The following is a 115,343-nucleotide window of genomic DNA, read 5'->3' as shown; positions in this document are numbered from 1 at the left end:
GAAATGGGGTATCAGGCGAAAATGCGTATCCTTTTGTGATTGAACGGCGAGAATAAAGCTTTACAAGATCAAGCGCAATACTACTGATTGCTTTACGTGCACGGGATTTTGTTAGAGCCCAGTCGCTTCCGCCAATCCTCGATAAAGTTGGCCTATCAGAGCCAATATACTTACTTATCATTGACAGCTGATCGGTTGGAATATAAAGCTTGTCTGCTACGCCAAGCCTGTTTTTTGCATATTCAAGAATAAGGTATTCCTGCTCGGGGGCATCGTGCTTTGGTCGCCGCGAGCACATTCCCTTGAAACGGGCAATTCCATGTATTTCATGCACCACATAGTCATCAATTGCGAGATTTATCGGATCTATTGCACGCCGTGAAATGCGCGGGGCTTTTTGGAGTGTGGTTTTGCCAAATAATTCATGTTCGCCAATCAGTGTGAAGGATTTTGTCGGGACTGAAAAACCCTCTTGTATATACGAATCAATTACAACAACCCTATGCTTTATTAGCCCTGAATCAACTGCGTCAGGATCTGCTTGTTTAAAAAACAAATCAGATATATACGATTTTTGCTGCGCGCCTGTGCGGTCATGCGTGCAGCTCTGTGTAATGCTAGGGGTGCACATTACCTGTGGACTCTCCTGTCTTGTAGAACACTCCCTGCACTCCTCAAACGAGGAATAATCAGTGTTCGCTGACAATATCAGGTAATCAATCCCGTATTCATCGAGCGTGGGATATACCCTGTTATTTGTTGAAGCGAGCACAATTTGCCATCCAGATTTTTGTAGGTTTCGAATATGATCAAATACCGAATATCCAGAAAAATCTGGATTGGCCGTAATAAGTGATTTTTCATCTTCGCTGTTAAAACCGGATAAGTCAGTCCAACCGATGCCTAGATCCGCTGCAAAATGACGAAGTCCTTCTAAGGTGTAGTAATTTATTTTTTCGGCAATACCGTCGAGGGTATTATCACCATCATGATTATTTCGAGCATATTTATTAGTTGCAGAAAAAGCGTCTGGCGTACAAAAAGCCTCGGAAAACTCCCGGTTTGTGTTTATGAGCTGCTCTATCTTAGACGTTAATTGTTCGCATTTTATAACTACGACTGTAGATTTTCCAGGCATAAAATGCAGCAGGGATTTTGGGGTGATGTTATTGATTTGATCTTCTTCAGGAAACTCACTTGTTGGATATACAATAAGTGCTTCTGAAGCTGGGGCCATTACCGCACTGGGTTTATATGTATTGTTAATGGATAAATGTGAGGCGCATCTATGCGGATTAGAGCTTAATGAGACATTACACTTACATACCGAATTATCCTGATATTGTGCAAACATGCCAACGTGAGCATTATTGGATACATAAGGCCCTATTGAGCGTTGATCTGAAACACGGAAGTGACGCATACTCTCGAGCTGCCGACCAAAGAACTCGATTCTGATCGGGTGTTTCTCGGTGGGAGGATAGATGTCGAGGATGCCACCTCTTATTGCAAACTCACCCCTTGCCCCAACAAGATCAGTTCTTGAATACGACATTGCAACAAGAATGTTTGCAATTTCTGACAATTCATACTCGCCCCCAGTATGAAAGTAAAGACAGGGCGGATTTCCGTCCGAAATAATGGGCTGCATGAATGCCTTGATAGATGCAACGACAACAAGCTTTTGGTGTATGGTGGGCAGATTATCTTCCAGAATGCCAATGTCATGCAAGGTTTTGCTTGTCTGGGCGTTTTTAGCACGCTTATTATTTTTACGGAATAAGGAGATCTTGTGTAACGCCTCCATTCTGGCAGAAACACGCTCAGGACTCGGGCTGATTTGCTCGTGTAATAGGGTGTCCCATTCTGGAAAATTCAGAATAATAGACTCGGGCAAGTATGTGCGCAGTGTGTCGGTGAAGCAAGCATCTTCACTCGGGAGAATTACAAGTAGGCTATCAACATCACCAACAAGACTGGCAACCTTACACGCGGAAAACCCGCCCGGGCATGCTGTTGCAGCAAACCCTGTTGGAATAAATGCCTCTATGGCTGCCAGTAAATTCAAGAATCCCTTATCAAGTTGACCGTGCAAAGGTATTTTATGTGGATATGTGTGCGTACTGTTAGTAGGGCAAGTGAGATTATCGGCAGGGGACTTGTATGGCCAGGCGATATTGAATAAGATACCGGGCATTGCTCATCCGCAAATTGGCAGGGGGTTAGGACGGCGCAAGATTGTTGGCAGTGATCAGTAACAATAGTGATCAACAATAGTGGTCACTGCCAACAGTGGTCAGTAACAATAGGGTCAAGTGGGCCTTTATGAAGCCGGCTTTTATGAGACTAAAAGAACGAGATCAAAACGGAAAATGCCGTTCCAATATGCCAACGAAGATGAATAAGTCCGACTATATTCGGGAATCTACAGAAAATTACATATACGGCAAAGTCACATATCTATCAAATACGCCAGAGATATACCTCTCATGCATACACCTCAGTGTATCGCGTGGGCAGGAAATATGTGTATGGGAATCTCCCTGAATATTGGTCTTAGAGATGTATGTCTTATCTGCCCCATTTGACAATGGCAAAGATGGCAAAGCCTGTTAGTGCTGCAGCTAGCACACCTAGCAGGGTGTAGCCGACTATTTTGGCTGTACTGGTTTGTGGCGCAGGTTGTTGAGTCTGTACGGACTGTGATGTATCGGGTTGTGATCCGGAGCCCAAGGCGCTGGAAAGAACAGAAGCTACAGCGCTTGCAGTGGTACCACCGGGTAAAACTTTCGGTGCAAGACCGACTGCAGTCTTAACGCCGCTCCAAACGTAACCTAACGCACTAGACCACCAGCTGCGTTTGGTTCTGGTGCGACCTGTTTCAGCTGTTGAGGGTGTGCCCCCCCCCTGCAGTATCTGTGTGGTCTGTATCTGTGTGACATGCATCTGGGCAGCATATGTCTGTGTCTGGAATGTCAGGGTGCAGAGTGTTATTATGAGAGTCTTTATTAGACAGAGTGTTATTACCTTGAATATTCCTCTATTAGGTTTATATGTGAGATTAGTTGTAGGTACAACACTAGATACATGCGGAGATGCTTTCGAGTGAAATGCTGACATGTGCTAATTATATAGGGTATCTATTCACTGTTTTTGGCACTGTTTTTGGATAAGCGCTTGACAAAGATATGCGTCAAAGCCGCGCGTAAGAGCCAATATGCAAGAACTCCAAAGAAGGCGCCTCTAACACTCATGAAGTAAAGTCCAATAATCGCCACAGGAATCTGTGCGGCCCATACGGCAATCACATTACCGGCGAAATCCATCCCTGTCCTTGCATTGGTCCGCAAAAGAGTTATATTTGCAAAGCACCAGCCAATCAGTGGGCATGACGCAGAGACTATCAAAACGATAAAGAAGCTATTGTCTTGAATAACGGCATCAGGTGAAACAATCAGAGAGGCGGGTTTTGATAAAACAGCTATCACAATGCCGATAATCACCGAATAAATAATAAAAGTCCGTCTTATTGAATGGTGTTCTCCCAGCGCTTTCAAGGGTGTATTACCAAAAGCACGACCCAGAAGAATAACGCCAGCTTCACACAAACTGCCGATAAGCATAAAGCTAAGAGTCTCTGCATACAGTCCAAATCTTGAGCTACCGAGGAGTTCAGCGCCCGCAGTTGAGACTATAAGTGTAAAAAGCAGTGCAGCGAAATAATCAAGCACCATTGACATAACGCTTTGAAGAGACACAAGGCCCCACCCAGCAAATAACTCCCGATCAGCCTGTTTGTTTGACACCGGTTTGCTTGGGGTTTTCAGTGGTGTATCACTCTCCAGAACAAGTGTTTGTGTTTCAGGGGTAGCAACACGACCTTTTTTATGCATTGATTTATGCAATGAAATGGATTCGAGTATCGCAGGGGTATCGGAGTCTCTATTCGCACTAAGCGGATATCCTTCCAAATAGAGTTTTCTTACCCTTAGAACTGCCCAGGGTGCAACAATTAAAGCAGAGACGACACTTGCTATTGCACTGCCTAAAACGCCTAAACGGGGAAAAGGGCCAAGCCCATAGACAAGAAGAAGATCCATTATAAGATTTATGATCGCGTACACAAGCAAAACAGCAAGTGGGTATTTAGTTTTTCCCCATACCACAGCTGTTGTCAAAAGAGATGAACAGAATAATGCAATAGGAAGATTCAAGGACATAACAAGGAGATACCTGGCCGCCTCAGCCCAAATCAAGTCAGTTACAAAAACAAGAACAAGAGCTGCTATTGTCGCGAGCAAGAGCCCAACAAGACAAGAAATGGGCAGAAGCCACCGCAATACTATAAATAGGCCGTGTATTCGGCGCTGCTTTCCATCTTTACCTGTTGTGCGAGGCAAGAGAATATTGTAGGCAGTAAGGCCTGACAGCATAGAGATAGAAAATAATTGATAAATACTGGTTGCAAGAGTTAATCCGGCAAGGGCAGGCGTTGAATAGTAGGCCACAACCGTTGTGTCAGTAAGGCCGGTTACTATAAAGGCAAGCGAAGCCGCTGCCAACGGCCAGGCATAGGCAATCAACTGTCGACGACTAAGGCCTGACAAAATGAATCACGCTCAATCGCATAAACAAGTAATAAGGCATGCCAAAAATATTACAGGCAAGAATTTGACGGGCAAAGCAAATAAAAAACTCTCCGCGCAGTTTGTCCAAAGTCAGTAGGTTAGCTAAAGATGGATAATCTGGTGTTTTTACACAGTCGCGCAAAGCCGTGCGCGCGAAGCCGTGCGGCAGAGATCAATGGTAAACAGCAAAACTTGTGTGTGACTGGCGCCACTTTGCTGCGAAAATGGCAGCGGCTGTAAACAGCACAAGCCATACAAGCCACATGAATCCTTGAGTAACGGGAAATGGGCCACCAACTGATGCCCATATATTCAGTTCACGTACAGCTCTTGTTGGAACAAATAGCGATATCAGGTTAAACCATGCGGGAAAATTTGTCGGTGGAACAAATAATCCGCCAGAAAACGATAAAAGCAACATCAAAAACTGGCTAACAGCAATGGCTGATGCGGCAGAAAAGGCAAACCCGATTGCCGTGCCAAGAAGCATAAAAATTGTGTTGGTAGCAATAAGGGTGAGAAAAGCGGGCAAATAACGGACGGAGTCAATCTCAATCTGAGTCGCCGCAAAGCCAACAATCAAAACGGGAATAATTGACAAAACAGATATAGCTCCATTTGAAAATATATAGCCGATTACGCGAGATATAGCGTATCCCGGCAGAGAATTCATGTACGCACCCCACTCGGTTAGCCTGTCCATAGCAATATCCCGTGCAAATCCGATCAGGGAATTGGTCATCATACCAAACACCGAGAAACTCACAACAGCGTATGTGGCAATCTTAGGGTTACTGACATAGCCTTCCTGAGGCAGAACAAAAAAAATAAAACTCGCAACGGGCATCCCGAGACCCAGGATAATGCTAAACGGAGTGCGTATCTGTTCTGTGAACTTGTACCGGGCGTGAGTCAAGGCCTGACGAAAAGGGCCAACCGAGTATTTTTGCACACCTACTCTTTTCTAATCAACTCGACAAAAGCATCTTCCAAGGTGCCACTCTGGACCCGAATATCTCGCAAACTTATATCCGATGTATATAGCCTGCGGAGCAGGTTATCAGAGTCCGGGGTTGTTACTCTCACAAAATCCCCTGAGATATCAAATTTCTCTGCCTTTGTCAGGATATTTTTGACCCGATTAGGCGACTTTGAGAAAAAACTAACAACATTACCTCTTGTATGCTTGATTAGTGTATTGATTGGCTCATTATGAGTTATTCGGCCGTTTTGCAAGACAACAACCGTGTCTGCAAGTGACTCGATGTCATCTAGATAGTGACTGGTTACTATTGCGGTGATTCCTCTTTTGGAGATTTCACTCTTTACGGTATTAATTACATCGCGCCTTGAACTGATATCAAGGCCGGCTGTAGGTTCGTCTAGCAAGACCAGACTTGGAAAACCAACAAACGCTAATGCCACAGCAACCTGGCGCTTTTGCCCACCAGACATATGAGAGCCCTTGCGGTTTTTTAGATCTTTCAAATGAAATTTGTCGAGCACAGCAGATAAAGATTCTGACCTAGGGTAAAGCTTTGACACATAGGAAATAAATTCCGAGACTCTCAGGGCACTCGGGAAGACGCTCGTCTGTGGGGCATTTCCACATATAACCTTTGCCCGCAAAGAGGTCGGCGGGTAGCCGTTAATAGAAATTGAACCCGATATTGGAGAAAGAATGCCTTGCAGCAGACGAACGAAAGTGGTCTTGCCCGCGCCATTGACCCCAAGAAGACCAAGCACCTGACCCTTTTTTACCGAAAGACTGACATTCTCAAAGGCGCACATCCCACCGCGGTACCTGTAGGCGACATTCATCACCTCAACAAAAGCAGACACGCCCTCCCCCAAAGCAGCAACAGAGGCGATTCTAGCATGCAAAGCCAAACAGGCGGCTAACGCTGAAGAGGTAGAATCAAGCAGGCCGTGCGGCGCAGGATACATAAGGAGTGCCCCTCCGCGTGTATACATCACGCCGAAGGGCACTTTCAAGTATTTAGAGCCAGCGGCTCAAAGGCAATCCTCGCTGTACAAATATCTTCATGCACTAACGGCCAATTAAGACTAACGAAGCGATGCGGGGGTACCACACTGACCGCCAAAAGAAATAAGATTAATGTAATAGGGTTTACGGCCCTTGCAGGGCAAAGACAGGGCATCTATACCAAAATGAAGAACCTTATTTGCGGCGGTATCGGCAGCTTTTACAACAAGACGCTCCAAAAATTGCTTCACAAGTTTACCAGCAGCCTTATCAGCCAGAAACTTAAACAGTTTCTTTGCAGCAGCCTTACCCGCCGCTTTACCAAGGCCGGCGCCGGTGAATAGCGTTGCAACTTCAAAAGCTTTCTGAGTGAACCAGTTGACTCTGAGATAAGCCTCCAGAATCTCAGGTGTGGAACCGTGAGATTTTGATGAATCGGTTTTAAAAATAAAATCAATGGCACCGGCCTTAAAAGTTGTCTCGTTAAGCGACCCGCCTTTGTGGTGAGTCTTCTTCGGCAAATGCGCAATGCTGAGAGTGTTATAGAAACGATCAATCGCAGCTGATTCTGAAGCCACATTGCCAGTATCAGCAAGTGCAGCTGGAGCATTTGGAATGGCAATAAGAATTACAGCCACAAGACCAATAAGAGCTTTCATGATAACCCCCTAAATATCCCAAAACTCAGGAGTCTTACAGGCAGCAGGAAACCAGTGAACTGCGCCGAGTACCCCACGGGATTAAAGTGTACACCCAAAACGTGTGCAACACGCGGCGCGGAACGGCATCGGTCATGGCGCGAGCTCCTGAATCTGTCCAGAGCTCACCAAGAATCTCTGATCTTCAAGTCCATCCAGTCGGTTATCATGACTCACAATTAGAATCCCCATACCAGAGGCTTTCAATTCCCTGATAATACTGACCACTGTATCCGTTGAAAAGTCATCCAGTGAAGATGTTGGCTCATCGAGCAAAACAACCTGCGGTTGATTTACAAGAGCCCTGCAGATACCCGCGCGTTGAAGCTCACCACCAGACAACTTGACAGCTTTGGTATTGAGGGCGTCTGTTAGATCCAGGCGTTCTACCAACTCTTCATATACGGCAGGAGGTGCAAAACAACTGTACCTAAGATTGTCACGGAGGGTCAGATGTCCCAGGAGGTTGCCTTCCTGGAAAAGGATGCCAATATGCTTTCTGCGGAGGCGATCTCTCGTGACCCACGAGAGGGCAGTTTGTCCAAGGACGCGCACTTCACCCTTATCGGGAGTAGATAGTAAACCCGCAATCCTAAGGAGAGTTGACTTACCCCCACCAGAGCGTCCGGAAAGCCTAACAATCTGCCCGGGTAATATCTGAAAACTGGCATCTGTCAGCGTAAACGATCCTCGGCCATAAGATTTGTAGACCCCTTTGCATTCCAAAAGTGTCGTGCTATTCATGCCCAAATCCATTCATATACCGTACCCAAATCCATTCATATAGAAAAAGTAATACGTATTGGTCAAACTGCAGTCGGCGCTTTTTTCTCCTGTTGTTGATATCATAACGTTTGATGTTCGGCAGCCGATAAATCCTTTAGCGATTTCAGCTTTTGTGTTGTATGACACAGAGTACGGCGTTCCGCTGAGAGAAATCATCCCAACCAGAAATTTTGCTACAGATGGCGAATCAGTCCATTTGGTTAGTTCACTGCGAAGGGCTGGAAACAAAACAGAATCTTTGCCACGAAAATTAGAAAACATATATCCTAGGGGAACATATTTCATGACAATGGCCAAAAGCTCGCCATTGTCGATCTGCATATTCCTTAGGCGCAACGCGGGTCGATGAATATTTGGATCAAGTCTAATAGCCGCCGCAGCCACTGACAGGTATTGATGCAATTGGCCGAGTGTTTCTATTGTGCTTGGCTGGCGCGCCATAACGCTTCGCGCAAAAGCAATACCATTTTCTGAATCGTCGATCACCCGCATCGCATAATAGGCTTCAAGGCGATACTGATCCGGTTTATTATTATCTGTTGCGTATGCCCGAAGTGCCTTGACAGACAATAGGCGCCCTAATTCTTTTTTTCTACCCTCTTCTGTCATGACGGCAATTAGATAAGTTGCATGCACACGAGAATCAAGGGTATTTTCGTCACCCCGTTCGGGAAGTGTGGCAAGGCCATCTGAGGCAATGAGTTTTGTAATATCGCGAAACACCCGGTCGGAAATTGCATATTTAGGGGTAGGCGGGGGTATGTTGATCCACAAAAGCAGAAAACCTAAAAAAACAACGGACAACGAGAGCAAGACAGGGCGTAACCTGATCCTGCACAGAAATTTACGAAGAGCCCCGCTCATGCAAATGTGTCAATTTCTCAATAAATTATCAAGGGGTGTGCGCATGAGCCTAATGCTTTGGGGCAGTCCACCTAGGATAATTACAAGTGGTATGAGGATAAGTGCACCCAGAAGTAAGTCCAATCCAGGCAGTGGAATAAATGGAGAGCCCAGGAAAGCTGATCCTGTAAGAAGCATCAGTAAAGATATAAGCTGCCCCACACCAATGCTGACGAGGATGCCAAAGAGTGTTCCCAGCAGGCCGAGAGAGCCAAGTTCAACGGCTGACAGGGCAAAGAGCATACCTCTGCTCCAGCCGGTTGTGCGCAGAACGGCAATATCTTTGCGCCGGGAGCGAAACCAAGCAGAGCCAGCCAAAAAACCAAAGATAACACAGAATACAATAAGAGCCAACAAACCCCCATTGACCAGGATGGTTAGACTGCCCACTAAACCAACCGGTGGAGCAAATCCCTGAACCCAGTATTCGCCTGTTTTTGCCAGGGCCTCACGCAACAGGGGGACACTCTCGACTGAATCGACTTTTATAAACGCACTGGGGTAAAAAGGCGGGAGAGAAACCGAACTCGGCCCACCGGGAACACTCTTAGCAGACAGGGCTTTCACTTCAGAGAAGTGTAGGTATGACTCAAGGAGTGGCCCGCCCTTATACAGGAGGGAACTTTTATATGTAGCTATTACTCGGAATCGCTTTGACAGCGCGGTGCCACTAGTTGGGGTTAGTGCAACGGTGTATGAAAAATCAACATCCTTGCCAAGGAGATTATCGAGAGTACCACCACGAACATTCTGCGGTAGGATTATCTCTCCGGGGCCTGGGCCTGTATCTGGGACACTGCCTTTTGCAATTTGCAGGGTGCCCGGGGTGTATACCCTAGTAAAGACAACCTCCGGACCTTGTTGGCTTTGTGGGCCTTCTTTCAAGATTAGGTCATGTGTTAGTTCTGGATAGACCCCTTCGATATGTTCCATCTTCTGTAATTTTTTTATACTGTCATCTGTTATAGGCCTAAGTGAGTGACCGCTTAGATAACTAGAAATCTCAATTAGTGACAAGCTCGATTTCTTATCTAGATCTCTTGCAAAGTGGCCAAGAACAGTTAAGACAGCGGTTTGAAGCAGGAGAACTACTGTAACCATAAATATGAGGATAACCACGAGGGGGCGATTACGTGACAGCATAAGTCGAAGGTCTGCCCTGGCGAGAGAGAAAATACGTAACAAGACCTGGCTCTTTTCTTCGGTTGCAACCGCTGACCGCTTAGTTGCCCAATACAGGAATACGTCGTGCTGTCACAGGCAATTCTAGCAGTACCAATTTGACAAAATTATAAACTGACAAAACTATAAACCTTACTATATATGGTATTCACTATATATGGTATGTAGAACACACGCAGTGCGCTATAACATGAAATAAAAATAACATGAAATAAAAAATGGATATGAGAAGAGATGTAAGCGAATTGGATGTAAAAAAAGATTTGCGCAAGACCCGGGCTGTGTGGGTGGTTGTATTGACAACACTTCTATCTTACTTCTCCGTGCCGGTATTTGCGACAAGCAGTACACATAGCGTCAGTTTTCACGATGGCAGGACCCTGACTGCCAATGCGTGGATACAACCTTTTGCGGATTTTTCGGGATGTGGAAACTGGCAAACATCAGTCGTTATGCCCCCGGCAGTCGCCCCGAATCGATTAAGAACGTAACGTCCTTTTATACACTTGGCATTGGTGGGCTGTTTGGGGGTCTTAGGGTTAATGGTAAACATAAAACCAGTTTGGAGTGGACAAACAGCAATAGACAGGATGGTTCGTATCTTAGTGGAAACGTGTGTGGTGGATTTGGATCTTTTTATGTCGGTGTGGATGTTGCAGGTACAGCAGTTTATGACGGCAATGTTAGGTTTGTCAATACAAAGATCTAACTTAGGATCTAACTTAGGATCTAACTTAGATTCTTGCTCCTATTGACCGTGTAGTTCACAGCTGTGTAGTTCGACTAGTTGGGACGTGCAGCCTTGGTGCTTTTACTCGGAAGTTACGATATCAGAGATTACAATATCCGAGGTCTCATTCCAGAGAAAATGTCCAGCGCGCGCATCATGATGTAATGATCAGGTGCCGATGGAACTGCGGCAGGCGGCTGTGTGGGTTGTCTCAGTAGCCGCAGGTTTTGCTGGTGGAACTACAGGCTTGGCAGGAGCAGCAGGTGGGGAGCCGCAGGAGCAAGCTTACCAGGTGCCGATGCCTGAGAAGGAGCCTGGGTAGAGGATGAATGTGTGGCAAGCAGCAGGCTTGATAGCAACAGCTACGGCACGACGCCGAAAGAAACAAAAGAGCGAAGCACTAAAAGAAATAAAAACTGAAAGAAATAAAAGAACTACAAAAGAATATCTATAAGCACCGCAGTCGGAACCGTTATTACAGTTATTGCAAAGAGGTAAGGGTGTGAGGTGGCATTTGTCTTGACGCACTGCCAGGCGGTCGTAAACCCTGATGTTATCCCAGACCACAGCCCAGTAAACCACGTCCCAATTGTTTTCCAGAAACCAGAAGATTCGCTAGAACTACTAGAACTACTAGAACTACTAGAACTACTAGAACTACTAGAACTACTAGAACAGGAGTCTTCAGATTTGCCCTTTGCAGCGGCGCTAGCAACAGATCCCACTGCACTGACATCGAATGAATGGGTACCAAATGAATGGACAGCAGGCGAATAAGCTTGGGTTTGAGGTGAAGACGCAAGAAAGAAGGTTGGTGAAAGAACAAAGAGCGTGATCAGCTTACCCCTCATCTCACACCCCACATGTCAAAACAAGAGGATCGAGAAGAGCTAAAGGTGTGGTGTATAAGAGGGGTGCGCAAGAAGGGTGCGCAAAGAGAGCAAAGCCCCCCCCCCGATGGAACCGATATAAGCAACGACACGACCAACCTTTCTGCAAGCGCTAAAAGCATACCACAACAGGATAGCGGAGAATACAAGCAGTGACCAGTTTATCCAGAAGAGTTTTATCCCAGGCCAACACGCATCAACAGGCCAGTGCATCCTTAAGATAGGCACATTTAGATGTGCACACTCACCTAAAAATACATCGTAAACACAGAGTTATGAAGCAATTAACGTGGCGCATAACTAACGCAACGTATCAAGCCCGGGGGCGTCTTACTCTCCCACAGGGTCCCCCCTGCAGTACCATCAGCGCTAAGAGGCTTAGCTTCTGGGTTCGGAATGTAACCAGGCGTTTCCCTCTTGCCATTGCCCCCGAGACATCTAAAGTGCGCAAAGGGCCGCACATCAAGAACCGCTCAGTGGACGCAAAATGTGTTTCAAGCAATCGGCCTATTAGTACTCGTAAGCTAAACAGGTCTTTAGTCCCTGCGTACACATCGAGCCTATCAACCCAGTGTTCTACTGGGAGCCTCTCGCCCAAAAGGGCATGGAAATCTCATCTTGAGGCCGGTTTCCCGCTTAGATGCTTTCAGCGGTTATCCGTTCCGAACGTAGCAAACCAGCCGTGCCCTTGGCAGGACAACTGGTACACCAGAGGTTCGTCCAACCCGGTCCTCTCGTACTAGGGTCAGCTCCTCTCAAATTTCCGACGCGCGTAGCGGATAGGGACCGAACTGTCTCACGACGTTCTAAACCCAGCTCGCGTACCGCTTTAATGGGCGAACAGCCCAACCCTTGGGACCTGCTACAGCCCCAGGATGCGACGAGCCGACATCGAGGTGTCGAACCCCTCCGTCGATATGGACTCTTGGGAGGGACCAACCTGTTATCCCCGAGGTACCTTTTATCCGTTGAGCGACAGCGCTTCCACAAGCCACTGCCGGATCACTAGTCCCGACTTTCGTCCCTGCTCGACCCGTCAGTCTCGCAGTCAAGCTCCCTTGTGCACTTACACTCGCCACCTGATTACCGACCAGGCTGAGGGAACCTTTGGGCGCCTCCGTTACCTTTTGGGAGGCAACCGCCCCAGTTAAACTACCCACCAGGCATTGTCCTCGAACCGGATTACGGTTCTAAGTTAGACACCCGGGGCGATCAGAGTGGTATTTCAACAACGACTCCACGAGTGCTGGCGCACCCGCTTCACAGTCTCCCACCTATCCTACACAAACCGCACCAAGTACCAGTACCAAGCTATAGTAAAGGTCTCGGGGTCTTTCCGTCCTGCTACGCGTAACGAGCATCTTCACTCGTAGTGCAATTTCGCCGAGTTCGCGGTTGAGACAGTTGGGAAGTCGTTACGCCATTCGTGCAGGTCGGAACTTACCCGACAAGGAATTTCGCTACCTTAGGATGGTTATAGTTACCACCGCCGTTTACCGGGGCTTAAATTCCGAGCGTCGCCAAAGCTGACCCGTCCTCTTAACCTTCCGGCACCGGGCAGGCGTCAGTCTGTATACGTCGTCTTACGACTTGGCACAGACCTATGTTTTTAATAAACAGTCGCTCCCCACTGGTTTCTGTGACCCTGCAGCGCTAGGAGAGCTAGTCTCGTCACGCCTCAGGCCCTCCTTCTCCCGAAGTTACGGAGGCATTTTGCCGAGTTCCTTAACCACGATTCTCTCGATCCCCTTGGTATTCTCTACCTAACCACCTGAGTCGGTTTGGGGTACGGGCAGCTAGAACCTTGTGTCGATGCTTTTCTAGTCAGCATAGGATCACCAATTTCGCGCCGAAGCGCTACGCGTCGTGCCTGGCCCTTTAGATGGAGGGCGGATTTGCCTACCCTCCGGGTTACACACTTACACCGGGTCAACCATCGCCCGGCTTGGCTACCTTCCTGCGTCACACCTGAACACTTATCCCGCACACCGTAAAAGGGGTACCGTAAGCACAGCAAAATGCTGAACGAAACTACGCGGAATATGGGCGGTTCTTTGCCGGTACGGGAATATCAACCCGTTGTCCATCGACTACGCCTCTCGGCCTCGCCTTAGGTCCCGACTTACCCAGGGCGGATTAGCCTGGCCCTGGAACCCTTAGTTATTCGGGGGGGCGGGTTTTTCACCCGCCTTTCGCTACTCATGCCTGCATTCTCACTCGTGTAGCGTCCACGGCTGATTTACATCGCCGCTTCTTTCGCCACACGACGCTCTCCTACCCATCGATACGGCTGGACTACGAAAGCCTACCTATGTGTATCGATGCCACAATTTCGGTGATGTGCTTTAGCCCCGTTACATTGTCGGCGCAGAATCACTTGACCAGTGAGCTATTACGCACTCTTTCAAGGGTGGCTGCTTCTAAGCCAACCTCCTGGCTGTCTGTGCAACTCCACATCCTTTACCACTTAGCACACACTTAGGGACCTTAATCGGTGGTCTGGGTTGTTTCCCTCTCGGCTACGAAGCTTATCCCCCGCAGCCTCACTGCTGCGCTCTAACTTACCGGCATTCGGAGTTTGGCTGACGTCAGTAACCTTGTAGGGCCCATTGGCCATCCAGTAGCTCTACCTCCGGCAAGAAACACGCAACGCTGCACCTAAATGCATTTCGGAGAGAACCAGCTATAACGAAGTTTGATTGGCCTTTCACCCCGATCCACAGCTCATCCCCTCAGTTTTCAACCTAAGTGGGTTCGGCCCTCCACGAGGTCTTACCCTCGCTTCAGCCTGGCCATGGATAGATCACTTCGCTTCGGGTCTAGGACATGCGACTAATTCGCCCTATTCAGACTCGCTTTCGCTACGACTACCCCCAACGGGTTAATCTCGCCACACATCGCTAACTCGCAGGCTCATTCTTCAAAAGGCACGCCGTCACAAGCGACAAAAGTCGCACACTGCTCCGACGGTTTGTAAGCAAATGGATTCAGGTACTATTTCACTCCCCTCTCGGGGTACTTTTCACCTTTCCCTCACGGTACTCGTCCACTATCGGTTATCTGGTAGTATTTAGGCTTATCAAGTGGTCTTGACAGATTCACACGGGATTTCACGGGGCCCGTGCTACTTGGGATATCCTCTCGCGGCACCGGGGCATTTCGATTACGGGACTATCACCCTCTTCGGTTGACTGTTCAAAATCATTCACCTATACCCCTGCACTACGCGTGTGGTTCGGCAGAACCACATAGAGGATCCCACTACCCCGATCAAGAAACGCCTGCCGGCTATAACACTCAATCGGTTTGGCCTGTTCCGGTTTCGCTCGCCACTACTAACGGAATCGCTATTGCTTTCTCTTCCTGTGGGTACTGAGATGTTTCACTTCCCCACGTTCCCTCTGCCCGCCCTATATATTCAGGCGGGAGTGACAGGGTCGCATTGCTGCGCCCCACCAGGTTTCCCCATTCGGAAATCCTCGGATCAAAGCTCGCTTATCAGCTTCCCGAGGCTTATCGCAGATTGCTACGTCCTTCTTCGGCTCCAGATACCAAGGCATCCACCATTTGCTCTTAAAGTAGCTTGAATCACAAATACTGCGCATAAGCGCAGACTCTAGACTAAGTCTAGAAAGATGCTCGCGTCCACTGTGCAGTTCTCAAAATACGGCCGGACACTGCCCACCCGTAAAAGCCTGGCCTCTCAAAACCCAATAGTGCACACAAGTGCATAAGCACCCAGACCGGTAAACAAACCGGTGAACAGATTCAATGTTCCACTCCCGTGAGCTTGTGCCCAAACAGACCGTGATAACAACACCACAATCGCAGTGCACTATGGCGGTATCACTTTAAAGTTATAAAGTAACCGCAAAAGCTCCTTAGAAAGGAGGTGATCCAGCCGCACCTTCCGGTACGGCTACCTTGTTACGACTTAGTCCCAATCACCAATCCCACCTTCGACGGCTCTCTCCAAAAAGGTTAAGTCACCGGCTTCGGGTGTTACCAGCTTTCATGACTTGACGGGCGGTGTGTACAAGGCCCGGGAACGTATTCACCGCAGCATTGCTGATCTGCGATTACTAGCGACTCCGACTTCATGGGGTCGAGTTGCAGACCCCAATCCGAACTGAGACTGGCTTTTTGAGATTCGCTCCACCTTGCGATATTGCAACCCTCTGTACCAGCCATTGTAGCACGCGTGAAGCCCAAGACCGAAGGGCATGATGATTTGACGTCATCCCCACCTTCCTCCGAGTTGACCCCGGCAGTCTCCTGTGAGTCCCCGCCATTACGCGCTGGCAACACAGGACGAGGGTTGCGCTCGTTGCGGGACTTAACCCAACATCTCACGACACGAGCTGACGACAACCGTGCACCACCTGTATACCGACCTTGCGGGGGGCGTATCTCTACGCCTTTCCGGTATATATCAAGCCTTGGTAAGGTTCTTCGCGTTGCATTGAATTAATCCGCATGCTCCGCCGCTTGTGCGGGCCCCCGTCAATTCCTTTGAGTTTTAGCCTTGCGGCCGTACTCCCCAGGCGGGGCGCTTAATGCGTTAGCTGCGACACGGAAGCGGTGGAACCACCCCCACGTCTAGCGCCCAACGTTTACGGCGTGGACTACCAGGGTATCTAATCCTGTTCGCTCCCCACGCTTTCGCTCCTCAGCGTCAGTAGCGACCCAGAGAGCTGCCTTCGCCATCGGTGTTCCTCCTGATATCTGCGCATTTCACCGCTACACCAGGAATTCCGCTCTCCCCTATCGCACTCTAGCCTGCCCGTACCCACCGCAGGTCCGAGGTTGAGCCTCGGATTTTCACGGCAGACGTGACAAACCGCCTACGAGCTCTTTACGCCCAATAATTCCGGACAACGCTCGCGCCCTACGTATTACCGCGGCTGCTGGCACGTAGTTAGCCGGCGCTTTTTCTGCAGGTACCGTCACTTTCGCTTCTTCCCTGCCAAAAGAGGTTTACAACCCGAAGGCCTTCTTCCCCCACGCGGCGTTGCTGCATCAGGCTTGCGCCCATTGTGCAATATTCCCCACTGCTGCCTCCCGTAGGAGTCTGGGCCGTGTCTCAGTCCCAGTGTGGCCGATCACCCTCTCAGGCCGGCTACCCGTCGATGCCTTGGTAGGCCGTTACCCCACCAACAAGCTGATAGGCCGCGAGCCCATCCCCAACCGAAATTCTTTCCACCCACAGAGGATGCCCTCATGGGTCGTATTTGGTATTAGCCCCGGTTTCCCGAAGTTATCCCAAAGTTAGGGGCAGGTTGCTCACGTGTTACTCACCCGTTCGCCACTAATCACAGGGAGCAAGCTCCCTGATTTCCGTTCGACTTGCATGTGTTAAGCACGCCGCCAGCGTTCGTCCTGAGCCAGGATCAAACTCTCCATAATAATTTCCAAAAGGAAATCACGAAGTTATAAAGAAACTGGCTTAGAAAACATGTCAAATTTTTCTAATCCACAAAGAATCTCCCATCACGGCAAGCAAGGACCGACAGGACGAACCCCGCGAAACACTAGCTGCTGTGACAGAAATAATTTGGCATTGAACTGTGCGCACTATTGAGTTTTGAAAGGCCAGACGCCCCCGGAAAACCCAAGATCGAAAAACCCGACCAAGCGGTACCCGAAAGGCCTGAAAGGTATTGGAAGTGGCGTTGGGATTACCCCCTAGCCGCCCCGCAACCTCACGACAAGCCCAGGCGGCAAAAGAGCCCCCGAGGCCTGCATAGGAATTATACGCGAATGAAACGCTCCATGCAAGTGGACCTATGGGGCAAGTTGAGCCTGCAGATGCTTCTTTGGGGATCTTGCCACTATTACTCAGTATCAGTTACTCAGTAACAGTTTGATGAGTCACTTTATCAGTGAGTTATTGAATCGGTGGTTAGTTATGCAGTACATAACTAAGGCTTATGTAGTTACCTGTGGATATATCTCATAGGCTTGGGTAACTATATCTGTTAGTTCCTTTGGTATTGGTCCATGTCTTCTTATATGTAGGTTATAGAGGAGTTTGCGAAGAACTGAGGCGAACACACTATCCACGGTAAGTGGAGATATGATCGGGAGAATAAGAATTACAAACAGAAAGAAAGCACCCAGGAGGGCGCTAAGAAGCGTACTTGATGGGATCGAGGACACGAAACGAGTGGTAGTAAACAAAAACACCAATAAAAACAAAACACCACCTACACACCACCGTGTTCCATATCTTGTAACAGTGTCAAGCAGGAGGATTTGTCTGCGTTTGGTTGGGTTTTGGAAAGAGGGGGTTTGTGAGTAATAGGAGTAGCGGAGGAGGAAGGATCGTTTATCACCATAAAACCCACTCCGGTACAACGCAATTGAGAAAAACAAGAAAGCTCCAGTGTATAAGACGGTTTCCCCGAAAGCATAGCGATACGCATCAAGTCGGAGTAGGGGCAAGACAGTAGTCCCGATAACAGACATACCAATCAATACAGCAATGGCAAAGGTGATAACAAATGAGAACAGGAAGATATCTGTGGCTGATAGTACTGTACGTGCAGTACTATCTCTGTAATATTTCCTAACTAATCCTGCCATGAACAGTCTTCTCTTATGTGGTCTTGTAAGGAGAAAGAGATAGGTGAAGAAACCTGTTAGGAGGGGAAAGAAGGATGATTGTCTGGGTTGTGTTACAGATGTTGTTGTCTTAGGCACTTTATCTCCTTTGACCTGTTACGGGTTGATTATAACATGGGGGTCGATTGTAACACGGGGGTTAGATGGGTGAAAGAGGGTATAGAGTAACCAATTGTTCTTAAATTGTTCTTCAGGCGCAGTATGAATACACCATACATACTCAGTAAAAAACAGCAGCAAGGTGTTTCTTGCCCTTGCGCAGAATGGCGGCTCTGATCGGCATTGAATTATCCAGAAAGGAATCAAGAAGGGCGTCGGGGCAAGTTACCTTTATGTTATTAACATAAATTCCCCCTTGGCTGATAAGCCGCCGCGCCTCAGAGAGACTTCTGCACAAACCAACTTTCTGCAGAATATGTGTAATGAGGTCATGGGCACTAACGGTCGCATTCGGCAGTTCAAATAAAATCGATCGCAGAAACCGAGGATCAACGGGAAATGTACCTGCAAAGCGCACACCTTCCGGAGAGTAGGGTGTATATGTATTGTCTTGCGCTTTTATAGTTGTTACTCCAGATGAATCATTTAAAGTATCCGAGTCTATACGAGGCAGTCCTGTTTGCGTTTTGCCAAGCGCGCCGCCATCTCCAAACAGCACGGAACACGCCAACAATACCTGATCAGCAACATCAGCGCCATGAACCAGCCGTGTAACAGAGTATGCAAGATGCCTGTGAGCAAGTCTGGCAGATGCATTCTCACGAACGCTCCTGTTCAGGTCTTCTATCTCAGAACGGGTAAAAAATGTGAAAACCCTAAGAAGTCTTGGTATATCCGCATCATCGGAATTCAGAAAGAATTGGTAAAAGGACCACGGGCTGGTTAGATCGGCGTCAAGCCAAATAGCATTGCCTTCAGTTTTTCCGAATTTAGACCCATCAGAGGCTGTTAGAAGGGGCGAACCAAAGGCATGCACACCCGCACCTTCGGTTTTGCGAATAAGATCCACGCCGGATGTTATATTCCCCCACTGATCGCTACCACCTATTTGCAAAACACATTTATAGTCTAGATAGAGCTGCCTGAAGTCGAGAGATTGGAGTATCTGGTAACTAAACTCTGTGTAACTTATACCCTCAGTGGAGGAAAGTCTCGCGGCAACTGCGTCCTTTTTTAGCATTGCATTCACACGAAAATGTTTTCCAAGTTCACGTAGAAAATCAAGTGCAGTCAGGGACTTGGTCCAGTCTAAATTATTTACGAGCACCGCAGCAGCCGCGCCCTTAAAGTCAAGAAACCTAGATAATTGTTGTTGTAGAGCACGCACCCACTCTTGTACCTGTTCGTGCGAATGAAGTTGCCTTTCACCTCCTGGCCTTGGATCTCCTATCAGTCCCGTAGAGCCGCCAACAAGAGCAATAGGCCTGTGACCCGCGAGCTGTAGTCGACGCATAATGAGAATCTGCGCCAGGTTACCGACATGCAAACTTGGCGCCGTGGGGTCAAAGCCACAATAAAACCTGATGGGTGGACCGTCAAGCAGTTCTTTTAATGCCCCTTGGTCTGTTGATACACACACAAGGCCCCGCCACAATAGCTCATCCCAGACACTATTGACTTCCGGGGCATTTGGCATGAAGTTAGTATATCCTGGGCGGATTCGTAAGCGTTACTAGATACAACCGTAATGCCAAAGCATATGTGCCAATAGTTGCTGTATATATGCAATAATTAGGGCCATTGTTATCTCTGTTACAGATTATTCTCATCCAGATATGGGCTCATTTTTACATTGACTTGCCGGTCCGTAATTTGCCGATTATGGGAGACAGAACTATCGCCGCATAATCGCGCCGAACTTAGATGAAGCAAGTCGAACGGCATTCTCTTTTGCAAGGTTAACTCGCTGTGCAGTAAGCGTCTTTTCCTTATCTCTAAAGCGCATCGCAAATGTTAGGGATTTTTTATCGGATTCTTCGTGTTTGTATTCGTCAATAAGCCTTATATCTTCCAAGAGTTCACCGGCGCCTTCTTTGACAACTGATATAACACTTGCAGCAGCGATATTATTGCCGAGTGTCAGAGTAAGGTGCTGAGTTGCAGCAGGACTTGTAGGAAGGGTTTTTACAATTTCCTGCGAGCATCCAAGCTGCGCAACAAGATCCAGATTTATTTCACACGCAAACACATTGTCAGGAAGATTATGCTTGTTAGCCAAAGTTGGCAGGATTTGCCCGGTATAACCTATATGGTGATGTTTACAGATAACCTTAGCGCAACGCCCTGGATGAAAAGCGGGGTGTTTATCCTGTACGAAATGAAAATCTACCCCAAGGCCCCGGGCAATTTGCCGGGCGGAATCAAACACATCAGCCAAATCGTACTTACGTCCTTCTGTGTAAGGCTGCTTTTGAATTGCGGAACCTGTTTGTAGGACCGAGACTGTATATGGCTGATACACCTCATTCATTGACTCGATGGTGTTTTTACGCGAACAAGCATTGCAGGTACTATCCGAATTACAGCCTATCAAGTTTGATGTGCGGAGTTGCCCAAGAAAAACGCGACCGATTTCAAAAATACTAAGGTCGCACAATCCGCGTGATAAATTCCTGTGAGCGCACTGCAAAAGCCCCGGTATGAGACTGCGCCTCAGATACCCTTCTGTTGCATCAATAGGATTATGTAATGATATTGCCCTTGTGGTTGGGGCGTGCTCTATTGAAGTGTCAGCCGAACACTTCTCTTTAACACCAACATTGCCCGGGCCAGAGACACCGCTTGAACCGGGTTCCGTGATACGCGTTACGCCAGTTGGGATTATTGGGTCACTCCCTGAATCCGGGTTATGTGTGGAATCCGGGTTATGTGTGACATCAATATGGCATATGCCTGCAGCAGCTAAATTGACGAATGGATAACATATAACCTCAACATGCCCACATGCAGCCAGTGACTGCCCAAGCAGCCTTCGTTGCTCGAAAGTCACCGGCGGGGTCCTAGGCGGGGTGACTGGCGAGAGTGTATAACCGTTTTCTAACTTGCCGTTTTCTAACTTGTATTGTTGAGATTGAAGTGGCTGCTCGCGATGGGGAACTGACAAGCGCAGTGATGGAATGCGGTTAAAGCCAATTACGCGAATAACTTCTTCTGCCAAATCTTGAACATTAACCAGATCGGCCCTAAAACTTGGGGGGGTGACAAGCATAACTTGTGTATCGGGTGTTGAGTGGTCAGAATCGCAAGAAACATCACAGCCAATCGCGCGCAACGAGGACATAATTTCCTCCCGCGTAAAACAACAACCCACCACACGTTCAATATCAAGTGTGCTTAAAAGTATGGGTGATTGTTGGGTGTAATTGATGTATGCACTACCTAGCTCTGTGATATCCCCGCTGGCCAAATCACGTATAAGTTCTGCAGCGCGAGCCAAGGCACGCTGAGCAATCAGAATATCAACACTTCGTGCAAATCGGGCCGATGCCTCAGTGTATAATTTATGCCGACGGGATGATAGAGAGATATCAATAGGGTTGAAGTTACCTGCTTCAAGCAGAATTCTCTTTGTGTCACTAGTAACCCTAGACCTACTGCCTCCAATAACCCCGGCGAGCGATAACACTCCATTTGCATCAGCAACAACCAGATCATCTGTATGTAGTTCTAACCGTCTTCCATCGATAGTATCCAGTGTTTCTTTTTTATCTGCTGTGCGAACACAAAGAGAGCCCTGTATGGCATCGTAATCGTAGGCATGCAGAGGCTGACCTGTCTCAACCATCACGTAGTTTGTTATATCAACGACAGGGCACACTGACCTTATGCCGGCAAGTTGTAATCGGCGGACCATCCATTGTGGAGTTTGATTATTTTCTATCTCCTGTATAAGAAGAGTGAAAAATGCGTTTGGCTTACACCGTAGGTCAATACTAAGTCCGCCCGCGGGCAAAACATCATCTGGCAAGGGATCACTAAAGGGTATGTTATTTGCAAGGGCGTACTCTCTGGCGATACCCCTGATCGACATGGCGTAACCCCTGTCAGGGGTAATACTCACTGCTACAGCAGAATCGGTCAAGGCCAGCAAGTCGAGGGCATTATCACCCTCACGAATTTTTGACAGCTCATCTCCCTGAAATACTTCGGCAAGCCGGAGTATTCCGTCATGATTGTCACCCACGCCAAGCTCCTTTTCTGAAGCTATCATCCCGTCGGAAAGATGGCCATAGACTTTCCGTGCGGTAACGTGAAATCCGCCGGGGAGATTAGATCCTGGCAGGGTTACAACAACTAAGTCGCCTTTAGAAAAGTTACTTGCACCACAGACGATATCCCGTGTCTCTAATGCAGAATTCGTATCTGCATTAGAGAAATTTCCCGTTTGGGTCGAAGGATTACAATCTTTACTGAGGGGCGTATTGTTAGGCTGGACTGGGGCGCAGACCCGAACTTTGCACCATCGTATTGTTTTGCCATTTGAGTGAACCTCCTCTGTGAAGTCGAGTACTCGACCAACAACTATAGGTCCTGACAGTTCAGGCCGATCAAGTATTTCACCTTCAAACCCGACACTTAAAAGTGATTCTAGAATGTCTTCCGCTACCGGACAGTCCGTGTGAGTGCGTCGCGTATCAGAACGTATACCAGTCTCGCCGACAAAGCCAGTCTGAGTATGAACGTATTCTAAGAGCCAAGATACAGGAACCCTAAGGACCGCCATACCATCCTCCTAATACCTGGAAATGCTCCAGGAACAATCCCTCGTCGCAGCAGGGCGCCTGACAACACTGCCGCAACACAGTCTACTTGAGACCAAATTGCTGTGAGAATCGAATATCTCCCTCAACTATGTCACGCATATCAGATAACGAGTGTATGAACTGGAGAGTCCTCTCAAGGCCAAAGCCAAAGGCAAAACCGGTGTAATGTACCGTGTCAATACCAGCCATTGAGAGAACTTTCGAATTTACAAGCCCACAGCCACCCCACTCGGTCCAGTCAATGCCATCCCTAGAAATATCAAACTCTGCGCTTGGCTCGGTAAATGGAAAATAATTACATCGCATTCGTAGGTTCACCTCAGCCCCAAAGAGATATCCCGCAAGATCCTCAACCGTACCTTTAAGGTGCCCAAGAGTTATATTCCTGTCGCATACCAGCCCTTCAAGCTGATGGAAGACCGGAGTATGTGTTGCATCAAGTGGGTCAGAGCGAAAAACTTTGCCACTGCTAACGCAATACAGAGGTAATGGGTTTGAGACAAGCGCACGAAGTTGAACGGGTGATGTGTGTGTTCTAAGAAGCATAGAGGCGGATCGGGGTTCAGCAAAGATCGTATCGCTTTCCTCGCGTGCGGGGTGAAAAGGCCCTATGTTAAGGGCATCAAAATTCAACCATTCACTTTCAAGCTCTGGACCTTCCACAACACTCCATCCACGCATTAGAAAAAAATCCAATATCTTGTCCTGTAAAACATGTATTGGATGGCGTGCGCCTGGAAAGATTCGTGTTGGAAGAGCTGTAATGTCGAGTGTTTCACGGGTAAATTGTTCATTCTGCGCATTCAGTCGAAGGGCTAGATCTCTGTCTTGACAGGCTTCTAGTATTTTCCGGCGTGCCTCAGAGACAGCTTTACCGATAATGGGCTTTTTCTCTTGCGAGAGGATTTTTATACTCGCACTGTATTTCGCAAGCCAAGATGTAGACCCAAGATTGTCATTCTTCAGTTTCGTCAAATCACGAAGAGTGTCAATACGGGAGATTGCCTGAAGCGCACGGCGTGTCAGACCCTCTATGTCCTGTATTTCATCCACTTTAATTAGTTTTCCTCAGCTATACAACATTATGCAGGAAATATCATACGAACCGTGAGATGCAGCACACATCGGAAGTGAACGGTAAATAAAACCCTAAACTACGCAGAATCTTCACTGTGCCCAAATAGGTGTGGGCCGATGGTAACAAAAATAATGTAGATACAGATGGCACAGATAAAAACAGGAAAATAACACATGAAAGTTTCAAGCTGTCTAGCAAAGGCTATTTCACAGGGATATGGTGAGGATTAATGGTAAGGCAGAGACTTTTCAGGCAAAAAAGATTAGGCAGGTATGCAGGACCCTCGGCGCGGAGCAACGGGTGCTTTCCGGTACACACCGGAGGAGGCTAGCATGCAAACCCGGCATGCCAACAAGAGTTAAGTACGACTAGATGTGCCACGAAGACGCGCCGCAGCAACCGGATCAGGGGCATTCTTCAAACTATCTTTTGCAACCCCCACCAGAGCAGAAAAAGTATCCGGGTTGTGCACAGCAAGGTGAGCCAGAGAACGCCTATCAAGTTCAATATTTGCAAGCTTCAGGCCCTGTAAAAACCTGTTGTATGTCACACCTTCCATTCTTGCTGCAGCATTTATCCGAATAATCCATAGCTTGCGGAAATTCGACTTCCTCTTTCTGCGATCACGGTAGGCGTATACCAAGGAGCGCAAAACCTGCTCCTTAGCCTTCCTGTACAGCCTCGAACGCTGTCCCCGATAACCCTTTGCAGCGGCAAGGATGGAACGCCTCTTCTTGCGAGCATTCACCGAACGGGCAACCCGTACCATTAGTTCTGCCTTCCAGACACAGAAACCCCCTATTTTCCCAGCAATTTGCGGGCCAATTTGGAGTCGGCATCAGACACGAACTGCCTTCCAGTTAACCTGCGGGTCACCCTGCTGGAACGATGCTCAAAATTATGCCTCATACCGGCGCGTGCACGAGAAACCGACCCCGAGCCTGTGAGTTTAAAGCGCTTCTTAGCACCCGAATGGGTCTTCTGTTTTGGCACCAAACACTCCTAAGATACAAAGAAGACTATAGCATCAAAGTGAATCAAAACCTACTTACGGATGCGGCTACATTCACGGCTGTTTGTCACCCTTTTGCGCATGCGAAGATTTTTCCCGAACAATTGTCTTGCTTTTTATAGGGCTTACCATGATAGCCATCCCGCGCCCGTCGGTTCTGGAAAGCGAATCGGCAGACCCGAACTCGGAAATATCATCAGCAAATTTCTTCAAAAGCTTCACCCCAAGCTCCGGCCTAGACTGTTCACGACCCCGGAAAAGTATCATAACCTTTACCTTATCGCCGGCTTGGAGAAAAGAAATGGCCTTGCGAAGCTTGACATCATAGTCGTTATCGCATATCTTGAGACGGAAGCGCACCTCTTTGACCGAAACGCCACTCTGTCTGCGACGAGCTTCCTTCGCTTTTTGGGAGGCCTCATACCTAAACTTCCCATAATCCATTATTTTTACAACTGGCGGCTTGGAAAATGGGGAAACCTCAACAAGGTCCAACCCAACCTCACCTGCCAGCCTAAGCGCAACCGAACGGGACACAACACCCAACGGACCACCATCGCTATTTATAAGCCGCACTTCTGGTGCGGTAATACTTTCGCCCACACGAGGCTCGTTTATTTCATCCCCCTAACAAACTCAAACAGAATAAATACAAGGAAACCGGCGGCGTCAGAAAGGTGACAAAACACGCAGGAATCCGGGCTGCAACGCCCGGGGCCAGAACACCCGGCGGAACAAAATGCCCAACTCAAACCATAATAGTGCTCATACCAATTACATTCTAGCTAATAATGTAATTCATAGAATATGCTACCCGTAAAATCTGCACAACCCCATGGCAATTCCATTCATATCATTTCTGTAAAGTGCCTAGACATTTCCGTTTATATTTCTGTTGGTGCACTAGACCCTGGATATGCATTTATTGCGCTTGCTAGTTTAGTGCAGTGCATTCGCTCACAAATTGATTGATTGCCAGTAACACGTATCTAAAATTTCATACTGCAGAGTAAAAGCACTGGATAAAAACACTGAGTAACAGCATTGTAGGCACTAACCAGTGTTGTTACTGCGGCGGGCAGGACGGCAGCAAGAGTGACTGCAAAGGTGACTGGTAAGGGTGATGAGGGTAGCTTGCAACAGGCCGGCAAGGAAAGGCCGGCAAGGAGGCCTGGGTCTTATATGGTGGATTGGGGTGACAGATAGAGATATGACACAGGGATGGATGTGCTTGAGGGGGATATCAAACAGGCTACATACCGGTGGGTGGCGGTGCAACATAACACCGACTACAGCACTGAATAACTATTCAGTAGTCGGCGACTGCAACACATTGCATTTGCGCCCTACCTACCTTGCTCTGTCCTACCCTTGCCCTGTTGTGGCTTACGATACTGGCTGTTGACTAAGCTTAGTTAAGCTGCTCATGAAACAAGGGGGTAGAGAAACCTATTTGCGTAACATAAACTCAAGCAGATAGGGCCTTTTGGGGTGATGTAAACTCCTTCCTAAGTAGTAAGACTGCCTGTGTCATATTCTTCACGAATTGGAGTTCATTCCCGATATATATGTCCCTCATATAAGCGCTGTCATAAACAAATGCGTTATAGCCCGAATGTGAGTATATAAGACCTATCCAGAGGTTATGTATACCGCCAGGTATGTAAGTAGCCTTTTGACGCTCTAGTGCATGATCTGCGCCGGATCCAAGCGACGGGATTCCAGCATCATCCGCCCTGGGCACGCAGATATCCCGTGGATTAATGGCCGTGAATGCACACCCTGCGGTAAAGCCAGCAATGTGCATGTCATCAAACTGCTTGGCAAGTGTGGCGCCATCCACATCTCTTACAAGCGTATCAATCAAGTATCGACACTCATCAACGCTGGGCATTCTGGAAAAATTCGCATCATGGAAATACAAGCAAAGAGGAATTCGACGTCTTATTTCCATCAGGCATTTCTGGGCGGGTAAACCGAAAGTGTACGGCACAATCTCGGCACTAATTACATCCACATCAAGGTCATTTATTATGTCAATTGTTTCAACAAGATTTGGAGGGCGCAGGTGGAGGTGTATCTGGACCTCAGGTTTAGCGCTTGATGTGGCCAGTCTAAATACCTGCGGCGCACAGTAGCGTGCATTGTCATATATTGATAAAAACTCTTCCAAGGCGGGTTCATCAATCTGAATAGCTCTTATTCCGGAGCGTTGTAAATCGGCTATATCATCACGTATGGCAATGGCTATTTGCTGGGCTGTTTCCTGAAACGGCTGATCCTCGCGTACAAAACATGACATTAAAAGGGTTAATGGTCCCGGTAAAACCGGTTTTACAGACTTCTCGGTAAGGGTTTGAGTGTATTCTATCCATGACGACATGGGGGTTATGCGAGAGACGTCACCCCATAGAATAGGCGGACAGACACTGTGTGGCCCTATGCTCTGAACCCATCCATTATGCGTTATCGCAAATCCATGCATACGAGAGGCGAAACGTTGTATAGGATCAATATCTCCCAGCCTTTGAACGGCCAGAATATCTAGATCTTCCTGGAAACTGATTGCTGCCTGGGGGTTGTTATTTGGTATACCATCGTTGTTAACAAAAGGTGTGCCATCGGAAAATTCACCGATACCTACCATTGGAAGAATTGGCAGACTCGCATGATTGCAGCCCTGTTGCTGTTCACGCGGGGGGCGGCAAAAGTCAGACTCACCGAGGTCCTGCAACGCTTGTCTCACTTCTTCGACACGCACGCCGGGGGTAGTCATTCTGTCGGATAGTGAATTTGCTGCAGAATCGAGATGTTCATATATGCACCCCACCCCATACTCCAGACCTCTTGCAAGGATCATAACCTGTCTGACTTTTTCATCTGCAAAGGCAAGCCATTCCTTTAGGTGATCGCCAAGGTCTTCAGTGTCAAGGGAGAGAGGTAAGTGGAAAAGTGAAGCTGATGTTGAAGCAACAACATTGCCACTGAGTTCACGCAATCTCTCAAGCTTGTAATACGCCGCTGCTAGATCGCCGCGCCAAATATTTCTGCCATCGATAACCCCTCCAAAAAGGGCCTTATCTGCCAAGGATGGATTTGCAAATGGCACAGCTCCATCAATAAGGTTAAATGCCATAGCCTCTACGCCAGTCGTAGCTAATGCATCAACCTGATCAGCAGCATTTCCATAAGACATTGCAACGAGAATCTCTGGGCGTAGTTTCCGCGATGACAAGAATTTATACGCATCAACAAGGAGCTCCTGGGATTTTTGTATACCGAAGGTGTTGTGAGTCACAGCCGGCTCATCGACTTGGACAAATTTGCAGCCAGAATTATAAAGTTTTTCAAACAATTCCGAATAAACGGGCACAAGATCTTGCAAGCGCTCAATCGGATTAATTGCATTAGGACCGTGAGACCTAGACATCATAAGAAGTGAAACGGGTCCAAGAATGGTTGGCCTAACATTTACCCCGGCCTGTTTTGCCTGTTCAAACTGCGTAATAACCCTGTGTGAGGTAAGTGCGAAATGTGTATTGCCATCAATCTCAGGAACTAGATAGTGATAACTTGACCCAAAGTACCTTAAGGATTCAAGAGGGGCAAGCGAGCGATCACCCCTGGCAAGGGTGAAATACGCATTTAGATCAACTATTCCATCATTCAAAAGCCATGAAAAACGACTTGGCACAGCTCCAACATGAACCGCAGCATCCAGAACATGATCGTAGTACGAGAACGATTCTGGGATAGAATAATTCTCGGCAGAAAGGCCGAGGAGAATTAATCTTCGATGCGTTTCCTCGCGGAGTAGACGGGTTTTTTCCTCGAGAACTTCTTCGGATATTTTTCCCTGCCAATAGGAATAAAGATAATCTCTCAACTCTCTTCGCGGACCCAATCTGGGATAACCGAGAATGGTCCCGAATAACATAAAAACTCCTTAGAACCAGGCAAGCTGCGACCATAATAAAACAAGTGTGCTACATTGCCGAAAACACCTCGTCAAGACCGGAGGAATGCTATCACATCGCTCTGCGTTCTTACTGTATAGCCAACCTAAACAAGGCCGTAACGCTAAAAGGCCTTAATGCCAACTTGCCCATATAGAGATGCTGCTGGATAGGCATAGCTTTTCCAGTCATAACATGCATCTAAAACTTCATACTGCAGAGTAAAAAGCACTGGGAGAAAGGCACTGCAGAGTAAAAAGCACTGTAGGCACTAACCAGTGTTGTTACTGCTGCAGGACGGCGCCGGGTAGGACGGCGGTGGAAAGGGTGCCTGCAAATGTGACCTGCAAGGGTGACTGGCAAAGCTGATAAGAGTGGCGGCAATAAACTATAACAGCACCAAGGAAACCTTAAAACGGTAACAATAAAAACAGTAACAATAAAGGATAACAAGACACTTTGAATCATAGAACTATCAGAGATTGGAATTTCTTATTGAAATTCCTTAAGGGCGATAAGGAGGGTATAAGGGTAATCTCATAGCCCACTCAGGACACCAAACCATCAATAAGCATGTTTGTAAGCATGTGCACAGAAAGCGCAACAAGCATACAGACGAATACAACAAGCATACGGAATGAATCAGGTCCGCAAAATATGTATGACGCACTAACCCCATATAACTTGCATGCGCCAAAGAATAGCAATTGATGCAAGAGCAACGAGAAGCAAAACATAATTGCCCCAAACTGCGCGTTCAATAAACACATAAACGATAGAAACAATAGGTATCAGAATGGAGCACGCGGCATACAGATAGAACTGCAATACATCACCCTTTATGGGATTGCCAAGGGTTGGGGCAACAAATGAGAGGATAAGCTGAGCAACAAAACCCAGCCACACAAGAGCAATAGATACAAACACCAAATCAGCCGGCCTATAGCGAAGCAGGCCGGAAATAAGAGTAAAAAAAATACAAAACCCACATAGTATGTATAAAGCAAAAGTAAACCAGAAAAACACCCTATCTACTCCCAAATAAAAATCTAATCCTGTCTACAATTTTGCGAAAGACCATCTTGACTCCACCAGCTCTGTAGTAGTAACGCACAAGGGCCAGGTTACGCCTACTCCCCCAAGGCATATTGTCAATGCGCTTTCTGTCACGCTTTGTACGCGTATCAACCTTAAAGGTATGTGGCACATCAATTCTCCTGATAAGCGGTCTTAAAACTTCCTCCCAAAAAAATCGACGTCTAAACTCCTCTATATTTCTCTTACAGGCAAGAATAAAGTCTTGATCAAAAAGAATCTTTTCCAAGGCATCAGCAAGGGAACGCACGTTCCCTTGCTCAACAACTAAGCCGAGATTGTACTCTTTGACATACTGGGCAAATACATCTCCATCTGTAATGACCATTGGAAGGCCGGCCCATAGATAATCCAACACTCTGGTTCTGAAGGAAAAAGTCGTTTCAACGTGGTCGAAATGAGTGGTTACCCCCGCATCTGACTCCAAAAGATAGTTCTGCCTATCATCGTAATCAACCCAAGTGTCATTGAAAAAAACATATTTATCCAAAATATTGCAAGCTTGCGCAAGACTACGGGATTGGGCAACAACACTCATTTCCGGAACAGCAGGATTTGGATGCTTCGTCCCTTGGAAAAATAGCCGGACGGAATCTCGGCGCTGACTCAGATCTGCAACAGCCATTATGAGAGTCTCGGTATCAAACCAGTTGTATATTCCACCGGCCCAAATAAGTATTTTGTCGTTTTCGGCGATGCCAGGATAAACCCCCCGCAAGCATACACGTGTTTTCTTTGGAGAGACTGAACTTAATCCAAATGGAACAACATCAATTAGATTTCGCAGATGTGGATCTTCCTGATAATGCTCAACAGACACTTTCCCAGCGCTCATAAGTTGGCCAAGATAGAAGTGGCGCTGCCTTTCTGAAGCGCAGACAAAATAATCTGCCAAAAGAAACTGCTGCTCAAGGGCGCTTGCAGCGCCTTCAAACTGAGCGCGCCAAACTTCAATTGGAGAATTTTTTGCCTGCTCAAGTTGCTCTAAATGCATTGGGTCATACACATCAGCAATCAGGAACTTTTTTGTTCTTCTAAGCAACGGAAATTGCGAAAGGATATGGCCCTGGAAAACTATTACATCTGCCCATTTTTCATGAATAGCCATTTGCCTCTGATTATTACCGATATAGAAAATCTCAAAGGGTGCATCGAGAGACTCCGAAGGTACGCTTGACACAAGCCGCACTTCATATAATCTCGAGAGAACCTCTGAGATATTCCAAGCCCTGATAGCGGGACCAGCCATAGATCTCCCGACCCTGTCAGGTGTTATGACAAGAACCCGCGTGCGGCGAATCACCTCAGATCCAAAAACCTTCAACACCGCACTATGTTCTTGCGATACCTGAATAAGTCGAAAAAGATTGTGGTCTGGAATTACCCGGGTCTTTTGCACTTCTTGTCTTTTACGTTCAATGGCGACAATATTGTCAACAAAGGAATTTACAGGTGTTTTTAGAAAGACCGCATCGCATTTGCCTGATAGAGACTCGCTGGCATGAACAGCATGGGCGTCATGCTTCCGTGCTGCGTGTGTTGATAGTTGTTCATGTTCACACTGTAAGCGCGGGGGCATTGCTGATTCTGACCGCGGAAGGGTATCTACTTCAGCCAAAACAGAAAGCAAATGCATCGCTGGAATAAACCCTGTATGCATGGTTTCGCTTGCCAAATTCTTGTATATTACACAAAGAGCATTTGATGCTTTCGCCCTTATGGGTCCTGCAATTGAGGAATAAACCGGCGAATTAAGAGCTAATTCACGTTCATTGTTAATGAAGTTAATGAGGGAAAGTGCAACTCTGCTGTTCTCCTCGTAAGCAACTTTCCAGCCCAGAAGATTTATTCTCCAAAACAGGTCAATATCAGATATTGGCCCCTCAAAGTCAAAGCCTTTTGCCTGAATAAATGCATCGCCGCGCATTACAAGTCCGGCAAATGACCCAAAAAAAACCTCTCTGCAATTATTTCGTGCACACAGTTTGCCGGATAAAAATGTCTTAAGCCACTCGAATACGCCACCCGTATACGAAAAATCATACCGACAAGGGCATAACGCGCTGGTCTGTGCTGACCCTGGGCTTTGTAATATGTGATTATGTGAAGACGATGCATCAGGTAACACGCAGGTCTTTGATTCTGCAACTTCAGTGGTAAGAGGATTTTTTATATCAATCCTTGACGCAACAACACCCGTTCGGTTGTCGAAGGATTTTAATGCACAATCGAGCCAATCTTGTGCAGGGAAGCTGCCGGCCGTTATAAACGCGTAAAACTCATATTGTTTTTTGTGTATAAAGGAATTAATTACCTGAACTTGCGAGCCTTTCAGGGTTTTTATACCTGGAATACTAGTGCCAGAGGGTGAAACAAGATATACATCACTAGAATTACCAATTGCTTCAAGAGACGATATAGTTTCCTCGATATTCTGCTTGTCATAGCAGTCAAGGACAATAACACATGTTTCTTTCAAATCACAGCCCCGGCCCTGGAGTACGCGGCTTACATAAGGTCGTCGAGTCGATATTACAGGCAATCGGTGAGCTTGCGCGCACAAGGCAAAGACCCGCGGTGTGCGATGAAGATGTGGGCGCAGTATGCCATGAATCGGGATTACGTGCCTCCTGATCTACAACTTTATCCATTAGGGCGGTTGCATCATTATCAATTGGCCCTGAAGCACCCGCAGCTATGCGCTTATCCGACTCACGCGCGCGCTGAATCAGTTCATCCATAATCCCAGCATCTTCAAATAAGCGATCAAGTTCAAACTCAACTGTTGGTACGAATCTAACCTTTAAAACCCCAAGTGACCTGCGAAAGTTAGCCCTGTTATCCTCTAAAATCTTGAGGGCCGTTTGTGCTTCATCTTTCGTGCCATACACAGTGACAAATACTTTGGCGTGATGCAAATCCCCTGTTACCTGCACTTCAGTTATAGTAACTAAACCCAACTGATCACGCAGCTTCGTTTCAATTTGTCTGGAGATGAGATGACGAATTCTGCCTGCCATCCTGTGGGCGCGAATTTGATCCTTCATAGCAAATTCTTTAACACGGTCCACATTTCACAAGTCTTTTAGAAAAACCCTAAGAATAATCTGACTGTCAAAATGTACCAGATGAAGTTAACGTGCAGGCTTTGCGGCAGCGGGTTTCGCAGGTGCCGACGGTGCTACAGGCTTGGCTGCGGCAGGTGCCGCAGGAGCAGGTTTAGCGGGAGCTGGCTTCGCTGCGGCGGGTTTGGGTGCCGATGCCTGAGAAGGAGCCTGGGTAGAGGATGAATGTGTGGCTGCAGCAGGCTGGGTTGCCCGAGAAGGTTTAGCAGAAGGCTGTGCAGCAGCGAGTTTCGCCGCAACAGGCTTGGCAGGTGCAGTCAGTGCCCGTAACAACTGCAGCGTATCACAATCACGCACGTGGCTTTTCAACAATCTGAATCGTCTCTATTTCATCACCAATCCGAATGTCATCACATGACCCAAGGCCGACACCGCACTCGAACCCAGACTTCACTTCGGTTACGTCATCCTTAAACCGCCTGAGAGAAGTCACAGTAAGATCGTTTACCACAACCACGCCATCGCGAATAAGACGAGCCTTTGCATTTCTTGTGATACTGCCAGACTCAACACTGCAGCCAGCTATAGTACCCACACGACTCGAGTGGAATACCTCTTTGACGATTGCAAGGCCCAATTTACGCTCTTCAAGTTCTGGTTTCAGAAGACCTTTCAGGGATTTTTCAATATCTTCGATTGCGTCATAGATAACCGAATAGAATCTTACGTCAACACCCTCTCGTGCAGCCCTATCCCTGGCCTTTCTGTCAGGTCGCACATTGAAGCCTATAACAACTGCATTGTCTACTGTTGCCAAATTTACATCTGACTCCGTTATTGCACCAACTCCCCTATGAATAATCCTCAAAGATACTTCCTCACCAACGTCAAGTTTTGAAAGGGATTCCTCCAATGCTTCAACCGCTCCAGAAACATCGCCTTTTATAATCATATTCAGCGACTGAACTCTACCTTCTTGGATGGCGCGAGTAAAGTCCTCAAGGCTGACACGCTTGCGAGATTTAGCAAGTTGGGCATTTCGCTCATTAGCCTCACGTTTCTCGGCTATTTGTCGTGCCTGTCTGTCTTCTGCCACGACTATAAAACTATCACCGGCTTTTGGTACAGAAGAGAGTCCTTGCACACGCACAGGTCGTGACGGAGGCGCACTTTCAACAGGCAGACCATTCTCATCAACCATTGCACGAACACGGCCATAAGCACACCCGGTAACAACCCGGTCACCCACACGCAAAGTACCAGATTGCACCAAAACGGTTGCAACGGCACCGCGACCAGCATCGAGTTTTGCCTCAATCGTAACACCACGTGCAGTACGATCCGGATTAGCTCTTAGTTCAAGTGCTGCATCCGCCGTTAATAGAATCGCCTCAAGAAGGGCATCAACACCCTGACCGGTTTTTGCAGATATATCAATGAACATGACATCACCACCGTACTCTTCTGGGATAACATCAAACTCGGTCATTTGCTGTCGGATTTTAGCCGGATTGGCACCTTCTTTGTCTATCTTGTTAACCGCAACAACAATCGGAACATCAGCAGAGCGAGCGTGGTCAAGGGCCTCTATCGTTTGTGGCATAATGCCGTCATCCGCCGCAACAACCAAAACCGCTATGTCGGTCACTTTGGCACCACGTGCACGCATCGCTGTAAACGCCTCATGTCCGGGGGTGTCAATAAATGTTACAAATCGATCACCAACAGACACTTGATAAGCGCCAATATGCTGAGTGATACCACCAGATTCTTCAGCAAGCGTATTCGTATTGCGGATCGTATCGAGCAAAAGCGTCTTTCCATGATCAACGTGCCCCATGATAGTTACAACGGGGGGGCGAATGGCAAGATCGAGCTCACTGTCTTCTGCGTGTTCTGCGGCCAGATTGACAGAAAATGACTCAAGCAGTGCGCGGTCCTCATCATCCGGGGAAACTATCTGCACCTTGTAGCCAATTTCCTCAGCCAAGATCTCAAAAGTTGCCTCATCCAGCGATTCCGTCGCAGTCGCCATCTCACCTAGGTGAAACAAAACAGACAATAGATTGGCCGGAAGAACATCTATTTTTTCTGCAAAATCCGTTACAGATGCACCCTGCATGAGGCGTATCACCCGCCCGTCACCGCGTGGAATTGTCACCCCGCCAATAACAGGCGCATCGCGCATCTCAAACTCCTGCCTCTTGAGAGTTTTGGACTTGCGCGACTTTGGCTTATTACCTCGGCCAAATGCCCCGGGGGCACCACGCCCGCGCAGGGGTGTACGCTTCTGAGGCAATGGGGCAGGAACACGTCTATGCGTTGAAGCAGGTTTTTTGTCACCTTCTGCCTTAAACTTTACGGGCCTCTTGGTCGCAGGGCCAGGCGTAGCAAGCTGACCCATGCCTTGGCGAGGAGCATACGGATTATTACCCGGACGAGGCGCACCAGACGGCACACCGCGAACAGCATGCCGAATAATCGGACGAGGTAACGGGGGCGGAGCCTTGGGCGTCTCCACTACAGGTGCAGGAGGTGTATGCTCTTTCTTTTCTTCAACTTTATCGGGATACTTCTCGGCAAAAGCTTTTGCGAGCTTGCGCACAACGGGTGGCTCCAAGGCGGAAGATGGACTCTTAACAAACTCACCCATCTCACGCAAAATACCCATAAGGGTCTTGCTATCGGTACCCAAGTCACTGGCCACCTCATACAAGCGCGGCTTTGCCACTATACCCCTCCCGCATAGGCCCACACCCAAGCGGGGTAGGCATCCTAGATTTTCATTCAGACACTCGTCATTGTATTCACGCTACGTTACCAAGATATATGTTATTTGCATAAAATACACCAAATACATCTGATAGATACACAGCACACATACGCCAAGACCTACTCGTCAATCCTGATATCAATCTTTGCACCCGTCAGACGAGCAGCAAGCCTGGCATTCTGACCCTCCTTGCCAATTGCAAGGGAGTACTCCTCCTTCGAAACATACACACGAACAACCTTCTGTCTAGAATCTAAGACAAAAACATCAGCAGCAGTCGCCGGAGAAATAGCATTTGCCACGTACTGACCAAGATCATCAGAGTAACTTATTATATCTATCTTTTCATTACAGATCTCCGAGGTAACAGCACGCACACGGCAGCCATACTCTCCAACACATGCACCCACCGCACTTGTTGACTTGCTATTACTCCTGACAGAGACTTTTGTACGATGACCTGCCTCTCGCGAAACAGCAACAATCTCCACAGTGCCGGAGGCGATCTCTGGCACTTCTTGTAAAAACAGACCGTTAATCAGGCCAGGATGGGTTCGTGAAACATAAACATTAGACCCCCGGGGGCCCAGTGTAACATCAGTAACATAAACCTTGACCATCTTACCGTGCGGGTATTCCTCACCAGGTATCTGCTCTTCAGGGCGTAAAATTGCTTCTGTCCGACGATCGAGAGAAACCATCCTAAAGTTTTGAGAAGTACTCTGCGAAATAACTCCAGACAGGACGGTGCCGATCTTTGTTTTGTATCGGGCAAACGTCGAATCGTCACTAAGGGTGCGCATTTTGCTCGTTATAACACGCTTGGCTGCAGTGGCAGCCATCCGGCTAAAAGCATCTGATTTGTACGGGATAAAATCGCCATCGTGTTTGACGCGCAGATCGATCTCGCCGGTCTTGCGGTTGAGCTTTGCCTTCACAAGATCCGCATCCTCCAGGCCAGTATGTCTAAGGTAAGCCATAACAACCGCCTGCTCAGCGATGCGGACTAGATCATCAAAAGCGACACGCTGCTCGCGCTCAACCGCACGCAGAACTGATAAATCAATCTTCATATGCACCTCAGTGCATCAAGGCCAGCATATTCATACATCCACACATAGAGGCTTCAGGTGCCCATTTACGGGCGCAGGTGTGCCACCATGATCTACAGTGTACGTAGCCAGTATACTACCCCAATCGGTAACTGAGGATAACAAAGCATATCGCGCTAATCAGGGTTGTCTTGCCGTGCTCTACATGTGTTACAACAGCGATATTTCTTAGGGAATTGGTTATGCCACTGAGTAGGCTACTGAATAGGTCGCTGGTAATGCTGCCAAAGAGGTATCTGGATGATTGTGTATGGGCGTCTCAAGTAACCTGTGTTACAGGTAACACGGGTGTGAGTTACATGTTACACAACACAGGTTACCGGTTCACGGGCGTGCGTGTGACATGTAACGCAACAGGGATAATCACGTAACACAGCACAAGCGGGTACCAGTTGCGCAGGTGAGTAACAGGTTACGCAACCGCAGTTACAGGTAACTCTGTAACTGCAGTTGGCTCTGTCTGTCTATACACTTACCTGCACCTACGGTTAGGACAATCCATGTCTGTGTGGTAGATGATGACTTACCCAAAGCAGTAATGATTAGGTTGACAGCACTCTGTGACATGCCCCGTGACTGGTTTGTATGACTGGTTTGGGTTACCACTTCCCGTGTATATCCATTGTTGTTAGGTAACACAGTATTGTTTTTTGCCCTGTTGACTGGATATTGCGCTGTTATCTGGATATGTCCCTGTACATAACTGTGTGGCAAAGAGTGTGTATCTACTTCGAAATGAGTGTAGCGAATCCGTCACAACTGACACAAAACGGGTAATCCTTTGAATTAAATGTTTATAAGATGCCCTTAAAGGGTTTGGGAATTATCTCTTCAGCAAAACAATAACAAGCGCACCGAGCGGAGACAATAGGTACTGCATGCACAGCTTGTAAAAAAATCCAAACCCTGTGTAGATTAGAAAATCATCAAAATTTGTAATACCAATTAGTGGCGCAGCAATACTGCAAAATATAATCGTATCCGGCAACTGACCGATGCCGCCCGAACCCATAATTCTGAACAAAATATGCCTTCCAGAAAACCGACGTTTCATAAAAGACATAACAAATGCGTCGGTTGCTTGACTTACCAAAAAAGATAAGAGACTGGCGAATACAATTCCAGCAGCAGGCAGCAAGGTTGTTTCCATCGCTATCTGGTGCTGCGCAGCTGACACAGATCCGGGCAATAGAACAATAATAAAAAACAGAAGTGATGATAGAGAGGACAAAATAATACTTATGAAAAGCATATTCATCGCTTTTCTAAAAGAAAATAACTCCGTAACAATATCCGTTATCAGATACACAAGGGGGAATATAAAAAACCCACCGTCTGTCAGAACGGGCCCAAATACAACGGCCTTTGATGCACCAATATTTGCTACGATTACCAGCACCGCCATGGTCGCCGTGCAAGCCGGGTAAATGCTATCCGCGTGCTTTTTGTAAAACTGCATGATTCACTTTTCTATTACTCTCAAGTCTGCATTCTGAAGCGAGGTGTCGTCCGCTCTGTATACCCTAAAATGCATGTATCGGGGCGCGGAATTATATACAATCCCAATAGACTAAGTGTATCCGCGCATCGCCCAGAAGATGCTTTGCAACCAAAAGCGCCCTAGAGGGGGCAGATGTCCTAGAGCTGCCTATAGCTGGTGTAAGGGGAAGGTTAGAGACTATTATCTTTGCAGATAAGGATGCTGCTAGTTTGATACCTGCAGAGGCTCATACACAGGATTATTAGTTGAAGCGGGATAGGCCTTCTGTGATAATCTCTATGGCCTTATCTTTACCATTCCAGGCACCAAGCTTTACCCATTTACCTTCTTCTAGATCTTTGTAGTGTTGGAAGAAGTGCTCTATTTGGTTTAGCACATGCTTTGGTACATCATCTAGATCATTTATATGATCACAGTAAGGATCTTTCAGGGCAACACATAGAACCTTGTCATCCTCACCACCATCATCAGTCATATGGAGGACACCAACAGGGCGGATATGTAGGGCAACACCGGGGAAAAGCTGGTTCTGAACAAGTATTAGGGCATCGATTGGATCACCATCAAGGGCTAGGGTGTTCTCGATGAATCCATAATTTGTTGGGTAGCCGAATGCAGTTGATACGACACGATCTAGGAAAAGACGACCTGTTTTCTTATCTATCTCGTATTTACTGCGGCTGCCACGGGGAATCTCAACAATAGCAGTAAGTGTCTGCATCCTTAAGCGAACCACTTAGTAATAGCAAACCAAGAGGAGACTGCAGAGATAATTGCAACAACTAAGGTAATGGCAGCGTTACGTGCAGCTACCTTTACCTTACCCAGAACCTGGTCTACACTCTGGTTTGCTTGGGCTAGAAGACTGGTTGCAACGGTGCTTGCCTGGTCACTGACAGCCTGTACTTGGGTCTGTATGGTTTGGGCATTCTGGGCAACTGCTTGCTGGGCAACCTTGACACCTGCCTTTACGACTGCATCAGCACCTGCCTGAAGGACACTCTGTCCAGCACGTTTGAGTGTGTTCTCAAACTTATTAGCTTCTCTCTGTACTGTATGTTTGAAGTTATTAGCTTCTCTCTGTACTGTATTTTTGAGTTCATTTGCCTTTTTCTTTACTGTATGTCCTATATGGTTGAAGACATTACCTAGGGCATCACCAAGACCTGCATGTCTGGGGCTTGCAAAGGCAGACTGTTGTGTAGTTACTATGAGCGTTAGAAAAGATAAAGTGACAAGTGCTTTCTTCACCGTGTAGCTACTCCATTCGTTATTACATTACTTAGTAATCACGTTTACTATTCTTGTTATTTACGTCTTTTATTTATGCTTGACTTACCCGTGTGGGGCAATTATATCACTGGCTGGAGTATAGGGAGATGGAGTATGTTCTCTGTTCTAAAACAAACAGAGTATGGGAGAACGGGGATAATCAGCACATGTAATGGACAGATACATACACCAGCCTTTATCCCTGTTGCAACCAAAGCAAGTATAAAGGGTGTTCTGCCAGAACAGATGAAACAATTGGGTGCGCAGGGGCTACTTGCCAATGCGTATCATTTATACCTTAGGCCGGGGCCGGATACGATCGCAGCAGCAGGTGGCCTTTCCAGGTTCATGTCATGGAACGGCCCAACTTTCACAGACTCAGGCGGTTTCCAAGTGATGAGCCTCGGTCGTGGAGGTAAAAAAGTTATTTCTATGGAGGTGCCGGATAATACATGGGAGAGTAATATACGGAAAACAAGCCTCATAAGAATTGATGATCAAGGCGTTTGGTTTAGATCACACATAGATGGCTCACAACACAGGTTTACGCCTGAAGAGTCCATAAGAGTACAGAACAAGATCGGCGCGGATATAATCTTCGCATTTGACCAACTAACAACCCTGGATGATTCACGAGCGGTACAGGAATACGCACTTGAGAGAACCAGACTCTGGGCAGAACGGTGCTTAAATCAGCATTCCAAGGAAGATCAGGCGCTGTTTGCAGTGATACAGGGTGCTAATTACAGAGATCTTCGAGAGAAAGCATGTAGAGATCTTGGGCAAATGGGATTTGATGGCTTTGGAATAGGTGGGGCATTGGAAAAGTCACGCATAAGGGAAATAATAACCTGGTGCACAAGAAAATTACCTGAGGAGAAACCGCGACATCTTCTCGGTATATCAGAGCCCAATGATCTGATGAATGCCATTGAAGCTGGTATAGACACATTTGACTGCGTTTCGCCGACACGTGTTGCAAGGAATACGGCATTCTACACACCTTCCGGGAGGAAGAATCTGAGGCGTAAAATGTACAGAAACGATTTCTCTCCTCTTGTAGAGGGATGTGCGTGTTATGCGTGTTCGAACTTCACGCGAGCGTATATACATCATCTCTTTCGGGCAAAAGAAATGTGTGCGGCGACTTTAACCTCTATTCATAATGAGTACTTTATTGTCAGTATGGTCGACGGGGCAAGGAAGGCCATAGACGAAGGGTACTTCCGGGAATACAAGGGTAAAATCCTGCGCGAATACTATAAGTAATCGCTACGCTTGTTTGGCAGAAAATTTAGAGTACCACTTGTAAAACTTAGAGTACCACCTATAGATCGCCGTGAATATTCCAGATACTACAGCAGATACCACCCCAACAATCAAGCTAACAACCGCTTTCTCAACAGCTTTCCCGAGTTCTTTAGCGGAAACAGGCCTGGTTTCGGTGGCGCTGGTAGAACTGGAGGAATCGGCAGATTTTTCTTCGCTATTGGGTTGCGCACTATTATTGGGTTGAACACTGTCAGATCGCTCGGCAGAATTACCGGAAGAAGGCTGTGCAGCCTGGGTTGTCTGAGTAGGTTTAGCTGCAGCGGGTTTCGCAGGCGCAGGTTTGGCAGCGGCAGGCTTAGTTACCTGGGTATTTGCAACAGTGGATGAAGGCTTTTCAGCAGCAGGCTTGGTTACCTGAGAAGGTGCCTGGGTAGAGGATGAATGTGTGGCTGCGGCAGGCTTTGCAGCAGCGGGCTTTGCAGGAGCAGCAGGCTTGGTTGCCTGAGTTGCCTGAGTAGCAGCGGGTTTCGCAGGTGCGGGTTTCGCTGCGGCGGGTTTTGCTGCGGCGGGTTTTGCTGGTGGTTGTGCAGCCTGGGTTGCTTCAGAAGGAGCAGGCTTGGCAGGAGCAGGCTTTGCTGCAGCGGGTTTTGCAGGAGCAGCAGGTTTGGTTGCCTGAGTTGCCTGAGTAGCAGCGGGTTTCGCAGGTGCGGGTTTCGCTGCGGCGGGTTTTGCTGGTGGTTGTGCAGCCTGGGTTGCTTCAGAAGGAGCTGGTTTGGCAGGAGCAGGCTTTGCTGCAGCGGGTTTTGCAGGCGCAGGCTTGGCAGCAGCAGGCTTGGGTGCCTGAGTTGCCTGAGTAGCAGCGGGTTTCGCAGGTGCGGGTTTCGCTGCGGCGGGTTTTGCTGGTGGTTGTGCAGCCTGGGTTGCTTCAGAAGGAGCTGGTTTGGCAGGAGCAGGCTTTGCTGCAGCGGGTTTTGCAGGCGCAGGCTTGGCAGCAGCAGGCTTGGGTGCCGATGAAGGAGCCTGGGTAGAGGATGAATGTGTGGCTGCGGCGGGTTTTGCTGGTGGTTGTGCAGCCTGGGTTGCTTCAGAAGGAGCTGGTTTGGCAGGAGCTGGTGCCGATGGTGCTGCAGGTGCAGGTGCCACGGGAACTGTAGGCTGTGCTGATTGGGTTACAGTGTCAGTCGTGCCGCCTCCAAATGGATGCGCCAAGTACCCGGCAGCACCCTTAATGCCACCCCAAAGGGTACTGCCAACGCCAGACCAGGTCCACCTCTTGGTTCTGGGACGACCTTCTTCAGCTAGAGAATGCCCCCCCCCTGAACTATGGGGGTAGATACGACAGGTGTCTGTGCATGCGTGGGTTGTTGGAAGACTAGGACGCAAAGCGTCAGAACAAGAGATTTTATTAGAAGAGATGTAAGCACCTTGAAGGTTTTCGATCCTATCGAGCGATCGGTCCTTACATTAGTGGTATACAAATTAGACACACGCGCCATCTGGGCCTCCCTGGGTATAAGTACATGAACGAGTATACATGACGCAGCAGGCCTGGTTAACACTAGGCAAATCTGGCAGTATTTTAACCACTCAATTGCATTAGACGGTAATAGGCGAAGAAATAAGTGCCAATGGCCGATCTGACAAAACAGATACAAGACAACACAGATACAGGGCGATTTGCAGAAAATAACACATGCAGAGACAAGCAAGATTCCATTGGGCAAAACTCTATTGGGCAGGGCGCGCAACCTGAAGCCAGGGGATTCCCCAAACCGGCTGTAGTTTAACAACATCCCCAAAGTCAGGAGCCGCAATCATCATTCCATTACCGACATAAATGCCATTGTGATAGAAACTGCCTGGACCACTGCCCCAGAAAAGAAGATCTCCGGGCTGTCTATTCTCATAACTGACAAGCTGGCCTTTGGCACGGGCTGTGTAATACTGACTGTTAACACTGTGTGAACCGATATTTATACCGGCGGCTCTATAAGCCATAAGAGTTAAACCAGAACAGTCATAACCGGGATTGCCCGTCCCGCCAAATACATAAGGAAGGTTGATTGCACGCCTGGCAAAATTCAGAACTTTTGCAACAGCAGAGGACCTCGGGGGATTATTCGACAAAAGGGCTGTAGCGGCCGCATGATTACCCTTGTCACGCAGGGCCGCACGCCGGCGTGCGGCTTCAGCTCTTTCCCGCCTCTCCCGTACGCCGGCGAGGTACCGCTTTTGTACCTCCTGAGTTGTATTTTGCAACACAGCCAACTGTGCCAGGAGAACCTTGCTCCTCGCTTTTTGCTCATCTACAGCCGAGGCTGCAGCCTGTCTTGCATGTTGCGCCGCATCGTAGGCGCGCTGCGATTCATCAGCAAGTTTTTCAAAATCGATATGAGCAGCATCGGCCTGTTTACGCAAAGCCGATGAATCATTAGCATCCCTAATTGCGCGCGTGTAAACCTCATCAAAATGACCACCAAAACGATCAATCAGAGTTAGCATTTCAAGAAGATTTTCAGGATCTTCAGAGCGTGAAAAAAACAGGCTCATATTAGAGGAACCGCGCTTGTAAAGATTTGCTATCATTCGGCCAGCCTCCTTTTTCGACAGGTCGGCCTTGAGTGAACTATTTTTTGCAAGCTCAGCAAAAGACTTCGATCTGCGCGATGCATCTTCAAGCTTAATCTTTGCCTCTTGGTATCGTTCAGCAGATATGGCAGCAGCCCTTACAGCCTGATTGACCCTATCCTGCAAGGCCATTACCAAGCCTGTTATATTTTCCACTTCACGACGTTTGGCGTCCTGATTGCGTCGCGCGCGCTCCACATCATTCCAGTTCGGATATCCAGGAGGAACGGGTTCGCCCGTAGGGTCGGCAGCCACAGATGTCTGAAAAAGCATCGACGAACAGAGAACCGACACAAGAGCAACGATAAAGCATCGACGAACACATCTACCCACAGCGGAGTCAATTATAGTAATAATTACCTTGATAATTACCTAAAGTGCTGTTGTGCCTTATTATGTGGATAATACATAAATACGTGGATAATACATATGTGTAACGGCATTCGGGCCTTCAGGCATCGTATTTTAATCACTTAACAAGGAACATCTGCCTGAAATACTTACCTGAGAACATTTGTTCATTCACACAGACATGCATCTTAGTCTTGATAATTCAGATTATGTATATATAGGTAACCACACACATGACACAGTAATACTGTGTTACATGTGGGCTGGTGTCGCCGGGGGTTGCGCGGGCAGGGGTTACAGGTTGCGGGTGTGGGGGTTACAGGTTACTCTGTTACTGCGGTTGAGGAGTAAACACTATTACTGGGTAACAGTAATGATTGCAACATATTTTCCAGGTGTAACACCTGTATCTATACTTCCTGTTATGGTTCCATTGGTTCTGTCAAGGGTTACTGGTATCAATATTGATGGTTACGGTGTTACTGTCTGTGGTTAGGGTGGTTGGGCTTATTGTGTAACTGGTTATAAAACCTGTTACAGATAAGCTGACAGGTGTTGTTGTGTATATGGTTATGGTTGTGCCAATGCCTATGTGTTACATGTAATGGGTTGCACAGTATAGGTTACAGGTTACATAGCAGGGGTTACAGGTTGCGCTGTGATAGATAGAGATGTACCAAAGAGGGAGCCTATGCCACTGAGTAGGCCGTCAAAGAGGCCTCCGGATGATTGTGTGGGGGCAGCTCAGTAGCAGCGGGTTGCGCAAGTTTAGCAGGAGCAGGTTTTGCTGCAGCAGGTTAGGGTGGTTGGGTTTATTAGTGTTTGCAACAGATGTAACAGGTTACACACCGGGGGTTACAGGTAACTCTGTGGGATTAGTTGTGTCGTATATATCACAGATACATCGGTTCTCTGATATAGATACGTATATAGTAATAGAACGTAGGAAGGTTCATTCTGTATGATTTCCATCTTTCTGGCCCCATCGTCTAGAGGCCTAGGACCCCGCCCTTTCACGGCGGTAGCACGGGTTCAAATCCCGTTGGGGTCACCCTTATTCTTTGGCCCTGTGGCGCAGTTGGTTAGCGCGCCGCCCTGTCACGGCGGAGGTCGCGGGTTCGAGTCCCGTCAGGGTCGCTCATGGCTCTGTAGCTCAGTTGGTAGAGCGTTCGACTGAAAATCGAAAGGTCACCGGATCGATACCGGTCGGAGCCACAACTGTATCTCTCTTTATAAGAGGAAGGGGAGGGCAGCCAGTCCAGATCCTAGTAATAGACCTGATAATCCAGTGATCATCACTAACCACCATGGTAGGTGGGTTTTTGTCTCGGTCGATTTGTTATCAGGTTGCTGTGATGGTGGAGCAGCAGGTGCAGGTGCCGATGGAGCTACAGGTCTGGTTTCGGCAGAAGGGGTCTGGGTAGAGGATGAATGTGTGGCTGCGGCAGGGGACTGTACTGATGGGGTTGCCTGAGTAGCAGGCTGGGTTACCTGAGTATTTGCAGCAGTGGATGAGGGCTGCTTTGGTGAGGTGGTCGATCCGGGATTGAGTAATGCACGATGCTGTTGCGCCTTAGCATTTGCAGACGCTATATTGGCCGGTGTTCTGGATGGACATCCTGGGAGATCTATACCCATCGCAGTACATACATGCCCACTACCCGTATTGTAACAACCGATGGTGGGGATACACTCAGTAGCCTGTCTGGCAGATACGGGAGAGATAGATGATAGGAGGAGAAGGGTTAATAGTAAGGTAAAGGCTTTGGTGAGGTAAGAGAGAGGGTTAGGCGATGTTGGCAATCCCCCCCCCTTCTGTTTTGTTTTCTGTTTTGGGGGGTTTGAAACAGCGCACACATGCATCTAGCTACCACCTTAACCATAATTACACCCCTCGCACTCATAACAACCCACGTCTGTAAGATCTATCAGTGTGTGGCAATTCTAGCATATTTTACTGCTTAGTGTGTGATAAATAAGGTTTATTTATATATTCATAAGAGGAGGGGAAGGGCAATAGCTACAGGGGCTAACAGGGAAATTAGTCCGGAAATTAATGCCCACCACCATGGTAAGCGATAAGCCGCGGCATTCTGTGGTGCTGCGGGTTTCTTGTCAGGTGTTGTTGTCTCGGTCGGCTTGTTACCAGGGGACTGTGCAGGGGGTTGTGCTGATGAGGTTGCCTGAGTATTTGCAGGAGCAGGTTTTGCTGCGGGAGGCTTGGGTGTCTGAGAAGGAGAAACAGTAAAGACATAGGTGTATGTTGCAGCAATAGGGGTTGCGATACCTGTGGTGGCTACATAGATCGGGTAGGGCGAGGGTTTCACAAGGCCGGTTCGCAAACTGTGGTGGCAGCTGTTGCATATACCCGTCAGTAGTATCTGGTCTGAAGAGCGATCAAGGAAAAGTCCTGTGGTTGTTGTGGTAGTTCCATATGTAACTGTGTATGTATATGTGCCGGGCGCAATAGTTGGGGTTCCTGTTATGGTTCCATTGGCAAAGGACAGTCCTGAGGGTAATGTACCAGCGGAACCTACAGGGGTCAATGTGTAGGAGGATAGGGTGGTAGGTAGTGAAACAGATACTTGCTGACCCTGTGTAACAGTGGTAGAGGTGGAACTGGAAGTTCTTGAGGTTACATAGATATTGTACGTAACAGTGATACCGATAGAATTACGCGACGTGCGTTGGGTAAACGTATGCATTCCACCAAATCTTGCAGTGGTTTTTAGTCTCACCGTCAAAGCAAACGTATATAAACCGGGTGCAAGACCCTTATCTATAGACCCTGTTATCTCTCCATTGCTTGTATTAAGGGTTAGTCCTGAGGGTAAGGGATAAGGTTGAGTGGTGCCGTGAAAGCTGGTAGGAGTGAAATATTCATTCAGAACAAGACCCATGGTGATGTCGTGACTGTCACGGCCTTTGGTGACTCTTGTCGTGAAATGTTTATATGGTGTTGACCATGTTGGAGAAATGGATACTGTCTGACCCTGTGTAACAGTGGTTGTTACAGGCTTCACATCAGGGGTTAGAAGCTGAGTTCCATAAGAAACAGTCCACTGATTATTATGCCCACCCAAGAGAGTTGACGTAAAACTCGGCTTTGGCTTTGGTGGCTTTGGCCTTGGTGGTGGAGGTGGTGGCTTGGGGCAATTTGGCTTGTTGCTATCAGAGAAAAGGCCAACATTACAGTTATACGGACCAGCGAAAAGACCATTACCATGCGGGCGCGGACGATATATACCGCGTCTCTTCGTGCGAACACGGGGTTCATCAGCCAATGCATAGGTGATATGGGTGGTTGTGTCTCTGTTTATGGCTATGGCTGTTATGGGAGATGTTGGTAGGGATGAGAGATGTATCTGTCCGGTGTATCTATCTATGGTTATGTCTTTGTTTGGGTGTGTTAGAGAGAAGGTGTATCTGGAGTTTCTGAGTGATGGTATGTCTGAGAGATATGTGTTATCTATCTGTTTGTGTATGGGAACAGTTATCTTTGGTTTCTCTGTTACATGTATGTCAAAGAAGAAGATGTTACGGGTTGTTAGGAGAGCTATGAGATTGGTTGTTGTCTTTGTTATGGAGATTACTTTCTCATCTCCGTATGGGGTTGCTATGTCTGTATGAGGGAAGGTTAGGAAAGATGATGGATCTGCTTTCTTATCTGTGTAATAGAGAGATATATGTGTGTTGGTTATATATGGGACATATAGGTATGAGGATGTATCTGTGTATGGGACATATATATGTGTCTGTGGTTGGGGTAAGAGAGATGGGGTGCAGGACAGGGTTTGTTTTGTACTGCTTGTAACAGGATCTATTAGGAGAGATACATTTGTGTTAGTTGTTACACATACTTCTTGTGTATTTGTATTACTTACTCTTGTGTATTTGGTATTAGATGAAACAGATGTAGATGAAACAGATGATAGGAGGGATAGAGCAGGAGGTGTCTGTCTGGCAAAGGCTGTTTCATATTGTAGGGATGATAGGAGGAGAAGGGTTAATAGTAAGGTAAAGGCTTTGGTGAGGTAAGAGAGAGGGTGTCTATATTGTTTTTTCATATACATGTTACTTGTTCTCTCTCTTAACACTACAGAGATAAATACTACAGTGTTATTCAGTAAATGTGTTAATTACACAGTGTTGTTAGTTTACACAGCATAACTATTACAGCACAGTCTATTGGTATGTGATTCTCATATAGATATGAGAATCACCCCGACCTCTGTATAAGCCGACGCGCCCCAATCTTTCAGTTCTACGTGTTGTTATGAACGTATTGTTATAACAACACGTAAGGTCCTTACCTTTCCGTCCCCTTATGTTTTATGTTTATGTTTTATGTATGTTACATGTGTAAGTCACATATGTAATACATGTATGTACTGTAATACATGTATGTACAACATATGTTCGTTACACATGTGTTTACTACATACACGGTTGTGTATGTTTGTTATACGTATTAAGTTTTGTGATACACCTGCGAGGTGCAAACACACCTGCAGTAGAGAGAGATGCGCTTCAATAATAACATACACTCAGACATATGTTCAAATCTATTAGATATGAATTTATATGAAAGAGTTATTTGGGAATTGAAGTGTTCAAGAAAGATATAACAAAAACGTATACCGAAATGCTAAAGGATATACGAAAGAGGGTTAGGGAAAGAGGAAAGGTTGGCAAAAGTTTTATCATTGGCATAACAGGTTCTGTTGCTGCTGGTAAATCTACACTCGCAAGCGATCTAGCCAAAATGTTGGATGGGATAAGTGTTGAGGTTATATCAACTGACGGATATTTGTATCCAAATAAAATCCTGGAGCAAAAGGGGCTGATGCTTAAAAAGGGATTTCCTGAGTCGTATGATACCGCACACCTCGCATCACTTGTAAAAAATATTAAAGCTGGGGCAAAAACGATTGGGATAAGACAGTATGCACATCCGATCCATGATGTAACGGGGGTGATAAAAACTGTTAATAAGCCGGAAATATTAATCATTGAAGGGCTAAACGTTATGCGGCATCCGGTAAAAACAGTGGTTGACCTGGGTATTTATATTGAAGCACCGAAGAGATCTGTATTCAAATGGTATGTAAAAAGATTTTTTGAACTGAGGGCGCAACATGAGAAAAACACATATTTTCGAAAGTATGCGAATCTCCCCAGAAGACAGTGTATAAAAATGCTAAAACAAGTTTGGCGCGACGTAAACCGAAAAAACTTCACGGAAAATATTTTGCCAGTGAAACATACGGCAGACTTTATTGTGTATAAAAATCCGAGACATAAAATGATACTTTACAGAAATGAAGCTAGCTCTTCTGGATTTCCTGTTTGAAAAAATCTGCTAAATGCGAGCAGGCGCGCTCCGCTTTCTCCGGATTTAAATCCTCGACCATAATACGGATAAGAGGTTCTGTGCCACTTGGACGAATTACAACTCTACCCTTTAGAGATTTTTCAATGCGTGATATCTCATGGCGAATTTTTTTGTTGTTCAGCAGGGTTGTTGGATCATCTGTTTCTATGTTTGCCGTGACCTGCGGGACAATCTCCATGATGCTAGCTAGATCCGTCAAGCTTTTACCGGTTCGAATGATTTCCGCACATAGATGCAGGCCCGCAAGAATGCCGTCACCGGCGGTTGAATAATCAGATAGGATTATATGGCCGCTTTGCTCCCCGCCAATATTGAATCCCCCTTGGGTCATGGCCTCAATGACGTATCTATCGCCAACCTGCGTTCTTTTAAGGTTGATACCGAGTTTTTTCATGGCGCGATCAAGGCCAATATTGCTCATAATGGTTGTAACGAGGGTTTTATTCCGTAGTGTGCCGCGCTGTTGCATTGACCTGGCCAAAATTGCCATTATCTGATCCCCGTCGACCGTGTTGCCGTTTGAATCAACCGCGATGCAGCGATCAGCATCGCCGTCAAAAGCAAGGCCGAGAGTGGCGGAGTTACGAATAACTTCTGCCCTAAGTCTTTCTGGGTATGCCGAGCCAACACCATCGTTTATGTTAACGCCGTTCGGGTCTGCGCAAATAACCTTCACCGCAGCACCAGCAGACTTAAATACATCTGGTGAAACACCAGACGCTGCGCCATTGGCACAATCTATTACTACTTTCACGCCGTCTATTCTGGTGAACAAGGTTGACAGTAAATGCATTTGGTATCGATCCTCTGCATCAACAAAACGTGTTATCCGGCCAACCTTTGAACCAATCGGTGACAGTTTCTGTTTATCCAGGAAATATTCAATGCGGTCTTCAACTACATCGGGCAGTTTCACCCCACCATGGGCAAATATCTTTACACCATTGTCGTAACCCGGGTTGTGAGATGCGGATATCATAAATCCAAAGTCAGCATTTGCGTTTTTTACCAAAAAGGCTACGGCTGGAGTTGGAATAACCCCAGCGTCGAGAACATCTACCCCAGAGCTGGCAAGACCCGCGGAAATTGCCGCTACCAAAAAATCACCCGATATCCTGGGATCGCGCGCAACAATAGCTACCGGTCGCTTGCCTAAGACCTGCCTTCTTTTTGCAACGCGGCCATGGGTAAAGACGACGGCGGCGGCGCGGGCGACGGCCATGGCCAGTTCTGGGGTGAGCAAATCACCATTTGCCAGCGCCCGTATGCCATCTGTTCCAAACAGCCTGGCCAATATCTAACGCTTCGAATACTGAGGTGCCTTGCGGGCCTTTTTCAGGCCGGCTTTTTTGCGCTCTTTCACCCGACTGTCACGGGTTAGAAAACCGGCAGACTTGAGGGGCTTCCTGTTATTCTCAGGGTCGATTGTGTTCAGTGCCCTGGCGATGCCCAACCGCACGGCACCAGCCTGTCCGGAAGCGCCGCCGCCGTGGAGGGTAACCTTAACATCGTAGCTACCCAATAAGTCCAGAATTTTCAGGGGTTGACAGGCAAACTGCCTATGCAATTTGCTCGTAAAATACTCGTTGATATCGCGACCGTTCACAACAAAGACACCCTCACCGGGAGAGAGGTAAACCCTGGCTGTTGCACTCTTACGGCGCCCCAGACCCGAACCGGAGGAAACAAGAGGCCCGCGAGTCTCTGCCGCGGAGTCCGGGGCAGATGAGGTATCGTTTTTTGCCCTCTGTGGGGGTACCATCAGACGAGCACCTGCGCAACCCTAGTAGGTGCATAGACAGATGGCTTCTGCGCGGCATGCGGATGATCCTGCCCGGGATAGACCCGGAGGTTGCGAAAAACCGATCTGCCAAGTTTGTTTTTTGGCAACATCCCCTTAACAGCTTTTTCCAGAACCCTCTCCGGGCTTTTTTGAAATACATCAGAAAAGCCACGTTTTTTCAGTCCACCCGGATACCCGGAGTGAGTGTAGAAAACTTTTTTAGCATGCTTATTCGAAGTCACGCGGATAAGAGCGGCATTCACTACAATGACACAGTCACCTGTGTCAAGATGAGGCTCGTAAGTGGGCCTGTGTTTGCCCCGCAGCAAAACTGCAACCTGGGTGGCAAGACGGCCCAAAACCATATCCTTGGCGTCAACCAAAACCCACTGCTTAGAAGACATCAATCCCCAATCGAAAAGCGCTGCTTGAGGATTCTATCGCATGTTACGTGATTTACAAATGCGAGTAAAGTCTATCTGAGTGACAGATTGTGTGTCATTTTAGAGGTGTGTCTAAAACTTCATACTGCAGAGTAAAAGCACTGCAGAGTAAAAAGCACTGTAGGCATTAACCAGTGTTGTTACTGCGGCAGGTAGGAGGGCGGTGGCAAGGATGACTGGTAAGGGTAACATCAGAGGATAAGGCCTGCAGTGACACCGGGGCGTTACAGGTCGGTGCAGAGATAGGTTACAGGTTACGCACCGGAGGTTGCCAGTAACTCTGTTGCGCGCACGGGTATGCAACACAACGTTACGGGTGTGGAGTTGCATGTAACACAGGCAGGGGTTACAGGTCATGCAGCTCATACGCCATAGGTCTCGCGGGTGTGGGTTACAGGTTACACGGTTACAGGTTGCGCTGTACTAGATAGAGATGGTGCTGGAGCCCAGGAGGGAGTTTACGAGTTCGCTTACGATACCGCCTATGGCACCGGCTAGGTTGCCCCAGGAGTATCCGGATGATTGTGTGGGGGGTGGATACTAACCAGTGTTGTTACTGCGGCGGGTAGGAGGGCGCCTGCAAAACCTGCAAGGAGACCTGGTAAGGGTAACAGTAGAGGGTAAGACTATCAGCGGCAGTGACAGTGGAGGTAACAGTGCTAATTGTGGCACTTGGTATGGTTACTGCAGTGTGATATACACTGTGACACAGATATACACAGCGGCGCGGATACCCATAACAGGGGTAAGGTCAGCAAAGGTCTTGTAACACTAGCGGGGGCAGTGTTGTTACTGCGGCGGGTAGGACGGTGCCTGCAAGACCGGCAAGGGTGACTGGCAGGGTAATAAGGATGGCGGTAACAGTAACATCAGGGGATAAGACCGGCAGTAACACACCGGGGGTTACCGCTTACGGGTGTGGAGTAACCTGTAACACACAAGCGGTTACAAGTCGCGCTGGCAGGGGTTGTACGTAACGGGTTGTGCTGGGGTGAGTTACATGTAACACGGTTACCAGTCGCGCTGGCAGAGGTTACAGGTTACACAGTTACAGGTTACTCTGTGCCATATAGAGATGGTGTGGTACTGGAGCCCAGGATGGAGTTTGAGAGTCCGCCTGTGATATTGCCCTTGGTTACGATATTGCCTAGACCATTGCTTATGGCACCGGCTATGGCACTGCCTATGCCATCGGCTAGGCTATCCAAGAAGTATCTTGGGGATTGTGTGGGGGTGGTGTCTTACTGCCATTTACAGTCAAAGTCACAGGATAAATACTTGGCACAGGATATGTGTCATTTGAGCCAAACGTGCCACTGATGCTGTGTCACAGTGTTATCCATGGCACAGCAGTAACACTTGGCACATCACCCTTGCCAGCACTTATGTTAGGTGTACATTGTACAACTGATACTGCAGCACTAACACTTGTACTAGTAAGGGTTGTAGCAGAGGAAGTATAGGAAGGTGCAGTTGCAGTAATAGTTACTGTATATGTTCCAGGCACAATACTTGGGGTGATTGTTATATTGCCATTGGTTTTATCAATATTGATGGTTACGGTGTCTGTTTTTTGACTGGATGTGTCTGTTGGGGTGGTTGGGTTTATTGCGTAAGGGTGTGTATGTGCCACTGCCATTTGCTCCACGCGAAGTCACAGCATTAATACTTGGCACAGTGTTTGTGCCATTTGGGTCAGGTGTGCCACTGATACTTGACACAGTGTAATCCGTGTTAACAGTAATCTGTCCTAACACCTGTATCTATACTTCCTGTTATGGTTCCATTGGTTCTGTCAAGGGTTACTGGTATCAATATTGATGGTTACGGTGTTACTGTCTGTGGTTAGGGTGGTTGGGCTTATTGTGTAACTGGTTATAAAACCTGTTACAGATAAGCTGACAGGTGTTGTTGTGTATATGGTTATGGTTGTGCCAATGCCTATGTGTTACATGTAATGGGTTGCACAGTATAGGTTACAGGTTACATAGCAGGGGTTACAGGTTGCGCTGTGATAGATAGAGATGTACCAAAGAGGGAGCCTATGCCACTGAGTAGGCCGTCAAAGAGGCCTCCGGATGATTGTGTGGGGGCAGATACTAACCACGGTTGTTGACCAGACTTGTTACTGCGGTAGGTAGGACGGCGTTTGCAAGACCTGCAAGGATGCCTTGGGTTGTTGTGTGGTGGACTGGGGTGCGATGGATTACTCTGTGCCATATAGAGATGCGGATCCACCAAAGATGGAGCCTGCGAGTCCGGCTACGATATTGCCCTTGGTTACGATATTGCCCAGGACACTGCTTATGCCACTGAGTAGGTTGCCAAAGATGCTGCCGGATGATCGTGTGGGGGCAGATACTAACCAGACTTGTTACTGCGGTAGGTAGGATGGCGGTAACAGTAGCATCAGGGGGACAAGGCCGGCAGCGTGGGTATATCGTAACCACGATGTTAATACCGGCTATGCCATCGATTATGCTGCCAAAGATGCCTCCTGGGTGATCGTGTGGTTGCAGCTCTCTTAGATCTGTGAGAGGTTGCAGGGGTTGTAAATTTGTGTGAAGTATCGTGCAGCCGTGTGTGTTGCTCTGCCAGCACATGCCCGGATATATGTTTGTGATTACGGGCTGTATTACAAGTCTTGCTGGTAAGGGTTACAGGTAACACCCCGGGGGTTACAGGTAACACGGTTACGGGTTACCAGTAATGCGGGCAGAGGTTACAGGTTGCGCACCACAGGTAACCACGTAACACAACACAAGCGGGTACCAGTTACGCAGGTATGTGTGACAGGTAACGGGTTGTGCTGGTATAGGTTACAGGTTAGACCTGAGAGATTAGTTGTGTCGTATGCAGATCCAGGATGGAGTCTTCGAGTCCGGCTACGATATTGCCCTTGGTTACGATATTGCCCAGGACACTGCTTATGCCACTGAGTAGGTTGCCAAAGATGCTGCCGGATGATTGCCTGGTGGCAGCTCTCTTAGATCTGTGTGAGTCTGGTATCTTGCTCAGGTATGCACTGATACTTGGCACACCACCCGCACCAGCAGATGTGTAGTTCCACAGGGTAACTGTGTGGGTGTGTCACGTGTTGCACTGTACTCTGCCAGAACCTGCTCTGATATATGTTTGTGGTTACGGTTTACCGGTAACGCAGGTATGGGTTACAGGTAACCCTGTTACTGCAGTCGGTTCTGTTTGTCTATACACTTACCCGCACCTACTGTTAGACAGTCCATGGTTGTACCAGATAGAGATGGTGTAGTACTGGTAACAAGAAGGGTATATGTTGCACTAACAATTGATGTTTTTGATGCAGTGGCAGTTACTACTACTGTATATATACCTTGGCTAACACCTGTATCTATACTTCCTGTTATGGTTCCAGAGGAATTAAGGGTTAGTCCTTTAGGTAGACCTGTGGCTTGGTTAGATAGAGATGTGCCACATAGAAATGCAGATCCACCAAAGATGGAGCCTAGGCCACTGGTAATGCTATCCCAGAAGCCTCTGGGTGATCGTATGGGGGCAGCTCTCTTAGATCTGTGAGAGGTTGTTGCAGCTAGTACCGCAGCAATAACAATTGTGCTAGTAAGGGTTGTAGCAGGGGAAGAATAGGCAGGTGCAGTAACTCATGACACATTTAACTCGTGGAAGTGCGTGACACTTGGCACAGTGCCATGGTAAGCGCTTATGACAGTTATACCGTTAGCATTTGTGCGGGTGTGCTGTGTGGGTGTGCGTGGTTAGTGATGTGTCTGTTAGATTACCCAGCAGATTAGATACCACGTCGGTTACTGCGGCAGGTAGGACGGCGCCTGCAACAAGACCAAGGAAACCTTGGGTTGTTGTGGACTTGAGGAGGCTGTGGCAGATAGAGATGGTGTGGTACTGGAGCCCAAGAAGGAGTTTGCGAGTCCACTTAGGGCACTGGTTATGGCACCGGCTGCGGCACTGGTTATGTTGCCGAATAGGTCGCCCCAGAAGTATCCGGATGATTGCCTGGGGGCAGATACTAACCACGGTTGTTGACCAGTGTTGTTACTGCGGTGGGTAGGACGGCGCCTGCAACAAGACCAAGGAGACCTTGGCTTGTTGTGTGGTGGACTGGGGTGCAAGTGTGAGAGAACCAACTGTATATAGCTTTGAATGGCTTGGTTAGATAGAGATGCTGCTGTACCAAAGAGGGAGCCTAGGGCACTGCCTAGGTTGTCCAAGAGGCCTCTGGATGATCGTGTAGGGGTGGCTCTACTAACCAGTGTTGTTACTGCGGGAAGCTGTGGCAGATAGAGATGCAGATCCACCCAGGAGTCCGCTTAGGCCATCGAGTAGGCCGTCAAAGAGGCCTCTGGGTGATCGTGTGCGGGTGGATTGTCTAGATTACTTCTGTGATGGATAACCTGGTCCGCACTGTATTAGCACGGTTAGTACATTTGTTGGGTATAAGAATATGCCATTTACCTCCGTGGCACTGATACTGTGCCATACATATTTCTCGCCATACATATTTCTCGCCGCCATTTGACGAAGTCACAGGACTAACACTTGGTCACACCATAAACACTTGGTACAGGGGATATGCCACCCGCAACCTGTCCATTAATCCACAGCACAGTGTAATCCGTACCACACCACCATTGCCAGAGCCTGTGTTAGGTGTATGGGGTAACTGGGTGGTTGATGTGGATCCAAGAAGGAGTTTACGAGGCTGCCTGTGAATCCGCTTAGGGCATTGCCTATGCCACCTAGCAGGTCGCCAAAGATGTTTCTGGGTGATCGTGTGCGGGCAGCTCTCTTAGATCTGTGAGAGGTTGTAAGTCTTGCTCAAGTATGCACTGATACTTAGATATATGTCATATATGCCATATGTAGCATCTGTAGGTGTAGCTATATAACCGGATAAAGGGGCACCTTTTGACTTGGGTGTAATAGTTACAGTACTCCCCTACTAACCAGACTGGTTACTTGAGTGGGTAGGACGGCGTTTGCAAGACCTGCAAGGATGCCTTGGGTTGTTGTGGACTTGAGGCTGTGCCATATAGAGATGGTGTAGTACTGGAGCCCAGAAGTCCGCCTGCGATATTGCTTAGGGCATTGCCTAGGTTGTCCCAGAAGCCTCTGGGTGATCGTGTGCGGGCAGCTCTCTTAGATCTGTGTGAGGTTGGTATCGTGCTCAGGTATGCACTGATACTTAGACATATGTAACATTTGTGTAACATATGCCAGATGCGGCATTAGCTCCACCTGATGTAGCACCTGTAGGTGTAGCTATATAACTGGTTGGAGAACCTCTTGCGTTGGGTGTAATAGTTATAGTACTCTGACCTATAGATACACCTGTGGCTGTACTAGATAGAGATGCTGCTGTGCCCAGGAGGGAGCCTAGGCCATTGCTTATGCCACCGAGTAGGCCTTCCAAGAAGCCTCTGGATGATCGTGTGGGGCGGTGCAATACATCGTTAGTGCACATATCGAAACAGTAAGGGGTAAGCTTTGGAGAGGAATTAGTTACGCACGAACAAACGCATGAATAGACCGATAAAAACCATACGCTCCAGGCAGTGCCTTGTTATATTCTTTTTCACGCTTTGCCTGTCTGTTATGTTTGTTATCCTGTCCCTAATCGCAACCGAATGGCAGTATGCGCTGCTTGCTCTTATTCTGTGTGTATGTTCATGCCTTCCGTTTTACGTGCTTTTTGCCTCTCCAAAACTGGAAGTACACCAGGAGTATTTGCGCGTTGTAGGGCCAGTGCGAGAGTTGAGGCTTCCCTTCGATGATATAGAAGAAGTGCTGGCAGCGCCCATGTTGACCTTGAAGCTAAAGAGTGGCAAAGTCATCTCCTGCTGGGGAATTATAAAAAGAGGAAGACTGTTAGAGTCAGAAATTCAGGAGGCCAGACTGAGCGGTGAATGGAGTGAAATAATTCCTGTCAGTCAGTCTGGGCAAACGTATTCCTCGGAAATCCACCCTAATCTGAGGGCAGGAACGATCCGGTTGGATGATGAAAAAGAACGGGAAAAGGGGCAGTATGGAGGCGGGCATGAATGCAACAAACACAATGCCCCTGAAAAAGATCCGTTGCAGAAAAATCCATTGCAGCTCAGCATTAGCCACAGCGAAATACCGAGAGGCTGCACCTCTGCAATATCGTCCCCAGAGGTGGGCACAGAGATGGGCGCCGAAATAGACACCAGGTTGATCTCAAGATCGTATAATACACTGAATATCGCGCTGCTTATTGTTAGTTGTTCTCTGTTATTTGTGTCATACTTCACGCTGTATTACTTTCAATAGACCAATTAGCTCTCTCCGACCCCTACTGACCACGGTAATTACTGGTTACTGCGGTAGGTAGGACGGCGCCTGCAAGACCACCAAGGAGACCTGGTAAGGATGACTGGCAAAGGTAATAAGGATGGCGGTAACAGTAGCATCAGGGGACAAGGGCGGCAGCGTGGGTATATCGTAACCACGATGTTAATACCGGCTACGATATTGCTTAGGTTGTCCCAGGAGTATCCGGATGATTGTGTGGGGGTAGATACTGACCAGTGTTGTTACTGCGGTAGGTAGGATGGCGCCGGCAACAGCACCAAGGAAACCTTGGCTTGTTGTGTGGTGGACTGGGGTGCAAGTGTGAGAGAACCAACTGTATATGGCTTTGAATGGCTTGGTTATATAGTATTTGACCCTTTGGAAGAATTTCATACTACTTAGCACAAGGGTATATACAGCAGTAACAGTTGTTGATGATGCAGTGGCAGTTACTACTACTGTATATATACCTTGGCTAACACCTGTATCTATGCTTCCTTGTATGCTTCCTTGTATGGTTCCTTTGGTTGTATGGTGTAGCCAATATACGTAACTGTGCAATTCAACAATAAACAATTCCATAACATACACTGCAGCGCCCATAGGTAGGGTTATGTCGTTACCTGTCTGGATATATGTTGTTGTGGTTCCATTGGTTCTATCAAGGGTTACTGGTATCAATATTGATGGTTACGGTGTGGGTTTTTTGACTGGATGTGGTTAGGGTGGTTGGGCTTATTAGTGTTTGCACCTGGGGTTACAGGTGACCAGTTGCGGGTGTGGAGTTACCTGTAACACACCGGGGTTACACGTTGCGCAGGTATAGGTAACCTGTAACACAACACAGGTAACCACGTAACACGGCACCAGATGTTACCAGTCGCGCAGGTGCGTGTTACAGCTTACACGTAACACACCGGGGGTTACAGGTAACCCTGTGACATATAGAGATGCTGCTGGATAGGCATAGCTTTTCCAGTCATAACATGCATCTGAATTATGTGCTGCAGAGTAAAAAGCATTGTAGGCATCAACCAGACTTGTTACTACGGTGGGTAGGAGGCCACCAAGGAAACCTTGGCTTGGTTAGATAGAGATGTGCCATATAGAGATGCAGATGTACCAAAGAGGGAGCCTACGAGTCCGAGTAGGCTGCCCAAGAAGCTTCCGGATGATCGTCTGGTGGTAGCTCTCTTAGATCTGTGAGGGGTTGTAGGGCTGTAAAGGTATATGTATGTGCCACCTACAGTCGAAGTTGCAGCACTGATACTTGGCACAGTGTTTCCGCCAGAACCTGCCAGGGTATATGTTGCTCGGATATGTGTTTGTGATTACGGGCTGTATTACAAGTTGCACTGGCAGGGGTTACAGGTTACTCTGTTGCGGGTTACCAGTAATGCGGGCAGGAGTTACACGTAACACACCGGGGGTTACAGGTAATTCTGAGAGATTAGTTGTGTCGTATGTTGATCCAGGAAGGGGCCTGCGAGTCCGGTTAGGGCATTGGTTACGATACCGCCTAGGGCACCGGCTATGGCAGCGCCTATGTTGCCAAAGAGGTATCTGGGTGATCGTGTGGGGTGGCTCTACTAACCACGTCGGTTACTGCGGCAGGTAGGACGGCGCCAACAAGACCAAGGAGACCTTGGCTTGTTGTGGACTTGAGGAGGCTGTGACATATAGAGATGCTGCTGGATAGGCATAGCTTTTCCAGTCATAACATGCATCTGAATTATGTGCTGCAGAGTAAAAAGCATTGTAGGCATCAACCAGACTTGTTACTACGGTGGGTAGGAGGCCACCAACAGCACCAAGGAGACCTTGGCTTGTTGTGGACTTGAGTGCGGTGCCTTGCTGTGCGATGGATTGGGCTGTGGCAGATAGAGATGGTGCTGTACCAAAGAGGGAGTTTGTGAGTCCGCCTAGGGCATTGCCTATGCCATTGATTATGCTGCCAAAGAAGTATCCGGATGATTGCCTGGTGGTGTCTCTCTTAGATCTGTTAAGGGTTGTTGCAGTCTAAGTGTCGTGTAGCCGCGTGAGGTACGCTGCCATATGATGATCTCTGCCATCACCTGCCTTAATATAAGGTGTTGTTGTATCAATGGTTATGGTTGCACCTGGGGTTACCAGTTACATGGGTAACATGTAACGGATGTGCGTGTGGCAGGTAACCGGTTGTGAGTTACCAGTTACTCTATTACTGCAGTTAGTACATCTGTGTACTTGTGTTTAGGGTAAGGCCTGGGGGTAAGGTATTCTTGCCTCCCGTGTTCATGGTATAGATAACAGTAATGGGTGCAGATGTTGGGTTTGGTGAATAACCTGCTCCACCCTTGGTTAAGGTGATGTAGTTAAGGTGATTGGGTTAATTGATCTGTGGGGTATAGGAATGTCTTACTGCCATTTGACAAAGTCGAAGTCACATAATTGATACTTGGCACACCTACAGATACAGCATCCAGTTGGACTTGTTTCTGTTGTATTAGGAACCGTATAAGAGGATATAGGAGAACCTCTTGCGTTGGGTGTAATAGTTATAGTACTCTGACCTATAGATACACCTGTGGCTGTGGCAGATAGAGATGGTGATAAACCCAAGAATCCGCCTATGCTACCGAGTATGCCGCCAAAGAAGCTTCCGGATGATTTACCTTATAACCACGTTGGTTTATAGAGTTAGTTTACACGTCGGTTACTGCGGTAGGTAGGACGGCGCCGGCAACAGCACCAAGGAAACCTTGGGTTGTTTGGACTGGGGTGCGGTGCCTTGCTGTGCGATGGATTGGGCTGTACCAGATAGAGATGGTGCTGTACCAAAGAGGTAATTTGCGATACCGGTCGCGGCACTGATCGCGATATAACCTGCAACTCCGCTTAGGCCACCGATTATGTTGTCCAAGAGGCCTCTGGGTGATTGTGTGGCAGCTCTCTTAGATCTGTGAGAGGTTGTGTATCTATTATCTCTTCCAGATATGCACATCAATCCACGGCACTGTGCCTCTGCCAGAGCCTGTGTAGTTCCACAAAGTAACTGTATGGGACGTACCTGGGTGGGATGCGGGTTGTGCCTGTGTAGTTCCACAGGGTTACTCGATGAGAGAGTTTGTTCTTGAAACTATAGTCATAGTAGTTAGGTATAGCTTTGACAGGAAAGTTGGTTGGTGCATCATCTAGTGCAATATCCTGCATTATTAGACCATAGTATGTTCTTGTGTATGTTTGTGTTGTGAGAGTTCTGGGGTTTCCTATGTTGTATGTGGGTGTATATAGGTTTGTTTCGCTGAATTTATGCACTTAGATGCACCTACGGTTATGACATGCCATATATTCTGGTGATCTACCCAGGAGTCCGCCTACGATACCGCTTATGGCACTGCCTGCGAATCCACCTATGATACTGCCTAGGCCGTCCAAGAGGCCTCTGGGTGATCGTGTGGGGTGGCTCTACTAACCACGTCGGTTACTGCGGCAGGTAGGACGGCGTTTGCAACAGCACCAAGGAAACCTTGGGTTGTTTGGACTGGGGTGCGGTGCCTTGCTGTGCGATGGATTGGGCTGTGGCAGATAGAGATGCTGTAGTACCCAGGAGTCCGCCTATGCCACTGAATAGGTTGCCCAAGAAGCCTCCGGATGATTGCCTGGTGGCAGCTCTCTTAGATCTGTGAGGGGTTGTGGGGTTGTGAATTTGTGTGAAGTATCGTGCAGCCATGTGATGGTCTTTGCCCACCACATGCCCGGATATATGTTTGTGGTTACCGGCTGTATTACAAGTCGCGCAGGTGTGAGTTACAGGTAACACGGCGGGGGTTGCCAGTAATTCTGTTACGGGTTACCGGTAATGCGGGTGGGGTTACAGGTAACTCTGTGGTGAAATCAGTACATCTCTGGTGTTGTACCTGTGTTTAGGGTAAGGCCTGGGGGTAATGGATTCTTCTTCATACTCATGGTATAGATAACAGTCATTGTAGGCATAAACCAGTGTTGTTACTGCGGTGGGTAGGACGGCGTTTGCAACAGCACCAAGGAAACCTTGGCTTGTTGTGGACTTGAGTGCGATGGATTGCGCTGTGGCAGATAGAGATGGTGTAGTACCCAGGAGTCCACCTAGGCTACCGAGTAGGTTGTCCAAGATGCTTCTGGGTGATCGTGTGCGGGTGGCTCTCTTAGATCTGTGATGGGTTGTGGGGTTGGTATCTGGCTCAGGTATTCACTGATACTTAGACATATGTAGCATCTGCCATATATAACATTTATGGGTGTATCTGTATACATTTATGGACGTAGCTATATAGCCAGATAGAGAACCTCTTGCGCTGGGTGTAATAGTTATACTACTCTGACTTATAGATACACCTGTGGCTTGGTTAGATAGAGATGCACCCAGGATATTGGTTATGGCACTGCCTGCGGCACTGAATAGGTCGCCCCAGAGGTCTCTGGGTGATTGTATGGGGCAGATACTAACCAGTGTTGTTACTGCAGTGGGTAGTAGGGCGCCTGCAAGACCAAGGAAACCTTGGCTTGTTTGGACTGGAGTGCGGTGCCTTGCTGTGCGATGGATTGCGCTGTGCCATATAGAGATGTTGTAGTACTCGAGCCTGCGAGACTGCTTACGATATTGCCTAGGCCACTGCCTAGACCACCTAGTAGGCCGCCCAAGAAGCCTCCGGATGATTGCCTGGGGGCAGCTCTCTTAGATCTGTGAAGGGTTGTGAGTCTGGTATCTTGTAAAGTCACAGGATTAACACTTGGTACACTGCCCCTACCAGCACTTATGTAAGTAAGCAACGTAGTTGCATGAAGGATATGTGGCGATCTGGATCACAGCCTGACTTTATATATGGCCTGACTTCAATATGGTTGGTGTAATGTATACAGCTCTTGCAAGGATGGGCTACAGGTTTTACTGAATAAGTTACCTGTTATACAACGGGGGTTACAGGTTGCGCTTGAGCAGTAGGTGGCGCACGGGTTACAGCTTGTGCAGTGTGTGATTGTACGGTGTGTGACTGTATGGGTTACAGGCTGTGCTGTCTATACACTCTTACATCTGCACAGACGCTTGCTAGACCAACGGCATAATACGGACATAACGCAGCCATGCGGCAAACGAATAACAGGCTAACTATACACAGAATGCACTTCAACCCCAAGAAAACAGGCGTCCAGGTATCGACTCCAAAAGAGTCCTTGTATACTTACTCTCCGGATTGTTGAAGATACGCTCAGCCGGGCCTTGTTCAACCAGCTTGCCCTGGTGCATAACACACACAAAGTCAGAGATAGCCCGTGCAACAGCAAGATCATGTGTGATAAATAGATAACTAACCGAAAGCTGTTTCTGTAAGCTATCCAAAAGATCTAAGATCTGCGACTGAACAAGAGCATCCAGAGCGCTGACCGCCTCATCTAGAATCATTATCTCTGGTTTTAGGGCTAGAGCACGGGCTATTGCAACCCTCTGGCGCTGACCGCCAGACAACTCACCGGGATAACGAGTCGCAATAAACTGCGGCAGTGCGACTTGGTCAAGAAGCTCCACAACGCGGGCTTTACGGCTGGCCCTGTTTCCAACCTTATGGATACTCAAAGGCTCAGAAATAATTGATGCAATATTGCGAAGCGGATCCAGGCTGCCATACGGATTTTGAAATACCGGCTGGATCCTCGCAGCCATACGGCGCAAGCCAGATGCAGATAGCGAGCTTGTATTAACACCGGCTATGGTTACAGTCCCCCGCGTCGGCTTTTCAAACCCAAGAATTATCTTTGCGATAGTGGACTTGCCAGAACCCGACTCACCGACAAGAGCAACCGTAGACCCGCTGGGAATCGAAAAGCTCACGCCATCAACAGCGGTAAGAAGTGAGGTACTAAAGGTCCCTGACCGTATTGGATATCTTTTTACCAGACTGTCTACAACAACTGCAGGAGGGGCAGTGTCTTGCTCTTTCGACCTAAGGGGAGAGCGTCGTGCCCTTGCAGCTGCGCCCAGTAATTTCTTGGTATAAGGATGGCGAGGGTTTTTTAGAATCTCCTCAGATGAACCCAGTTCAACTACTTTTCCTTTGTACATAACCAGAAGACGCCTCGCCCGTTCAGCAGCTAAGGCAAGGTCGTGCGTAATCAGCATAACGGCAGTGCCGAGAGAAGAAGTACGCTCAGCTATGTGATCAAGGATAACCTTCTGAACTGTTACATCCAATGCACTTGTTGGCTCGTCAGCGATAAGAAGACCTGGGTGACAGGAAAGCGCTATACCGATCAACACCCTTTGTTGCATGCCACCTGAAAGTTGGTGCGGATATGAGCGTATTCTGTCAGAGGGGTTGGGCAAACCCGCATTCTCTAGAGCCTGGATTGCCAACTTTCTGATCTCTTTATTATCTGATGCAAGCGCATTTGCGCGAATGGCCTCCTCTACCTGAGCGCCGATTCGCAGAACAGGATTAAGGCTCTGCATCGGGTCCTGTGGAACAAAACCTATATTATGTCCGCGGACGCCCTCGAGCTGTTTCTGGGACAACTTTACAAGGTCCCGCCCGGCATAATTTATTTGCCCCTCGGTGATTCTTCCCGTACCCGGCAAGAGACCTATTACAGAATGTGCAAGGGTTGACTTTCCAGAACCCGACTCACCGACAACAGCGAGCGTGTCACCTTTTTCAAGGGTAAAACTGACGCCATCAACGGCCTTTATTGCGCGGGTAGGTGTAGAAAATTCGATCTGTAGATTTCTAACATCCAGAAGTGGGGGCTCAACCGTATTCATCCCTTGGATCTTTCAGCTGGATTATTGGCTTTGCGTATTACATCGCCAAGAAGTGTAAAGGCAAGTACCGTGACGGACAGGACCAAAGAGGGCCAGAAAAGAGTCATGGGGTTATTGCGTAAATCAGGCTGTGCAGACGCTATATCATTACCCCAACTCATCACATTTGATGGAAGACCAAGGCCAAGAAAAGAAAGCACAGTCTCGGAGATAATGGCATAACCAACACTGATAGCGGCAAGGGAATAGATAGGGCTTAGGGAATTCGGGATTATATGTTTCATCAAAATACCCCATTTTCTTTGACCCAAGCAATGAGCGGCCAAAACAAACTCAAGGTTTTTTACTCTATAAACCTCACTTCTTACCAAACGCGCTGTCCCGGGCCAGCCGAAGACTGCAAGAACAAGTGCAATTGTAAAAACACTACGGAATGACGAAAACGCACTCATAACAACGATTGCAGCAACAAGAAACGGAATAACGAAGAATATATCAGCAGCCCTCGAAATAATTGCATCAACCCAGCCACCGAAAAATCCAGCGAGGGCACCGATCGTAACCCCTATTGCCAAAGCAAATGCAAGGGTAAGTAGCCCAACCGATAGGGATGTCGAGGCGCCATGCACTATGCGAGAAAAGACATCGCACCCCTGTTTTGTAAACCCGAGAATATGCTCGCCTGTTGGTCCGCCGTTCGAATTTTTCAAATAACAATCGCTGTTCGGCGGAACACGTGTAAATAGCCCCGGAAAAAGAGCAGCAAGGGTGAGGGTAAAAAGCACAACTACAGAAAACCAGAATGCAAACCTGCGCCTGAGATAAACCCATATATCGCGCAGTTTGGAAGCACGTCTGCCAACAGATGTATCCGGGGGTGCGGAAAAATCATCCTCGTCAAACGGGGCAACATAATGCTCGACCGGATTGGCATAGCCATCAAGGGATTTATTATTGCTCACTTTATTTTCTTCCAGACAGCCTTATTCTCGGGTCGATGTAGGAATAACTGATATCAACCAAGAGATTCGCAAGCATAAAGGCAATTACAAAAACTGCAGAAAACGAAACAATCGTTGGACCCTCTCCGCGAATTGTCGCCTGGTAGAACACATTGCCAACCCCTGGGACATTGAATATGCCTTCAGTTATAATCGCACCGCCGATTAGACCTGCCAAATCAAAACCAATTAGAGTCACAACAACTAGGAGGCTATTGCGGACTATATGACCGAAAATAACCCGGGCTTTGGAGAGACCTTTACTGTAAGCGAAATTAACGAAATCTTGTGCGCGGGTTTTGAGGATTTCACCCCTAAAAACTCGGGCATACCCAACCATACCGAGAAGTCCGAGCGAGAATGCGGGCAGAAGCATTCGATAAAAGCTGGTGTCACCACCGACCGTTACAGGCAGAAGACGAAGCTGAATTCCTATAAAAAACTGAAGCAAAAATGCGAGCACAAAAGATGGTATTGAAACAAGGGCAAGTAAGAACAGAGTGCTCGTTGTGTCAAATAATCTATACGGCCGCAGCCCAGCTATTAGGCCAACCGAAAGACCCAGAAGAAGTTGTATAACAAGGGCCATAAACCCAAGTTGCGCACTGACTGGAATTGTACTGCCCAGAACCTCGGTTACACTCTGGCCAGAAAATGTAACACCCATATTGCCCGTGAGTATGCCAGAAAACCAAATGAAATATTGGACAATGAACGGTTTATCAAGGTTGTACTGCTCACGAATTGCCGCAACAACATCAGGCGACGGCCTTTTATCACCGAAAAGTGCAGCAATGGGATCCCCAGGCATGAGAAATACAAGAAGATAAATCAGGAATGTCGCACCAACGAACACCGGAACAAACTGCAGGAGCCGGAACAAGACATAGCGCCCCAAAACACACCTCCACGGTTTCACACAGCTCAACGGCGAAACAAAACAAAACCGCGCGGGCCACACAGCTATGAGGCTCTAAACGCGTTTCCTGCATTGTACCATATTTAGAGATATAGCAACCCAGTTGCCCAAAAATTGTGGAAGGGTCACCAGTATGATAGCCATAGAATTCAGTAATGTAAGCCTAGAAATTGACGATTGTAAAATTCTGCGAGAGATAAACCTGGTGTTCAGTGCGCACAGGATTGGCATAATAGGTGTAAATGGCTCTGGTAAGAGCACCCTTGTGAGGCTTATAAATGGCCTACACTTTCCGTCTAATGGATGTGTCAAGGTTGACGGGATTGAGGTAAATAAGAAAACCGTAAAACAAATTAGGCGGATGGTTGGGTTCGTATTTCAGAATCCACAAACCCAACTTGTCATGCCAGAGGTGCGAGAAGATCTGAAGTTTGGACTGAAAAACATGGGGATTCAAAACATCGAGTCCGCCATAGAAGAGGTCTCCGTGATGCTTGGAATACAGAATTTGTTAGGGCGTAACACGTACCAGCTGAGCGGCGGTGAAAAACAAATGGTTGCCCTGGCGACGATTCTTGTCACAAAGCCCAAGGTTTTGGTGTTTGATGAGCCAACAACATATTTGGATCTTATGAGCTTCAATAGACTGTCTGAGATTGTAAACACGTTACCCCAACAGATTATTACAATCAGCCATAATCTTGATTTGATACAAACCTGTAACCAGGTGATATTAATGAACCAAGGACAAGTAGCCTATGATGGACCTCCGAAAAATGCCATTGCGAAGTACCGTGAGCTGTGTAAAAGCGCATGAAAAACGTATAAAACAAGGATCTTTGGCAATGACCTTGAGTAATTGAACCTTGAGTAATTGAGCGAGATTTGAGTAACAACGATGCGGCGCCATGATGGTGCTGATTTATTGCCCTAAAGAGATGGTGTGAAGGTCGGTGTGAAGGTGAAAGAGTATAACAAAGACGGTCAGAAATACGTAGGCAGGAGGATACCCAAAACACCTGTGGCGGTAAAACTGCTTGGCCTTGCCGTCTACGGAGTGCTTATGTACAACATATCTGGTGTGTATCTATTACTCTTATTCCTCCCAAGCCTTTTGTTCTTCCTCAGGGCCTCCGTAGCCTTTATGAAGCAACTGATTATTCTCGTTGGGATTGTTTCTCTGGTAAACCTTGTTTTTTCAGGCGCAGAGTACGCGGCTTACTCGGCACTCAGGATGTCAGCACTGCTTGCTGGCGCATACACCGTCAGCCGCACAACGCGATTCTCAGAATTCCTGAACTTCTTTATTGTTGTGGCAACGCCTCTTCGGGTATTTGGGTTAAACCAAAAAAGGGTCGGCTTAACCCTGTCAATGACAGTCCGATTTGTGCCAGAAATACTGACCCTACACACACAGGTTAGGGAAGCCCAGATTGCGAGGGGGATTCAAAAAAAGCCCCTCGCAATCTTCCTGCCATTTACAGTCCTAAGCCTTAATATGGCTCAGGAAATAGCAACAGCAATCGCTTCACGCGGATTTGAGGATTGACTATTCCCTGATCATGTCAGAGGTGTCAACAATTCCTCGCTTATTCAGTTTTATACCCCTGACATCCTTACCATAGACAAGGGCATCTTTATAGCCGAAAAGCGGAATAAGTGGTAAATCCTTAAGAAGGATGCCAAGAAGCTCCTTATACAAGGAAGCAGATTCAGATGCTTTGGCTTCCACCGCCCTCACTGCGAGCTTATCAAACTCCGGATTGCGGTAACGGGAAGAGTTGTTTGATCCGTCCGAAGTAAACAAAGTCTCAATACTGGGGGCAGCAATATAACCTGTTTGCCAGCCGGACCTAAAGAAGCCACTGAAATCATCTTGGTCAACCAGATCAAGAAATTCCCTAAAGGTTGGAACGGGTTTTGGAATAATATTGGTTATACCAAGTCCATTCTTTAGCTGATTAACAACTGCATCGATCCAGATCTTATGGCCACCATCCACATTGTAGAAGAAGTCTATCTGGCGCCGTGGATACGGAGATAGCTTTTCTGCTTCGGCCCAAAACTCCTTGGCTTTCTCCAGATTGAACTTCAATACATCGGAGCCAGGTAAGTCGGCATAATTCGGGAAAAATGCGGAGGAAAAGAAACCCGTGGCTGGGAATCTTAGCCCATGATAGAGCTTATCACCCATTTCCTGCCGATCTATTGCCAAAGACAATGCTCTTCTTCGCAGTTTGCCAGCCTCAGTATTCAGTTCAAAGCCAGGGGTGTTGGCGGTAATACCGACATACGATACAACAGATGTAACGCCCTCTATATGCCGACCTTCAGAATCTTGTTTGTAAGTTTCGATATTCTCCTGCGGCACATCAACAAGATCAAGATTGCCGGCAAGATAGTCAGCATATTTCGCGGATCCAGACTGATAGACCGTAACACGAACAGAAGGCGGGATTGGGAATTGAGATGCATAACCGTGATAATCACGATTAGGGCGATAAGACCACGAAACATTCTTACGACGATCGTGCAGAAGGTATGGCCCATTGCCTATTGGGTTCTGTCCGAACTTTTTAATATCCTGATATGCAACAGATGGTAGCGGGAAAAAGGCAGTAGTATTGCTCAGCCGCTCAGAAAAGTCATTCAGCTTCTTATTTAGCTTGACGGTAAATGTGAATTCGTCGGTAATTTTCAGACCCGAAAGGTCACCATCCAGATCAGCACTATACCCATCAATATATTTCAAGTCGTCACGATTACTCTGCGCATTGGATTTTTTCGCTGTGAAATTCCAGGCGTCAACAAAACTTTTCGCGGTGACTTTTTCACCATTAGAGAATTTCCAGTCCTTTTTTACCTTAATCACGTAGGTCAGATTGTCTTGAGTGTCTATAGATTCTGCAACCTCATTTATCAGATTGCCCTCACGATCGCGCGTGACAAGGCCAACGAAAAGATTCGTAACAATGCCCGAGCCACATTCATCACGCACAGATCCCGGTAAAAGAGCGGTCTGCGGTTCACAACTTCCAAAACGCATCTCTTTACCCTTAACGCCAGGAGAGCCTCCGAAACACGCAGCCATGAATAGCACGACCGGGACAAAAGCCGCAAAAAATTTGAACCTAGAATTCATATATTTCATCCCTTCGTTATCAGATAGTAAACCGGAATACCAACCCAGTTGCTTTCAACATTGCTGACATTCTTTGACCAGACAAGACCACCGCGGTCATAAAAAAGCGGTACAACAGGCATATTCTGGAATAAAATTTCCTGCAGTTTGTCATAGTAATCTTGAGCTTTCGGCAAGGTCAAGGCCTCTGCGGCTTTGACCAGCAGTGAATCATACTCCGCATTACGAAACTCGTAATAATTGTTAGAAGCTTGACTATGAAACAGCGACCCAAGGTAAGTGTCTATAGCCGGCCAGTCAGCGGCCCAGCCAATTCTAAAAGGCTGCTTCGTTTGCTGGCCATGCAGAAGATTTGCCTTCCAATCAGTATTGGGATAGGCCTGCACCTCTATACCAAGAACGTTCTTTATGGAATTCGCCAAAGCTTCGAATAGGGCTTTATCGCCGCGGGTAGCGGCAAAGTTAAGATACAAAACACCCGAGCCCCAAGGGGATATAGCGTCAGCCTGTGCCCATAACTGCTTGGCCCGCTCAGGATCATATTTCAGAACATCCGAGCCCGGCAGGCCGGCCTTGTACCCCAGCACTGACGGAGAAGTAAAGTCTCGCGCAGGCACTCTGGCGCCGTGGTAAATCTTGTCAGCTATATCCTGCCGGTTAATTGCCATAGAAACAGCCTTCCTGCGCAGGATTCCCTCCCTGTCAAAAGCAAAATGCGCAACGTATCCAGGAATGGCGATGTATATAGTTGCCGCGATCTCACGCCTAATCCAACGAGAAGGAAAATCGGACTGGAACTTTTCCTGGGCATTCGGTGGGATTATATCTGTGACATCAGAGCTATCAGACAAAACGTCAGCATACGCAGGCCCGGGATCGGAATATATCTTGTACCTGAGGCCCGAATTACGAGGCTGCCTTGGCCCCTTGTAATCAGGATTTTTTTTCAGCACAGCCTCAACATCCTGAGTGAAACTGACAAGAGAGTATGGGCCGTTACCGATGGGCTTCAAGCCAAAAGCCCGAATATCCTTATACGCATCCGACGGAAGCGGCCAAAAAACTGAATACGACAATTTGGCAACAAAATTCCGGTTAGGGCTCTTTAGAATAACGCGAAACTTGTATTCATCCAGAATTTTTAACCCAGACAGGTCGGTATCACCCTTTTCTGTGAAACCCTCTATGTTACCCAGAAAATCACGGTTACCCATTGCATTGGAAATCTTGGCCGCGAAATTCCAGGCGTCAACAAAACTCTTCGCGGTGACTTTTTCACCATTAGAGAATTTAAAATCCTCCCTCAGGGTAATGGTCCACACGCGATTGTCTGCGGTCTCTATGGATTTTGCAACCTCGTTTTGGATGCGCGCATCTTTGTCAATATATACAAGGCCAGAAAAAAGCATACTGAGAATCCTGTGAGCCGACAGCTCATTGGAATTAGCGGGAACCAGGCCTGTGCTGATCTTAGTCGTATTCACATTGACATACGAATCGGTAGGCTTACCACCAAAACATGCTGTCACAAACAGCACGGCTGAGACTGCCGTAAAAGTAAAGACCCTCGAAAATCCCTTACGCATACCCCCGCCCCAACGAATATCTTGTGCATGATCCTACACAAAACTTTTCATTTAGACAAATTTTGCTTTGCAGATGTACCACTAGCTTAGGCGATTTACAAAGCTCTACGATATGCACGATCGTCTGTTTTAGGGGATTTACTGGTGAAGATTTGTTGGCACGTGCATGGATGGTAATACCAAAACCTATATCAGGGCTAAGAGTTATGTTAATCCGGCAAATCAGGGCATGTGCAAAAGATATTTCTATCACCATATGCATTATCAATCCGCGCAGATGCGGGCCAGTACTTTCCCGAGGTATAAACAATGCCTGTACGCCGTGAATATGGCCTATCCCATTTATCCGATGCAATCTGCTCCAGAGTGTGTGGGGCGCGCTTCAGGGGGTTATTATCTGGATCATACGTCTTGTCTATTACCCGGTCGATTTCAGCCCGAATTGAACGGATAGTTTTTATGAACCGCTGAATTTCAGAAAATGGCTCAGATTCTGTTGGCTCAACCATTAAGGTTCCAGGAACCGGAAAAGACATTGTCGGGGCATGAAAACCGTAATCGATAAGTCGTTTACACACATCATCAACCGTAATTCCGCTTACCCTTGTTACTTCCCTAAAGTCCATAATGAACTCATGCGCAACAAGATTATTTTTCCCTGTATATAAAACCGGAAATGTATCGGAAAGCTGTTTTGCGATGTAATTAGCAACCAAAACGGCAACAGCAGTGCAACGCTTCATTCCCTGCGAGCCGAGGCAAAATATATAGGCCCAGCTGATATACAAAGCGCCGGCAAAGCCGTAATCACTCGACGCAATGGGCCCACCCATATGTTTCACAGCAGGTAAGTCAGTAGATGGTTTATGCACTCGGTTCCTGAAGGGTAAAAAGGGAGCCAAGTGTGCTTTGGCAACGACGGGGCCAATTCCTGGACCACCCCCGCCGTGGGGAATGCCAAATGTCTTGTGAAGATTCAGATGTGACACATCACCGCCAAAATCACCCGTCCTCAGATATCCGATCAGGGCATTGGAATTTGCACCGTCAACATAAACCTGTCCTCCGTATTTGTGAACCACAGAGCATACCTCGGAAATATTGTCCTCATAGACCCCATGTGTTGAGGGGTAAGTTACCATGAGAGCTGCAAGCGCATGTGCGTTTTTTGACGCCTTAAGCCTTAGATCATCAAGATCTATATTGCCCTGTTGATCGCAGGCAACCACAACAACGCGCATGCCAGCGAGAACCGCACTGGCCGCGTTGGTACCATGTGCGCTTGCAGGAATTAGGCAGACATCCCGATCAAGGTTTAAAGACTTGTAGTAGCCGCGAATGGCCAACAGCCCAGCGAGTTCGCCTTGACTGCCGGCGGTGGGTTGTAAAGATACAGCATCATATCCACTTAAATTTGCAAGCCACGTTTCTATTTGATCGATTATTTGCAGTGTCCCGTCAGCATCTCCTCGAGGTGCGAAGGGATGTAGATTTGCAAATTCTGGCCATAATACCGGTTCTAATTGGAACGCCGCATTTAGCTTCATAGTGCACGACCCGAGCGGTATCATTCCCCTGTCAAGGGCAAAGTCTTTATCGGACAAAGCCTTCAAATACCGCATTAGAGCAACCTCGCCAGTGTAGTTATTGAAAACAGGATGTTTTAGATAACCTGAAAAGCGCCTGAGTGGATGCCGGGCGAGATCTGAATGAACAGAAATATTGCGCGATGCAACTGAACTCAAGCCTTCGCGGGCCTGCTGCGAATCGCTATAAAAAGAACAATCACATGAATCGTAATTACACCCAAGATCTCTAATCTTGTCGGGGGATATGCCGAAGACTTTTGACAGTCTCTCTGGCAAATCTCCGTCCAGTCTAGCTGTTACCTCATCAAAGGTAATCCTGAGTTTATTATCATCGACTTTCCAGAACAAGAGATCGTGTTTTGATTCAGCCTCGACGCAAAGCTGTGTTGGATTGTTTATTTCGATAGTGTCGAATATATCCAAGGATGACACCCTGAAAGCCGTTTGCTTCAAGAGGCGGGCAAAACCCACAGCAACCGTGTTTATCCTATGAGCTATTGCACGCAAACCCTTTGGGCCATGATGTTGCGCAAAAGCCACAGCGGCAATTGCCATTAGAACGGTTGCCGTACAAATATTCGATGTTGCCTTCTCGCGGCGAATATGTTGCTCTCTTGTCTGTAAAGTCAGTCTGTAGGCATGGTTCGAGTCAGCATCAACGCTAACACCAACAAGCCGACCCGGAAGAGAGCGTTCCATTGCTTTACGGGCCGCAAGGAAAGATGCCAAGGGTCCACCGAAATTCATCGGAATACCAAAGCGCTGAGCTGAGCCAAATGCTATGTCTGCACCAAGCTCACCGGGACTTGTGAAAAGTGTAAGCATCAGCAGGTCACACCCGATAACACAAATTGCGCCTGCACGTTTCGACCTAGAAAACAGGTGCCGCAAATCAAGCAACTTACCAGAAGCCGACTGGTATTGTGCATAAACACCGAAATGGTCAAAATCTATTGATTGACCCTCGGGCAGATCCACAATTTCCACGCCAACAGCATCAGCACGAGTTTCAAGAACCCTTCGGATATGGGGAAATACGCCGTTATGAACGAGATACTTATTGGAACTAGATCTAGAGACTCTTTTTGCCAGAAGCATCGCCTCTGCGGCGCATGACGCCTCATCTAACATTGATGCATTAGCTATTTCCAGGCCGGTTAGATCGCAAATCATGGTTTGAAAATTGATCAGCATCTCAAGGCGACCCTGAGAAATCTCAGGTTGATACGGCGTGTAAGAGGTGTACCAAGACGGATTTTCAAGGATATTTCTGCGTATAACTGCGGGAGTAATACAGTTATAGAACCCCTGGCCAAGCATCGAGGTCTTTATCCGATTCATCTTCGCGTACGCTGCTAGCTGGGTGAGGCAGGTTAGCTCATCGTGTGACGGGATCTTGATATCTGGTGGCGACTGTACGCCGTTTGGAAGCGCAGCATTCATGAGATCATCAAGGCTCTTATAACCAAGAAAGCCAAGCATGTGATCAATCTCTTCTTGGCTTGGGCCGATATGCCTCTCATGCATACACCTCAGTGTATCGCGTGGGCAGGAAATATGTGTATGGGAATCTCCCTGAATATTGGTCTTATCTGAATATTGGTCTTATCTGAATATTGGTCTTATCTGAATATTGGTCTTAGAGATGTATGTCTTATCTGCCCCATTTGACAATGGCAAAGATGGTAAAGCCTGTTAGTGCTGCAGCTAGCACACCTAGCAGGGAGTAGCCGACTGTTTTGGCTGTCTCCTTTGCTCTGCCCAGGAGGTCATCTAGAACAGTATTAGCCAAAGTGGTTACAGCGCTTGTTGCTGTGCTGGTAAGTTGTTGCACCTGTGCCTGTACGGGCTGTGACTGGACAGCCTGTGTGGCAGATTGCGCTGCTTGGGCTACAACGGTCTGTACCGTGTTATCTACAGCTTGTTGTAATGGCCTTGTGATGGTGTTCTGTAGTTCTTTTCCTTTTCTCTGCACTGTGCTCTTTAGCTCTTTTAGCTTCGTCTTGACTGCTGTGCCAACAGCACTAGCGAATAATCCAAAGAGATTGGCACCTCTCCTTGTCCTATTATGTTCTTGTTCGGCTAGTGAGTATGTCCCCCCCCCCCTGAAGTCTGTATCTGGGCAGCATATGTCTGTGTCTGGAATGTCAGGGTGCAGAGTGTTATTATGAGAGTCTTTATTAGACAGAGTGTTATTACCTTGAATATTCCTCTATTAGGTTTATATGTGAGATTAGTTGTAGGTACAACACTAGATACATGCGGAGATACTGGGGATTTCGAGTGAAATGCTGACATGTGATAATTATAGGGTACTTTGGGGGTAAGTAAACCCTATTGAAGCACCCGTGCAATTGAGGCGATCTGCATTGCAACAGAACTGCTCTGCATACAGTCAACAATAGTTTTTCCGCGCAGTAAGAGAGCATCACAAACCTGTTGATCAAAATCGATCTGCCATACCTGCTGAAAAGACGTGTATTCACAAATTACTTCGCGCAGCTGTTTGGTGGGACGTGACCCGACAGCGGTATGCCTGACCATGTTTATAACGGGAATTATTGATAACGATCTGCCATTTTGTGCCTTTGGCACCTCTGGCCAGGCCCTAATAAAACGACATATTCCAATAGGGTCGCCGCGGCCGACCATAACCAGAAAATCACCTGAACCCATAAGGGTGTAATTTAGGCGGCCGCGAGTGTCCTGCCCAACGCTGTCAAGTGCAAAACTAAGATCCATAACCACATAATCAAATGCGGTTTTTGCCGATCCTATTACTCTAAGTAGTGAGGGTTGATTGATTTCAGGCCACCTGGAATGATGCGCAATACCGCTTAGAAAATAGAACAATCCTCCGCGGATCGGAACCTTGATGGCGATATTTAAAAGATCTTCGGGTGTAAATGACCTACTGTCAGCTCTGTAACATATAGCAGCCAGCCCAGACTTCTGATCATCAAGCCCTAAATATATACTGACAACCCCACCAAAAGTGTCTAGGTCAATTAAAATAACTTTCTTGCCATAAGAAGCCAGTGTTGCAGCGATATTTATCGACAGCGTTGTTCGCCCGGGTGACCCAGCCGGCCCCCATATAGCAATTGTTTTACCCATTAGATTGTCTATTCGTGGCCCTCGTGTATGTTCTCTGAATCGTGTATGCTCTCTGAATTAGAATCTTTTTCATCCGGGCCGCGAGGATTAGTATCAGGTGTTTCTCCAACATTCTGTTTGTCTTGTTCATCGAGGGTACGCGGTGTGGAGGCAGATCTAAGCAACTCAATCTCTTTGTGAGATGCCCTGACAATTGATACTTTATCCTGATTTGCAATTGCATTTAGTAAGTATGACAGGCGGTCTCTACTGGCCTGAACTTCAACTTTTGTTGTGCCTCGGGGGTCAAACTGGCTTGTAGAAACAATGACACGACTCACCCTAAGTGTTTTTGCAATTAGTTCAGACTGCCAAAAGCCTTCCTCTTTTATTTTCACCGCCGCCCACACATCAACAAGATCACCCTCTTTTACATCACCCGGTAAATCTCCCGCTATGCGAAGCACAACCGCAACAATATCCTTATCAAGCACGGGTACGAGTGCTGATTTCGGAAGAAACTCCCCGGGCATAATTGGTCGATTGAAAACAGCGTTCGGTAGGCTGCCCGGGGTGATGTATTTATCAAGATTCGCGCCGAGATTTGCCTCGACAATAGAAAATTGCTTGGCATCAAATTTGTCACCAATCGAGAGAGGTCTTGTTGCCACATACACCTGAGATTTTGAATTATTTGTTTTTATAACAAAAAAAACACCGATGAATGATGCCGCAATTAGGGCAAGGCCGATCAATATACGAGTGTCTGGAAACCATTTGGATCGAATCTTCATACTTCCTCTCTCGAATTACCTGGGAAATCTACTCAAGAGCGCATTCTCGCTTCAGTTTGAATCTCACCAATATCAATGCAAAAATCTCTAAAAATTAAATTGTGCAATCAAGAAATTCGAATACAAGCAGTTTTCAACAGTCCATTACAAAAGCTCAATTGCAATCAAATTACAAATTGGGAAGAATAATTCGTGATCAATATCCTTCTTAAGATGGACATGATCCTTATGCACCCCGGTTACAACCCCCTCTGCAATCGTATGCGGAGTGTGCAGGCGACAGCGACGGCAGTGTTCACGCAAAGTTTCTAAAAACATAAGAATCGAAATACACCTACCTGAAACAGTCTTACGGGGATTATTATTCGTAAATTCAATACAGCTAATAGATCTAAAAAGAATTGCAACAAATTTCACGCAAGTTGGCAATTGCAGTGGGCGGCCGCCAAGCCAGTTCTGCCCGTATGTTTCAAGTTTTATGCAAAAATTCTGCTTCGCAGAAGAGATAAATGCATTCTGTCCGAGATTGGTTTTTACGTGTTCAGCAAATGTTTTGTTATTCAGAAAATTATAAATTTCTTCCATTTCTGAAGGCTAACAAAAAGACCTCACTGTTATACGGATTATAAACAGGGTATTACGGGGCAATCTGAACTCGGGTTTATCTTAGGACACCTTTGTTACACACTGCTGTTACCTCATATAACTGCTTGATGCGGTCATATTAGGCTGAAAAATAAAGAGCGCTTGCGTTGCCGATACCCCTTCAGACCCAGTAATGTCAAAGTAATATCACCGGCAACTCCGTAATCTTGGCCAGGCAAAAGAACCAACAATCAAGGCTACAGAAATGCCTATGACAAAAATCCGAAGATGCGCAGGAAATAATGGATAACAACTACATTAGACAGCATTATCGTCATGCTCAATTGGGCGGTTTCTTGCATCGCTCGGCGAATTGGAGCTTACTTGGGCATCAATATTAAACAGGTAACCGATACTTTCTTCGCGAATTCGCCCCATCATTGCCTCAAACATATCAAAGCCCTCTTTTTGATACTCAACCAAAGGATCTCTTTGAGCCATCGCGCGGAGGCCTATCCCTTCTTTCAGATATTCCATCTCGTATAAATGATCACGCCAACATCTATCAATCACGGAAAGAACAACCTTGCGCTCAAGATCACGCATAGACTCAGGGCCTATCTCGCTCTCGCGCTTTTCATAGGCGAATTTTGCATCAGACAGAATCTCTCGCATAACAAAATCTGGTGTTATTCTGCCCATTCCGCCCGCCTCATCTGTCAATTCCTCTATGCTAATGCCAACGGGATAGATTGTCTTCAAGTCGGCCCACAGGGCGTCAAAATCCCATGCCGTAACTGCATGACTGTTTATGATTTCCTCAATTGCGTCCGAAAGGAAAGCCTGTACCCTGTCTGCTATATCACCGCCTTCCAGAATACGGCTTCTGTCGGTGTATATCGCCGCACGCTGTCGGTTTAGTACATCGTCGTATTTGAGGACATTTTTGCGAGTTTCAGCATTTAAACTCTCAACCTGTGCCTGAGCTGACCGTATTGCACGACTGACTAATTTTGACTCAATTGCAGTGTCATCGGGCACCCGTGCAGCAAGGGCCGATGCCGCCCCGGGATTAAACTTCCTCATAAGATCATCTGTTAGGGAAAGATAGAAACGACTCTCACCCGGATCACCCTGTCTGCCTGACCTCCCGCGAAGCTGGTTATCTATCCTTCTGCTTTCATGCCGCTCTGTGCCAATTACCATAAGGCCACCAGCTTCTATAACCTTTTCGGCCTCTTCTCTGGTTCTTCTATGCAGCTTCGGAAATGCTGAACTCCAAGCCTGTTCATATCTTTCGGGGTCTTTTGATGGATCAAGGCCTTTTCTGCGCAATTCCACCGCAGTCAAGACCTCTGGATTACCTCCAAGGATGATATCAGTACCCCTGCCGGCCATATTGGTTGCGACAGTAACAGCACGAAGTCTGCCAGCCTCTGCCACTATCCGGGCCTCTTTTGCGTGATTCTTTGCGTTCAACACCTCATGTCTGACCCCACGCTTTGAAAGAAGTTTCGAAACATATTCACTTTTTTCAACACTCGTTGTACCGATCAGAACTGGCTGGCCACGAGTGTAACATTCACGAACATGATCGGCAAGATTTTCGAACTTTATCTGCTCATTCTTATAGACGACATCCGGATGGTCCTTACGTATATTTGGCTTATTGGTCGGAATGGACACAACAGGCAGTTTGTACGTCGACATGAATTCAGAGGCCTCTGTTACTGCGGTGCCCGTCATGCCGGAGATTTTTTTATAGAGACGAAAATAATTTTGCAAAGTAACCGTTGCAAGTGTTTGATTTTCCGCCTTGATTTCAACGCCCTCTTTTGCCTCTATTGCCTGATGAAGCCCCTCATTGTAACGACGCCCACTCAAAATACGACCGGTATGTTCATCAACTATCATCACTTCACCATCAAGCACGACATAGTCGCGATCGCGCTTGAAAAGCTCTTTAGCTTTTATCGAGTTATTCAAAAACGATATAAGAGGGGTGTTAACAGACTCATACAGATTGCTTATACCAAGCAGATCCTCAACCTTGGCTATACCCGGCTCGAGAACACCAACCGTGTGTTTTCTCTCGTCAACATCATAATCCTCACCGGCAGTCAGCGCACGTGCAATACCCGCGAACTCAACAAACCACCTGCTCACTTCACCACTTGACGACCCGGAGATAATTAGAGGAGTCCTTGCCTCATCAATCAAAATTGAATCTACCTCGTCGAGGATCACAAAATTATGACCCCTTTGAACTCTCTCGGCGCAACTCCAGGCCATGTTATCCCGAAGATAATCAAACCCAAACTCGTTATTAGTTCCATAAGTGATATCCGCCCTGTATTGTTGAGCACGCGTTGAGGGATCCTGATCAGCCAAAATAACCCCGGTCTCGAGTCCCAATACCTTGTATACCCTGCCCATTTGCTGTGAGTGATATCCAGCAAGGTAATCGTTCACCGTAACTATATGGACGCCGTTACCCGAGAGGGAATTGAGAAAAGCCGGGAGCGTTGCAACCAAAGTTTTACCTTCACCTGTGAACATTTCTGCAATATACCCCATGTGTAACGCGGCACCACCCATAATCTGAACATCAAAATGCCTAAGACCCAGCGTTCGAGACGAGGCTTCTCTAACCATTGCGAATGCTTCCGGAAGAATGCTGTCAAGGGACTCGCCATTCTGATGACGAACTTTGAGATCAAAAGCAAAAGTGCGCAGTTCACCGTCTGTACAGCCTTTATATTCGTCCTCGATGGCATTGACGGTGTGGGCTATATTACGCAATCTCTTGAGGGTGCGACCCTCGCCGGCGCGCAGGATCCTCTCGAGCAATTTAACCGACAAATTAACTTACCCCTTCAAATGGTGAAACAACAACTTTCATTCTATTATGTCCTCTAAGTGTTCCTGGAGCGTTTCGTATCTGATTGCCATAGGCGGTAATTTAGGGTTACATACCGGGTCTTGTGTTTGTGCCACTTCCGTCATTCTCCATGCACTATTATTTGCGCGCATTATCGCCTGTGTCTATGATGGATTATGTGATTGATATGCACCAAGTGGGAATGGGTCAGAGGTAGTTACTGATTATCGGGTTATTGAAAATGTGGGAATAAAGTGGTTGGTGCATTTGAGAGACTGGCTGTCGGAGCGTTTATTTCGGACGTTGTACCCCAAAGGATATTTGGCCCGAGTCCTGAATAGAACAACCGCCCCTATTAGGGTTTTTCCGGTAAGCGAAACAGCGCGATGAACCTCCAACAAAGTGGCCGCACTTGTCATAACGTCATCAACGAATAATAAATTCTTCGAATATGTTGATATTTTCTTCACCTGCAAGGTTCCGAACATATTTGCCATTCTTTCGCGCCTGTCCAAAAACGCTTGATCTTTGGGTTGTTTTCTAAAACACAAAAGATCCACAGGTTCCACGCCAATAGTTTTCAGAGCATGATCAACCGGATGAAACCCCCTGCTGCGCCAACTCAATCTGGTTGATGGCATTGTTATTACCGAGTAGTTACCGTACTCACTAGAAAACACATTAAGCTGATTGGCAATTATTAAGCCCATGAATTTTGCAAGCGTCATTCTTTTCATTACTTTGTATGCTGTTATGAAGGCCCTTGCTGCGGGCGTGTAATCGCAGCAAGAAATAACATCAAGACCGGCAAGGCTTTCTCTATAAGGCCGTTCTGCAAGGCGCGCAAAACATAGGTCACAAAGAGTAGTATCCTGCATACCGCAGCAAGGGCAAGATGTTGGATAGAAGAGATTAGACATCTCCCGGGTTAGCATTCCAAGCCGATTGACAATCTGACCTGAGTGATCGTAACCCTCCTTTTTACCCACGGCTTGAAGGATATGGCAAGACAGAGCATAAGTCTGTCAGGGGTTTCATTATCTTGAAAAGAACGCACTGATTTATGTGAAACTCGGCAGGAAATAAGGCAAATTACATGAAAATAACACCGTAAAGACATATGTCTATAGAGCAAGGCACACTCCGCACAAGGAAGACCTTGATCAAAGCTGTACAGAAAAGACGGTAAGGGTCGAAATATCAAAAAACATAAAGGAGTGAATAAGAGAGTGAATATGAATTTATAACCAAATACATCCAGATATAAACTTCATCCACCGGTGATTATCTTTACTGCTTTATCGCGAACCAGTCTCATTAGGTCCTCTGTCTGAGCCTCAACATTAAGGCGGAGTAAGGGCTCTGTATTAGACTTCCTGACATTCAACCACCAAAACCTCTCTGGTCCAGGGTCTTTAACTGATTCATATAGCGTCATGCCATCCAAAAACTCTACATAAGCACCCGGAAAGGCCTGTCGTATCGCAGACATTGTCATATCTGGGTTATGTACACGGTAATTTGTTTCGCCGGACTGAAAGTACGGGGTGTACTTCCTGGACAATACAGACATTGGCATGGGTGACTCACACAGTTCGGCCATTACGTACAATGCCGCAAGCATGCCGTTATCCGCACCCCAGAAATCACGGAAATAATAATGTGCAGAATGCTCACATCCAAACAGCGCATTTGTTTTATGCATAATATCTTTTATAAATGAGTGACCAACTCGTGTACGGACAAGTCTATTCTCGCTGTTTCTTGATATAACACTCTCTGCAAAACCCCTAGAAACAAGCAGATTATGCACTATGGTAGCCTTCGCGTTGCCGTACTGTTTAAGAATTCTTCCCACAACAATACTCGCGATAGAAGATGGGGTAACAGGGTTTGACATTTCATCAATAACGACACAACGATCAGCATCACCATCAAACGCAAGACCAATATCTGCTCCAGTTTCTTTTACTGCATGCTGGAGATCCACAAGATTTTTTGGATCAAATGGATTCGCCTCATGGTTTGGGAAAGTGCCATCAAGTTCAAAATAAAGCGGAAGGATTTCAATATCGGTCAAAGCGGACTGCATAACTATGGGTACCATCTTGCCGGCCATCCCATTCCCGGCGTCTATAACAACTTTTAAAGGTTTTTGCAGAGGGCCTACGAGGTTACAGATATACTCCGCATATTCACGCCCCACACTCTTTTTGACAACTTTACCTTTTGTCTCTGCGTGTGGGATTCCCTTTAGAAGGTATTTATCCGATATTTTCTCAACATCACTTAACCCAGTTGTATACCCGATGCCCTGCGCACCGGGGCGACAAAACTTTATTCCGTTATACTCTGGCGGATTATGGCTTGCGGTGAATACTGCAGCTGGGATATTCCAGGCACCTGATGCATAATAGACGGCGTCTGTTGAACATAGGCCTATGTCTATCACAGATGCACCGCGCGCAGTGCATCCTTCGGCAAATGCGTAAAATAGCTCTTTAGAAGACGGGCGCATATCTCTGCCAACCACGATAGATGAGCATCCGAGACTATCAATATAAGCCGCACCAATTGCGCGGCTTATGTCAGTTGTAAGCTGCTCCGGCACAAGGCCACGCACGTCATATGCCTTAAAAACAGACACACTACGCCCTGAATACGAGTGAATGCTTGAACAAAGTCCACCCCTTTGGGGCATTCAGAGTTTTTGCATGCCGTCGACACACATCAAAACATTCAGGGGCCATGTGATATTCAGACATGGGACCAACTGTCACAAATCGCTCACGCGGGTCATACACAAAACTGAAAGATGCAGTTTCAGTGCAGGCAGGACGCGAACACACCCTCTTCATGTAGTTCAGTTTATCGTGTATAAAACAACAGATATACATCGCGTACAGCACAACAGATATGCAAAGAGAGTAACCGCAGAAACTGAATGAATGTACACTCTTACGCATCTTTCTTCCCATCAAGAAAACTTATATGGATAGCGCAAACTGACTCTCAATACAGATCACTGAATACTGTGTGCATAGCAGAAGACGGGTAAAAGGCACCGCGGGTATTAGGCAATACAGATAGGCGATACAGAAGGGAGACAATTTACTGTAGTGAAATGTCACGAGAGTTCACTGCAGCACATCAACTGTTATACCATCGGGTCGTGTGTCGCCCGTAGGTGGATTGTACATTGCAATACCTTCTGAATTAACAAACGCTAAGGAAAATGCCACTTGGCCCTTATGGGATAATCTGTAAAACCCGCGGGAGACTGGATGTGTCGCGACGCCACTGCGATCAAGATGTATCACGGTTGAATTTGTGACTTCTGGCTGTTTTGGCACAAAAACATGTGATGTATTTACAAACCCGCTAGGAAATGAATCCGAAAATCCATTCAAGGATTCAAGTTTTACGGACTGGGGCTGGTCAAGGGTATTTTGAAGAGCCAAGACGCCACGGCTTGGAACGGCAATAAAAGTATCCGCAGAAGTGGCATGGGTTGCCGGATACCACGCAAAATCCCGTGCACCCGACTGAAATGACATAGAAGACAGGGCTGACGCTAAAAGCGGTTTAGAGCTTGTAATAGAAATAAAATAACTTGAGGATGTAAGGCCAGAAATTGGTATATCTCGTATTGACCCTCCGGCCACATGTGCAGTAAGAGCTGTGCCCGGAGCGGTTTTTGAAACAACACTAACAGATACGTCAGCATCGTCTTTACCTGGCACAAATAGCCTAAGGAGAATCTGGGGATTATCGTTATCGTTAATCGTATTGTCATTGATAATCACCCCGGGGATATATTGACTTTTGTCAATGTTGCCGGTCGATACATACGAGACCCCCATGGGAACTGCACCCTTGACTATGGAGTGCTGCAAAACTGAATAAACCGGGACATCATCAGACTTGACCTGAACCGCAATTCTTGAAAGCCCGGGAGCTATTCCCGCAAGATTTACGAACCTAAGGCTTCTGCTGGGAACCGGCACACCCGAGGAGAATTTCTTTTCATTACCCGAGTAGACAGTAAATGAGACACTGGTCTGAGAATCAGAGGGGTTACCAAGAATCAAAAGTGTATTATCAAATACACCTGTTGCCCCGCCCAAGAACCAACTCTCCTGACGAGGTTGCTGGCATGAGGTGGCGGCCAGGCCTTTTACCCTGTCAGAGCTAAGCCCCTGAATTTGAGAACCAGATGTGCCGTAGCCTCCACGAAGCATAACCCCAGAAGGATGCTCCGCCTTCAAAAGACCTGCCTGAGAGGCGGCATAAAGAACTGATGGGTTTCCAAGCGGAACAAAAGATATCCCGCGCGCATGTACACCACCAACACCAACAAGTGAGCCGGGGCAAGACAGCCGAAGTTCGATCGATGTAACCTTGGTTTTGTGGCGCACACCAACTGCAGTTGTTATGTGAACACCGCTAAATAAAAAGACAATCGCCGGTAACAAAACCAGAATAAAACAGTTAAGTATTTTCGGAAAAATTTTCATTGCTTAGAGATCCCAAATACATCCTGATCAAGCAGATAACACAGAGATATTCCTATGTGAGTGCATATCCAGGCTCCGCAAATTGATCCTCTAGGTCAATACCCATTTCTTCCGGTGGTTTTCTAGAAGATCTTCCAAAGACGCCAACCAAAAACAGTAAAAGAAAAACAATCGGCGAAAGCCAATAATAGGGCGGAAAAGTTGCCTGACCCAAAGGGGGTAAGCGATCCTTCAGTCGCCAAAGCTTACCGAAGGGCGTGTTTCCAGCTGCCTCAAACATAGAATTTGCATTGATATTCGCCGAGAAACCGTATTTATCACCAGACAGCAGAAGCATTTCAAGATTTAGTCTTTTCATACCTTCAGCAATATCAACATTGCCAGACATAACAAGATTAACAGCCAAATTTGCAAGGTCGGAAGACTGGGGGCTTGCTCCAGATATTAGTTTTGTATTCTGTGAACCAAATCCAAAAACTGCACCTCGGGCAACTTTCACCCTGATCTCTTTTTCTGACACAGGTTCTACTATAAGGGTGCCAATATTGGAATTGCTGTTGGCCTCGGCAAGGACATATGCGGGTAAATTAACAGCGGAAGTTGTTGAAACAACGGGAGATTGAGCTTGCCATATCTTGGTAGCGTACGGTATATAAACAAAAAATGCACCGAGGGCGCCCACAGATACAAGGGCAATCATTCTTTTTATGCAGCGAATTGAGGCAAAGCCAATAGCGGCAGCACCGGTTATACCGAGCCAAGCAAGACTGAAGCTCGGTCCCTGCCATACATCGGCCCAAATAACCGAATTCACAAATCCAACAAAAGTTATCAGCAAAAATGGCAAACTTGAGTAAGTCTTCCACAGGCCCATAAGAATAAGAAAAATAATCGGCAAAACCAGTAAGAACAGAGACAAATGCGCCGTGGTAAAGATATTACCCAATCCAAAAATGGAACTGAAGAGATTTGTGCTTGACAAAACAGGATCGGCAAGTAGATTCACACGCAATGGTTGAACCAAGAACAGTGGAATAAAAGCCACAATAACTGGCAATACAATAAACAGCATTCTAAAAGTGGCAGTTGCGATGGCGACAATTAAAACCAAGACGGCAAGCGGAAGAAAAATACTTGGTGACGCGACCGTAATAAACGCAAATAAGAGAGATGCGAGTGACAATGTCCGGAATGTTTTTATCCCCAGCATGAGGAAACATAAAAACGGCAAGCAAATATGTACGACTATACCCTGCAAATTACCGTTGTACAAGCCTAACCAAAGAGATGGAGATAGTGAATAAAGGGCAGCTGAAAAGGCTATGGTGCGAGGGCTTGATAACAGTCGCGATGCGCAGAGCCAAGCGGCGGTGCACGAAAGGGGTAGCGCCACAAAATACAAAAGCAGAATTGAGAAATTCGTATCCCAAAAGGTTAGGCTTCCCAGCAATGCTGGGATTATGTTAAACGGATCCGCTGGATACACCCCATCGAGGAATACATAGACTGCCGTCATGCGCCACATTTGGTAAAAAGACAGATTAATGGGCAAGAGGCTACCGCCCGACAAGGCAGGATGTGCAAGAAATGGCAGAAATACAACAAATCCAATAAATGCAAAAATCAAAACGATTACGAGGCCATTCCTGAAGAAAAAATCAAGTTTCTCATAAGACATGAACTCTCGTTTTGGTTTTTGCATAAGAACAGAAAGTGCCCTAAGTGAGTTTTGTCGATTAGAAATTTTCCTGGATCTTGCAAGGGAGATTGGTAAAAAGGCTAATTTGATGTGAGCCCAGGCCTCTTTCAGGGCACTCCGCCTAGTCAATAAGCTTGCAAGAAACCACAACACCCCGCGGGGTATAAGGGAAAACCATAAGAGTACGGACTTTACAAAAGGTGCGTAAACAATCTGTCGTCTGAGTTGACCGGTTCGCTTCTGAATATACCCTTCTTGCACACGATATGATCTGAGTCCGGTGCCAACATGTGTCACAACAGACCTTGGGGAAAGCGAAACCCGGGCGCCAGACAAGCGTGCACGTATGCAAAAATCAAGGCCCTGCTCGTATTCCGAGAATCCCGGGTCGAAACCTTTTATGGCCTCAAAGCAGGAGCGATGGACAAGCATGCCTGCATAATTAGCGCCCATAGTATCAACCTTGTCATCATGTTGACCCTGATCAAGCTCGTCCTGAACGAGATGGACAGCACGGCCACCTGTTGTAATTGACTGGCCGTAGTCAAAGAACACCCCAGTATCATTGAGTATTTTTGGTGCAGCAACGGAAGCTCCGGGCGAAACTTCAATAGTATTCAGCAAATACTCAAGAGCCGTTGGGTCCGCGACAATGCGTGTGTTCAAAAACCAGTAAAAATCAGTATCAGGGCATTTCAAACACGCAGCATTGAGTGCCCGAGCGCGATTGTATCCTGGGGGAAAGCGCATTATCCCGTCGGGGGCAAAAGTCGATAGAGTCTCCTGGCTGCGGCGCTTAGCCGTTAGGTCAACAACAAAAATATAGGAAACAGGTTTCGTCTGACACCTAAGGGCCGAAAGGGCCTGCTCTAGATACTGCCCGTCATCGGCAAGAAAGACTGCAGCTACCTTCATGCAAGGCCAGAAGCCGCCCTGCGCTGCCTAAGAATGCGCCTCTCGCGTTCACTTGTGCCACCCCAGATGCCATATCTTTCATCATTTTCAAGCGCATACTCGAGGCACTCAGAACGCACCGCGCACGACGAACAAACCTTCTTTGCCTCCCTGGTTGAACCGCCCTTTTCCGGGAAAAAAGACTCCGGGTCAGCTTGTGCACAAAGGGCCCTTGCGCGCCAGTCAAACCCACCTCGCAGTCCGGGAATACCAAGCAAAACAGGGTCAATATGCCAGTCATCCGGTATCGGCAAGTTATCTGACACTCTCACCCCAATCTGTAAAATTACACATCTGTAACTCACTAATGATATGAGCTAAGAAGCAATTATGTCAAACTGATTATCATCAGTAACGATATAACAAACACCGCACCCTGTGAGAAAAACACCGCCAGATGGCGACGGGTCGATTACAAACGCGGCAAATCCGGAGCGTACTATCAATTCTTCGTCACCTGATGATAAATGAACCACACCAGCTGTGACAAGCACAAGTCCAGTACCCCGTAAGGTGTATCCTGACCCACCGAAGGTGCCACCAGGGATGGCCGTGGCCGACTTAGAGATGGATTCAGAAGTACAAGTGATACCTGAATTACATGCATGAATACCTTCGGAAAGTTCTGGTGAAGGCTCTGTCATGCCATCATGTTTTTGATCCAAATCATGTTGCAGCACAGATGTAAGGTCTGAATCGCTATCTCTGTTACAGTACGCACAATTGCCGATATTAGAGCTAAGGCAACTGCCCTCATTACCAGAGAGCGTAACCTCCTCAACTGTAAAGTATGGCGTGCAAAAACGCCTACTGGCCCCTGAATTACTGATGTGTGGCTGCAGAAGACAAACTGGTTCTGACTTGAACAGGGCCACCTTTTGTAACTCGACTGTGTCAATATGTTTTGTTGTTAGCCCTGCGCGAATCACATTGTCACTATTTGTCATAATCTCGACCCCAAAGCCTTTGAGGTACGAATGCAGGGTGCCGGCTTGTACAAAAACCGACTGTCCGCGAGTGATATTGACACGATTCATGAGGACCGCCAAAACAAATCCAGGTTCATTGACATGGTGTTTCTTTAGGTCGGATATTGTGGTGTTCTGTGATTCATACGGCATTCTTCCTTCGCACAATAAATCGATATCACTCTGATTGGCATTTTCAAAAAACCAAGCAATAGCGCATTTCAATCCGTGTTGTTCGTAAAGATCCCTCATGATTTTGAATTTTTTTGAAACAAGAGAGAAATGGTTTAGTGTCTCGGATAACTCATCCTTGGGCCTGAATCCACACAATAGGCTGAACGTATCGCTTATCGCAATAAGCATCTCAGACTTCTCATATCTGTCCCTATAGTTCTTGGATGCAGAATCAAGATGCTTTTCTCTGGCGAATCCTGCGCGAGCCTGCGCAGAATTCGGATGAACCTGAATTGAAAGTGGCTTTGCGGCGGCAAGCAGCTTCACCAAATACGAGATGGAGATTCCGTGCTCTTCTAGAGCACTAGCAAGTAATCTACCGTCTGAAAGATAGGCAGGTGACCTGGGGTGCGTTCCGAACCAGATCTCAGCTTCTGGGCGTGATGTAGGCTGTCTTCCCTGAAGACTAGCTATAGCTGTGCAATCGCCCCAATCGTAATTCATAGGTGCATTCTTCAGCAAGAAGATGTCAGGCCTGCGCATAACAGTAGAGTATATGATGCTTGAACTGCCAAAGCCATATAGACACAATTGGAAGTGATATGGCATGCATGGATGATGGCATGCACGGGTATGTGTTGAATGATGTGTTTTGGTAGGCAATTGCGGATATGCAGGCAGAACGCACACCTATTTCTGAGAATACATTTCTAAGCTATACATTCTGTTCGGCTTGACATGTTTACCTGTGGAGGCAGTAGCGGGACAAATATTATGTGCGGTTGGTTTACTCTGTTGTCTTGGGGTGCGCTCTTGTCTTGGGGTGCAACTCTGCACGGGTTATTGCTCGGGCTTTTGCGGATTTTCCGGGCGCTGTAACTCTCGTGCAGATAAACTATATGTATCCTATGAGATTTACACCATCGCCACTGAGCGCGACTTCGCGACTAACACCGGCTTGTGCATTCTGGCACAAGCTCCTGAAAAGCTATAAAAGCAACATGATTGCCTATTGGGGCATGATATTTGGGGTTGTCGTTCTGGCAACCCTGCTGCGTTTTTACAACCTATCAGACCCAAAAACTCTGATTTTTGACGAAACTTACTACGTCAAAGACGCTTACACTCTGTACAAAAACGGGTATGAATCCGAATGGCCACGAGATATGAAGCCCGAGGATATAGATAAGAGATTCGTATCCGGGGATACCGATTTTTTCACAAATGAACCGGAATTTCTAGCTCATCCACATCTAGGTAAATACATTATTGGCGCAGGGATTGAGTTATTTGGAGTGAGAAGTCAATTCGGTTGGCGGATTGCGGTTGCCCTAATAGGGGTGCTCGGGGTCTTTATGACAGCTGTTATAGCCGCCAGGTTATTTGAGAGCACCCTCATAGGGGGGATTGCGGGCTTTCTGTTTGCGATAGAAAACAATGCAATTGTAATGAGTCGGGTTGCCATACTCGACAATGTGCTGATGATAATTTCATTGATTGCAGTATGGTGCGTTTTGCTGGATCGACAATGGTACAGAAAAGCCATGTCAAAGTGGGTTCAGAATCGAAGTAAGCACCTCAGCCAAGATGCAAAGGGCAATTACCTCGTCTCAGGGCCGCTCGTGTGGTGGCGACCATGGCTTGCCCTTGCTGCTGTTTTGATGGGTATGGCTGCCTCTGTGAAATGGTCAGGTATTTTTTATTACTTCGGGATAATCCCGTACATAACGGCAATTGACTGGACAACGCGCAAGCAGCTTGGTATCAAATATCGCTTTCAGGGAACCTTCTACCAGGTACTTGTCTCGGGTATCAGTTCAGTTATCATTTCCGTGTTTGTCTACATCGCGCTATGGGCAAATTACTTCATTGTAGGTGGGTGGGGCTCAAGCTGGGCAACCTATCCAGGAAATGGGTGGGCAGGACCGCTTGCATGGGTGCCAAAGATATTCCAGAGCTGGGTGAATTTTCAGGTAACTATGTACAGATTTAACTCCACTCTTACAACCCCTCATATCTATGAAGCCCCAGTGTATACGTGGCCTTTCCTTATTAGACCCACGAATATGTACTGGACAAAGATTGGTGATGATGTGCGGGTTATAATCGGCCTGCCAAACCCCTTGCTTTGGTGGGCAGCCGTAGCTCTGTTCATCATTTTTGCACTAATCGCTATTTTTGCACCGAGTCGACGTGATTGGCGTATGAATTTTATACTTATGACTCTCGCTGGTGGATACTTTCCTTGGTTTTTGTACGTTAACAGAACTATCTTTCATTTCTATACCATTGTCTTTGAGCCGTTTATGATAATCATGATTGCTGCTGCAATCTACAAGATTCTGGAAATAAAAACCGAAAATAGGCTTTTGCCAACACCATGGGTGGGAACGCGACGATTTGAGTATGGATCCCGGGTGCTTGCGGCTCTGCGTGGAAGCGGTAACCGTGTGCGCGAAGCGTGTTTTGTTATGCCAGCACGAATTGCCAGCCTGGATATTGCGCCTGTTATGCAAGCCCCTCTTCTGCGGCTTATGTTGGTTGTAACATTCCTCCTGGCGGCAACCGTGTGTGGCTTCGTCATCCTACCGATCAATATGGCATGGCCGGTGCACTATAAATATTGGGAAAGCCTGATGATTTTACCCAGCTGGAAGTAATGCATGCGTATTTGTCTTGCCTGTGGTAAGGCTATTTACCTGGAATGACACCTCTGGTCGCCAAAATTATAAAGAAGTATATGTATTAGTTTCTGTTACATTCTCTTTTGTTCGAGACTCCTACTGCCTTATAGGGACCTGGTCCTGATCTATTGCTCTGGGATGCCGTCTCCAAACTGATGAATATGCACAAGAAGTATTGGAGCAATAGTACCGGATAGGATACCCGTTTGGACTAAGGCCCAGCTGTTATACTCAGCTGTTAGCTGAATTCCTTTTGACCCTTAGCTATTCAAGAATTTTCACTACAGTGCCTGCGCCAACAGTTCTGCCACCCTCGCGAATCGCAAAACCCAAGCCTTCTTCCATAGCAATTGGCTGAATCAAGTCGACTGTTATAGAGATGGTATCGCCGGGCATAACCATTTCTGTTCCCTCAGGAAGGGTTATAACGCCAGTCACGTCAGTTGTCCTGAAGTAAAACTGTGGGCGATAGTTACTATAGAACGGGTTATGCCTTCCACCCTCATCTTTCGACAGAATATACGCCTTTCCCTCAAACTTTGTATGCGGTGTAACACTGCCAGGTTTCACAACAACCTGCCCACGCTCGACATCCTCTCGTTTTGTGCCGCGAAGCAGCAGGCCGCAGTTCTCACCTGCCCACGCCTCATCCAACTGCTTGCGAAACATTTCAATTCCCGTTACAGTGGTTTTCTGCGTCGGGCGTATACCGACTATTTCAACCTCGGAATTAACCGCAAGAACACCACGCTCTGCACGGCCTGTAACAACCGTTCCGCGCCCAGTGATTGTGAACACATCCTCAATGGGCATCAAAAAGGGTTTATCCCTATCTCTAACGGGGTCCGGAATGCTCTCATCAACGGCTTTCATAAGCTCCATAACCGCATCGCCCCACTTTTGATCACCTTCAAGTGCTTTAAGGCCAGATACGCGTACAACGGGAACATTCTCACCGTCAAAGCCGTGATTTGACAACAGCTCGCGCACCTCAAGCTCAACAAGCTCGAGTATTTCCTCATCAGACACCATATCGGCTTTATTGAGTGCCACAAGGAGATAGGGGACGCCGACCTGCTTGGCAAGCAAGACATGCTCACGGGTCTGGGCCATTGCACCGTCTGTCGCTGCAACAACAAGAATCGCACCATCCATCTGAGCGGCGCCAGTAATCATATTCTTTATGTAATCGGCATGTCCTGGGGCATCAACATGGGCGTAGTGCCTCTTTTCCGTCTCGTACTCGATATGCGAAATATTGATCGTAATACCCCTCTGGCGCTCTTCCGGGGCCGAGTCAATTGCATCAAAGTCCTGCTTTACATTCGTATTCGAAGGAAGCCTCTCGGACAAAACCCTCGATATGGCGGCGGTCAGTGTGGTTTTACCGTGGTCAACATGACCTATAGTCCCAATATTCACATGGGGTTTAGTCCGCTCAAACTTGGCCTTTGCCATCGATTATCTCCTCTACTAGTCGGCCGTCGCACACGCGCTGGACTAAGTCTACAATACAAATTTCATAAACACGGCCAAAAGCACACAAAAGCGGACAGACCGCGCGGCCTGTAACCGACGAAAGAGTCGAAGACACAGGTTACTCTACGTGCTGCTCAGCCTTACGTATCCTATCATCAAGCAAGTCAAGGAGGGATCTTATATGAAGACTCTCTTGCTGTACTTCACGCATATCTCCGCCATCCAGAGACAGGATTGCATCATTTGATTTTGAATCAACTAAAGCAGCCATTCTAATATCAACCGTACCCGCGCCCAGAATGCGCCAGGCGGTTACGGGCTCCGTTTGACCAATGCGATGTAATCTATCAATCGCCTGACCCTGTTCGGCGGCAGTCCAACTCAATTCTGACAAAACTACATTAGAAGCAACTTGAAGGTTTATGCCAAGTCCAGCAGCGGTTAGGGAGCAAATTGCAACACGTGTATCCGGATCCTCATCAAATGTACGGAGAGCATTTTTCCGGTCATTTGGCGTCTGACTCCCCCTGATTGAAACAGAACGAATGCCCTGCTGGCAAAACATTTCCTCAGCCATATTCATAACCTCGATATGCTTTGCAAAAAAAACGATTTTACCAACGGAATCCAGCATCTGAATAGTGAAGTCAATCGCGAGGGGCGCTTTTGTAATACCTATCTTCCTGACAATAGAAAAAATATTCAACGCACTAGAGTCTTTCGATTCAACCGCAAAACGCTCCACTGCCTTCAGGCGAATTTGGTAATCGTCGATTCTAAGGTGCTTAAGGGAAATATACTGCGCATAGAGCGCATCTGCCAGATCATCTTCCGCATTTTTTACACTGCGGAATGCGTCGCCATCCAGTTCAACAGGCAGATCTACGACCATTCTTTCTGGAAGATCCTTTGCAACCTGTGTTTTTCTTCGTCGTACAATTCCAAGATGCCCCATCACATCCCTAACAGTTTCAGAAAACCCCGGATCTTCGGGTGTTAAGCCTGTTTTCTCAAGCTCAGAGACAAAAACGGGGCTTAGATCCCTGCCCCGAGGTCCGGCAAGCCACCCCAAAAATAACCATAGAGCCCTGAAATCTTCGACACTGTTTATCACAGGAGTCCCGGTCAGGGCGATCATCAGGGGGTTACAGCATTTCTTTCGTATGTGTTGAGCCAACGCTAGCACATTCCCAGAGCGCTGGGAAGAAAAGTTTTTTATAAGATGTGCCTCATCAACAACCATGCCCGCGAAACCGAAATCAACCATCCACAACATGTGACGGTCCAGCATTTCGTAATTTATGACGAAAATATCCGCAAAGGCATCAAGATCATCTCCACTAATAATCGTTGCCCGCCTGCCGGGAAGCCACATTTTGGCCTCACGCACCCAATTGAGCTTGACAACATTTGGAACGACAACTAAAAGCGGAAATGAGTTTGTCACTCCAGCGGCAAGTAATGACTGGGCCGTTTTGCCCAAACCGGGTTCGTCGGCCAAGAGAAAACTCCTATGACCCAGGCGGGCAGATTCTACGAAACCGGCCTGATGTGGCATCATGGACAATCCGTCGGGCGCAAGTCGATCAAGAAATGGTGAAGGTGCAGGTAAGGACTTGCACACCGACGCGCCGCCTTGGGAAAAAGCCTTAAAGACGGAACCAACAAGGTCCCAATTAGCCAATCTTATTATTGGAACTAGATCGCTTTCCATATCTGGCCCGGGCGGACGAAAGATATGAGTTGCGTGATACATCTTCACACTTTGCGGATACAATTCCAAGCTGGGAGGCGGCGGCGCGGCTTCGCGGATCTCTGAAGACCCCCCATCAGGGTCAATAACACCAATCTGAGAAAGCAATCTCCGGCGATACAACAGTGCGCCATCAGAAACCGGAGCATCGGGGGTAACAATAGACATGAGGGCTGTGTCTCTTGCGGCGATACGCACCATAACAGCAGCAAGCCCATCGAGTCGCCTAATGAGTTCAGTGCGTACTGTATCGGTTATGTCAGGGTCAGACTTGACGCGAGCTCGCTCTTGCCTCAATAACAGGGCCACTGCATGAAAACGCATCACAGATGACGGGCCTATTCTCTTGCGCACCAGGGACATCTCAACCTCCCTTACAGTTCTTGCAAGAGCCGACAGTAAATGCGAAGTCCTGTCCTTTATAACCGCGTTTGTCATATTCTCCTGAATTTCGGGAAACATTCTAGCCCTGTAGTCGGGCTAAATATTCGTTATACGCCACAAGGGCTTTGTCGCCATTGCGATCCTCCGCACGATCTCTTCGAAGCGCCTCACGCTGGTCCTGTTTGAACCACTTGAAAAACAAGAAAGTAACAAGCAAGATGGTCGGTATTTCGGTTGTCCCCCAAGCCAAAGCGCCGCCCATTTGCTGATCTACCAAGGGAGGACTACCCCACGTGCGCCCCATGGCGCCAAACCATTCTGGTAAAAAAAGATACCTGGACGACATGATAGCGATACCAAAAAACGCATGCGTCGCCATCGCCAATACTAGCACTAACATTCTGGAAGGTATGCTAAAGCGATGTCTGGAAGGGTCTGTTACCAGAATACTCTGGGCAAAAAGATATCCACTCAGCAGAAAATGAAACATCATTACCTGATGGCCTAAGTAATTTTGTATTCCAAACTGTAATAGATCTGTGAAATAAAAAATGAACATTGACAGGATAAATATTGCAGCAGCAATAGGAGGCAAACTAATAAACTGAATAAATCTGGTATTCAGAAAAAACAATATCCATTCTCTCGGGCCAAAGCTGCCATCCCGGCGTGCCGGAACAGCTCTCAGTAAAAGTGTGACCGGTGATGCCACAACCAAGAATATCGGGACGATGGCGCCAAGGGTCATATGCATAACCATATGAGCTGAAAAAAGATACATACCGTATACAGCAACTCCCCCATTGGTTACGTAGAACATAACAAGCACGGCGAAAAGCCAGCTTACTGTCTTTAGCCATGGCCATCTATCCCCACGGCGGTGGAGTTTTATAACCCCAAGAAGATAGAAAAAGGCTAAAACAACGCATATAGAAAGCCACAAAGGATCGATCATCCAAATTGATAGATAATTAGTGAAACTCTCCCTTGGGGGCAGTATCTGGCCTGTTAACAATTCAGCAGGGGTTGGTGTTCTGTCAGATACTGATGCCTGGGGTATCTGGGTAACAGCCGAAGCAGTAATTAAAAAAATCAAACCCGTAATAACAGCTTCACATGCCAGAATGACAATTAGCGCACACGTCATCCTACTTTTAATAAAGTAAAAAAAATGAATGTACAGCGCACACAGGGCAAGCAGAAGAAACAGTGCAATTTTTGTTGCAGACAAAATCCCGTATGGGGTAAATTCAGAGCTAATGTAAGGCATCGCAGTCACAGCATCGGAAAAAAATGCGAATAAAAGTAAAAACATGGATAGCACTGACAATCTGTTTGTAATGCTAAAGAATCTCTGAGGCATTATTTGAACAGAGGACTTTATGTGTTTGATCCGCGCAAAATATAGTCCGGTAATGTAAAGCATTGAGAAAATTACCCCTGCTAAAACTGAAATAGAAATGGCGTACACTAACGATGCGCCCATAGCTCCGTGCGACCCACCATGCATCGCCGGAGTGCGAGACGCGCCTATCGCATCTAATGGCACATCGTGCGCAGAACGTGTTTCGCCCTGTGAATGATTATGTGAATGATGAGCGTGATGCGACTTGTCAGACACAGAACCCTGATAATCCGTTACGTGCTGCGAAACATTGGCAGAAACAGTGCTGTGACCCGAATGTTCACTGAATGCAAGAGGAATTAGGAGCAAAAGGGTAATTGTACTTATAACGGCAATCTGAATACGTTTTTTGCAAAACAAAAGAGCCAAAGAGATAAGCAGAACCAGTGCCAAAACAATAATCCAAACAAAACCGGGCCCAGTTAAGTAAGTTTCAAAATTGAGCCCAGAAAACTCAGCTTTCTCAGTCAGAAAAGCGAAAAGTATACAAAAGAAAACAACCGGAACCACACAACACGAAAGAGTGCGCGCAACAATTAACAACTTTCCATACTCGGGAAATCTGGGACTTAGAGAATAAGCAATGGATACAAGGCAGCCCACCAGAATCGCCACAAGAAAACGAAGCGCACCGGTTACGGAAACAAGGGCCCAGTTGATATCAAAACCGCCCAAGAGGCGAGGCAAAACAAAAGAGGCGAGAAAAAACGATAAAGCAAAAAAAACAATAAGAATAGAAAAGAAACGGGCAGAGAGAAGACGCGCCAAAAACCTTTATCCCTGTAATGAATTGGGGGCGGAAATAAGTGCCCCCAGTCTACTTAACTGCGGCTTTCAACTTGCTGCCGGGAGCGATACGAACAGAATAACCGGCAGGAATCTCAACGGTCTTACCGGTTTGGGGATTACGACCAGTACGGGCAGCTCTATGAGAGCGTGTAACAGAACACCAGCCAGGAATCGTCACCTTACCGCCGGCACGTACCGTTTCCGCGAAAACAGCAAAGGTCTCCTCAATAACAGAGTTCACAGTAGCCCGGCTAACACCAGACGTCTCAGCAACCTTAGCAACCAATTCAGTGCGATTCAGAGAAACCACATTACCTCCTAATATCTGGGTCCAGAAGCGACGCCGACTGCGATCTTAGCAGCAAAATCAAAAACTTACCAGCTTGATTTGGTTATACCGGGTAATTCTCCGCGATGCGCCATCTCGCGGAAACGAATCCTGGAGACGCCAAACCTACTGAGGATGCCCCGGGGTCGGCCATCAACAACATCACGAGAGCGCACCCTAACCGGTGACGCATCTCTAGGCAGCTTCTGCAAAGCAGCCTGAGCCTCATCGCGCCGTTCGGGGGCTGTCCCCGGAGCGGCGATAATCCTCTTCAATTCCTGCCTGCGAGCAGCATACCGCGCGACAATAACCTTGCGCTTCTCGTTCTTTACAATCTTGCTAAGCTTTGACATTCAACGCTCCTCGCGAAATTCCGTGTGGCGACGAATAATAGGATCATACTTCTTCAGAACGATCCTATCAGGATCATTGCGACGATTCTTGCGAGTGACATATGTAAAACCGGTACCGGCAGTCGATTTGAGTTTCACAATCGGACGAACGTCCTGCCGTTTTCTTGCCATTAGAGCTTAACGCCCTTTTTGATAAGATCACGCACAACCGCGTCGATACCGCGCTTGTCAATTAACCTGAGGCCCTTGACGGATACATTGAGGGTAACACGCCTACCAAGGGTTGCCACATAAAATGTGCGTCGACGCACATTCGGATCAAACCGCCGTTTAGTGCGGCGGTGGGAGTGCGACACGGCGTACCCAAAACCAGGCGAAGCCCCTGTTACCTGACATACCGAGGACACCCGTCCGAGTATACCAGACGCAGTATAGTCACAATTCGCAGTTGCTCAGCAGGTGATATATCGCGAGATACACAGAATTGCAGTTACATTATTACAATTACATACATTATTACAGTTACACTGCAACCCTAGGTCTCTTTATGTCCAGGTCCCTTTATTCGTTGGGCCTGCACATGCGTCAGTTTTGATTTACAAATATGCACTCCGCGATGTAATGCGAGATAATGAACTTATTCCCCGAATTTGTCCATGACAAAATGCCGTTCTGAGAATCCATAAAACTTCCCAATCCCCCCGGGCGCAATCCGGCCTTTGAAAGCTGAGATAGCAGAATAGTGTCCTGCTGCGCAATTTCACCTAAACACCGCACTGACAGTTTTCGTGCTTTTTGTCGAATAACGGCCCGTGAAAGAGAAATCACATCACGAAATGGTTCTACAAAATCACTATCAGCTGGAGGAATTGGTGTTCCGTATGTGGTAAAAGATGGATTATTTAATATTCTTCGCAGGTGCTCTTCGAGGTGATCACTCATAACGTGTTCAAGGCGACAAGCTTCCAAATGAATATGCTCCCATTCAAGGCCTACCACGTCATGCAGAAGAACCTCCGCCAGGCGATGTTTGCGTACAACGGAAAGCGCGATTTTCCTTCCCTTTGATGTAAGGATCAGGCTTTTGTTCGAAGAAACAACAAGTAACCCATCGCGCTGCATTCTCGCAATCGTCTGAAAAACAGTTGGCGCCGTGTGTCCGATACGCTCAGAAATCCTGGCCTTTATTATCGGACTAATACCTTCTTCTTCGAGATTGACAATTGTCCTCAAGTACATTTCAGTTGTATCAACTAGATCATTCACCCGTAAAGACTACTTCCCGCAAAGAGCTCCGCGTAATCGGCCGTTTATTCGGTTCGACATTTAGAGAGCTGCTGTCTAGAGATTGCATCAGTTATTTGATAACCACCACGGTAGCGGTGGGATTTGAACCCACGGAGCACAGGTGCGCTCACGCGCTTTCGAGGCGCGCTCTTTCGGCCACTCAGACACGCTACCGTGTATCCCAGTGTACGGGAAATATTCATGCATCCGTATGAAACATGCATATCTGATACCGCCCGGAATGATACGCACTTAACAGCTATAACATCTATTTGATATGCCATGAATCTTGAGCGATGGCATGCAGAATGCAATAACGCACGTAATGTACACCCGAATGATCAAAAGTGTCGAGAAATGGTTTATACACTTGTTTGGCTTCCCCATAAAAAGTACTAGCAGTAGTTGCATTATGGATATGGCCTAACGTCCCACACTGAGATGATCGGGTATTTGGGCCTTGCAAATATTGTTCTGCTCAAATATTGTTCTGTAATCCTCTTTGTAGGGCAATTCGATCTGGTTTACCGCTAAAAGTGCGGGGTATTGGATGAATAAGCTTTATCTGTCCAGATCGGCACGCGCGGCCAAAGGTTGAAAGGAGGGTGTTTATTTTTTGCAGGCAATCAGTCCTATCGGCCTTTGTGACATCACCAATATCGATAAACGCACAGAACTGCTGACCCCATTTTTTCGACTTAACACCCAGCAAAACAGCATCCTCAACGCAGTCAAGAGATCTAAGAGCTGTTTCGATAGCGTTTAGGTCAAGCTTCATCCCTCCACTGTTTATAACTCTGTCGATCCGGCCGTGGATTATCAATTTTCCCCGATTCATAACGGCAAGATCATTTGTGTGAAACCACCGCTCACCTCGGTCAAAAAAAAATCCTGTTTCATCGATTTGCCCGTTTTCTTTTAGATACCCAAGCGCCAGACTGGGGGAGGCGATTGCGGGCCTTCCGTCAATAATCTGTATCTGCACTCCAGGAAGAGGAAGGCCATTGTAAACGCATCCACCAAAAGTTTCGGTCAACCCGTATGAAGTAAATAAATTGATCCCGAGCAACCTGCTTCTTTCAAGCAGTGATCGCGCAATATGCTGCCCTCCGACAATAACGCCCGTAAAGCCACTCAAAACTTTTGCAACGTTTTTGTCATCCTCTGCCACCCTAACAAGGGCACTGAGCTGGGTTGGGACAAGTGCAGTAAAGGTATTCGAGCAAGATAACCTCCGGCATGCATGTATGAAATTTTCAGGGGAAAATCTATCCTCAGAAATATCTATTGGTTTCGTGCCAGACAGAATGGATCGTACAAGCACACGCACCCCGGCAGTATATTGCTTTGGTAAGCACAAAACCCACTGTCCATAGCCAAGAACGGAGCAGCACGCACGAGCAGAGTTCATAAGAGATGATGATGAAAACGCAACTCTCTTGGGCGAGGCGGTTGATCCAGATGTATTTATTACGAGACAAACCGCATCGTCGACCATTATTTTGCCCCCGCATGAGAGAGGCTCTTCTGACGCACAAATAGCAAATCGCTCGTCCTCAAGGACTCTTTTTACAGAGTCAAGTGTAATTTGCCCCCGCATGAGAGCCTTGGTCATACTAGAAGCTCCAGGGAAAGCTTGACCAGTCTGGCCGACGTTTTTCGAGGAATGCGTCACGCCCTTCTTTTGACTCATCTGTTGCATACGCAAGGCGTGTGGCCTCGCCTGCAAAAATCTGCTGTCCGACCAGGCCATCATCAACGGCATTTAGCGCGTATTTAAACATACGTATCGAAGTCGGTGACTGCTCAAGAATCCTCCGGGCCCATTCGTATCCGGTCTGCTCAAGATACTCATGCGCAACCACAGCATTAACCGCACCTTTTTCGAGAGCGGTTTTAGCGTCATATTCTGCCGCAAGAAAACAGACCTCGCGTGCAAACTTCTGCCCGACCTGTCGGGCGAAATAGGCGCTTCCAAAACCTGAGTCAAAACTTGCTACAGTTGCGTCTGTTTGCTTGAATTTGGCATGCTCAAGGCTTGCAATACTGAGATCGCACACAACGTGCAAGGAATGTCCACCACCCGCAGCCCACCCGTTTACCAATGCAATAACAGGCTTTGGCATAAAGCGAATCAGTCTTTGGACTTCAAGAATATGCATCCTCGAAGAACGGTGGGAATCGCTGTATGCGTATCCATCCCTCCGGCGTGTTTTCTGATCGCCCCCTGCACAAAAAGCACGGATACCGTCGCGCGGGGATGGGCCATTGCCTGTCAGTAAAACAGCACCGATCTTATCGCTGACCCGTGCATGATCTAGCGCAGCATAAAGCTGATCAACAGTTTCGGGTCGAAACGCATTTCTAATCTCTGGTCTGTTAAATGCAATACGTGCAACCCCAGGAGCTGTGTGATACGTTACATCACAAGCTTCGAAGCCCTCATGCGCCACCCAAAGGTCCGGGTCAAACAGCTCACTAAGCAACACATGTTGGAGTGTATCAAAGGTGGGAGCACCTTTAGATTCACCCACACATTAAACCCGATGAATAACAAACCCGATAAATAACTGTGATTCAATTACGTCAGTGATTCACTATGGGGTTATCTCATACAAGGCAAAATCTGTGCGTGGTGTTTAGCGCATTGAGTCAATCATCGGGTGCCTTCATGCGGTGTCACCGCATACGGTAATAGGCTGTATCGAAATATTTTGCTCTATCCCCTGTACTGTGTGCAACATGTGTTTGTTACACCATTTGTAACAATGCGCATTGTTACACCGCGCATGATGAAAATTGTCACGGCCAAGGTACTCCGTTGTCAGGGCACGTTCCTTTGTCAGAGTACGTTGTTATCGCTGTACTATGTTTATGAGAGCCCCTGTTTCTGTGGGCACTCGTGCATATCATGACTCGTGCATATCATAAGATGACCCCAGTGGTCATAAATCGTATCGAGAGTTAGCATGAATCGTAATATGTTAGCGAATCCCACCATTAGACGGATTACAAATGACAAGAAAACTTGAAATACCAGAATCGCGCGACCTGCCAGATTGGTCTCATATAGGCGGAGGAAAGGTCCGTGAGCTTTATGTCCATAGACAATACAAGAACATCCTCCTAATGTTTGCATCAAACCGGGTAAGCGCATTTGACTTTGTCTTAGAGCCCGAAATTCCCGAAAAGGGGCGCATGCTGACACAAATGAGCAATTGGTGGTTCCGTAAACTGCCTGCCGAAAATCATCTTCTGGAAAATTACGACCAAGAATTATATAGAGACCTTGCAAGCCACATTCCAAGCCACATTCTAGAAAGGTCAACAATATGCAGGAAAATGGATATCATCCCATTTGAATTCGTTATAAGGGGTTACTTAACTGGCTCAGCATGGGCAGATTATCTCGAAAACAACACGGTTTACGGGATCAAGCTAAAGGGAAAATTTCGCCAGGGTGATAGGCTCCCCGGGCCAATTTTTACCCCAACGACAAAAAGTAGAACAAAGGATACGCCCGTTCGCTATGAAGATCTTGTAAATGCAATCGGTTTGAGCCATGCGCAGCAACTTAGAGAGATGTGCACGGACTATTACACAACCGCTGAACAGATAGCACGCAACAAGGGTCTTATTATTGCAGACGCAAAGTTTGAGTTTGGCATAGCTGAAGGGAAAGTGTATCTTGCTGACGAGCTGCTAACAGCTGATTCGGCAAGATATTGGGATATCAATTCATGGGGGCAGTTTGATTTGCCCATAGAACGCAGATTGGATAGCTTTGACAAGCAAGCTGTGCGCGATTGGGTAAAGTGCAATTCTGGCAAAAACATAACCCCACAAAACATAACCCCACTGAGACTTCCGCAGGAACTTATTCAAACTGTTTATAAAAAGTACAAAACATTACTAGCTAAGCTAACGGGATGAAGAAGGGGCAAAGGTCTGGTCACCAATAAAAACCCTAATCTGCCTGATCCCTGAAGAACTGTCTTCTGATAACTCCTCACTGCGCCTGCGTCAACAAAAGCCTGTGTTAACGAGAATCTGCGTCAACGAAAGAAGGCGCGTTAGGAGACAATGCTCATTGCAAGAAATGCTCATTGCAAGAAGGGTGCATCTAAGAGATATTCATGGTGTACGCTGCACACACTGCAAAGGCGCCATACAAGATACCCATACAAGATACCCAAATATGGTGTATCGAAAGCACCATTTTGCATACAGTAAGGTGTGCGCTAAAATGGCCTCACTCCGTGCGGTCGCGGAGTTGCTTCTTCTTCGGTTTTTGTTTGTTGGGATCCCCTTTGCGTGAATACGAACTGCTGGTCAGCCTTGGGTCTGAATTTGAGCCTGAGGCCGAGTCTCGTGTTAGAAGCCTCTTTACTCCAGTCGAACCCGAAGGGGTTACAGTAAAGCATCTTGATGTTCTGGGAATACGGAAATTTGCTTACGAGATAAAGGGTCGCAACGATGGGGTTTGTGTTGTTGTCAGGTTTCTAGCAAATGCCGGGTCGATCGCGGAGATTGGCAGGCAGATGCGTCTGACAGAGGATGTTATACGTACTAAACTTTTGCGAGTCGGACGGAAATAAAGGGTGGATGCAACCGTTACCGTGGTGGGCAATCTAACAGCCGATCCGGAATTGAGGTACACCGCAACTGGGGCGGCTGTCGTCAACATGACCATAGCAAGCACCCCTCGCATGTACGACAGACAGTCCGGCGAGTGGAAGGATGGGGAACCTCTTTTTCTTCGTGGCATTCTGTGGAGAGAGTATGCCATTAATGCCGCGGCCTCCCTTGCGAAGGGAATGCGAGTTGTAGCTGTCGGTAAGCTAAAGCAGCGAAACTATGAAACGAGAGAGGGTGATCGCAGAACTTCGGTTGAGCTTGAAATTGATGAGATTGGCCCGACTTTGCGGTACGCAACAGCGAAATGTTCGAGGGCCACGCAGGCTGGGCATGGTGTGTCTCCTGATCCTTGGGCTGACTCTCAGGGCAGTCAGGGTATTGACTCTCACACCACACGTAGTGAGGAAATTACTGAAAACGCGAAGAATGGCGAGGGTGCCGGGAAAAACGAGTTAAATAAAAAAGTTCTGGTGGGAGATAATGTATCTTATGAGGATTTTGACAGTGATGAAGTTCCTTTCTAGTTGTTGGTTGATCCATGGGATATAGAGCAAAAGGTCGTCGACAGCCTAAGGCTGACAGTGTTGTTGCGCCGCCGAAACGCGTGAGTATCAAAGGTCTTGATTACAAGGATCTTGCATCTCTCAAAAGGTTTTTGTCCGACAGAGGTAAGATAAGGGCGCGCAGGGTTACAGGGGCCTCAATCCAACAACAGAGGCAGATAGCTAAGGCCATAAAGAATGCCAGAGAGATGGGCGTTATACCTTTTAAGAGCGGTGTAAGCAGATGACGAGAGTGATTCTCGTGCAGGATGTCAACGGTCTTGGGTCCGTTGGTGATGTTGTTGAGGTAAAGGCTGGTTACAGCAGAAACTATCTTGTGCCAAAGGGAATGGCCGTTAGGTGGACGGAGGGCGCGCAGAAACATATTGGAGACATCTCTGCTGCAAGAAGAGCGCGCGAGGCCGCTGCTCTACAAGAGGCGCGCGATATTGCAAATACCCTGGCAAAAGAGGCTGTAACAAGAGAGTTAAGGCTTGCCGCAAATGCCGGAGAGGATGGCCGGTTGTTTGGGTCTGTTACTGCGGCGAATATAGCGAAAGTTTTGTCTAGTGCAAGTGGTCATAAAATTGACAGGGGGAAGATTGAAATTGATTCACCCATAAAAACTCTGGGTGAACACACCGTCAAGGTGAAGCTTCACCCGAATGTTAAGGTTGATATAAATGTTGTTGTTTATGCCGAGTAGTCTATTTTCTTCCGCCCCCTCCTGCTAAGCTTTGATTATGAGGAAAGTTATGGTTGATACGAAAAAAACCTATTCTGTTCTGCCGGTTGTTGCATCGCTTACTGCTGTAACTCTTATAACGTCCGGCTTATACATAAACCCACAGACATACACACACGCTGCTGAGCAAACTAAAGAGGCAAGCCAGCAACCTGTAGACCTACCGGGACGTGATATATGGCTCCCCAAGCACATATCAACCACTGAACAGGCAAAGGCCTTTGCAGCATACTTCACAGAGAAAACCCACCTACCCACACATGTATCTGGCACAGATGTATACGTAAAAACATATGCAGGACCAGACAAGATAACAGGAACCATATCCTTTACCTCCTCCTCATCTACGACACCAGCCACCGGTAAATATCCATCAGCTGTTAGCTTTCTGAACTCAGGTGATCACAAAGGATGGCTAAAGGTCAGTCCGGGAAGCCTAACCAGTGACGTATCTGGGACATATACAGCCACTGCCGAATATAAGTCAGCTGATTCATCCACAGTGCTCTCTGCATCATATACCTTCCATGTATATGATGAGTATGCGGTAACCCTTGTTACACGCGGTGAAGCATCCCTAACATCTGCTCTAAAGACCCAATACTCAGGCGGTTTATCTCTCTTTGGTACCGTTTCCCAAAGACCACCTGCATGTCGTGGTGTGGACTGCGTGCATAACAATCAACTGAGCATTCCTCAGGGTCTACAACTCGTCAACCCCGTACAGGGTATTCTAGGTGGCACTGTTACAGCCGCACCCGGATATTACACCTTTGGTCTAGTGGACTCCACAAAGAGATCAACCGCAACAATAAATGACATTGTTGCAGTAGTGGAGATGATAGTCCAGGAACATCCCACCCTTGACTCTGCTGATATATCTGTTGGCCCCGGCTCACAGGTCTCATATGACCAGCGCCCCTTTCCCGGCAGAACCCTGGGTGGTCCAGATGTTACATACACCCTAACCGACCAAAAGCCTGATAAAAAGCCCGGCCAAGAGATAGAAGAAGGTAAATACACTCTACCCAGTGGACTTTCCTTTAACTCCACAACAGGGAGAATCTCAGGTACTGTCTCAAAGACCCAGCAGGCCCACACATACCCCCTAACAGTACGCACCCATCAGAACTATGGAGAACTTGCCAAACTATTTGATCTCAAACCCTCTCAGGCCATAGCCACCATAGTTATCTCTGTAGTAACACCACCACGTGTTACCTATGGAACAACAACCATAGACTCAAGCACAGGCACAATAACCTCTGCTATACCAACTAACCTGGATTCCCAGGCCCTCAAATTCTCCATCAGGACTAAGCCATATGGCCTTGATGCCCTTTCCATCGATCCCTTTACAGGTGCTCTGCGTGGCAATATTGATTCCGGTAATCGTCTATATCCTGTTCCACCAGAGGGTGTATACAGGGTGGTTGTAGAGGCTAAGAATCAGCTGGGCCAGTCTGCCTATTTTGATGCACCCGTAACTGTTGGTGAGCATGTAAGCTTCGTTGGTCGTCCGATTCCATCTGACCCACTGGATAAGAACAGAACACATGTTGTGGCAGGTGTTGCCTATAGCCTATCCCCTGCGTCTGGTAATCAAGATAACCCCCTCTCTCAACCAACCAGTGTCTCTTACTATCGCCTGGCAGACGGAACAAATCAGAATGCAACAACACCAGGATCTAATAGTCTTCCCAAAGGGCTAAGTCTTAATCCCAATACAGGTACCATATCTGGCACTGTTGCTTCAACGGGTGATGAGATACCCGCTTCTGGCACATACTCATTCAGAGTTATTGCAGTTTCTCTCGGCGGAGAAAAAACAGAGGTTACATATACTCTCCGAGTAGAGCAACCCTTTGTAGCAGGTAACTCTACCGTATATGTCAGCACAGACCAGACCCTGGATAAGACAACAGGTGTTCTAACAGGTATAGTCGGTGGCACAGATGTTACAGTCTCTCTTCCGCAGGGAACAAATCAGAATGCAACAACACCAGGATCTAATAGTCTTCCCAAAGGGCTAAGTCTTTCTGTCTCAGGCACAGGTGAATCCTCTACAGCATCTGCCAGATCAGTACATCTAACAGGTAAGCCTGATGGATCTGTTGCACCGGGAAGATACCTAACCCGTCTATCAGTAACAAGCGGGGGTGTAACAAAAACTGTTGTTCTTGTCGTAGTAGTAACAAAACTTGCTCTCAAGGATAAGGCTCGTGCAGAACTTGAGACACAGAATATCTCTGTTTATCACCAAGAGGGCCAACCCTCTGACCCTATCTATGTGTCCCCTCCTGCCCTAACAGGTGTAGATGGTGAAACTGTTATATACACCCTAAAGAGTGGCAGTACACTTCCCGCAGGTCTCAGTCTAGGCCATGAGGGAAGGCTGACAGGCAGACTCTTAGGTGCCACAGGTGTCTCACAGTTCACAGTTACCATAAGCACCAGACACAGCAAGAGCTCTATCGACCTAACCTATAAGATAACCCACCTGCCCGTATCTCTCGGTAAACAGACCGTTACGACATCCCAGGGCGGAACAATTGTTCTACCTCCATCAGTTACCGGTCTTACCACTGCCGGCACTTATTCCATAGGTGAACCAGATACCAAGAGTAAGAAAAAGAAACCCGAAGAAGGTGCAACATCACCTGACACACACGATAAACTGCCCAAGGGTTTACATCTGAGTCCTGAGACAGGAACCATATACGGCGTAATAGATAAGACTGTCAAAACAGGCGTGTATAGCTTCCCCCTAACACTCACCTATGGGGATGATAAGAATAAGAAATCTGTTTCTGCTGTAGTAGAGATATATGTAACACAGGGTGATCCTATTATCACACCCAAGAATCTTGTCTATTACAAAGGTGATACTAATCCTGTCAAGGTCAAGACCCTAGACGGTCAGGACTTTTCAGGCCTACCTATAACCCCAACCGCAACAGACACTAATACATATACATGGTCTCTCTATGACTCTGGTAGCACTGAGGGCACAGGTATCATTCCTGCAGATAGTACTCTGCCCAGGGGTCTTAGTCTGGATAAAAGCACAGGTAAGATAACAGGAACTATAGATTCTTCTGTTGAGTATGGAACATACACCTTTAGGCTAAGGGCAACCAATGCAACAGGTGGCTATGGTGTAGCAGATATATCACTGATATATGTAACAAAGCCACACACCACACCAATCAGTCCTGTTACTAATCCTGTATATGCAGCACCTGGTGGGCGTGTCAGCATACCTCAGTTGGATGGAAAGGGTGGATTCAAATACACTCTCGTAGATGCCCGTAACCAGGCAGAGACAGTAAAGAAGAGTGACGGACCTGTTCAGTTTGGGTTACCAACAGGCCTAAGCCTGAATCCTGAAACAGGATATGTGAGTGGCACTGTCGGAAAAACCGTTCTCCCCGGGACATATGTCTTTGGTGTGAAGGTGTCTGCTGACAGCCTGGATACAGGTCGCTTCCCCGGCTCATCAGAGACCATTTATTATGCACTGACAGTTACAACACGTCCTGTTCTTGAGTCAGTAGATGGACCCGTGTATAAGTCTCATCACGTTACCATCCCGGCTAACCTGCTCAATGCGGGGACTGGCACAACCTTCTCCCTATCAGGATCATCCAGTATCGATCCGGGTGTCAATAGATATCCACAGGGTCTTTCTATAGATCAATCAACAGGCACCCTAACAGGCTCTGTCTCATCTGCTAATCCCGGTTCCTATACATTCAGAGTTCTTGCCACAACAGATGGTGTCTCAACTGAGGCCCTATATCATCTAACGGTAAAGACCCCACCGCCATTTCCAACCACAACATACTCTGTTGTTGCCGGTTACACACCCCATACAACCGGGAGAGAGCCTCTAAAGGACAGGTTCTCTGTTTATCTGGATCTCTCCAGGAAATACCCTTCCTATACATGGACCTTTGGTAGAGATACAGTCCAGGGCACAACTCCGGGTGAAAATACTGTTCCTCTAGGCCTTGTCCTATACAGCTCTGAAGGTGCTCTTATCGGTAATGTTGATAAGTCTGTTAAGCCAGGCCTTTATTCATTCGATCTGGTTGCTCTAGACAATGGACAATATGTCTCATCTCTAAGAGTTGAGATAACTGTCTTTGAATTAGATGCAGTAGAGTATCCTGAAAACACCCTTGTAAAGCCCGGACAACAGGTCTCCATAACTCCCAAGGTCCCAACTGATCTTGATCAGGCACGCAAGCTAACGATTACCGCAGGCTCAGGCGCTGTTCCATCTCTAAAACCGGGTGACGGGAGACTCCCCCTTGGCCTTACCATTACAAAGCCATCCCTGACATCCTCATCTAAAACATCCGATGGCCTCGGTGCAATACAGGGCGTAGTTGATCCCCGTGTTGAAGCCGGCGAATACGCAGCACATATCGATGTCTTCCAGGCAACAGGAGAGCAGATACCTGTTGGTGCCAGAAGAACTGTTCTGGTAAAGATACGTGTTGAAGGGCAGGCAACCCTGCTTTCCCCAACACAGCTTGTTGTGACAAAGCAGGGTGCATCTGTCTCGTTCTTCCCACATATAGCAGGAGGTCAAACCTTTGCCTTTGCCAATGGAACATCATCATCCATAACACCAGGACCCAACAGAGTCCCCGCAGGCCTAGGTATAAACCCTGATACAGGTCTTGTCCAAGGCACCCTTGGCACAGATGTAGAGGCGGGGAGATACACCTTTGGCATTACAGCAACAGGCTCCCAAGGCACCTCACCTGTCACCTTGCAGGTTACTCTCCTTGTCTCAGCTATTGAGAGCAGAAACTACTCTGTAGTAGCCGGGCGCCCCGTTCCTGTAAATAAAGATACAAATACAACCGGATACACCTATGCATTATCATCTTCTTCCTATTCCTCTGTAGTAGCCGGACAGGGAAGAATCCCACGCGGAATTACCCTTGACAGGACAACTGGTAACATAACTGGCACAGTAGGCAGAACAGTAGCAGCTGGTCTATACACCTTTGGTGTTGATGTCTTCTCAGCAAGAGGATCACGTATCACAACTGTTATGTACTCTGTCTCTGTAACAGATGTATTTGGAACAAAACCCTTCTCTGCTGCTGTTACGCTAGGAACACAGGTCAGCCTCCCATCAGGTCAGGATGATGGAGGATCAGACTTTTCCTTTGTGAATGCTGCCTGGTCAACAACACCAGGACCCAACAGAGTCCCACGTGGTGTCTTCCTGGATCCATCAACAGGTTCCCTAAAGACCCTGAACCCACTCTCAGGTGTTCAACCCGGGATCTATACATTCACTCTTTCCTTTGGCCCACGTGGTAGAAGGTCCTCCTATCTATACACCCTTGCTGTCCTACCACCTGTTACCCTCTCTGCCCTACAGGGTGATCAGATAACAGATGAAATAGCTATTCCTTCAGGAATCACACTAAGTGGCCTGCCGAAGGAGTATGGCATAGTCGTTGGTGCAGATGGGTCTGTTACCTCAAAGGCAATAACACAACCCCCAGGCATCTACAGCCTGCCATACACAACCAGGTATTACGGTCAACCCCTATACACCTCTGCACCATCTACCGCAACCCTAACAGTCTCATCTGTTTCCCCACTATCGGCAGATGTAAATGACGTCAATGCCCTGTTTGACAAAACCCCAGAAGAATCCCTAAAGGAAACTCTAACCTTTGCCTTTGCCCGTGGAACATCATCATCAACAACACCAGGACCCAACAGAGTCCCCGCAGGCCTAGGTATAGCAGGACCAACAGGACGTGTGGCTGGATTCTTCAAGACTGGCATACAAAATGGTGTCTACACATTTACAGTTGATATCTCAACTCAGTCAGGCAAATACCTGGGATCAAGGCTATACACAATAACAATAGGTGCCCCTGGAATAGATGCCACAGTGAATCTGGTAAAGATAGCTGGTATATACCAGTCAACCTCCCCCGTAATCTTCTTTCCACCAACACAAGAGGGAACCTACAGCCTGTCATCAACAGCTACCTATAGTGCAACACCAGGACCCAACAGAGTCCCACTCGGCCTACTCCTGGGACGTGCAGATGGATCACTAACAGGTTCGGTCTATGGCTCCTCTCCAGGTGTCTACACATTCCTAGTAGAGAGCACCTATGGACAACAGCTCTACCGACTAACCCTAAAAGACACAACACCACCACCATCACACACCCAATCTGCCAAACCCACAGAAAAACCTAAAGAAGAAAAAACACCTACAGAGAGTAAAGGAGGGGGATTCTGGTCAAAAGTAGGTAGTGGTATAGCTGCGCCATTTAAATGGATATGGCATGGCATAACATGGCCATTCAGAAAATTATTCGGTAGTCGCTCTGAAGCCCCTTCTTCAACCACCAATGCAACCGGTAACACCAGCGGCAAAACGCGCGTCAAACGAGATACGCCAACAACACCACCCGAACACCCTCTCAAGTCTGTCAATGACCAGATAACAAAAGTGACCGATGCTGTAAATAACTTTCAAAAATCTGTTCTAACCTCTCTAAAGAACTTCTTCACCTACCTAACAGACACAGCTCACCTCAAATTCCTAGACCCAATCAAAGATGGACTAACCACAATAAACAATTGGGTAACCAAAGTAAACGAGCCCGTCAACAAATATATAGGTAATCTAAGAGACTGGGGTCTATTAGATACGGATCATAAAACAGAAGGAACAACCCTCAAAGTTCTAGACAAAATAGTAGACCCCCTTACATCCTGGTTGCCAGAACCCCTAAAGGTCCTAACCAGTAATGTTCTAGAATCAAAAGGTCTAGTCACATGGACAAAAGGTACAGCCACAACCCTGATCTGCAAGATCCCGTGGATAAAAGACCTGTGTGATAACTCTGATAACTCTGATAAATCCTCCAAATAACCACTCTTGGTAAGAGACAGTGTGTAAATGAGAGTGTATATTGCGCACAATGGTTGTCTTGAAGCTGAGCCTATTTATGGGACTATCTGCGAGCTCGTGGCGCAGAGAAAAATGTCGGTCATTACAGATCCCCATGCCCGTAATAATGAAAGCGCTCGTAATACTGACAGCGGAGTAGTTTCTCTCAATCAAGCCGGGCGCAATAAATATCTGGATCAAGAGACAACATCACGGTCTATTAATGTGCCGTTTTGTGCCGGAATATCCATTGGTGGAGATGGCACCTTTCTGCGAATGGCGAGAGACTTGAAAAACACAGGAACCCCGTTATTCGGAGTAAATATGGGGCGAATGGGATTTCTGGTCGATATCGAACCAGAAGATATAGTGAATCTCGTTGAAAATATCGTAAAAGGTGAATATACAGAAGAAAAACGACTACCGATAACAGCAAGCGTTCAAAGAGGGGGTAAAAAGATCCACGACGAGTGGGCGGTAAACGAAATTACAATTGAAAGAAAGGTTGAAGGAAAAGTCGTTGACATAGAGGTATTTGTTGACGGATGCAGGGTGATGGACATTAGCTGTAATGGCATTATTATTGCAACCGCAACAGGCTCAACTGCTTATTCGTTTTCTTCGGGTGGACCAATTGTTTGGCCAGAGATGAAGGTGACTCTGGTTGTTCCGGTTAGCCCGCATGAGCTGTTTGCTAAACCAATCGTGTTGCCAGATAATCGATCAATTCTGCTCAAGGTTACATCTAGAGATAATAAAGTAGTGCTGTGCAGTGACGGGCAAGTGAGATTATGCCTGCAATCCGGCGATGAAATTGCGTGCCACGTGGGAAAGGTGCCCGTTGTGTTTGGCCGTGTGAAAAAGGGGTGTTTTGCAGAGCATCTCGTAAAGAAATTTAACCTCCAGACCGCTTGAGGGTCGGCGCTGTGCAGAATGATTGAACAAATCTCTATACGCAATTTTGGAAATATAGCAAAAGCAGATATAGATTTTGGTTCCGATTTTACCGTTATAACCGGCGAGACCGGTGCCGGCAAGACTATGTTGCTGGGCGCATTGGAAACACTTTTGGGAAAGCCTGGAAATTCGAAATATCCGCATAACCAGAGTGCGCAGGTGATTGGAATATGGCGCGTACCACGACATTTTGAGAATGTTTTACCTTGTATTGAGGGCAAACTAACGGTGTCACGTGAAATAAGCCTATCCGGCAAATCTGTTGCAAACGTTAATGGGAAAACTGCCAATAACAGTTATTTGGGCAAATTACGAAATAAGCTCCTTGTAGTGCATGGGCAATTTGCACAGGTGAGGCTGAAAAATCCGGCCCTGCAAAGACAAATTCTTGATGGATACGCTGGTAATACCGATCTGCTAAAGGAATATCAATTGGCCTGGAGCGAACTCTCAAAAACAAATCTTGAACTTCGTAATATTCGGGATAATTTGGCGGGTCGTCGCGCGGAAGCGATAGGTCTTATACAGGCTGTAGAGGAAATTAACGAGATCAATCCACAAATTGGTGAAGATGAAAATATAAAAAAACAGATAAACATTCTAGAGAACCACGAACAGCTTCTCGGGAATTTACGTGCAACAAAACAATTACTAATCGATAATGGCATAATCGACAAAATCACCGAACTGCAGCAGATTTTATGTGAAATGGAGGGAATAAAACTTCAACATGCATATGGCACGGCAATTGATACAGCACTTGTGACTATGCAGGAATTATCAAACGAGATAACAAAACAGATTAACACCTTACCCGAGGGCAGCATAGAGATATTGGATGAGATGCACAATAGGCTGGGTGCACTGAGAAAATTACAGAAAAAATATGGTCCGACAATCGAAGATGTAATTGACTTTGCAAAAAACGCGTTAGCGCGGAGCAGCACAATCGAAAATGACGACGCGAGGGTACAGGAATTGGAGGCGAAAAAAGAAGAATTACAGAAAAATGTTGAATATCTTGCCAAAAAATTATCAGAAAGGCGTGTGTCGGCAGCGCGGCTATTGGGCGATTCGGTGTCTTTAAATCTTCCATGTCTTGCTATGCCCGAGGCTAGATTTGAGGTCCAGGTTCTGCAAAAATCCCATGACAGTTACGGTATGGACCAAGTGGCTATGTTTTTACGAACAAGTTATGCGGGTGCCGCACAGCCAATTGGAACAGGGGCAAGTGGGGGGGAAATATCGCGTGTTATGCTTGCGATTGAAGTAGCGCTTGCCAGTGTAAAAACTGTTCCTACAGTTATTTTTGATGAAATCGATTCTGGGGTCGGCGGCGCGGCGGCTATTGAGATTGGCAGACGTTTGGCGGCCTTGGCGCGGCGGCTGCAGGTGATTGTTATAACGCACTCAGCCCAGGTTGCGGCATTTGCCACGACTCACCTTCTGGTTACAAAAACTGGCAACCTGTCTGATGTGTGTTCCCTGTCGGGAGAAAATCGTGTTGGTGAGATGGCTAGGTTATTGTCTGGATTGCATGATAGCGAGAGCGGATTGGAACATTCGCGGGAGTTGCTAGCTATGGCCGCACGTGAAATGCAGGGCCGCACGTGAAATGCAGGGCCGCACGTGAAATGCAGGGCCGCACGTGAAATGCAGGGCCGCACGTGAAATGCAGGGCCGCACGTGAAATGCAGGGCCGCACGTGAAATGCAGGGCCGCACGTGAAATGCAGGGCCGCACGTGAAATGCAGGGCCGCACGTGAAATGCAGGGCCGCACGTGAAATGCAGGGCCGCACGTGAAATGCAGGGCCGCACGTGAAATGCAGGGCCGCACGTGAAATGCAGGGCCGCACGTGAAATGCAGGGCCGCACGTGAAATGCAGGGCCGCACGTGAAATGCAGGGCCGCACGTGAAATGCAGGGCCGCACGTATTATGTCGATCCCAATCTGTTATTTAGTCCATCTTTGGTTGGGCTTAGGAAACTGAGGTGGGCTGTGTCTGTTAGGTAGGTAAAGAAGTTCTTTAGAGAGGTTAGAGCAGATTTTTGAAAGTTATTTACAGCATCGGTTACTTTTGTTATCTGGTCATTGTTTATGTTGGCTGTGTTTATCTT

The 115,343-nt window shown here is 47.3% G+C and carries 87 protein-coding genes, 4 tRNA genes and 3 rRNA genes (1 of these 94 only partly in view); 23 read left to right on the top strand and 71 right to left on the bottom strand.

Features of this window, described 5'->3' with window-relative positions; all coding sequences use genetic code 11:
* A protein-coding gene (gene mfd / locus TWT_RS01050) for a transcription-repair coupling factor (RefSeq protein ID WP_237696858.1) crosses the window boundary here: on the bottom strand, positions 1-2,095 show its 5' portion. The gene continues 1,679 nt to the left of window position 1, outside the view; only the first 2,095 of its 3,774 coding nucleotides appear in the window; it begins with the start codon at positions 2,093-2,095; the stop codon falls past the left edge of the window.
* 230 nt (positions 2,096-2,325) lie between these two features.
* On the opposite strand from mfd, the gene TWT_RS04835 reads away from it, so the two are divergent.
* Positions 2,326-2,547, top strand: coding sequence for a hypothetical protein (locus TWT_RS04835; RefSeq protein WP_155105128.1), 222 nt, complete (start codon positions 2,326-2,328; stop codon positions 2,545-2,547).
* 593 nt (positions 2,548-3,140) lie between these two features.
* Here TWT_RS04835 and TWT_RS01040 read toward each other — a convergent pair.
* The 7 genes from TWT_RS01040 to TWT_RS01010 form a co-directional block, all read right to left on the bottom strand.
* Positions 3,141-4,607, bottom strand: coding sequence for an MATE family efflux transporter (locus TWT_RS01040; RefSeq protein WP_011096536.1), 1,467 nt, complete (start codon positions 4,605-4,607; stop codon positions 3,141-3,143).
* 193 nt (positions 4,608-4,800) lie between these two features.
* Positions 4,801-5,580, bottom strand: a complete 780-nt coding sequence (locus tag TWT_RS01035) for an ABC transporter permease (RefSeq protein ID WP_011096537.1) — start codon at positions 5,578-5,580, stop codon at positions 4,801-4,803.
* A 2-nt stretch (positions 5,581-5,582) separates the two neighbouring features.
* On the bottom strand, positions 5,583-6,575 hold the full coding sequence (locus TWT_RS01030) for an ABC transporter ATP-binding protein (RefSeq protein ID WP_011096538.1): 993 nt from the start codon (positions 6,573-6,575) through the stop codon (positions 5,583-5,585).
* A gap of 120 nt (positions 6,576-6,695) precedes the next feature.
* On the bottom strand, positions 6,696-7,274 hold the full coding sequence (locus TWT_RS01025; protein WP_011096539.1) for a hypothetical protein: 579 nt from the start codon (positions 7,272-7,274) through the stop codon (positions 6,696-6,698).
* A 132-nt stretch (positions 7,275-7,406) separates the two neighbouring features.
* Entirely contained in the window at positions 7,407-8,069 is a 663-nt protein-coding gene (locus TWT_RS01020) for an ATP-binding cassette domain-containing protein (RefSeq protein ID WP_011096540.1), read from the bottom strand.
* Complete coding sequence (locus tag TWT_RS01015; protein ID WP_011102404.1) at positions 8,070-8,963, bottom strand: hypothetical protein; 894 nt, start codon at positions 8,961-8,963, stop codon at positions 8,070-8,072.
* 9 nt (positions 8,964-8,972) lie between these two features.
* Positions 8,973-10,187, bottom strand: coding sequence for an FtsX-like permease family protein (locus tag TWT_RS01010; protein WP_011102403.1), 1,215 nt, complete (start codon positions 10,185-10,187; stop codon positions 8,973-8,975).
* Positions 10,188-10,408: 221 nt separating this feature from the next.
* On the opposite strand from TWT_RS01010, the gene TWT_RS05060 reads away from it, so the two are divergent.
* Positions 10,409-10,675, top strand: a complete 267-nt coding sequence (locus TWT_RS05060; RefSeq protein ID WP_237696857.1) for a hypothetical protein — start codon at positions 10,409-10,411, stop codon at positions 10,673-10,675.
* Positions 10,676-11,348: 673 nt separating this feature from the next.
* On the opposite strand, the gene TWT_RS04830 is transcribed toward TWT_RS05060, so the two are convergent.
* The 11 genes from TWT_RS04830 to infC all read right to left on the bottom strand — a co-directional run bounded on the left by TWT_RS04830 (position 11,349) and on the right by infC (position 25,884).
* The gene (locus TWT_RS04830) at positions 11,349-11,765 is read right to left on the bottom strand and encodes a hypothetical protein (RefSeq protein WP_155105126.1); all 417 of its coding nucleotides are present in this window, start codon (positions 11,763-11,765) and stop codon (positions 11,349-11,351) included.
* Between the two features lie 356 nt (positions 11,766-12,121).
* Positions 12,122-12,238 (bottom strand): 5S ribosomal RNA (gene rrf, locus TWT_RS00990).
* 56 nt (positions 12,239-12,294) lie between these two features.
* Positions 12,295-15,393: ribosomal RNA gene (locus TWT_RS00985) — 23S ribosomal RNA — on the bottom strand.
* A 296-nt stretch (positions 15,394-15,689) separates the two neighbouring features.
* Positions 15,690-17,210: ribosomal RNA gene (locus TWT_RS00980) — 16S ribosomal RNA — on the bottom strand.
* The 16S, 23S and 5S rRNA genes sit together here, the layout of an rRNA operon.
* A gap of 522 nt (positions 17,211-17,732) precedes the next feature.
* Positions 17,733-18,506, bottom strand: a complete 774-nt coding sequence (locus tag TWT_RS00975; protein ID WP_044143898.1) for a hypothetical protein — start codon at positions 18,504-18,506, stop codon at positions 17,733-17,735.
* Positions 18,507-18,648: 142 nt separating this feature from the next.
* Positions 18,649-20,064, bottom strand: a complete 1,416-nt coding sequence (tyrS, locus tag TWT_RS00970) for a tyrosine--tRNA ligase (RefSeq protein WP_011096548.1) — start codon at positions 20,062-20,064, stop codon at positions 18,649-18,651.
* A 198-nt stretch (positions 20,065-20,262) separates the two neighbouring features.
* Positions 20,263-23,151 carry a phenylalanine--tRNA ligase subunit beta gene (locus TWT_RS04520; RefSeq protein ID WP_011102399.1) on the bottom strand — a complete coding sequence of 963 codons (2,889 nt, stop codon included), beginning with the start codon at positions 23,149-23,151 and terminating at the stop codon, positions 20,263-20,265.
* Between the two features lie 82 nt (positions 23,152-23,233).
* On the bottom strand, positions 23,234-24,244 hold the full coding sequence (pheS, locus tag TWT_RS00960; protein WP_011102398.1) for a phenylalanine--tRNA ligase subunit alpha: 1,011 nt from the start codon (positions 24,242-24,244) through the stop codon (positions 23,234-23,236).
* A 383-nt stretch (positions 24,245-24,627) separates the two neighbouring features.
* The gene (gene rplT / locus TWT_RS00955) at positions 24,628-25,038 is read right to left on the bottom strand and encodes a 50S ribosomal protein L20 (RefSeq protein WP_011102397.1); all 411 of its coding nucleotides are present in this window, start codon (positions 25,036-25,038) and stop codon (positions 24,628-24,630) included.
* A gap of 29 nt (positions 25,039-25,067) precedes the next feature.
* Positions 25,068-25,262 (bottom strand): 50S ribosomal protein L35, encoded by a 195-nt coding sequence (gene rpmI, locus TWT_RS00950; RefSeq protein WP_011096552.1) that lies wholly within the window; start codon positions 25,260-25,262, stop codon positions 25,068-25,070.
* A gap of 73 nt (positions 25,263-25,335) precedes the next feature.
* Positions 25,336-25,884, bottom strand: coding sequence for a translation initiation factor IF-3 (infC, locus tag TWT_RS00945; protein WP_011096553.1), 549 nt, complete (start codon positions 25,882-25,884; stop codon positions 25,336-25,338).
* A gap of 204 nt (positions 25,885-26,088) precedes the next feature.
* Between infC and TWT_RS04825 the strand changes: the two genes are divergently transcribed.
* Positions 26,089-26,253: a hypothetical protein gene (locus TWT_RS04825; RefSeq protein WP_011102396.1), complete on the top strand. Its 165-nt coding sequence runs from the start codon at positions 26,089-26,091 to the stop codon at positions 26,251-26,253.
* Between the two features lie 496 nt (positions 26,254-26,749).
* Here TWT_RS04825 and metE read toward each other — a convergent pair whose 3' ends face one another.
* The 10 genes from metE to TWT_RS00895 all read right to left on the bottom strand — a co-directional run bounded on the left by metE (position 26,750) and on the right by TWT_RS00895 (position 40,034).
* Positions 26,750-29,218 (bottom strand): 5-methyltetrahydropteroyltriglutamate--homocysteine S-methyltransferase, encoded by a 2,469-nt coding sequence (gene metE / locus TWT_RS00940; RefSeq protein WP_011102395.1) that lies wholly within the window; start codon positions 29,216-29,218, stop codon positions 26,750-26,752.
* 688 nt (positions 29,219-29,906) lie between these two features.
* Complete coding sequence (locus tag TWT_RS00935) at positions 29,907-30,278, bottom strand: hypothetical protein (RefSeq protein ID WP_011102394.1); 372 nt, start codon at positions 30,276-30,278, stop codon at positions 29,907-29,909.
* A complete protein-coding gene (locus tag TWT_RS00930) occupies positions 30,265-32,811 on the bottom strand; it encodes a glycosyltransferase (protein WP_155105125.1) in 2,547 nt (848 codons plus the stop codon). Before TWT_RS00930 ends, TWT_RS00935 begins: the two co-directional genes overlap by 14 nt.
* A 1-nt stretch (position 32,812) precedes the next feature.
* Positions 32,813-33,403 (bottom strand): 30S ribosome-binding factor RbfA, encoded by a 591-nt coding sequence (gene rbfA, locus TWT_RS04515; RefSeq protein ID WP_011096557.1) that lies wholly within the window; start codon positions 33,401-33,403, stop codon positions 32,813-32,815.
* A 63-nt stretch (positions 33,404-33,466) separates the two neighbouring features.
* On the bottom strand, positions 33,467-33,730 hold the full coding sequence (locus TWT_RS00920; protein ID WP_155105124.1) for a hypothetical protein: 264 nt from the start codon (positions 33,728-33,730) through the stop codon (positions 33,467-33,469).
* Between the two features lie 16 nt (positions 33,731-33,746).
* Entirely contained in the window at positions 33,747-36,158 is a 2,412-nt protein-coding gene (gene infB / locus TWT_RS00915; RefSeq protein ID WP_011102391.1) for a translation initiation factor IF-2, read from the bottom strand.
* Between the two features lie 131 nt (positions 36,159-36,289).
* Positions 36,290-37,243, bottom strand: coding sequence for a transcription termination factor NusA (gene nusA, locus TWT_RS00910; RefSeq protein ID WP_033799893.1), 954 nt, complete (start codon positions 37,241-37,243; stop codon positions 36,290-36,292).
* Positions 37,244-38,105: 862 nt separating this feature from the next.
* Positions 38,106-38,687, bottom strand: a complete 582-nt coding sequence (locus tag TWT_RS00905; protein ID WP_230440419.1) for a queuosine precursor transporter — start codon at positions 38,685-38,687, stop codon at positions 38,106-38,108.
* Between the two features lie 337 nt (positions 38,688-39,024).
* Positions 39,025-39,504, bottom strand: coding sequence for an inorganic diphosphatase (locus TWT_RS00900; RefSeq protein ID WP_044143948.1), 480 nt, complete (start codon positions 39,502-39,504; stop codon positions 39,025-39,027).
* 2 nt (positions 39,505-39,506) lie between these two features.
* Complete coding sequence (locus tag TWT_RS00895) at positions 39,507-40,034, bottom strand: hypothetical protein (protein ID WP_011096414.1); 528 nt, start codon at positions 40,032-40,034, stop codon at positions 39,507-39,509.
* 75 nt (positions 40,035-40,109) lie between these two features.
* Between TWT_RS00895 and tgt the strand changes: the two genes are divergently transcribed.
* A complete protein-coding gene (tgt, locus tag TWT_RS00890) occupies positions 40,110-41,324 on the top strand; it encodes a tRNA guanosine(34) transglycosylase Tgt (RefSeq protein ID WP_011102389.1) in 1,215 nt (404 codons plus the stop codon).
* A 3-nt stretch (positions 41,325-41,327) separates the two neighbouring features.
* Here the strand turns inward: tgt and TWT_RS05145 are convergent, their stop codons facing one another.
* From TWT_RS05145 to TWT_RS04575, 3 genes are all read right to left on the bottom strand, one after another.
* Positions 41,328-42,470: a hypothetical protein gene (locus TWT_RS05145; protein ID WP_193325073.1), complete on the bottom strand. Its 1,143-nt coding sequence runs from the start codon at positions 42,468-42,470 to the stop codon at positions 41,328-41,330.
* Positions 42,471-43,055: 585 nt separating this feature from the next.
* Positions 43,056-44,228, bottom strand: a complete 1,173-nt coding sequence (locus TWT_RS00880; protein WP_237696856.1) for a C40 family peptidase — start codon at positions 44,226-44,228, stop codon at positions 43,056-43,058.
* 435 nt (positions 44,229-44,663) lie between these two features.
* Positions 44,664-44,768: a putative Ig domain-containing protein gene (locus TWT_RS04575; RefSeq protein ID WP_166806547.1), complete on the bottom strand. Its 105-nt coding sequence runs from the start codon at positions 44,766-44,768 to the stop codon at positions 44,664-44,666.
* A 516-nt stretch (positions 44,769-45,284) separates the two neighbouring features.
* Between TWT_RS04575 and TWT_RS00870 the strand changes: the two genes are divergently transcribed.
* From TWT_RS00870 to TWT_RS00860, 3 genes are all read left to right on the top strand, one after another.
* Positions 45,285-45,357: transfer RNA gene (locus TWT_RS00870), tRNA-Glu, on the top strand.
* Positions 45,358-45,369: 12 nt separating this feature from the next.
* Positions 45,370-45,443 (top strand) — tRNA-Asp (locus tag TWT_RS00865).
* Positions 45,444-45,448: 5 nt separating this feature from the next.
* Positions 45,449-45,521 (top strand) — tRNA-Phe (locus tag TWT_RS00860).
* A 779-nt stretch (positions 45,522-46,300) separates the two neighbouring features.
* Here TWT_RS00860 and TWT_RS00850 read toward each other — a convergent pair.
* Positions 46,301-48,373 carry a WND domain-containing WiSP protein gene (locus TWT_RS00850; RefSeq protein WP_237696855.1) on the bottom strand — a complete coding sequence of 691 codons (2,073 nt, stop codon included), beginning with the start codon at positions 48,371-48,373 and terminating at the stop codon, positions 46,301-46,303.
* 530 nt (positions 48,374-48,903) lie between these two features.
* On the opposite strand from TWT_RS00850, the gene TWT_RS00845 reads away from it, so the two are divergent.
* Positions 48,904-49,659 carry a type I pantothenate kinase gene (locus tag TWT_RS00845; protein ID WP_011102384.1) on the top strand — a complete coding sequence of 252 codons (756 nt, stop codon included), beginning with the start codon at positions 48,904-48,906 and terminating at the stop codon, positions 49,657-49,659.
* Here the strand turns inward: TWT_RS00845 and glmM are convergent.
* The 7 genes from glmM to TWT_RS05045 form a co-directional block, all read right to left on the bottom strand.
* Complete coding sequence (glmM, locus tag TWT_RS00840) at positions 49,634-50,995, bottom strand: phosphoglucosamine mutase (protein ID WP_011096116.1); 1,362 nt, start codon at positions 50,993-50,995, stop codon at positions 49,634-49,636. The genes TWT_RS00845 and glmM overlap by 26 nt on opposite strands.
* Positions 50,996-50,998: 3 nt before the next feature.
* Positions 50,999-51,463 (bottom strand): 30S ribosomal protein S9, encoded by a 465-nt coding sequence (rpsI, locus tag TWT_RS00835; protein ID WP_011096115.1) that lies wholly within the window; start codon positions 51,461-51,463, stop codon positions 50,999-51,001.
* A complete protein-coding gene (gene rplM, locus TWT_RS00830) occupies positions 51,463-51,888 on the bottom strand; it encodes a 50S ribosomal protein L13 (protein ID WP_011096114.1) in 426 nt (141 codons plus the stop codon). The genes rpsI and rplM overlap by 1 nt, the downstream gene beginning before the upstream one ends.
* Before the next feature lie 1,094 nt (positions 51,889-52,982).
* The gene (locus TWT_RS04820) at positions 52,983-53,135 is read right to left on the bottom strand and encodes a hypothetical protein (protein ID WP_155105123.1); all 153 of its coding nucleotides are present in this window, start codon (positions 53,133-53,135) and stop codon (positions 52,983-52,985) included.
* 119 nt (positions 53,136-53,254) lie between these two features.
* The gene (locus TWT_RS00825; RefSeq protein ID WP_155105122.1) at positions 53,255-53,566 is read right to left on the bottom strand and encodes a hypothetical protein; all 312 of its coding nucleotides are present in this window, start codon (positions 53,564-53,566) and stop codon (positions 53,255-53,257) included.
* Between the two features lie 1,187 nt (positions 53,567-54,753).
* Entirely contained in the window at positions 54,754-54,966 is a 213-nt protein-coding gene (locus TWT_RS04815; RefSeq protein ID WP_148224247.1) for a hypothetical protein, read from the bottom strand.
* Between the two features lie 146 nt (positions 54,967-55,112).
* Positions 55,113-55,406 carry an Ig domain-containing protein gene (locus tag TWT_RS05045; protein ID WP_237696878.1) on the bottom strand — a complete coding sequence of 98 codons (294 nt, stop codon included), beginning with the start codon at positions 55,404-55,406 and terminating at the stop codon, positions 55,113-55,115.
* Between TWT_RS05045 and TWT_RS05140 the strand changes: the two genes are divergently transcribed.
* The 3 genes from TWT_RS05140 to TWT_RS00810 all read left to right on the top strand — a co-directional run bounded on the left by TWT_RS05140 (position 55,354) and on the right by TWT_RS00810 (position 58,230).
* Positions 55,354-55,482 carry a hypothetical protein gene (locus tag TWT_RS05140; RefSeq protein WP_272940637.1) on the top strand — a complete coding sequence of 43 codons (129 nt, stop codon included), beginning with the start codon at positions 55,354-55,356 and terminating at the stop codon, positions 55,480-55,482. The genes TWT_RS05045 and TWT_RS05140 overlap by 53 nt on opposite strands.
* Positions 55,483-55,800: 318 nt before the next feature.
* Positions 55,801-55,965, top strand: a complete 165-nt coding sequence (locus TWT_RS04805; RefSeq protein ID WP_155105121.1) for a hypothetical protein — start codon at positions 55,801-55,803, stop codon at positions 55,963-55,965.
* A gap of 1,494 nt (positions 55,966-57,459) precedes the next feature.
* On the top strand, positions 57,460-58,230 hold the full coding sequence (locus TWT_RS00810) for a hypothetical protein (protein WP_011096113.1): 771 nt from the start codon (positions 57,460-57,462) through the stop codon (positions 58,228-58,230).
* A gap of 183 nt (positions 58,231-58,413) precedes the next feature.
* Here TWT_RS00810 and TWT_RS04800 read toward each other — a convergent pair whose 3' ends face one another.
* Positions 58,414-58,932, bottom strand: coding sequence for a hypothetical protein (locus TWT_RS04800; protein ID WP_155105120.1), 519 nt, complete (start codon positions 58,930-58,932; stop codon positions 58,414-58,416).
* A 1,150-nt stretch (positions 58,933-60,082) separates the two neighbouring features.
* Between TWT_RS04800 and TWT_RS04795 the strand changes: the two genes are divergently transcribed.
* Positions 60,083-60,274: a hypothetical protein gene (locus tag TWT_RS04795; protein WP_148224244.1), complete on the top strand. Its 192-nt coding sequence runs from the start codon at positions 60,083-60,085 to the stop codon at positions 60,272-60,274.
* A 3,123-nt stretch (positions 60,275-63,397) separates the two neighbouring features.
* Here TWT_RS04795 and TWT_RS00795 read toward each other — a convergent pair.
* Genes TWT_RS00795 through TWT_RS00785 form a run of 3 tightly spaced genes read right to left on the bottom strand, consistent with a single transcriptional unit; the run spans position 63,398 to position 66,925 of the window.
* Entirely contained in the window at positions 63,398-65,026 is a 1,629-nt protein-coding gene (locus TWT_RS00795; RefSeq protein ID WP_011102382.1) for a dipeptide ABC transporter ATP-binding protein, read from the bottom strand.
* Positions 65,023-65,988: an ABC transporter permease gene (locus tag TWT_RS00790; protein ID WP_011096111.1), complete on the bottom strand. Its 966-nt coding sequence runs from the start codon at positions 65,986-65,988 to the stop codon at positions 65,023-65,025. The genes TWT_RS00795 and TWT_RS00790 overlap by 4 nt, the downstream gene beginning before the upstream one ends.
* 1 nt (position 65,989) lies before the next feature.
* Positions 65,990-66,925, bottom strand: coding sequence for an ABC transporter permease (locus tag TWT_RS00785; protein WP_011096110.1), 936 nt, complete (start codon positions 66,923-66,925; stop codon positions 65,990-65,992).
* Between the two features lie 154 nt (positions 66,926-67,079).
* On the opposite strand from TWT_RS00785, the gene TWT_RS00780 reads away from it, so the two are divergent.
* Together TWT_RS00780 and TWT_RS00775 are read left to right on the top strand one after the other, a co-directional pair.
* Positions 67,080-67,763: an energy-coupling factor ABC transporter ATP-binding protein gene (locus TWT_RS00780; RefSeq protein WP_011096109.1), complete on the top strand. Its 684-nt coding sequence runs from the start codon at positions 67,080-67,082 to the stop codon at positions 67,761-67,763.
* Positions 67,764-67,889: 126 nt separating this feature from the next.
* A complete protein-coding gene (locus TWT_RS00775; protein WP_011102379.1) occupies positions 67,890-68,495 on the top strand; it encodes an energy-coupling factor transporter transmembrane component T in 606 nt (201 codons plus the stop codon).
* Here the strand turns inward: TWT_RS00775 and TWT_RS00770 are convergent, their stop codons facing one another.
* The 15 genes from TWT_RS00770 to manA form a co-directional block, all read right to left on the bottom strand.
* Positions 68,496-70,088 (bottom strand): peptide ABC transporter substrate-binding protein, encoded by a 1,593-nt coding sequence (locus TWT_RS00770; RefSeq protein ID WP_237696853.1) that lies wholly within the window; start codon positions 70,086-70,088, stop codon positions 68,496-68,498.
* 5 nt (positions 70,089-70,093) lie between these two features.
* On the bottom strand, positions 70,094-71,674 hold the full coding sequence (locus TWT_RS00765; RefSeq protein ID WP_011102377.1) for a peptide ABC transporter substrate-binding protein: 1,581 nt from the start codon (positions 71,672-71,674) through the stop codon (positions 70,094-70,096).
* 209 nt (positions 71,675-71,883) lie between these two features.
* Positions 71,884-74,790 carry an aminomethyl-transferring glycine dehydrogenase gene (gene gcvP, locus TWT_RS00760; protein WP_011102376.1) on the bottom strand — a complete coding sequence of 969 codons (2,907 nt, stop codon included), beginning with the start codon at positions 74,788-74,790 and terminating at the stop codon, positions 71,884-71,886.
* 127 nt (positions 74,791-74,917) lie between these two features.
* A complete protein-coding gene (locus TWT_RS00755; protein ID WP_044143891.1) occupies positions 74,918-75,238 on the bottom strand; it encodes a hypothetical protein in 321 nt (106 codons plus the stop codon).
* A gap of 359 nt (positions 75,239-75,597) precedes the next feature.
* Positions 75,598-76,380, bottom strand: coding sequence for an AAA family ATPase (locus TWT_RS00750; protein ID WP_011102374.1), 783 nt, complete (start codon positions 76,378-76,380; stop codon positions 75,598-75,600).
* An 8-nt stretch (positions 76,381-76,388) separates the two neighbouring features.
* Complete coding sequence (locus TWT_RS00745) at positions 76,389-77,153, bottom strand: SAF domain-containing protein (protein WP_011102373.1); 765 nt, start codon at positions 77,151-77,153, stop codon at positions 76,389-76,391.
* Positions 77,154-77,297: 144 nt separating this feature from the next.
* Entirely contained in the window at positions 77,298-77,738 is a 441-nt protein-coding gene (locus tag TWT_RS00740) for a hypothetical protein (protein WP_011102372.1), read from the bottom strand.
* A gap of 318 nt (positions 77,739-78,056) precedes the next feature.
* On the bottom strand, positions 78,057-80,600 hold the full coding sequence (gene secA, locus TWT_RS00735) for a preprotein translocase subunit SecA (RefSeq protein WP_011096100.1): 2,544 nt from the start codon (positions 80,598-80,600) through the stop codon (positions 78,057-78,059).
* A gap of 243 nt (positions 80,601-80,843) precedes the next feature.
* Positions 80,844-81,608 (bottom strand): ComF family protein, encoded by a 765-nt coding sequence (locus tag TWT_RS00730; RefSeq protein WP_011102371.1) that lies wholly within the window; start codon positions 81,606-81,608, stop codon positions 80,844-80,846.
* Between the two features lie 281 nt (positions 81,609-81,889).
* Positions 81,890-83,320, bottom strand: coding sequence for a phosphomannomutase/phosphoglucomutase (locus tag TWT_RS00725; RefSeq protein ID WP_011096098.1), 1,431 nt, complete (start codon positions 83,318-83,320; stop codon positions 81,890-81,892).
* Positions 83,268-83,597, bottom strand: coding sequence for a DUF3499 family protein (locus tag TWT_RS04560; RefSeq protein WP_080502094.1), 330 nt, complete (start codon positions 83,595-83,597; stop codon positions 83,268-83,270). The genes TWT_RS00725 and TWT_RS04560 overlap by 53 nt, the downstream gene beginning before the upstream one ends.
* A gap of 159 nt (positions 83,598-83,756) precedes the next feature.
* Positions 83,757-85,136 (bottom strand): DUF5719 family protein, encoded by a 1,380-nt coding sequence (locus TWT_RS00715; RefSeq protein WP_011102368.1) that lies wholly within the window; start codon positions 85,134-85,136, stop codon positions 83,757-83,759.
* 52 nt (positions 85,137-85,188) lie between these two features.
* Positions 85,189-87,750: a glycosyltransferase family 2 protein gene (locus TWT_RS00710; RefSeq protein WP_011102367.1), complete on the bottom strand. Its 2,562-nt coding sequence runs from the start codon at positions 87,748-87,750 to the stop codon at positions 85,189-85,191.
* Entirely contained in the window at positions 87,747-88,055 is a 309-nt protein-coding gene (locus tag TWT_RS00705) for a WhiB family transcriptional regulator (protein WP_011096095.1), read from the bottom strand. Before TWT_RS00705 ends, TWT_RS00710 begins: the two co-directional genes overlap by 4 nt.
* Before the next feature lie 51 nt (positions 88,056-88,106).
* Positions 88,107-89,474: a mannose-6-phosphate isomerase, class I gene (gene manA / locus TWT_RS00700; RefSeq protein ID WP_044143890.1), complete on the bottom strand. Its 1,368-nt coding sequence runs from the start codon at positions 89,472-89,474 to the stop codon at positions 88,107-88,109.
* Positions 89,475-89,707: 233 nt separating this feature from the next.
* Here manA and TWT_RS00695 point away from each other — a divergent pair, with 233 nt between their 5' ends.
* Positions 89,708-91,591 carry a dolichyl-phosphate-mannose--protein mannosyltransferase gene (locus tag TWT_RS00695; protein ID WP_011102364.1) on the top strand — a complete coding sequence of 628 codons (1,884 nt, stop codon included), beginning with the start codon at positions 89,708-89,710 and terminating at the stop codon, positions 91,589-91,591.
* Between the two features lie 288 nt (positions 91,592-91,879).
* On the opposite strand, the gene tuf is transcribed toward TWT_RS00695, so the two are convergent.
* From tuf to TWT_RS00640, 12 genes are all read right to left on the bottom strand, one after another.
* The gene (gene tuf, locus TWT_RS00690) at positions 91,880-93,073 is read right to left on the bottom strand and encodes an elongation factor Tu (protein WP_011102363.1); all 1,194 of its coding nucleotides are present in this window, start codon (positions 93,071-93,073) and stop codon (positions 91,880-91,882) included.
* Complete coding sequence (locus TWT_RS04790; RefSeq protein ID WP_011102362.1) at positions 93,054-93,209, bottom strand: hypothetical protein; 156 nt, start codon at positions 93,207-93,209, stop codon at positions 93,054-93,056. The genes tuf and TWT_RS04790 overlap by 20 nt, the downstream gene beginning before the upstream one ends.
* Before the next feature lie 3 nt (positions 93,210-93,212).
* Positions 93,213-95,309: a DEAD/DEAH box helicase gene (locus TWT_RS00685; RefSeq protein ID WP_011102361.1), complete on the bottom strand. Its 2,097-nt coding sequence runs from the start codon at positions 95,307-95,309 to the stop codon at positions 93,213-93,215.
* A gap of 1 nt (position 95,310) precedes the next feature.
* Positions 95,311-97,404: a cytochrome c oxidase assembly protein gene (locus tag TWT_RS00680; RefSeq protein ID WP_011102360.1), complete on the bottom strand. Its 2,094-nt coding sequence runs from the start codon at positions 97,402-97,404 to the stop codon at positions 95,311-95,313.
* A 49-nt stretch (positions 97,405-97,453) separates the two neighbouring features.
* Positions 97,454-97,735 (bottom strand): HU family DNA-binding protein, encoded by a 282-nt coding sequence (locus TWT_RS00675; protein ID WP_011096089.1) that lies wholly within the window; start codon positions 97,733-97,735, stop codon positions 97,454-97,456.
* A gap of 65 nt (positions 97,736-97,800) precedes the next feature.
* Positions 97,801-98,106, bottom strand: coding sequence for a 30S ribosomal protein S14 (gene rpsN / locus TWT_RS00670; RefSeq protein ID WP_011096088.1), 306 nt, complete (start codon positions 98,104-98,106; stop codon positions 97,801-97,803).
* Positions 98,107-98,277 carry a 50S ribosomal protein L33 gene (gene rpmG / locus TWT_RS00665; protein WP_011096087.1) on the bottom strand — a complete coding sequence of 57 codons (171 nt, stop codon included), beginning with the start codon at positions 98,275-98,277 and terminating at the stop codon, positions 98,107-98,109. It lies immediately after the preceding gene.
* Entirely contained in the window at positions 98,277-98,513 is a 237-nt protein-coding gene (rpmB, locus tag TWT_RS00660) for a 50S ribosomal protein L28 (protein ID WP_011096086.1), read from the bottom strand. The genes rpmG and rpmB overlap by 1 nt, the downstream gene beginning before the upstream one ends.
* A 178-nt stretch (positions 98,514-98,691) precedes the next feature.
* Positions 98,692-99,372, bottom strand: coding sequence for a metal-dependent transcriptional regulator (locus TWT_RS05135; protein ID WP_011102359.1), 681 nt, complete (start codon positions 99,370-99,372; stop codon positions 98,692-98,694).
* Positions 99,373-99,480: 108 nt separating this feature from the next.
* Positions 99,481-99,567 (bottom strand) — tRNA-Ser (locus TWT_RS00650).
* 304 nt (positions 99,568-99,871) lie between these two features.
* The gene (locus tag TWT_RS00645; RefSeq protein ID WP_237696851.1) at positions 99,872-101,086 is read right to left on the bottom strand and encodes an AMP-binding protein; all 1,215 of its coding nucleotides are present in this window, start codon (positions 101,084-101,086) and stop codon (positions 99,872-99,874) included.
* Entirely contained in the window at positions 101,010-101,927 is a 918-nt protein-coding gene (locus tag TWT_RS00640; RefSeq protein ID WP_011096083.1) for a 1,4-dihydroxy-2-naphthoyl-CoA synthase, read from the bottom strand. Before TWT_RS00640 ends, TWT_RS00645 begins: the two co-directional genes overlap by 77 nt.
* 481 nt (positions 101,928-102,408) lie before the next feature.
* Between TWT_RS00640 and TWT_RS00635 the strand changes: the two genes are divergently transcribed.
* From TWT_RS00635 to TWT_RS00595, 8 genes are all read left to right on the top strand, one after another.
* Positions 102,409-103,326 (top strand): phosphoribosylaminoimidazolesuccinocarboxamide synthase, encoded by a 918-nt coding sequence (locus TWT_RS00635; RefSeq protein WP_011102357.1) that lies wholly within the window; start codon positions 102,409-102,411, stop codon positions 103,324-103,326.
* A 365-nt stretch (positions 103,327-103,691) separates the two neighbouring features.
* The gene (gene rpsF, locus TWT_RS00625) at positions 103,692-103,991 is read left to right on the top strand and encodes a 30S ribosomal protein S6 (protein WP_237696850.1); all 300 of its coding nucleotides are present in this window, start codon (positions 103,692-103,694) and stop codon (positions 103,989-103,991) included.
* A gap of 3 nt (positions 103,992-103,994) precedes the next feature.
* Positions 103,995-104,555, top strand: coding sequence for a single-stranded DNA-binding protein (locus TWT_RS00620; RefSeq protein WP_011102355.1), 561 nt, complete (start codon positions 103,995-103,997; stop codon positions 104,553-104,555).
* Between the two features lie 14 nt (positions 104,556-104,569).
* A complete protein-coding gene (rpsR, locus tag TWT_RS00615; RefSeq protein WP_011096079.1) occupies positions 104,570-104,821 on the top strand; it encodes a 30S ribosomal protein S18 in 252 nt (83 codons plus the stop codon).
* Complete coding sequence (rplI, locus tag TWT_RS00610; protein WP_011102354.1) at positions 104,818-105,279, top strand: 50S ribosomal protein L9; 462 nt, start codon at positions 104,818-104,820, stop codon at positions 105,277-105,279. The genes rpsR and rplI overlap by 4 nt, the downstream gene beginning before the upstream one ends.
* A 37-nt stretch (positions 105,280-105,316) precedes the next feature.
* Positions 105,317-112,249 (top strand): putative Ig domain-containing protein, encoded by a 6,933-nt coding sequence (locus TWT_RS00605; RefSeq protein WP_237696849.1) that lies wholly within the window; start codon positions 105,317-105,319, stop codon positions 112,247-112,249.
* Positions 112,250-112,276: 27 nt separating this feature from the next.
* Positions 112,277-113,182 (top strand): NAD(+)/NADH kinase, encoded by a 906-nt coding sequence (locus TWT_RS00600; RefSeq protein ID WP_011102352.1) that lies wholly within the window; start codon positions 112,277-112,279, stop codon positions 113,180-113,182.
* Between the two features lie 18 nt (positions 113,183-113,200).
* On the top strand, positions 113,201-114,838 hold the full coding sequence (locus TWT_RS00595; protein ID WP_011102351.1) for a DNA repair protein RecN: 1,638 nt from the start codon (positions 113,201-113,203) through the stop codon (positions 114,836-114,838).
* Positions 114,839-115,343: the final 505 nt, after the last annotated feature.

This window comes from Tropheryma whipplei str. Twist (genome assembly GCF_000007485.1).
GTDB lineage: Bacteria > Actinomycetota > Actinomycetes > Actinomycetales > Microbacteriaceae > Tropheryma > Tropheryma whipplei.
This window is presented reverse-complemented; position numbering and strand designations above follow the sequence as displayed.

Bases quoted from the DNA above. Each gene is read 5' to 3' on its own strand.
- TWT_RS04835 (WP_155105128.1), top strand. From the start codon at position 2,326: ATGAAGCCGGCTTTTATGAGACTAAAAGAACGAGATCAAAACGGAAAA.
- TWT_RS01030 (WP_011096538.1), bottom strand. From the start codon at position 6,575: ATGTATCCTGCGCCGCACGGCCTGCTTGATTCTACCTCTTCAGCGTTA.
- TWT_RS01025 (WP_011096539.1), bottom strand. From the start codon at position 7,274: ATGAAAGCTCTTATTGGTCTTGTGGCTGTAATTCTTATTGCCATTCCA.
- TWT_RS01020 (WP_011096540.1), bottom strand. From the start codon at position 8,069: ATGGATTTGGGCATGAATAGCACGACACTTTTGGAATGCAAAGGGGTC.
- TWT_RS01015 (WP_011102404.1), bottom strand. From the start codon at position 8,963: ATGAGCGGGGCTCTTCGTAAATTTCTGTGCAGGATCAGGTTACGCCCT.
- TWT_RS05060 (WP_237696857.1), top strand. From the start codon at position 10,409: ATGAGAAGAGATGTAAGCGAATTGGATGTAAAAAAAGATTTGCGCAAG.
- TWT_RS04830 (WP_155105126.1), bottom strand. From the start codon at position 11,765: ATGAGGGGTAAGCTGATCACGCTCTTTGTTCTTTCACCAACCTTCTTT.
- tyrS (WP_011096548.1), bottom strand. From the start codon at position 20,064: ATGCCAAATGCCCCGGAAGTCAATAGTGTCTGGGATGAGCTATTGTGG.
- TWT_RS04520 (WP_011102399.1), bottom strand. From the start codon at position 23,151: ATGGCGGTCCTTAGGGTTCCTGTATCTTGGCTCTTAGAATACGTTCAT.
- rplT (WP_011102397.1), bottom strand. From the start codon at position 25,038: ATGGTACGGGTTGCCCGTTCGGTGAATGCTCGCAAGAAGAGGCGTTCC.
- TWT_RS04825 (WP_011102396.1), top strand. From the start codon at position 26,089: ATGCTACCCGTAAAATCTGCACAACCCCATGGCAATTCCATTCATATC.
- metE (WP_011102395.1), bottom strand. From the start codon at position 29,218: ATGTTATTCGGGACCATTCTCGGTTATCCCAGATTGGGTCCGCGAAGA.
- nusA (WP_033799893.1), bottom strand. From the start codon at position 37,243: ATGAAGATTGATTTATCAGTTCTGCGTGCGGTTGAGCGCGAGCAGCGT.
- TWT_RS00905 (WP_230440419.1), bottom strand. From the start codon at position 38,687: ATGGCGGTGCTGGTAATCGTAGCAAATATTGGTGCATCAAAGGCCGTT.
- TWT_RS00900 (WP_044143948.1), bottom strand. From the start codon at position 39,504: ATGCAGACACTTACTGCTATTGTTGAGATTCCCCGTGGCAGCCGCAGT.
- tgt (WP_011102389.1), top strand. From the start codon at position 40,110: ATGCTTGACTTACCCGTGTGGGGCAATTATATCACTGGCTGGAGTATA.
- TWT_RS00880 (WP_237696856.1), bottom strand. From the start codon at position 44,228: ATGCTTTTTCAGACATCTGTGGCTGCCGACCCTACGGGCGAACCCGTT.
- TWT_RS00850 (WP_237696855.1), bottom strand. From the start codon at position 48,373: ATGAAAAAACAATATAGACACCCTCTCTCTTACCTCACCAAAGCCTTT.
- rpsI (WP_011096115.1), bottom strand. From the start codon at position 51,463: ATGGTACCCCCACAGAGGGCAAAAAACGATACCTCATCTGCCCCGGAC.
- rplM (WP_011096114.1), bottom strand. From the start codon at position 51,888: ATGTCTTCTAAGCAGTGGGTTTTGGTTGACGCCAAGGATATGGTTTTG.
- TWT_RS00825 (WP_155105122.1), bottom strand. From the start codon at position 53,566: ATGGCAGTGGCACATACACACCCTTACGCAATAAACCCAACCACCCCA.
- TWT_RS00810 (WP_011096113.1), top strand. From the start codon at position 57,460: ATGAATAGACCGATAAAAACCATACGCTCCAGGCAGTGCCTTGTTATA.
- TWT_RS00795 (WP_011102382.1), bottom strand. From the start codon at position 65,026: ATGAATACGGTTGAGCCCCCACTTCTGGATGTTAGAAATCTACAGATC.
- TWT_RS00780 (WP_011096109.1), top strand. From the start codon at position 67,080: ATGATAGCCATAGAATTCAGTAATGTAAGCCTAGAAATTGACGATTGT.
- TWT_RS00770 (WP_237696853.1), bottom strand. From the start codon at position 70,088: ATGAATTCTAGGTTCAAATTTTTTGCGGCTTTTGTCCCGGTCGTGCTA.
- TWT_RS00765 (WP_011102377.1), bottom strand. From the start codon at position 71,674: ATGCGTAAGGGATTTTCGAGGGTCTTTACTTTTACGGCAGTCTCAGCC.
- gcvP (WP_011102376.1), bottom strand. From the start codon at position 74,790: ATGCATGAGAGGCATATCGGCCCAAGCCAAGAAGAGATTGATCACATG.
- TWT_RS00750 (WP_011102374.1), bottom strand. From the start codon at position 76,380: ATGGGTAAAACAATTGCTATATGGGGGCCGGCTGGGTCACCCGGGCGA.
- TWT_RS00745 (WP_011102373.1), bottom strand. From the start codon at position 77,153: ATGAAGATTCGATCCAAATGGTTTCCAGACACTCGTATATTGATCGGC.
- TWT_RS00740 (WP_011102372.1), bottom strand. From the start codon at position 77,738: ATGGAAGAAATTTATAATTTTCTGAATAACAAAACATTTGCTGAACAC.
- TWT_RS00725 (WP_011096098.1), bottom strand. From the start codon at position 83,320: ATGCCCCAAAGGGGTGGACTTTGTTCAAGCATTCACTCGTATTCAGGG.
- TWT_RS04560 (WP_080502094.1), bottom strand. From the start codon at position 83,597: ATGGGAAGAAAGATGCGTAAGAGTGTACATTCATTCAGTTTCTGCGGT.
- TWT_RS00715 (WP_011102368.1), bottom strand. From the start codon at position 85,136: ATGAAAATTTTTCCGAAAATACTTAACTGTTTTATTCTGGTTTTGTTA.
- TWT_RS00710 (WP_011102367.1), bottom strand. From the start codon at position 87,750: ATGAAGGTAGCTGCAGTCTTTCTTGCCGATGACGGGCAGTATCTAGAG.
- manA (WP_044143890.1), bottom strand. From the start codon at position 89,474: ATGCGCAGGCCTGACATCTTCTTGCTGAAGAATGCACCTATGAATTAC.
- tuf (WP_011102363.1), bottom strand. From the start codon at position 93,073: ATGGCAAAGGCCAAGTTTGAGCGGACTAAACCCCATGTGAATATTGGG.
- TWT_RS00685 (WP_011102361.1), bottom strand. From the start codon at position 95,309: ATGTTTCCCGAAATTCAGGAGAATATGACAAACGCGGTTATAAAGGAC.
- rpsN (WP_011096088.1), bottom strand. From the start codon at position 98,106: ATGTCAAAGCTTAGCAAGATTGTAAAGAACGAGAAGCGCAAGGTTATT.
- rpmG (WP_011096087.1), bottom strand. From the start codon at position 98,277: ATGGCAAGAAAACGGCAGGACGTTCGTCCGATTGTGAAACTCAAATCG.
- TWT_RS00645 (WP_237696851.1), bottom strand. From the start codon at position 101,086: ATGAGTCAAAAGAAGGGCGTGACGCATTCCTCGAAAAACGTCGGCCAG.
- TWT_RS00635 (WP_011102357.1), top strand. From the start codon at position 102,409: ATGACAAGAAAACTTGAAATACCAGAATCGCGCGACCTGCCAGATTGG.
- rpsR (WP_011096079.1), top strand. From the start codon at position 104,570: ATGGGATATAGAGCAAAAGGTCGTCGACAGCCTAAGGCTGACAGTGTT.
- rplI (WP_011102354.1), top strand. From the start codon at position 104,818: ATGACGAGAGTGATTCTCGTGCAGGATGTCAACGGTCTTGGGTCCGTT.
- TWT_RS00605 (WP_237696849.1), top strand. From the start codon at position 105,317: ATGAGGAAAGTTATGGTTGATACGAAAAAAACCTATTCTGTTCTGCCG.
- TWT_RS00600 (WP_011102352.1), top strand. From the start codon at position 112,277: ATGAGAGTGTATATTGCGCACAATGGTTGTCTTGAAGCTGAGCCTATT.
- TWT_RS00595 (WP_011102351.1), top strand. From the start codon at position 113,201: ATGATTGAACAAATCTCTATACGCAATTTTGGAAATATAGCAAAAGCA.